Origin of the sequence: Demequina aurantiaca (assembly GCF_050598105.1) — a bacterium.
Taxonomy (GTDB): Bacteria; Actinomycetota; Actinomycetes; order Actinomycetales; family Demequinaceae; genus Demequina; species Demequina aurantiaca_A.
This window is the reverse complement of sequence record NZ_CP192436.1, coordinates 1,660,418-1,775,760: the sequence shown is the minus strand read 5'-3', so window position 1 is coordinate 1,775,760 and position 115,343 is coordinate 1,660,418. Positions and strand designations below refer to the sequence as shown.

Sequence of the window (115,343 nt, the reverse complement as noted above, 5' to 3'; positions counted from 1 at the left end):
CGGGTCTACCCGAACGGCGACATCGCTGGCAACGTGGTGGGATTTGTGGCGGGAAGCTCCGACAGCGTGGGGGAGAAGGGTGCCGCGGGCACCGAACTCCTGTATGAGGACGAACTGCTGGGTAAGCCCGGGTCCATCACGTACGAGAAGGGCGGCGGAGGCACGATCATCCCCACCGGCGAGTTCGAGGAGACCCCGGCCGTGCCTGGATCGACCGTCGTGTTGACCATCGACCGCGACATTCAGTGGCAGGTGCAGAAGATCGTCGCCGAGGCGCTGGAAACAACCGGTTCCGAGCGCGCCATGGTGACCGTCGAGGACGTGCAGACCGGAGAGATCCTGGCGCTGGTGGACTCCGATTCGGTGGACCCCAACGATCCCGGCGCCACCGACGCCAACGCCCGCGCGGCACGCACGGTCTCCACCGTGTTCGAGCCCGGCTCGACAGGCAAGGTCATCACCATGGCGGCCGCCCTCGAGGAGGGCGTGGCCACGCCCACGTCCGAGTTCACCGCGCCGTACCAGTACACGACCTCCAACAATCAGACGTTCAAGGACTCCCACGACCTGGGCACTCAGAAGCTCACGCTCGCGGGCGTCCTGGTCCAATCGTCGAACACCGGCACGGTGCAGGTGGGGGAGAAGCTCTCCGAGGAGACCCGCTACGACTACCTCTCCGCCTTCGGCTTCGGCACCCCCACCAACGTGGGCCTGCCCGATGAGTCGGGCGGAATCCTGCACCCCTGGCAGGACTGGGATGGCCGCACCAAGTACGCGGTGCTGTACGGGCAGGGTGTCTCGGTGACCGCGCTGCAGACCGCGCAGGTGTACCAGACCGTCGCTAACGGGGGAGTACGGCTTCAGCCCACCATCGTCAAGGGTCTTCAGCACGCGGACGGCTCCTTCACGCCGCGCGAGCTAGACGAACCCACCCGCGTGATCTCCGAGAAGACCTCGGACGAGTTGATGCTGATGCTCGAGGACGTGACCGAGGAAGGCACCGGCGGGCTCGCCCAGATTGAGGGCTATCGAGTGGCGGGCAAGACGGGTACCGCCCAGGCCGCCGACGACAACGGGCAGCTCACCAAGATCATCGCGTCATTCGTGGGGATGGCACCCGCCGACGACCCGCGTATCGTCGTATCCGTCATCATGTACGAACCGAAGACCTCGATCTGGGGCGGTACTGTGGCGGCGCCGGTGTTCAAGGACGTTGCGACGTTCGCGTTGCAGGCGCTGCGTGTGCCCCCGTCAGGCGAATCGGCGGAGCTTTACCCGACCACCTGGGAGTAATTTTGGCTGAGATGGCGCTACGCCCGTCCAGTGTCGCGCCAGTCTCGCTCGGCGAGGTCGCGGCCCGTTCCGGCACCGCTTGTCCCGAGTCTGCCCGCGATGTGAGCGTGTCCGGCGCGAGCGTGGACTCGCAGAACATCGCCGCGGGCGACCTGTTCGGGGCGTTTGCGGGCTTCAAGCGGCACGGCGCGGTTTATGCGGCCGATGCGGTGGCGTCCGGTGCCGTCGCCATCCTCACCGACGCCGCGGGAGCCGCGCAGCTCGAGCAGGCTGGCATCGGCGTGCCGATACTGGTCGCGGCCGATGCCCGGCGCGCCATGGGCGAGGCGGCGGCGCTCATCTACGGCGACCCGTCCCGGGACCTGGTTTTCATCGGAGTCACCGGCACCAACGGAAAGACCACCACCAGCTATTTCATCGACAATGCCCTCGCCCAGGCCCACGCGCACCGCGGGCTGATGGGAACCGTAGAGCTGCGAATCGGCGATCAGGCAATCGAGAGCCCGCGCACCACTGTGGAGGCACCCGTCCTGCATGCTTTGCTGGCGCGCATGCGCGAGGAGGGCGTCACCGCGGCCATCACCGAGGTGAGTTCGCACGCGGCGCAGCTCGAACGCATCAGCGGAGTCGAGTTTGCGGTGGCCGTCTTTACCAACCTGCAGTGGGACCACCTGGACTTCCACGGCACCATGGAGAACTATCTCGCCGCCAAGGCCAAGCTCTTTGAGCCCGGCCGGGCCCGCCGCGGAGTCATCAACATCGACGACCAGTGGGGACGTCAGCTCGCGTCCCAGGTCGCCATCCCGGTCGAGACCGTGGCGACCAGGCTGGAAAGCGCCCAGTCCGACGCGGCGTTGGCGGCTGACTGGGCAGTGACCGACGCGGACGTCGGCCTCGACGGGGTGGGGTCGCGATTCACTTTCCGCGACCCGCAGGGTGGGCTGCACGAGGCCCATAGCCCGTTGCCCGGTCTGGTCAACGTCTCGAACGCGATGGTGGCGATCGTCACGGCGCACGCGGCCGGCATCGCGCTCGCCGACGCAATCAATGGCGTCGCTAGCGCGCACGGTGTGCCCGGGCGCATGGAGCGGGTCATCGAACGCAGCGATGAGGACCCGCTCGCGATCGTCGACTACGCCCACACGCCCGATGCGCTGACGCTCGCGCTCGAGGGGGTGCGGCCGATCACGCCGGGCAAGCTAATCCTGATCTTTGGCTCCGACGGCGACCGCGACCAGGGCAAGCGCCCGGTGATGGGCGAGATTGCCGCGCGGCTGGCCGACGTGATCGTGCTCACCGACGAGAACCCGCGTTCCGAGGAGCCGGCCGCGGTTCGCGCCGCGATCCGCGCTGGAATCGAGAAGGTTCGTCCGTCGCTGGCAGACGTCCACGAGGTCGAGCCGCGCGTGGCCGCGGTGGAGTACGGACTCCGACTGGGCGTGCCGGGGGATACCGTGATCGTGACCGGGAAGGGCCACGAGCCCACGCAGGAGGTGGCCGGAGTGTTCTATCGCTACAACGACCGCGACGCCTACCTGCAGGCGCAGGCCCGCATCGTGGCGGAACGCGCCGGCGAAGAGAGTTTCCAAGAGAGGGACGCGCAATGAGGCAGTTGACCGCGCAGTGGGTCGCGAACGCAGTAGGCGGGACCCTGGTTGCCGACGTCGACGTGCGCGTCACGTCAGTAGAGAAGGACACCCGCGACGTCACGCCGGGGGCGCTGTACGCGGCGTTCATCGGGGACCGTGTAGACGGTCACGACTACGTCGACCAGGCAATCGCCGCAGGCGCGACGCTGTGCCTGGTGCAGCACGCCGTTGGCGCCCCGCACGTCATGGTCGATGACGTGACCGAGGCTCTGGGGCGGCTAGCGCAGGCCTACCTCGCGCTGCTGCGCGTCGAGGGCGACCTCACCGTGGTGGGAATCACCGGCTCAAACGGCAAGACCTCGACCAAGGACCTGCTGGCACAGGTGCTCCCCGACGTCGTGGCTCCAGTCGGCAGCTTCAACAACGAGATCGGGCTGCCGCTGACGGTGCTGCGCGCGGACGAGTCCACGCGTCACCTGGTGTTGGAGATGGGCGCGAGTGCGCCGGGAGACATCGGCTACCTGACCGCCATTGCGCCGCTGGACATCGCGGTGGTGCTCACGGTTGGTTCAGCGCACGTGGGCGGCTACGGCTCCATCGGGGCGCTGGCGGCGGAGAAGTCCACCATCATCGACGGAGTCGTCCCGGGCGGCACGGTGCTGCTCAACGCGGACGACGGTCGCGTCATTCGCATGCGGGACGTCCCAGCGGTCCACGCCAAGAGCCTCACGGTGCGCACCTTTGGGGCGACAGAGGACCCGGCGGTCAGCCTCGTGGCGTCGCGACCACGCCTGGTGGAAGGCCGCGCGGAATTCACGCCCGTCGTCCAGACGTCCTTCGCGTCCGACGCGCCTTTCCATGACCCCGACGACCCGGGCCAGAGCGCGGGGGAGTCGGGAACGGACGCCGTCCCCTACGCGATTCAGCTCGCGCTGGTGGGGGAGCATCACGTGACCAACGCGCTCGCCGCGATCGCGGTGGCGCTGACGTGCGGCATCGAGTATTACAAGGCGATCGACGCGGTCGCGGCCGCGCGACCGCTGTCGGCGCACCGCATGGCGGTGACCACCCGCACCGACGGCGTCACCGTGATCGACGACTCGTATAACGCTAGCCCCGAGAGCATGCGCGCCGCGCTGCGCGCGCTGATGGCGGTGGGCGAAGCCGGGCGCACCTTTGCCGTGATCGGGGAGATGCTTGAGATGGGGGACGCGTCCATCGCGGCCCACAGCGACATCGGCCAGGACGTGGTGAGGCTTGGTGTGGATCACCTGCTCGTGGTGGGAGCCGGGGCGAGGGCAGCCTTCACATCCGCGGTCCAAGAGGGGTCGTGGGGTGACGAGGCCGCCTGGGTCGCTACGATTGAGGAGGCCCGGACGTTCCTGAGCGAGCGGCTGGCCCCCGGAGACACCGTGCTGGTCAAGGCGTCGCACGGATCCGGGCTCTGGAAGCTTGCAGACCAACTTGTGGGAGTGAATGAATGAGAGCGGTCGTAGCCGCGGGAGCGATTTCGCTGGTGCTTTCCCTATTGGGGACGCCCCTTCTGATTCGGTACCTCACTCGGCGCCAGTACGGTCAGTTCATTCGTCAGGATGGGCCGGCGAGTCACCACGTCAAGCGCGGAACGCCCACCATGGGCGGCATCGTCATCATCCTGGCGGCCGTGCTCGCGTGGCTCATCGCGAATATCGGGACGGGGAGGCTGCCCAGCGCATCGTCTATCCTCGTGGTTTTCCTCATGGTCGGACTCGGCCTGGTGGGATTCCTGGACGACGGCATCAAGATCACCCGCGAACGGTCGCTTGGCCTGCGCGCGCGCTGGAAGTTCCTGGGTCAGGGCATCATTGGCGTCACGTTCGGAATCCTCGCGCTGCAGTTCTCCAACTCGCGCGGGCTCGCCCCGGCCTCCACCTCCATCTCCTTCCTGCGCGACACTGCCCTCGACCTGGCCTATTGGGGACCGGCGGTCGGCATCATCCTGTTCGTGGTGTGGTCGAACTTCCTGATCACCGCGTGGTCCAACGCCGTCAATCTGACCGATGGCCTGGACGGGCTCGCGACCGGGACGGCGATCGTCTTCTTCGGTGCGTACGTCCTGCTGACCATCTGGCAGGGAAACCAGACCTGCGGCATCGGCGAGAGCACCAGCCTCTGCTACGAGGTGCGCGATCCAGGGGACCTCGCGATCCTCTCCGCGGCCATCGCCGGCGCGTGCTTCGGGTTCCTGTGGTGGAACGCCAGCCCCGCCAAGATCTTCATGGGAGACACAGGCTCCCTCGCGCTCGGCGGCGCCATCGCGGGCCTGACCATCGTGTCGCGCACCGAGGTCCTCGGCGTGATCATCGGCGGACTATTCGTCATCATCGTGCTGAGCTCGGTGCTCCAGATCGCATCCTTCAAGCTGACCGGTAAACGCATCTTCAAGATGGCCCCGCTGCATCACCACTTCGAGCTGATCGGCTGGGGCGAGGTCACCATCGTGATCCGCTTCTGGATCATCGCGGGGCTGTGCGCGGGCGTCGGCATGGGCCTGTTCTACGCGGAGTGGGTCAGCTCGCTGTGACGCTAGACGGCTTGCGCGTGCTCGTCCTGGGCGTGGGTGTCGCGGGGTCCTCGGCACGTACCGCCGCATTGGAGTTGGGGGCGACGGTCACAACCGTCGACTCGAACGGCAGCGCCGATGCCCTCAGCACAGACGATGTGAACCTCGCCGAATTCGACGTCGCGATGGCGTCCCCCGGCTTCGCGCCACACAGTGCCGCGGTGACCGCCTGCGAGAGCGCCGGGCTCGAGATCTGGTCGGAGATGGAGTTCGCGTGGCGGGTGCGCCGCCAGGACATCCCCTGGGTGCTGATCACCGGCACCAACGGCAAGACCACCACCACGCAGATGGTCGGGGCCATCGCAGCGGCCGCGGGCCTCGATGTCGCGGTGTGCGGCAACATGGGGGTGTCGGTCATTGCCGCCGCGCGTGAGCAACACGACCTGGTGGCGGTCGAGATCGCCAGCCTGCAACTGCACTTCAGCTCCACCATCGCCCCACTCGCGGCCGTGGCTCTCAACGTGGATGACGACCACACCGACTGGCACGGCGGCATCGAGAATTACCGCGCGGCCAAGGCGCGGGTCTACCGCAACGTGGAGGTCGCCTGCGTGTATCCAGCGCACGACGAGCGGATCGAGGCGATGGTCGCGGACGCGGACGTGCAGGACGGGTGCAGGGCCATCGGCATCACGCTCGGCGCGCCCACCGTATCCCAGCTCGGGGTGGTCGACGGAGTGCTGTGCGACCGCGCGTTTAGCGAGACGCGTCGCACCGAGGCGCTCGAACTCGGCCACGTCGATGACCTGCAACACCTAGTGGCGGGCGCAGTGCCGCCGTATCTGATCTTCAACGCGCTCTGCGCCGCGGCGCTCACCAGGGCCGCCGGCGTGCCAGCGTCCGCGGTGCGCGACGGGCTGCGCGGGTTTGCTCTGGACGCGCATCGGACGGCGACCGTGCGCGAACTCGACGGTGTCACGTACGTGGACGACTCCAAGGCCACCAACGCGCACGCGGTGCTGGCGGCCTTCGGCGGCCGCGAGCAGCGCTCGGTGGTGTGGGTTGCGGGCGGGCTTGCCAAGGATCAGGACTTCGACGAGATGGTGCGCTCCATCGCGCCACGCGTGCGGGAGGTGATCCTGATCGGCGTGGATCCGGAGCCATTGCTTCAGTCGCTGGCGAGACACGCGGCAGATATCCCGGTCACCTGCGTTGAACCGGGAGACACTGTCATGACGCGGGCAGTGGCCGCCGCGCGCATCGTGGCACACGCTGGCGACACGGTATTACTGTCGCCCGCTTGTGCATCTATGGATCAGTTCCGCAGCTACGCGGATCGCGGGGATGCTTTCGCTCAGGCGGTGAAGGCGCTAGGGAGATAGGACTGGGGCATGACGGCAACCGCATCAAAGCGTGACGCCTCTGCATCGTCTATTCGTTCCGCCGCCACCTCGTATTACCTCCTGGTCGCGGCGACCACCATCCTGGCCGTCATCGGACTGGCGATGGTGCTGTCGAGCTCCTCGATCCTGTCGATCAAGCAGACGGACGGTAACCCATACGCGCTGTTCATGATCCAGGCGGCGGCGATGACCGTCGGGCTCGTCGCCCTGATCATCGGATCGCGACTGAGCGTCAAGACCTGGAAGCGGCTCGCCCCTGTGGTGCTGCTGGGCTCGCTAGTGCTGCTGGTGCTGGTGTACCTGGTCGGTTCCGCCTCCGGCGGTAACAAGAATTGGCTCCCCATCGGGCCCGTGACTATCCAGCCCTCCGAGATTGGCAAGCTGGCAATCGCCCTGTATCTGGGCGTCGTGCTGTCGACCTTCCGCAACGAGCTCACCAGCCTCAAGCGCGCGCTCGTTCCCGGCGGTATTGGCGCCGGTGCAGTGCTGATCCTGGTGCTCGCCGGACACGACATGGGTACGGCCATGGTGATGGCGCTCATGATCGCGGCCGCGTACTGGGTGGCCGGATTGCCCGCAAGGTTCTTCGGGCTCTTCGCGATCGTCGGCGGCGTGGGCGTGATGTACCTGCTTCAACAGGGCACCAGCCGCATGGCACGCATCAACACGTTCTTCTCGGATACCTGCGACGTCCAAGGCGATTGCCAGCAGACCACGCATGCCGAATGGGCGCTCGCCTCGGGCGGGTTGTGGGGACTCGGGCCCGGCATGAGCCGCGAGAAGTGGGGCGGTCTGCCCGTCGCGGACAGCGACTTCATCTTCGCGGTGCTCGGCGAGGAGTACGGGATCGTCGGAACGCTACTGGTCCTCGCCGCGTTCGCGATGATCGTGGTCGCGGTCACCCGCATCGTGAGCCGCTCGCGCGACCCCTTCGTGCAGATCGCGGGCGCCGCCATCGGCTTCTGGATCGTCGGCCAGGCGTGCCTCAACATCGCCGTAGTCATCGGCCTCGCACCGCCCACCGGGGTTCCGCTACCGATTCTGTCCTCCGGAGGCTCGTCGCTGATCATGTCCATGACCGCGATAGGTGTGCTGATGGCGTTTGCCAGGAACGAGCCCGGGGCGCAGCAGGCCTTCGCCGCTCGCTCCTCGGTGATTAAGCGTTCGCTCACCGTGTTGTCGAGGGGGCGTCGTGGCTAAGTCATTCCTGCTCGCGGGGGGTGGCACGGCCGGGCACGTCAACCCGCTGCTCGCCACCGCAGCCGAGCTCACCCGGCGGGGACACTCCGTCACCGTATTGGGCACCGCGGAGGGACTGGAGCAGGACCTCGTCCCGCGCGCCGGTCTGCCGCTGCTCGAGGTGCCGCGCGTGCCGATGCCGCGCCGACCCTCGCCGGACATGTTTCGCTTTCCCGGCCGCTGGCGGGCCGCCGTGGCCGCTGCCAAGGACGCGATCCGTTCGAGCGGCGCCGATGTGGTGGTGGGGTTCGGCGGGTACGTCTCCACTCCCGCGTACGTCGCCGCGCGCAGGCTCAAGGTGCCGATCGTGGTTCACGAGGGCAATGTCCGCCCCGGAATGGCAAACAAGCTCGGAGCCAGGTTCACCGACCACGTCGCCGTGACCTTTGCGGACACGCCCCTCAAGGGGGCAATCGAGACCGGGCTGCCGCTGCGCAGCGAGATCACGGAGCTGGCCCGCACGCTCGCGGAGCCCGGCGCGCGCGAGGGCGCCCGCCGCGCGGCGCGGGAGGCCCTCGGCTGGCCGGCAGACGCCCCCGTCGTGCTCGTCACGGGAGGGTCGCAGGGCGCGGCCAGCGTGAACGAGGCCGTCGTCGCCGCGGTGCCGACCCTGCTCGATCACGGGCTGTACGTGCTGCACGCCACAGGGCGCGGCAAGGACGACGACGCGCGTCGCGCACACGGAGACCTCAAGGCGAAGCTGCGCGACCGGTACGCGGTCCACGAATATCTGCACGACATGGCGACGGCGCTCGCGGCGGCCGACGCCGTGGTGTGCCGCAGCGGCGCCGGGACGGTGGCGGAGACCACCGCGATGGGTATCCCTGCGCTCTACGTGCCGCTCCCGCACGGCAACGGCGAGCAGGCCCTCAACGCGAGCGGCGCCGTCGCGGCGGGTGCCGCCGAACTGATCGACAACGCGGACCTCACCCCGGAGCTGCTCGTGCTCGCGACCGAACGTATGGTGCTGGACCCTGAGGTGGCGCAGTCGATGCGCGCAGCGGCCGCGACCGTAGGCATCGCGGATGGAGCGAGTCGGCTTGCGGACATGATCGAGGCGGCGGCGCGGTGACGGACTCAAGCGCAGCAACGGACGCCACCACGGCGGACCGCGGGCGCGTCCACTTCATCGGGGTGGGCGGCTCGGGGATGTCCGCCGTCGCGCGGCTCATCGCGGCCCGCGGTTACTCCGTGAGCGGCTCCGACCGGGGCGAGAGCGCGTACTTCAGGGCACTGCGCGACGCTGGAATGGACGTGCGTGTCGGTCACGACCCTGCGCTCGTCGACGGCGCCGTCGCGGTGGTGATCTCCACCGCAATCCGCGAGTCCAACCCGGAGCTCGCGCGGGCTCGCGAGGCTGGAATCGACGTGTGGCACCGGTCCGAGGCGCTCGTGCGCGCCCTCGAGGGGCAGCGAATCATCGCGGTCGCCGGGACACACGGTAAGACCACCACCTCCGCCATGGTCGCGCACGTGCTGCACCACTGCGGAATCGACGCGAGCTACGCGGTGGGCGCGCGGGTGTTCGGCATCGACGGCGCGGTGGCGGGTGGCTACGCGGGCACCGCGGGAATAGCGGTGGTCGAGGCGGACGAGTCCGACGGATCGTTCCTTCGGTATGACGCGGACGTCGCGATCCTCACGAATGTAGAGCCCGATCACCTGGACTTTTACGGCACCGTCGAGGCAATGGAGGACGCGTTCGCACGTTTCGCCGCCGCGGCCTCGACCCTGGTGGTCTGCGCTGACGACGCCGACGCGTTGCGGATCGCGCAGGGCTCCGGCCATGGCGCCGATGCGGTGGTGACCTATGGTCACGCGGCCGACGCGGACGTGGTGGTCTCGGACGGCCAGATGCGACGCGCGGACACCACCTTTGACGCGGGCCTGGTCATGCCGGGCGATCACAACCGGCTGAATGCCGCGGCCGCGTGGATCGCCGCCGTTCAGGTGGGCGCCGACCCCCGTGAGGCCGCCGAGGCGCTCGCGACGTTTGCCGGCACCGGGCGTCGCTATCAGCTGCGGGGAACGGTCGGCGACGTGAACGTCATCGACGACTACGCTCATCACCCCACCGAGGTGAGCGCGGTGCTGCGGGGCGCACGCGAGTCGGGAGTGGGCCGCATGGTCGTGCTGTTCCAGCCCGCGCTGTTCAGCAGAACACAGGCGCACTCCGCGTCCTTCGGGCGCGCGTTGTCCCTGACCGACGCCGACGTGGTGATCGCCGGAGTTCACGGCGACCGCGAGGACCCCATCGAGGGCGTGAACTCGCAACTCATCGCGGACCAGACCCACCCGGGCGAAGGCTCTACGGTGACGGTGGTGGAGGATCTGGCCGAGGCGGCCGCGGTCGCCGCCGCGCTCGTGCGACCCGGCGACACGGTGTTTACCGTTGGCTCTGGCACCGTGACGCTCGCCGCGGACTGGATCCTCGCCGCGCTCGCGCCGTCAGCGTCCAGCGATGTCTGAGGATCGACGCCCGCCCTCGCCGCAGCAGTCAGCGCAGGGAGGGGGGCGTAAGCGCCCATCCGCGCCCCGCGCGAAGGCCGCGCCGCAGCCCAAGTCGACGGGGCAGTCCAAGGGTGCCAAGCAGGCAACTCCGCGCAAGCAGGCCAAGCCCGCCAGCGCGGCCAAGCCCGCTAGCGCGGCCAAGCCCGCCAAGTCGACGACGCAGCCCAAGCCGGCCAACGCCACCAAGCCGCGGCTCCGGGTGACCAAGCGACCGCGCACCCAGAAGGCGACCGCGCCCGACTCAGCGCCGGTGAGCACCACGCGCATCGTCGCGCGGCCGCCTAGCCCGGTGCGACCCTCTCAAGCTGGCAAAGACGACGCCACTGCAAAGCGCAACGCGCCGTGGAGCCGGATCGCGATCGCCACGTCGAGCCAGATTCGCAAGGGCCCGCGCGGGCCCGCGGGAGACGTGGAACCCGCCTCCCCGCTGACCGCGACACTCAACCACTCCAAGGCGGCGCTCGGCAATGTGACCACGCGGATGCAGGACCGGCTGAAGGAGCGCTCCAGGGCCGAGCACCGGGTCTCGCTCATCAAGTGGGCCAAGCGCGCCGCGTACGTCGGGGCCGGGGTCGTCGCCGTGTGGCTCGTGCTGTTGTCGCCATTATTCGCCCTCGATTCCGAGAAGGTCGATGCCAGCGGTTTTGGAACCGTCGTTGACCCCGCGGAAGTAGAGGCCGCTGTCGCGACTCACGAGGGGACCTCGCTGGCACTGCTCAACACGACCCACCTGGCGAACGAGATCCGGGATGTTCCTGGGGTGAGGGCAGTACAGATCGAGCGCGAATGGCCGGCGGGGCTGGCGATCACCATAGAGTCGCGCGAGCCCGTCGCGGCAATCCCGGACCCCGACGGCGGCTTCCTGCTGGTCGACGACGAGGCCGTCCAGGTGGGCCGTGCTGACGAGGCGCCCGAGGACCTCCCGTTGATCGAGGTGCCGGTGGGTGAGGACAACGTTCGCGTCCTGAAGTCGGTACTCGGAGTCGTCGACGTGTTGCCCGATGAGGTGAGCTCGCGTGTCGACATCATCAAGGCACAGACCGAGGACTCCGTGGTCTTCACTCTGCGCAAGGGGCCGCGCGTGGAGTGGGGAAGCTCCGAGCAGTCAGTCCTGAAGGCGAGAGTCCTCGAGGTACTGCTCGCGTCGGGCGACGCCGAGGACGCGAAGGTGATCGACGTCAGCGCGCCCACCCTGCCCATCACGTCCAAGGGCTAAAGTCTCGCGCGGATTATCGGCGACACGCGCGCCAATGCGACGTCGTCGCGCGCCGTGGACGTACCTTCATGGTGGATCTAGTTGACATAACTATAACCCTCATGTAGAGGGTTAATGTTTAGGGGAGAACACCATGGCCGCACCGCAGAATTACATCACCGCTATCAAGGTCGTCGGCGTGGGTGGAGGCGGCGTCAACGCCGTCAATCGCATGATCGACGTTGGCCTCAAGGGCGCCGAGTTCATCGCGATTAATACCGACGCCCAGGCGCTGCTCATGTCCGATGCGGACGTCAAGCTCGACATCGGCCGCGAGCTCACGCGTGGGCTCGGCGCCGGCGCCGACCCCGAGGTCGGAAAGGCCGCGGCCGAGGACCACGAAGAGGAGATCGCCGAGGCGCTGCGCGGCTCCGACATGGTGTTCGTCACCGCGGGCGAGGGCGGCGGTACCGGCACCGGCGGTGCGCCCGTCGTGGCCCGCATCGCACGCGGACTCGGCGCGCTCACCGTGGGCGTGGTCACGCGACCGTTCGGATTCGAAGGCGCCCGGCGCGCGGATCAGGCGGAGACCGGCATCAGCCTGCTGCGCAACGAAGTCGACACGCTGATCGTCATCCCCAACGACCGCCTGTTGGACATCGCGGACGCCGAACTCAGCGTGCTTGGCGCGTTCGCAGCGGCCGACCAGGTGCTCCAGGGTGGCGTCCAGGGCATCACCGACCTCATCACCACCCCCGGCCTGATCAACGTCGACTTCAACGACGTCAAGTCGGTCATGAAGGGCGCCGGCACGGCACTCATGGGCGTGAGCTCCGCCAGGGGAGAGGGCCGCGCGCTCGCGGCGGCCGAGGGCGCCATCGCGTCCCCGCTTCTCGAGGCGTCCATCGAGGGCGCGCACGGAGTGCTGCTCTCGGTAGCTGGTGGCTCGAACCTGGGAATCCGCGAGGTGGAGACGGCCGCGCGCTTGGTGCGCGAGGCCGCCCACCCTGAGGCGAACATCATCTTTGGAACGGTCATCGACGACTCGCTGGGCGACGAGCTCCGCATCACGGTCATCGCCGCCGGATTCGACGGCGGCTCGCCTCCCTACCGAGCGCACGACGGTGCGCTGGGCACGGTTGACGGTCAGGGCGCAGCGGTCACCGCCGCGGTGCTCGAGCCCGTCGACGCACCCATCGAGGCCGACGCGATCCCGGTTTCGTTCAACCCGTCGGCTTCCGAGGCGGCTCCCGAGACCGACGCGATCGACATCTCCGCGACCAAGGAAGAAGACGACGCGCTCGACGTGCCGGAGTTCCTACGCTGAGTCGCGGTAGCCGGTGCGCCGGTGGCGTGCAGCGCACGATGATGGCGGGGACCGCGGCGTGACGGTCGGCGACGCTGGCCTGCCAGTGCGGGCGTTCTTCACGGACTGCTCCGGCGGCGTCAGCCTGCCTCCCTTTGACTCGCTCAACCTCGCGGACCATGTGGGAGACGACCCGCAGGCAGTCCTACGCAACCGCAAAATCGTGTCAGAGCGGGCGGGAGCCACGGTCGCCTTCCTAAGAGCGGACCATGGCATCGCGGTCGCTCACGTGCGAGCGAACGCCAGGCTCCCGCTGCCGCTGGCCGACGTGCTGGTGGCCTCCGAGTCGGGAGTCGCGCTCGGCGCTATTGGCGCCGACTGCGCGCCGGTGCTGATTCACGACGCCGCATCCGGCGCGGTAGCGGCCGTTCACTGCGGGCGGGAGGGGCTGTACTTGGGCGTTATCGACGCCGCCGTCGCCGCCATCATCGATCTGCGCGGTCGCAACGCGGACTCGGGCCTGCTGACGGCGAGCATAGGCCCGACCATCTGCGGTCGCTGTTACCAGGTCCCGGCCGAGATGCGCGAGCGCGTCGCGGGACGACACCGGGCCGCGCGTTCCACCACGAGGCGAGGCGCACCGGCGCTTGACCTCCCGCGCGCGATCGAGTCCCGGCTAGCGGAATTGGGCTTCGGCGAGGTGGTGCGCTCGGATATCTGCACGATGGAGGACGAGCGCTATTTCTCGCATCGTCGCGACGGTTTGACCGGAAGACACGCGGGCGTCATCGTGTGCGCTGGACCGCGCACGGTTGGTCACATCGCGTGAGTGGCGCGGCGTGTCGCGACGGTGAATGCCACCCCGCGCCGTACCGTGAGAGCACAGATTTTTTCGTGCAACTGATGTGATTAAGGGGAATGCCATGAGCGCAATGCGAAAGGCAATTCAGTACCTCGGGTTCGACGTAAGCGAGCGCGAGGAATACGACTACGCAGAAGAGGAGCTCGCACCCGTGACGAACCTCCACGACGTGTCAGAAGTGAAGCAGCGTTCGTCGCGCTCCGACCGACACCGCGAAGCCACGCCCGCCCCCATGTCGTCCTCAGAGCTGCGTCGCATTCAGACCATCAAGCCGCGCTCCTACAACGACGCTCGCCTCATCGGCGAAGCGTTCCGCATGGGCGTCCCCGTGATCATGAACCTCACCGAGATGTCCGATGCCGACGCCAAGCGTCTTGTCGACTTCTCCGCGGGACTCTCGTTCGGATTGCACGGTTCGATCGAGCGCGTCACGACGTCCGTCTTCCTGCTGTCCCCGGCACACGTTGAGATTGGCATGGACTCGGATCCTCACCAAGAGGACCAGGCATTCTTCAATCAGGCCTAGCCTCGGTTAGGCTCACTGCGTGAAAGTTCTAGTTAGTGCTGCCGATTTCATCATTTTCCTCTTCACCTTGTTCCTCTTTGGGCGCATCGTCCTGGGGCTGGTGATGGCCTACGCCCGCGAGTGGCGCCCCCAGGGGGCGATGCTGGTGGTGACCGAGGCGGTCTATACCGTCACGGACCCGCCGCTGAAGGCGATCCGTCGCTTTGTCCCGCCGCTGACGCTCGGACAGGTGCGCCTCGACATGGCGATGCTCATTCTGTTCTTTGGAATCTTCCTGCTACGCGCAGGGTTGGCAACAATTCCCACGTAGGCCCTCTCGTTACTCAAGTGCGTGCCGATACGTAAGTGAGTAGAGTGATTTGTGACTGGCCTGTTTTTCTGACCTAGTTTGATCCCCCCACTGGCCCGCTGCGGGCCAGCCGACTGCTTGAGGTGGTAGACGAGATGGCATTGCTCACCGCTGAAGACGTGCTCAACAAGGCGTTCTCTAAGACTAAGTACCGTGAAGGTTTCGACCAGGATGAGGTTGACGACTTCCTCGACGAGGTAGCGCACACCGTTACCTCCCTGATCGCCGAACGCGACGACCTCGCCGCGCGCCTCCAGCAGGCGCAGGCGGGCGGCTCTGGCGCCCAGTATTCGGGCGAGGCGGCTCCGCTTACCGAAGCGGGCGGCGTACCCGGGACGTCCGGACTGCTCGGCGCGGCCACGGACCCCAACCCCCCCAGCCCCGCGGGCATGCTCGCCATGGCTCAGAAGCTTCACGACGAGTACGTGAACGCTGGCGAGGAGGAGAAGGAGCGCATCGTCGACGAGGCCAAGACCAAGGCCGAGGCAATCGTGGAGCAGGCGCAGGAAGACGCGAAGGGTCGCATGGACGACCTCGCTTCGGAGCGCAGCGAGCTCGAGAGCAAGATCGACGACCTGCGCCGTTTCGAGCGCGACTACCGTGCCCGCATCAAGTCGTTCCTCGAGAACCTCCTGGGCGACCTGGATCACGGAACCTCACGCGAGGTGCCGATGACTCCTGCGGCAGACGAGGCGCCGGCGGACGGCTTTACCACCGCCGCCGCGGTCGAATGGCCCGATCACACGGCGACGGAGGAAGAGTCCCCAGCGGACGAGTCCTCCGACAACGTCGAGTCCTCTGACCACGACGAGTCTTCATCTGACGAGTCCTCCGACCACGAGCAGAAGGATTCGTCGGACCACGTCGAGTCCTCAGATGAGCACGAGGAGCAGGCGCCTTCCACCACGGAAGACGCCGCGGATCAGTCAGACGACACCCCTCCGGTTCGCCAGAGCTTCGGCTACCAGCCGCCCACGCAGGCGCCGGCGAGCGGCTTCCACGGTGGCGAGCAGAACGCGGGTAACCCGTTCGCGCCCGTCACCCAGCAGCAGCCCATCGTGAGGCCGGGAGACGTCGCGGGCGGCGATGGCAACGAGCCGCCTCGGTACCCGAACGCCTTCTAGATCCAGTCACGCAACGCGCCGCACCGCTCTTTAGCGGTGCGGCGCGTTGCGTCCTAGGACAAACGGGACTAGTCTCACTCCACTAGCGCCAATTGAGGATGTAAAATGACGAGCACTGACGTAAACATCATCGTTGTCGATCCCGCAGAGATTAAAGCGGCCGATGCGAAGGAAATTCCCGTCCGCGAAGGCGATGAGCAGTGGAAGGTCTCCGAGCTCCGCGAGATCGTCAAGACGCTCAATTCCGATGTCGAGCGACTGGTAGCCGAGTTCCACGCGACCGAGACCGAACTCGACGATTTGCTCCACACCTCCGAGGGTGCAGGCGACGATCAGGCAGACGCCGGGTCGACCGCGCTCGAGCGCGAGCAGGAGATGAGCATCGTGAACAACACGCGCGACATGCTCGAACAGAGCGTCGATGCGCTGCGTCGAGTGCAGGCGCACAAGTACGGCGCATGCAGCGTGTGCGGCGAAGGAGTGGGCAAGGCCCGCCTTCAGGCATTCCCCCGAGCGTCTCACTGCGTGACCTGCAAGCAGCGCGAGGAGCGGCGTTGACCTGGCGACCAGCTCTTTGGCTGGTCGCGGCTGGAGTGGTCATCGTCGACCAGGTCTCCAAGCAGTGGGTACTTAACAATCTCGAGCCCTACGTCCTGCACCCCGTCCTGGGGAAGTGGCTGGGTATCGAGTTGGTGTTTAACTCTGGAGCGGCGTTCTCCTTCGGCAACTCCACCACCTGGCTACTCACCATCGTCGCCATCGCGGTGACCGTCGCGATCGTCTACTACGCGCGCCGAGCTCAGACGCCCGCCGCCGTGTGGGTGTTCGGCATCGGCCTCGGTGGCGCCATCGGCAACCTCATCGACCGCCTGTTTAGGGCACCCAGCTTTGGCCAGGGGCACGTCGTCGACTTCATCAACTACAACAATTGGTTCGTCGGCAACGTCGCGGATATCGCGATCGTGGCGGCCGCCATCGTGGTGGTGCTGATGGGGCTGACCGGTAGGCAGCTACTTTCCAACGCGGACGGCGACTCCGCCGACTCCGTCAATTCTCAGGTTTCCGACGCGCCCGGCGCTGGCGACGATTCCAGCCCAAAGGCGCATCCAAGTGAGTGAAACTCGTTACCTTCCCGTCCCCGACTCGCTGATCGGCGACCGTGCTGACGCGGCGCTGTCGCGCATGCTCGGCCTGAGCCGCACCAAGTGTGCGGAGCTGCTCGCCGCAGGCGCTGCCTCGCAGAATGGCGTCGAACTCGGCAAGTCATCCCGCATCGGCGAGGGGATCCTCGAAGTGACGATCCCCGACGAGCGCGAGCGCGGCCCCGAGCCCGCAGTGCCAGGCGGACTCGAGGTCGTTTACGAGGACGACGATCTGCTGGTCGTGAATAAGCCTGTGGGCGTCGCGGCACACCCGTCGCCGGGCTGGGAGGGTCCCACGGTGGTGGGCGCCCTCGCCGCGAGCGGTCACACGCTGGCCGCTGCGGGTCCCGCCGAGCGTCAGGGGATCGTGCACCGCCTCGACGTCGGCACCTCCGGGCTCATGGTCGTGGCCAAATCTGACGCGGCCTACAGCGCGCTCAAGCGAGCCTTCAAGGAGCGCACGGTAGAGAAGATCTACCACGCCATCGCGCAGGGCCACATGGATCCCACCGAGGGCACCATCGACGCACCTATCGGCCGTCACCCGTCCTCGGACTTCAAGTTTGCTGTCATCGAGGGCGGTCGGCCGTCCGTGACGCACTACGAGGTGCTGGAGATGTTCCCGGCGGCCTCGCTGATCGAGGTTCACCTCGAGACCGGCCGCACGCATCAGATCCGCGTGCACATGACCGCGATGCGCCACACGCTGGTGGGCGACCTGCAGTACGGCGCCGACCCGACGCAGGCCAAGCGACTCGGCCTGAGTCGTCAGTGGCTGCACGCCAAGGAGCTCGCGTTCGAGCACCCCACGCGCGGCGGCGAGCTGCGCGTGACGAGCGAGTACCCGGACGACCTCGCTCTGGCGTTGGACAGGCTCCGGGCCTCCTAGCCCCCTTTTGGCCGGGCGCGTTGCGCCGGGAAGGACAGTCGCCGATGCGCGTTCAGGCAGTCACTAACGAGGCCGAGTTTGCGGACGCCCTCGCTATCCGGTTCGCCGTGTTCGTGGACGAGCAGGCCGTGGACCCCGAGTCCGAGCGCGACCTACTCGACGACGACCCGCGAACCCTGCACTGCGTGGCGTATGGCGAGGATGGCACGCCGCTGGCGGTCGGGCGCCTGCTCGCGCCCCACACAGACACCTTTCACGGGGCCACTACCCAGCACGGACACATGGACCCCGCCGCGCCGCACATCGGCCGGGTGGCCGCCACCACGCAGGCGCGCGGCACTGGGGCCGGGCGCGCCGTCATGGAGTTCCTTGAGGACGCCGCGCTGGAACGCCACGGGGCCAGCGGCTCGGTCCGCGTGGAGTTGAGCGCGCAGGACCAGGCGATGCCGTTCTACGAGCGCCTGGGGTACACCGCCTACGGCGACGGCTACCTGGACGAGGGCATCATGCACCACGACTCTTTCAAGGTCATTCGCCGCCAGGACTGACGCCTGGCGCGGCGCGCGTCAGCCCGCCGCGAGGGAATCGACGAACGCCAGTGCGGCAGCCGAGATCTGCTGACGGGCATCATCGTTCGAGATCGTCGCGACGCCGTCTCCGGGCTGAGGCCCGTAGGCCCCGAACTGAGCGTGGTTTGCGCCCTCGATCTGGGTGAAGGTGGCGTCCGCTGGCAGGTTGGCACGCGAGGCGTCGATCTTCGCGGGCGTCGACAGCCCGTCCTGTGAGCCGGAGATCGACTCGACGGACGCCGTCAGCGACCCGCTGATGTCGCCCGCGGGGTACGACGCGAAGAACATCAGCCCCACCGCGGGGGAGGCCTGGGCGTCCGTGGCGCCCGAGTCGCCGTCGTCCGCCTCCATGGCCGCCACGGTCCCGCCGAGCGAGTGCCCACCCACGACCCACTCAGTGATGTCGGGGTACGCGGGCCGGGCGTTGTCGAAGGCCCCCAGCGACAGGAACGCGATGCCCAGCGGCTGCTTGGGGATCACCACGGTGTGGCCGGACTCGGCGAGGGGCCTCAGCACGGCCGTGTACGCGCGGGCGTCGACCTTCGCGCCGGGCTGGAAGAACACGCCGAGCTCGCTCACCTCGCCAGTCGGCGTCATGACGATCTGCGTGGCCGACTCGCTCACGGTGACCGCGGCATCGGAGTTCATCGCGGCCAGCGCGGGCTCCTGGGCGGTGAACGGGCGCAGCCACCACATCGCCGCCACCCAGACCAACGCCAGCACCAGCAGCACCAGGCGCAGCGCCAGCGACCAGCCGGACCGGCGGACGCGGGGCCGCCGCGACCGCCAGAGGGAGAGAACCGCGACGATCACGGTGACCGCCAACAGGATCGCGTATGCGGGATTGCCGTGGACCACCGCGCCCCACTCGGTCGCGCACGCCCAGACGGCGACCGCGATCCCCAGGACCGCGAGGGTGCGCCCCAGCCAGAGCAGCCATGGGCGGGCCGGGGTCGAGGTGTTCGTTTCCATGGTCGTCTCCTGGTGCCGGTCTCTCAGAGTTCTAGGGGGTGCGTGTTGGCCGATGCGGCGCTAGTTGCCGAGTAGCTTGCGGATGCGCTTGTCGCTGACGGGACCGTCGGTGCCGAGCTGCTGGGCGAACAGCGATACCCGTAGCTCCTCGAGCATCCAGCGCGCCTGCTCGAGCTGGAGCGCACGCTCGGGGTCGGCGCGGCCAGCCAGGTACGCGGACCTGGCCGCCGCGACCTCCTCGGTGATGGTCTGCAGCTGCCACATTCGTTCGGTGTCCCGGTTGGGGTCCGATGGTGCCTTGTCCAGCCGGTGCAGGTCCGCCTTGAGGTACCTCGCGAGGTGGCTGACGCGCGCCGGGGCGATGCGAGTCAGGAAGCCGTCGGAGAGCAGCTCGGCCTTGTGATCGCGAACGTCGGCCATGATCGTCAGCATCGACAGGCTCGACGAGTTGGCGACCGCCACGTCGATGTCGCGGCCAGCGGACAGCGCGGGGACGATGCGTCCCACCAGCGCGTAGACCTCGTCCTCGAGGTGCGTGCGGACCAGCTCGAGCGCCTTCGCGTACTCGGCGGCGTCGAACACGGCCGCGGCGTCGACGTGGGGCCGCTGGGCGGGACCCGTCGCATCGGGCGTCGTCAGGGCCCACACCGAGGCGAACTGCAGGTCCGCGACCAGCGCGTCCGTCGACTGGTACGGGGACGCCGCCAGGGTCAACGCCTGCGTGCCGGTCCACCGGGAGGTGATGCGCTTGGTCCCGATCGAGGCCTCGCGAGCCAGGAGTGTGCGTACCCCGCTTGCGTGGGCCAGGTCGCGCGCCGAGCGGTCTGCGAGCACCCGCAGCGCGGCGGTGGGTTTGGCGGCGCTGCCCTCCTGGACGATGCCCGGGTAACCCCGCACCGTGAGCGCCCCCACCTGGGTGGCGACCTCCTTGGGCAGCGCGCCGGAGGGAAGGCCCTGGGGCCAGGTCTGCAGCGCGGGCTGCTCGTCGATGCTGCGGGGCAGGGCGGCGGCGGCGCTGTCCGTGAGGGCGCCCTGCCGCTCGCGCGCGGCTGAGGAGGATTCGGACGGCGTAGACGATGGTGCGGCGCCCGTATCGGCACCCGCAGCGCCCGCGGCGTCGGCACCGGCGCGCGCGGACTCGGCCGCGTGGGCGACGGAAGCCGGGCCGCCGGGCTTCGCCTTAGCGTGGCCGGAGCCCCGTGGCTGCGCCGCGCTCTGCATGGCGCTCTGCACCGCGGCCCTGGAGCGGTCGGCCAGGAGACGCTGCAGGCCGATCAGGTCGCTGGATTCGCCCAGCACCTCGACGCGCTCGCGGGCGCGGCCGCCTCGTCCCGGCTCGGTGACGAGCTCCTCGACGCGGAAGGTGATGCGCAGGTGAGCGGGCAGCCTTCCGGTCGCCTCGTCCCACGCATCGTCCGGGATATCCACGCCGCGAATGTCGCGCACGGCGCGCGAGAACTCCGCCTGGAAGGGCTCGGCCATGTCCCCGGCGCGGGCGATGTCCTCCCACGCGGGGGTGTGCGAGTCCAGCCACGCGAGCACCTCGCGCGCGGTGTCAGGGGCGGGGACCAGTAGTCGGCGGACGGGCTTGGGCAGCGCGCGAATGGTCGCCGTCGCGAGCTCGTCCATCAGGCCGGGGACCATCCAGTCGAACCCGTCGGCGGACACCTGCGCGAGCACCTCGATGGGGATATGGACCGTGACGCCGTCGGCATCGGTGCCCGGCTCGAACTGATACGTCAGCGGCAGCGTGAGTTCGCCCTGCGGCCAGACCTCGGGGAACCCGCTGGCGTCCACGGTTTCGTTGTCGGGCACCAGGTGCGCGAGGGTGAACGTGAGCAGGTCCGGGGTCTCGCGGCGGGCGTCCTTCCACCACTTGTCGAAGTGGGCGGCGGACACGACGTCCTGCGGCAGGCGCTCGTCGTAGAAGGCGAATAGCGCCTCGTCGTCAATGACCAGCCCGCGGGTGCGCGAGCGCGCCTCGAGGTCGGCCGCCTCGGCGAGCGCGCGCTGGTTGTCGTTCCAGAAACTGTGATGAGTGGTCCACTCGCCCTGCACCAGGGCGTGGGTGATGAACATGTCCCGCGCGGCCTCCGGGTCGACTTGCGCCCACAGCACGGTGCGGTCGGTGACGATGGGCACTCCGTAGAGCAGCACCTTCTCGCGGGCCAGCGCGGCGCCGCGCTTGGTCGACCAGTGCGGCTCGGAGTGGGTGCGCTTGGCCAGCGGCCCGGCGAGTTCCTCCGCCCACTCCGGCTGCACACGGGCCACGTCGCGGGCCCACAGGCGCGAGGTCTCGACCAGTTCCGCCGCCATCACGAATGCCGGCGGCTTCTTGGCGAGCCCTGACCCCGGGAAGATAGCGAAGCGCGCGCCACGTGCGCCGATGTAGTCGTTGCGGCCCTGCTTCTTGGCGCGCCGCACGGCCGCCTCGCGGGCACTGCCCTTGAGGTGGGCGAAGCTCGACGACTTGGGCGCCGCGGTCTCCTGCATCCCGATGTGGGACAGCAGCCCGGCCAGCACCGAGCGGTGGATGGCCTCGTCGTTCCACACGTGGCGCACGGACCCGGGCGCGGCATCGTCCGGCGTGTTCTTCTTGGCCTTCGCCGGGGCGTTCGTGGCACTGCTGCCGCCGGCCGCACTGCCGGCCGATGCATCGGCCGGCTGGGCGTCGTCGGGCGCGACGGGGGTGGGGGCGCGGTGCCTGATCTCGATGCCTAGCGGACGTGCCTGCTGGCGGATCTGCTCCACGAGGTCCTGCCACTCGCGGATGCGCAGGAAGTTCAGATACTCGGCCTTGCACATGCGCCTGAACGCGCTGCTGGACAGCTCGCGTTGGCGCTCGCGGGCGTACTCCCACAGGTTCAGGTAGGAGAGGAGGTCGGAGGCGGGGTCGGCGAAGCGCGCGTGCTGGCGGTCCGCCTTCTCGCGGTGCTCGGTGGGTCGCTCGCGGGGATCCTGGATGGACAGCGCGGCCGCGATGACGGTGACGTCGCGCGTCACGTCGCGGCGCGCTCCCTCGACAATCATTCGGGCGTGGCGCGGGTCGATGGGCAGGCGCGCGAGCTTGCGGCCAACGTCGGTCAGCACGGTTTGGGCGTGGACGCCCTTGCCGGTGGTGACCGCGCCGAGCTCCTCGAGCAGCTGGACGCCGTCGCGGATCGCGCTGGTCTCCGGGGACTCCACGAAAGGGAACTCGGCGACGTCCGCGGGCGAGGACACCACTCCCACGCTGATCATGTGCAGCAGCACCGACGCGAGCGACGTGCGCAGAATCTCGGGCTCGGTGAACGGGGGACGGGTCTCGAAGTCCTCGCGCGCATAGAGCCTGATCGCGATGCCGTCCGCGAGCCTGCCCGCGCGCCCGGAGCGCTGGTTGGCGCTGGCCTGCGAGATGGGCTCGATGGGCAGCCGCTGGACCTTGGTCGCCTTGGAGTAGCGGGAGATGCGCGCCGTGCCGGGGTCGACCACGTAATGGATGCCGGGGACGGTGAGCGAGGTCTCGGCGACGTTGGTGGCCAGCACGATGCGCCTGCCCGCGTGGCGCGAGAACACCTTGTGCTGATCCGCGGCGGACAGGCGCGAAAACAGCGGCAGGATCTCCACGTGTTGCGGGTGGCGGGAGTCGCGGGAGCGAGCACCGAAGTGCCCCTCGAGCGCCTCGGACGCGTCGCGGATCTCGCGCTCGCCGGACAGGAACACCAGGATGTCCCCGGAGCCGTACGTCATGAGTTCCTCGCACGCGTCGACGATGCCGGTGATCAGGTCCTTCTCGTCGGCCTTGGTCTCGCCCTCGAGGGGGCGGTAGAGGATGTCCACCGGGTACGTGCGTCCCGTCACCTGGATGACAGGGGCGGCGCGCTCGTCCGCGGGGGCGTCGACGGCGGCGGCGTCGTCCGGGTCGATCGCGGGTAACGGGCCGCCGCGGGCGAAGTGCCGTGCGAAGCGGTCCGAGTCGATGGTGGCCGAGGTGATGATGATCTTCAGGTCGGGGCGACGGGGGAGCAGGTTGGTCAGGTAGCCCAGCAGGAAGTCGATGTTGAGGCTGCGCTCGTGGGCCTCGTCGATGATGAGGGTGTCGTACGCCAGCAACTCCGGGTCGCGCTGGATCTGCGCGAGCAGGATCCCGTCCGTCATCACCTTGACCAGGGTCTGTTCGGAGGACTGATCCGTGAATCGCACCTGATAGCCGACCACGTCACCCAGCGTCGTGCCGAGTTCCTCAGCGATCCGCTCCGCGACGGATCTGGCGGCGATGCGACGGGGCTGGGTGTGGCCGACCTGCCCGGCGCGCCCGCGGCCCATGTCGAGCACGATCTTGGGGATCTGAGTGGTCTTTCCCGAGCCGGTCTCGCCCGCGACGATCACCACCTGGTTGTCGCGAATCGCCGTCGCAATGTCCTCGCGGCGGGCGGAGACGGGCAGCTCGGCGGGGAAGACAATGTCCGCGAGGACGACGGCCTCGCGCTTGGCCGCCGCGGCGTCGAGTTCCTTGCGGCTCACCCGCGAGGGGCGCTGACGTTGCTGCTGGCGGGGCCGCTGCTGACGTTGCTGCTGCTGGCCGTCCCCGGGCGCCTTCTGCTTGCGCCGTCCCGGTTGGGAGCCCGTGTGCTGGCGGGGCGCTCGCGCCTTGCCGCTCGGCCCGCTCGTATTGTCCGTCCCGCTCGTGCGGTCCGTGTCGCTCGTACGGTCCGTGCCGTCCGAGGATGCGGGGGTATTCGCGGCATCGGATTCGGGGGACATGCCTGCCATTGTCGCAAGTCGCGGGCGTCACGCCTAACCCGGGGACGCGTGCTCACGCGAACCGTCGCCGCCCCCGCCGGGACCCGGCGGGAACTGTGGCGGGCGTGTCGCCCAGCGTGTCGCATCGGCGGGGGTGCTGGAGCGGTCCGCACGGCCGGCACGGCGTGGCGCGGTTGTCCGTGGGTCAGCGCGCGGTTTGGTCACGACCGTGTCGGTCCGCGCGCCTACAATCGGGGCTATGTCAGGCAAGGATTTCAATCATCTCCACGTCCACACCGAATACTCGATGTTGGACGGCGCGGCGCGCATCACCGACCTCATGGAAGAGGTCAAGGCGCAGGGGCAGACGTCGATTGCGACCACTGACCACGGGTACATCTTTGGCGCCTTCGAGTTCTGGTCCAAGGCGAAGGCGGCGGGCGTCAAGCCCATCATCGGCCTCGAGGCGTACCTGACTCCCGGGACGGCGCGCGCGGACCGCACCCGCGTCAAGTGGGGCGACCAGTCGCAGTCGTCCGACGACGTGTCGGCGAACGGCGCGTACACGCACGCCACCATGTGGGCAGAGACCACGTCAGGGATGCACAACCTGTTTCGCATGGCCTCCGAGGCCAGCCTGAGCGGCCACTTTCACAAGCCGCGAATCGACCGCGAGCTGCTGCAGCGGTACTCCAAGGGCATCATCGCGACCACCGGCTGCCCGTCGGGAGAAGTGCAGACGCGCCTGCGCCTGGGTCAGTACAAGGAGGCGGTCAAGGCTGCCGCCGAGTTCCAAGACATCTTCGGCAAGGACAACTACTTTGTCGAGGTGATGGATCACGACCTCGGCATCGAGAAGCGCGTTGCTCCGGACCTCCTTAAGATCGCCAAGGAAATCGGCGCGCCCCTGGTCGCGACGAACGACCTGCACTACACGCGACGCGAGGACTCCGTCTCCCACGAGGCGCTGCTCTGCGTCCAGTCCGGCTCGACGCTCAACGAGCCGACGTACGACAATGGCGGCAAGCGCTTCGCGTTCAACGGCGACGGCTACTACGTGAAGTCCAGCGCTGAGATGTGGGACCTGTGGGGCGATCACCCCGAGGCGCTGAACAGCACGGTCCTGATCGCCGAGCGCTGCGAGGTCGAGTTCAACACCTCCGCGGACTACATGCCGCGCTACGAATGCCCCGCGGGGGAGGACGAGCACTCGTGGTTCGTCAAGGAGGTCCAGGCGGGCCTACACAAGCGCTACCCCAACGGCATCCCCGGTAGCGTCCAGGAGCGCGCGAACTTCGAGATCGACGTCATCGCGGACAAGGGCTACCCGGGGTACTTCCTCGTCGTCGCGGACTTCATCCAGTGGTCCAAGGCCAACGGCATCCGGGTGGGACCGGGGCGTGGTTCAGGCGCCGGGTCCATGGCCGCCTACGCCATGGGGATCACGGATCTCGACCCGCTGGTCCACGGCCTCTACTTTGAGCGATTCCTCAACCCCGAGCGCGAGTCCAAGCCCGACTTCGACATCGACTTTGACGAGCGCCGTCGCGGCGAGGTTATTCGCTACGTGACGGACAAGTACGGCGAGGACAAGGTCGCCCAGATTGTCACGTACGGCACGCTGAAGGCCAAGCAGGCCCTCAAGGACGCTGCCCGCGTGCTCGGCAAGCCCTACTCGGTGGGCGAGATGCTGACCAAGGCGTACCCCGAGCCGCAGCAGGGGCGCGACATGCCGCTGGCCGGCGTGCTCGACCCCAAGCACCCGCGCTATGGCGAGGGCAACGACTTCCGCGCGCTGATCGAGTCGGACCCCGACGCCAAGGAGACGCTCGAGCTCGCCAAGGGACTCGAGAACCTCAAGCGCCAGTGGGGCGTCCACGCGGCCGGCGTGATCATGTCCTCCGACCCGCTGATCGACATCATCCCCATCATGCGCCGCGAGGCCGATGGCGCGATCATCACGCAGTTCGACTACCCCACGTGCGAGGCGCTTGGGCTGGTCAAGATGGACTTCCTGGGGCTGCGTAACCTCACGATCCTGGACGACGCGCTCGAGAACATCGTCAACAACGGCAAGGACCCGCTGGTCCTCGAGGATCTTCCCCTCGAGGACGACGAGGCGTTCAAACTCCTGGCGCGCGGCGACACGCTCGGCGTGTTCCAACTCGACGGCGTTGCCATGCGGCAGCTGCTGCGTCAGATGGGCCCCGACAGCTTCGAGGACATCTCGGCCGTGCTCGCGCTGTACCGCCCCGGCCCCATGGGAGTGAACTCCCACACCAACTACGCGGAACGCAAGAACGGCCGTCAGAAGGTCGACTACATCCACCCGGAGCTCGAGGCGCCGCTCAAGGAAGTCCTCGACATCACCTATGGGTTGATCGTCTACCAGGAGCAGGTGCAGCGCGTCGCGCAGATCGTGGCCGGCTACACGCTCGGTGCCGCAGACCTGTTGCGGCGAGCCATGGGTAAGAAGAAGCCCGAGATCCTCGAGAAGGAGTTCGCGCCGTTTAGCGCCGGCATGCGCAAGAACGGGTTCTCCGAGGAGGCCATCAAGGCGCTGTGGGACACGCTCGTGCCCTTCGCCGACTACGCGTTCAACAAGGCGCACACCGCCGCTTACGGAATCCTGAGTTTCTGGACGGCGTACCTGAAGGCGCACTATCCGGTCGAGTTCATGGCGGCGCTCCTGACGTCCGTGGGCACGGATAAGGACAAGTCGGCCATCTACCTGGCCGAATGCCGGCGGATGGGCATCACGGTGCTGCCCCCGGACGTGAACCAGTCGATGGCGCGATTCTCCGCCGTGGGCGGCGACATTCGCTTTGGTATGACGGCGGTGCGCAACGTGGGCCACAACGTGGTCGCGGAGATCGTCAAGACCCGCGCGGCTAAGGGGGAGTTCACGTCCTTCTCGGACTTCCTGGACAAGGTGCCCGCCGCCGTGTGCAATAAGCGCACCATTGACTCGCTCGTGAAGGCAGGCGGGTTCGACTCGCTCGGCCACACGCGGCGCTCGCTGAACGCGGTCCACGAGCAGGCCATCGACTCCGTAGTCGGGGTCAAGCGCAAGGAGGCCACCGGGCAGTTCGACCTGTTCGGGGACGACCCCGAGGTGGGTGGCGGCGTCAATGTCGAGGTTCCCACGCTCGAGGAGTGGGACAAGAAGACGCTGCTGAACTTTGAGCGGGACATGCTCGGGCTGTACGTGTCCGACCACCCGCTGTCGGGGCTGGACCACATCATCCGCTCGGAGGCCTCGCACCAGATCCTCGCGGCGACGCCGGCCAACGGCGTCAAGGACGGGGACCAGGTGGTATTCGCGGGCTTGTTGACCCGGGTAGACCGCCGCATCGCGAAGTCCGGCAACCCCTACGCGATTGTGACGCTCGAGGACATGACGGGGGAGACCGAGATATCCTTCTTCGGCAAGACCTACGAGACCTACGCTCGCGACCTGACGGACGACGCCGTCATCGCCATCAAGGCCAGGTCCCGCGAGCGCGGCGACGGCGGGCTGCAGTTCAGCGCCGTCGAAGTTCGCATCCCCAACCTCAACGTGCAGGACAACTCTCCGGTCGTCATCACGGTGCCCGCGACGCGCGTCACGGCTCAGTTGGTGGAGCAGGTCAAGGGAATCCTCGGCACGCACCCAGGCGGCGTCGAGGTGCGCATGCTGCTCACCGGCTCTGAGGAGCCGGTCATGATGCGGCTCGACGACAAGTTCCGAGTCGCGCGCTCGAGTGCCCTGTCCGGGGACCTCAAAGCAGCGCTCGGCCCCAACTGCCTCTCGACCTAGCGCTAGCTGGCGGCGAGCAGCCAGTCCAGCGCCTGGCGCGCCGTCCACCCGCCCGGGTGGAGCGCCGCGAGGCGTTGCGGTCCGTCGAGGTCCGCGCCCAGGGTGATGAGGGGCTGCTCGACGTAGCCCGTGGCGCGCGTCTGCCCCAGGCCCACATTCGCCATGAGCGCATTGCACAGGCATAGTCGCCCGGCGGTGTCCTCCGGGGCGCCTCCCTTGCGCGTGAACTGTTTCTCCGGCTCGGACGGGCACCGGTGACCCACCGTGCCGTTGGCGCGCAGGTATGGGACGCCGAGGAAGCCCAGGTCGCACAGCCGCGGGCGTGCCTGAACCGTCTCCGGTTCGGACAGCGACCCCTCCAGCTTGGCGACCTTGAACGGGAAACCGGTGGGGGAGCCGCGCAGGTCGGTGTGCACTTCCAGGGACCCGTCTGCGACCCCGGCCACCAGCGAGGTGCGAGTCGAGGGCTCGAAGTTGGCGTCGCTGCACAGTGCGAAGAGCGTTCCGACCTGGACGCCGACTGCCCCGGCCGCCTGTGCCGCGACGAGGCCCTCCGGGGTTCCGTACGCGCCGGCCAGCCAGAACGGCATGCCGATGGCGGCGACCTTCGCAATGTCCGCGTAGTCTCGTGGCCCGAATTGGGGCTCGCCGGACTCGTCCACGACGGGCTTGCCGCGGGGTGGGGCGTTGTGGCCGCCCGCGCGGGGACCCTCGATGACGAAGCCGTCAGGGCGGATGGTCTCGTCACGAGCGAGGTACTCCGCAAGAACGTGGGCGGACACCACGGCAAGGAAGCGCGGGCGCTTCAGCGGTGGCAGCGTCACGCCAAGCAACTCGGTGGGATCGAGAGCGACGGCGAAGCTGCCGGGTTCGGCTCCGACCACGGCCACCGGGAAGTTGAGTGCGGCGTGGCTCGCGAGTTGGTCGAGCAAGTGAGGGATCTCGCGAGGCAGGCCGGCCCCCATGAGTACGTAGTCGACTCCCGCGAGCATCGCGCCGTAGGCCGCCGCGGGGGTGGCCATCTGGACCTTCTCGAGGTAGTTGATCCCCACGATTCCGTCGTGGCCCTCCTTGGCGAGCCACACCTCTACAAAGTTGCCCAGCACTGCCAGTTCCTGAGACTTTCGACCCTGCTTGACGGCTAGTCGAGGCACAGGGGCGTACGGCTTTCCGGGCGCGCGCCCGTCGGGCAGGAAGTAGCGCTTGGTGGCTCGCTCGGCGATGGCCTGGACCGGGAACGCAGCGAGCGCCCGGCGCATGTGCCCGCCCTGGTCGCCGTCCTGCAGCCTGCGGGTGAGCACGAGGTCGAGGCCGACTCCTGAAACGACGCCCAGCTGCCCGGCTTGAGCCACCTCAGAGGCGAGTCGCCACGAGGATACGGCCGCGCCCATCCCGCCCTGAATGATGCTCGGGGGAGTGGGACTCGCGGGGGCTGCTGACTGCGGTGTTGCGGCCATGGGAACCGCCTCCTGTCGTTGACGTCACGCTAACCTACGCAACCGTAGGTAGCCGGGGCGAAGGTCCCGGGTAAGGTCCGGGCGACTCTGCCGGTTGCCCCGACCGTCTGACCCCGCGCCCGCTCGGCGCCCCAGGCGCGCTATGGGTCGGTTTACGCATGATTCTGCGGGCGTCTGCGCGGTAGTGGTCCGTTTTGGCCCGTCTTCACCCTCGCCGGGCTGGTGCCTCACCGGGGTGCTAGCCTCACTTCATGGCAACACTCTGATCCGCGCGCATCCGCACTCGCCGATGCCGCGCACCCCGAGCCCCTCGCACCCGACGCAACCGCGCGCCGTGAAGTGCGCACCTCACCCATCAGAACGGATCAGCCATGCACTCATCAGCCAACCCTCAATACCCACTCGTCGGCAAGACCGCGCTCGTGACCGGGGTGTCACGCCGCCGCGGCATCGGGTTTGCCGACGCTATGAAGTTTCTCGAACTCGGCGCGAGCGTGTTCATTCAGCATCATCGTCCGCATGACCTCGACCAGCCGTGGGGCGGCGACGACCTAGACAAGGTGCGGGCGGAACTCGAGGCGGCGCGCGTGGGCGATGCAAAGGTGGGCGACAGTGCCGCGGACCTGAGCGACCCTGCCGCGATTCCTGCGCTCATGGATTCCGCGGTCGCGTTGACCGGACAGCTCGACATCCTGGTCTGCAACCACGCCAAGAGCGGGGACGACGGCGGAATTCTAGACATGACCCCCGAGCGCCTCGACTCCGCGTGGGGCACCAACGCTCGGTCGGTGTTGCTGCTGACTCGGGCGTTCGCCGAGCTGCACGCCGCAGCGGCCCGCGACGGGCGGCCGCTCCAGCCCGGAGAACGCGTCGGCGCCTCTGGACCCCATGCGGTGCCGGTCGCGCGAGTCTTCTGGATGACCTCCGGGCAGATTCACGGTCCGATGCGGGGTGAGGTCGCCTACGCCACGAGCAAGGCGGCGCTCGCGGGTATCACCCCGACCGTCGCCGCGGAGTTGCTGGAACTCGGGATCGTTCTCAACACCATCAATCCCGGTCCGGTGAACACCGGGTACCTGGACGCAGACACCACGGACCGCTCTCTCGACAACCTCGCGGAGGTGAAGGCGGCGATGCCGTTCGGACGCTTCGGGCGCCCGGCGGATCCGGCGTCCCTGATCGGATGGCTTGCCACGGACGACGGCGCATGGGTGGTGGGCCAGGTCCTCACCACGGATGGCGGGTTCAGCCTCGGGTAGCCGGGCCCGCGTGCCAAATCGGACCCGCAGAGCGCGCACACCCCCTAAAAGCGTGCGAGATCGGACCCATAGGGTCAGGGGTGGCGTGGCGGGGTCCGGACCATTCACCCGAGACTCACCATTCACCCGAGACGCCCCATTCACCCGAGACTCACCATCCACCCGCGACGCCCCATTCACGCGAGACGCACAATCCGTAGGCTGGGCGCATGAATCCAGTTAAGTGGCAACGAGTCGAGAGCATCGCGATCGCGCTCGCCATCATCGTCGGGATGGTCGTCCTTGACTTCGCGTGGTGGTGGCTGCTTGCGTTGTTCCTGGTCTTCGACCTGTCCGCGCTCGGCTTCCTGGCCAACCCCAAGTTGGGAGCGCTGTTCTACAACGCGGTGCACAACTACGCGGGTCCGGCGATCCTGGTGATCGTCTACTTTGCGACGGACCTGCGTTGGGTTGCATTGATCGCCATGGCGTGGGGCTTCCACGTGGCCGTGGACCGCGGCCTCGGTTATGGGCTCAAGCACGATGACGACTTCCAGCACACCCACCTGGGGTGGATCGGCAAGCGCAAACCAGAATCCGGGACTGCGCCAAACTGACGCGCTGGGAGGGCGCCATGAGTCCAAGTAGACTCATCGGGTGCTCTCACTCATCGACCTTCGCGGTAAGAATCTGACCACGCGCGAGCTGCTTAAGGTAGTGCCGCGCGCCGACATCAACGTTGGCGACGCCCTCGCGACGGTGGAGCCGATCATCCACGACGTGCGCGAGCGCGGGGAGGTCGCCCTGCGCGAGCTCGGTGCCAAGTTCGACGGCGTCAGCCCCGAGCACCTGCGAGTCCCCGCGGACGCGATCACCGACGCGCTCACCACCCTCGACCCCGCGGTGCTCGCCGGGCTCGAGGAGGCTATCTCACGGGTTCGCACGTATCACGAGGCCACCGTGCCGCCGGAGGTGTCCGTCGACCTCGCTCCCGGCGCGAACGTCACTCAGCGCTGGATTCCCGTGGGCCGCGTGGGCCTGTACGTCCCCGGCGGCCTGGCCGTCTACCCGAGCTCGGTCGTCATGAACGTGGTCGCGGCGCAGTCGGCCGGCGTCGAGTCCATCGCCGTCACCAGCCCGCCGCAGAGCGAGTTCGGCGGACTGCCGCACCCCACCATCCTCGCCGCGTGCGCGCTGCTTGGCGTCACGGAGGTCTACGCAGTGGGCGGGGCGCAGGCCATCGCCATGCTGGCCTACGGCGTCGACGACCTGTGCGAGCCGGTCGACGTCATCACCGGCCCCGGCAACGTCTACGTCGCCGCGGCTAAGCGCGCCGTACGCGGAGTCGTGGGCATCGACTCGGAGGCCGGCCCCACCGAGATCGCGGTCATCGCGGACTCGACGGCCAACGCAGACTTCATTGCGGCCGACCTGCTCAGCCAGGCCGAGCACGACCCCATGGCGGGCTCCGTGCTGATCACGGACGATGCCACCCTCGCCGAGGCGGTTGAGGTCGCGCTCGCGACCCGAGCCGATGCCACCAAGCACCTCGCCCGCACCAAGGAGGCCCTCAGCGGCCGACAGAGCGCAGTCATCCTCACGAGCGGCATCGATCAGTCCGTGGCCGTGGCCGACGCGTACGGCGCGGAGCACCTGGAGATTCACACGGCCGATGCCTCGGCCGTCGCGGCGCGCATCCGCAACGCTGGCGCCATCTTCGTGGGCCCCCACAGCCCCGTGCCGCTGGGTGACTACCTCGCGGGCTCTAACCACGTGTTGCCCACGGGAGGCACCGCGCGCTTCGCGAGCGGGCTGAACACGACTAGTTTCCTGCGTGCCGTCTCCGTGATCACGTACAGCGCCGACGCACTGGCCGAGGTGGGGGACAAGGTGGTCGCGCTCGCGAACGCCGAGGACCTGCCGGCTCATGGCGAGGCGATCACCGCGCGCACGGGTCAGGCTAGTCGTTAGGCGCACGACCAACTGAGTCGATCAACGTCACAATATGGCATCTGCCAGCCGGTCGTTCGTCGTTCGCAGCTAGATTTGAACCCATGAACCAATTGCGTCTCGCAGCGACGGCCGCGGTGGTGGCGATCGTCGCAGCGCTTTCGGGTTGCTCCGACGGAGGGGGCGTTGTGGGGGTGCTCCAAGGCAGTGGCGCGGCGGCCGCATGCGCCGCACCCGAGGTGTCGGTCACCCCTAGCACCGTAGTGGCCGGCGAGGCCACGACGCTCACGGCGACCAACCTCGAGGCGACCTGCAATGACCAGGGCGAGGGCCCTGCTGCTCCCGCCACGGGCGTGACGGTGAGCATGGAAGCCGTGGACGGGTCGTGGGGTCCCACCGACGTGGCGTCGCTGGATGCGGCAGCGGACTTCACCGCATCGGCAACATTCTTGCTTCCGAGTGACACGTTGCCGGGCTGGGTCAACGTGATGCTGGACGGCAACCAGTACGTGACCTTTGAAGTGATCGCACCATGATTATTCGGTTGCGTTTGGGGCTGACGTCCGCTACCGGCGCGATCGTGTTGGCAGCCTCGCTCGCCGGCTGCTCCATTAGCGACGGAGCTTCGGCGGAAGAGGCGCCCGGGATCGCCGCGTCATGCGCTCCAATGACAGTCGAGGCGAGCCCGTCGCCGGCAACCGCGGGGGAGAGCGTCACCCTGCAGTTCGAGAATATCCACGCCATGTGCAATGACACCGGATCGACCACGTACCCGCCGGAGCCCGCGTCTGCCTCCATAGGGCTGCTCGCCATCAACGGCGATTGGCGCGCCGACGACCTGGCGGTGGCCGACAAGGATGAAGACTGGAGCGGCACTGCGGAGTTCATGGTCCCCGCAGACGCGCCAGCCGGCAAAATGAAAGTGATGGCGTTCGGCCGCGAGATTGGGCAGATTGACGTTGTCGCGCCGTAGCCGCACGCGTGCCCCGCGGTGATCGACCCACCGCGCGACCGCCAGTAGACTGCCACCCATGACTTTGCCCCTGCGTCCCGAACTCGTCGGCCTCGAGCCGTACGGCGCCCCGCAGCTCAACGTGAAGGCTCGCCTGAACGTCAACGAGAACCCGTACTCGCCGCCGCCGTCCGTCGTGGATGCCATCGCATCGGCGGTGCGCAAGATCGCGGGCGGGCTCAACCGTTACCCGGATCGGGACTTCACCGCGCTGCGCGCCGACCTCGCGAAGTACCTCGCGGCTGAGAGCCACGTCGACTTCCTCGAGACCCGCAACATCTGGGCGGCCAACGGCTCCAATGAGGTCATGCTCCACCTCCACCAGGCCTTCGGCGGTCCCGGTCGCACGGTGCTGAGCTTCGCACCCACGTATTCGATGTACCCCGAGTACGCGCGCGACTCGCTCACCGAATACGTGACGCTGCCGCGCAAGGACGACTTCAGCCTCGACATCCCGGCCGCGGTGGCCGCGATCGAGGAGAAGAAGCCCACCCTGGTGATAGTCGCGAGCCCCAATAACCCGACGGGCACGGCGCTCCCGCTCGACGACGTCCGCGCACTGGCCGATGCCGCGCAGGCAGTCCCTGGCGGGTGCGTGCTGGTGATCGACGAGGCCTACGCGGAGTTCCGCCGGCGCGGGGTCCCGAGCGCGGCGAGCGTCCTCCCCGAATACCCAAACCTGGCCATTAGCCGCACGATGTCCAAGGCGTTCGCCCTGGCGGGGGGCCGCCTGGGTTACCTCGCCTCCCATGAGCCAGTGGTCGACGCGCTGCGTGTGGTCCGCCTGCCGTACCACCTGAGCGCCGTGACGCAGGCGACCGCACGCGCGGCGCTCGCTCACAGCCAGGTGCTGCAGGCGCAGGTGGGCGAGATTCGCGCCGAGCGCGACGAGACGGTCACCTGGCTTAGGGAGCAGGGCTACACGGTCGCGGACACGGACGCGAACTTCGCGCTGTTCGGCCCGTTCGACGACCGGGTCAAAGTTTTCGAGGGGCTGCTGGAGCGCGGAGTACTCATCCGCGTCGTGGGCCCCGAAGGTTGGTTGCGCGTGTCCATCGGCACGCCCGCGGAAATGGCGCTGTTCCGCGCCGCACTACTGGAGGTCACGGCATGAGTGAGACGGCATCGGCAATCGCAAAGGGAACCCGCACGGGCCGCATCGAGCGCGCCACGAGTGAGTCGAGCGTGCTCGTGGAGTTGGACCTCGACGGGTCCGGCGTCACCGAGATCAGCACCGGGGTGCCGTTCTACGACCACATGCTGACGGCCCTTGGCAAGCACTCGCTCATGGACCTCAAGGTTCAGGCGACGGGCGACGTGCACATCGACAGCCACCACACCGTCGAGGACGTGGCCATCTGCATCGGCGAGTCCCTCAAGCAGGCGCTTGGTGACAAGGCTGGTATTTCGCGCTTTGGCGACGCCCTCGTGCCGCTCGACGAGGCTCTCGCGCAGTGCGTCGTTGACGTGTCCGGCCGCCCGTACTTTGTTCACATCGGCGAGCCGGTCGGCCAGGCCACGCACCTCATCGGCGGCAACTTCGCGGGTTCGCTCACGGCCCACGCGCTCGAATCCATCGCCCACCACGCGGGCATCTGCGTGCACATGCGCGTGCTCGCCGGCCGCGACCCGCACCACATCGTGGAGGCGCAGTTCAAGGCGCTCGCGCGTGCGTTGCGCTTCGCCGTGGCGGCCGATGCGCGGGTCACCGGGATCCCGTCCACCAAGGGCGCGCTGTGACAGAGTCCACCCCGGCGGGATCTCCCGCAGAGGACCCAGCTAAGGCGGCCACCGTCGCCCTCCTGACGCCCATCCAGAACGGCCAGGTGCTCGCAGCGATCTGCTCGCTGAACGGAATCGGCGGCAAGGTCATCGAGACCGGCGCGGGCGCGTTCGCGGTGCTGGACGACACGTCTGAGGGCGCCGTCGACAAGGCGGGCAAGGCAATCTCGACCTTCGTGAAGGACCGCCCGATGCTGGCCATGGAACGGCGCGACGGCCAGATCACCATCCACCGCTGGACCGCTGGCGTGATGGGGGAGTCGTTGTCTCCCGGCTTCGCGCTGGACGATGCGCCCGGGGCGATCACCACGCTCATGATGGGCACCGAGACCATCGACGAACTCGCGAAAACCCACCCGGACAAGGTCTACGACGCGAACATGGGACGCCTCAAGGCGGTCAAGGTGCTGCGCAAGGTCGCCAAGGAAGCCAAGCGCAACAAATAGCCCGCGCCGCCATTGCGCGAAGCGCTAGCTGGGATTGATGCCGCGCAGCCGAACTGCATCTTCGGCGGCACGTACCTTGGCCATGCTTTCCTTCTCTGCGGCGTCGTAGCGGGCCTGCGCGTTGGTCGCCTCGATCGTGGCGTTCGACGTGGCGTCGGCGACCTCCTGCTCGGCAGCTGCAACTGCGTCGTCACGCTGCTTTCTGAGGGTGTCTACCTGCGTCGCGACGCTCGTGATCTTGGCGGCGAGGCTGCGCACCTCGGTCTCCTTGTCATAGCCGAACGTGATGACCTCCGACAGTCCGTCGCCGCCGAGGGTCAGCGTCGTCAGGCGCGTTTCGTCAGGATCCTCGGCTGAGGCCGCGGTCCCGGTCAACTCCGCGACGGCGGTGGTCTGGGTGGTGAGGGCGCGCTCGCCCGTAGGAGTGGTCAATGAGAGTCCGGTGAGCGACACCGTGCCTTCGTTGCCCTTCAGCGACTGAACCGTGTCGGAACCGATGCTCGTGGCTTCCTTGAGTTGGTCGTCTGCACGCTGGCTGCGGTTGCGCGATTCCTTCTCGGTGGCCTTGAGCTCACCCTTCAGCTCGCCGACGCGCGCCGTATACGCATCCTTCGCGTACTTGAGTTCGCGCTCCTCGGCAGAGAGTGCTGCGAAAGCGCGCGCCTTGCGGCGACGAATGGCGACCACCAAAACGATGAGCAGAACGACGACGACGGCTAGTCCGATCAGTATCAGAACCTGATTCGAGTCCATGATGTGCTCCTATCCGAGTAGTTGATGCCTACCTCCGACAGTAGTCGGCACGCGCCAACGACGCGGGCAAAGTCGCTCATGCAGTCCCGGTAAACTTGGCGCCATGAGCTCCCCACTTGTCTGCGTCCTCGACTACGGCTTTGGCAACGTGCGATCCGCGGTGCGCGCTCTGGAGCACGTGGGTGCGCGCGTGGTGCTGACCGACGACCGCGTGATTGCGGAGAACGCTGACGGACTGGTGGTGCCGGGCGTTGGCGCCTTCGAGTCCGTGATGACCGGGCTCAAGCAGGTGCGCGGCGAGCAGATCATCGGCCGCAGGCTCTCCGGAGGCCGACCGGTGCTGGGCATCTGCGTGGGCATGCAGGTCATGTTCGAGCGCGGGGTTGAGCACGGCAAGGCAACCGACGGGCTAAACGAATGGCCCGGCGTGATCGAGCGACTCCAGGCGCCCGTCGTGCCCAACATGGGCTGGGCGCCAGTCGAGGCCGCCGCTGACAGTGTCCTGTTCGACGGCGTGCGCGACGAGCGCTTCTACTTTGTTCACTCCTACGGCGCGCGTTCGTTCCCCCTGGGCACCACCGAGGACACGGGCAGGTTCGCCCCCCCGAACGTCACGTGGTCGACCGCAGGCGCGCCCACGCCCGATGCGCCGGGCGCTGGGGACAGGTTCGTCGCCGCGGTAGAAAACGGACCTCTGTCCGCCACTCAATTTCACCCCGAGAAGTCGGGTGACGCGGGACTGCACCTGCTGCGCAACTGGATCGCTACGCTGTAAACCAGTCGCGGCCATCAACCGAATAGCCTCAACCGAGCAGCCTGAATCTCCGGCTAGCTACCACCGATACGAAAGAGAACAACGTGACCGACTCGACCCGACTCGAACTCCTTCCCGCCGTGGACGTCGCGGACGGACAGGCCGTCCGCCTCACCCAGGGAGAGGCGGGCTCGGAGACCAATTACGGCGACCCGCTTAATGCGGCGCTGGACTGGGTCAAGGGCGGAGCCGAGTGGATTCACCTGGTGGACCTCGACGCAGCGTTCGGACGCGGCTCTAACGCGGCACTCCTGGAGTCGGTAGTGAAGTCGGTGGACGCGAAGGTGGAGATGAGCGGCGGCATCCGGGACGACGAGTCCCTGGAGCGCGCCCTCGCCACCGGCTGCACGCGCGTCAACCTCGGCACCGCCGCGCTGGAGAACCCTGAGTGGACCGCATCGGCTATCGCCAAGTACGGGGACCGTATCGCCGTGGGCCTCGACGTGCGCGGCTCGACGCTCGCTGCACGCGGCTGGACCAAGGACGGCGGCGACCTCTGGGAGGTCCTGGCTCGCCTCGACGCCGAGGGTTGCTCGCGCTACGTCGTGACGGACGTCAAGAAGGACGGCATGCTGTCGGGCCCGAACATCGAACTGCTGATGCAGGTCTGCGAAGCGACCGACGCCCCCGTCGTGGCATCCGGAGGCATCAGCTCGCTCGACGACATCGCCGCGCTGCGCACCATTTCGGCCCTGGGAATCGAGGGCGCGATCGTGGGCAAGGCCCTCTACAACGGAAACTTCACGCTTCCGCAGGCGCTGGATGTCGCCGGTCGCCCGTAGCATTGGCAAGTATGAGCGAAGGCGAACCATTCAAGGAGATTCCGGAGTCGATCTTTGCGGACGACGACGGCAGCGCCGACGCTAGCCTCGCCCAGGCGCTCATTAAGTACTCACGCGGAAAGGCGCCGCTGACCGACGTCGTCGAGGCGATCGCCTATGCGCGCGTGCTGGTGCCCGTCCTCGCGTCTGGGGACCAGCGACACGTCGGCAAGCACGGGCTAGAGCAGGACTCGGTGGCTTCCACTGGGGTCGTGGCCGTCCAGATGCCCGACGGTCGCGCAGCACTGCCGGTCTTTACCGATGTCGATGCGATGAAGGCATGGAATCCCGATGCCCGCCCCATTCCCGCAGAGGGTCCGCGCGCCGCGCTCGCCGCGATGGCGGAGGAGTGGAGCACGCTGGTGGTCAACCCGGGAATGGAGACGGTACTCATTCCCCGACCGGCGGTCTGGGCGCTCGGCCAGGGCGAGGCGTGGAAGCCTGCCGTCGTCGACGGCGTGGTCGAGGAGGACATCGTCGAGGCAGTACGCAACGCCGTCCGCACGGGAGAGCAGTTGCGCGGGCTGGACGTCGTGGCGGGCCGAGGGGCCGAGGTCGCGATAGTGCTCAACCTCGCTGCGGGTCTGACGCAACCCGAGGTCGACGACCTGATTCAGCGCGTCCAACGCGAACTCGCACAGAGCGACGTGGTGGCGACGCGGATCGACAGCCTCGAGCTGCGACTGGCTCAGGCCTAGCCCGGCCGCGTCAGTTACAGGTGGTGTCGTTGGGCAGGTGCAGGCTCGTGTCCGCGAGGAACGTGTTCAGCGACGCCAGCGTGACCGCGAAACTATCGCCGGCCTCATCGGTCGCGTAGAGCACGCCCACCACATCACCGTCCGCGTCGTACACGGCGGATCCGGAATTACCGTGTTCGGCCTGAACCTTGATCCGGTCCACGTCGTCGCTTCCCTCGACCAACGAGTCGGGAACTTGCCCCAGGAACGGACCCGTACGGGTGTTGAGCGGGCCACCAAGCGGGTACCCGACTATGTCGAGCAGGTCCCCCGCCTCGGGCTCGTCGGCGCCGATGGTCGCGGCAAATTCGAGCGGCTTGTCGACAGTGACGAGCGCCAGGTCCGCGAAGTCGGCGATCACGGAGGCGGTGCCCTCGTACTGTTCGCCGTCGTAGGTAGTGAGCGTGATGGTCTGCGCGCCCTCGACCACGTGGCGATTAGTCACGACGGTGTACTCGTCCAGCATGAAACCCGTTCCCACGCTGAAGGCGTCGCAGGTACGAGCCCGGATGCGCATGGCGACGTGCTCCTCTTCGGAGAAGCCGTCCGCCACCTCTGTCGCGCTGGGCGGGGCGGGCGACGATTCGGCCTGAGCGTTGTGCGCCGGAATCGCGGACGGAAGGGCGGGCAGCGGCGGCGGAGACTGCGGCAGGACGGAGCACCCGGCCAGGGCGAGCGTCACGGCTGCTGTCGCTGCCGTCAGGAGGGGAGTCCGCACAGTTCAGCCCTATCCGCGATCAGTGAGGAAGTCGTCATACGTGGTCGCGACCCCGTCACAGAACTGCTCGACGTCGCGACCCTCGGCCGCGAGGCTCGAGGCCGTGTACCGCGAGGCGTTCTGCAGATGGGAAATATGGTTTGCCTGAGCTTCAGAGCACTCCCGGAACGACTCCGCTAGCTCCGACAAGAAGGCGGCCTCATCCTTGGCATTCGCGGACGCGTCCGCCAGGTCGGTGACGGTTCCGGTGGCCCCGTCGAGGTTGACCTGCGCGTCGGCGAGGTCGGACTCCAGCGCGAGGACCTGTGCGTCGGTCTCCGTCACCTGCGCTCCGAGGTCCGCGACGTCGGTGCGCAGCTGATCGTTCTGTTCCTGCCACTGCGCGTTCACTACCCACAGGTAGGCCGCCAATGCAGCGAGAGCGACTGCCAGCACCAGCAGGATCGCCACCCAGACTCGCGCGCGTGAGCGCTTCACCGGGCTGCTTGGCGGCGACTGCAACTCTGGATCAGTCGCAGCCGGCAATTGGGCTGCCGGTTGGGATTGAGGCCGCGGCGCAGCGACCGGCGCGAACACGGGTAGGCCGCTGCGTGGCACGACCACGGGAAAGCCCTGCGCACTGCTGGTCACGGGGCTAGGCGCACGCGGGGCGGGGGGCTGCGGGGCCGCGAATCGCGGGTCGTCAGGAGAGCTCATGGGGTTATGCCTAGCACTGTGCCGGCTCGGGCACCAGCAGCGACGTCTCTTCGAGCAGGGAGGCCAGGGTGGACACCGGGACTATGAAGCTCTGACTGGCGTCGTTCTTGGCGTAAACCACACCCACGACCTCTCCATCTTCGTTAAGGGCGGGCGAGCCGGACGAGCCGGGCTCGACAACCGCGGTGGTTGCGAGGACGGTACCCACGGCGCTGCCGAGAGGGTCCGCTATCGGGCCGATCACGACGCCGGAGACGGTTTTGAGCCGTCCGCCCTCGGGGTAGCCGACTACGGTGATCACATCAGATTCGACGGGATCCTCGCTCGCGACGGCGGCAAACGTGCCTCCGAGCGACTCCTCGGTGGTGACAATCGCAATGTCCGCGACGGTGGTCGATGCCACCGTGGTGGCAGTGATCGACCGTCCGTCGTAGGTCTGCAGTTGCAGTTTCTTCGAGTCCTCGATCACGTGGCGATTGGTGATCAGGGTGTGCTCGTCAAGCGCGAAGCCGGTGCCCGTCGAGAGGAAGCCGCACCCGACGTTGCGAACCCGCACGGTCATCCGCTGGGCCGAGGTGAAACCATCAGGGGACAGGGCACCCGGGCCCTCTCCGGGGGAGACAGTGGGCGCCGGGACAAAGCTAGTGGGAAGCGCGCCGGGAGCCTCGGGGAGCATCGAGCACCCGCCCAGCGCGAGCGCGCAGGCGGCTGCCGTCGCCGCGACGGCGCGTCGTTTCATGCCGTTCATTGCGCCAGCGCCTCTTGCAGTTCGACGTTGGCGCGCTGGGCCTTGTCGCACAGTTCCGTCACGCTGGCCTGGTACAGGGCGATTGCCTCGGGGTCGAACTCCTCGATACCCGTGATCGTGTTGATGAGTTCGAGCTGGCCCTCTGTGCACCGCTGGAGACCGTTCGCGACGGACGCGGCGCTAGCGAGTAGGTCCGCCGTCGCGTCCACCTGCTGCTGCGCGAACTCGGTGTCGTCGCGCCACTGAGCCTTCTCGTCCGAGAGCTTAAGGACGGTGTCCTTATTATTGGACAGCTGCTCCTCGAGCAGGTCGATCTCGTCGTTCAGAGTCACGTTCTGGGCCGTGGTCTCAGCGACCTGGTTGCCCAGCTCGTAGCTGGTGGCGGTAATGTCCTCGACCTGCGCCGACCACTCGTTGGAGCGTTCGCTCATCTCGTAGGTCATGGCGGCCGAGGTAGCGAGCAGGCCGAATGAGATCAGCAGGGCAACTACCCAGGGCCAGCGACGACGGGGCTTGACGGGGCGTAGCCGCGCGCGCTGCGGGTCGTCGCCCGTGGGGGAGTCATCGGTAGCGACCGAGAGAGCGCGAGAGTCGTCGGCTAGGCGGTCGTCGTCCTTCTCTGAGGTGTCATCCGCCAATTACGCCACAGCTCCCGTGTATTTCTCGCCCGGACCTTCACCCGGTATGTCCGGAATAACCGAAGCCTCCCGGAACGCCAACTGTACGCTCCGCAGTCCGTCCCGAAGCGATCTCGCGTGAGTGTCGCCTAGGTCCGGTGCCGCCGCGGTGACGAGACCTGCCAGGGCGTTGATAATGGCTCGCGCCTCATCAAGGTCCTGATACTCCTCGCCGTCCTCCGCCAGCCCGCACCTCAGTGCGGCTGCACTCAATAGGTGAACGCTTACGGTGGAGATAAGTTCCACCGCGTTTACCTCCGAGAGGTCGCGTGCCGCATCATTGAGGGGGTCCGCAAAGAAGCGGTCGGGAGATTCTTTTGTGTCGGGTGCCTCATTTATGTCGCTCATAGTGATATTGTCTCTTATTGACCGGTCGTGGGATCTCCCACGGCGCGCAAGTGGAGTCCACCTCCCACCTTCGAACCACAAGCTGGATCGGGGTATGTCACCGGCCCTGAGCCGCGCCTCGCAGCGCGACCTAGGGAACGGTACTTGGTGGCCTTTGCTCGCATTCGAGCAGAGGCTTTTTCTCTGCCCGGCGGTAGGAACTGACTACACAAGGAGCCACCATCAACGAGCCCCGCATCAACGAGCGCATCCGAGTCCCGGAGGTGCGCCTTGTCGGCCCCGCCGGCGAACAGGTTGGTATCGTCCGCATTGAGGACGCGCTCCGTCTTGCGCAGGAAGCTGACCTCGACCTGGTTGAGGTTGCACCCAACTCGCGTCCGCCGGTCGCCAAGCTCATGGATTATGGCAAGTTCAAGTACGAAGCTGCTGTGAAGGCCCGCGAAGCACGTCGCAACCAGGCCAACACTGAGATCAAGGAGATGCGTTTCCGTCTCAAGATCGATGAGCACGACTACGAGACCAAGAAGGGCCACGTCATCCGCTTCCTTAAGGGCGGCGACAAGGTCAAGGTCACGATCATGTTCCGTGGTCGCGAGCAGTCGCGTCCCGAGATGGGCCGCCGCTTGTTGCAGCGTCTCGCCGAGGATGTCGCGGATCTGTCGATCATCGAGAACGCTCCCACGCAGGAGGGTCGCAACATGTCCCTCGTGCTAGGTCCGCTAAAGAAGAAGGCGGAAGCGCGCGACGACGCTCGCAAGGAACGCGAAGCAAAGAAGGCAGCCGAGGACGCTGAGCGCGCTGCGCGTCAAGCGGAGAAGGCGAAAGCCGATACCGCTGCAGCAGAGACGGTTACGGCCGACGATGCTGCAACGGAGGCCCCGGCCGCCGAAGAGACTTCGGGCGAGTAGCCCGTTACTACGTGTCGAGTCGCAAGACTCGGCCTGACAAGAAAGGGCAGTCATGCCGAAGAACAAGACCCACTCGGGTGCCAAGAAGCGCTTTAAGTTGACCGGCACCGGCAAGGTGAAGCACGCTCACGCGATGAACGTGCACAAGTTCCAGGAGAAGACGGGCTCGCGCAAGCGTCGCGTCGCCGTGGACGGCATTCTGTCCGCCCCCGACTCGAAGAAGATCAAAAAGCTCTTGGGCAAGTAACCGCCCCCCTCTCGAACCAAGGAGTAAGAAAATGGCACGCGTCAAGCGGGCGGTCAACGCCCATAAGAAGCGCCGCAGTACCCTCGAGCGGGCAGCGGGTTACCGCGGTCAGCGCTCACGTCTTTACCGCAAGGCAAAAGAGCAAGTTACGCACTCTATGGTCTACGCCTATGGCGACCGTAAGAAGCGTAAGGGTGACTTCCGTCGCCTCTGGATCCAGCGCATCAACGCTGCGGCCCGCGCAAACGACATGACCTACAACCGTCTCATCCAGGGCCTGAACCTGGCGGAGGTTGCAGTCGACCGTCGCATGCTGGCCGAGCTGGCTGTCAACGAGCCGGCGGCGTTTGCTGCTCTGGTCTCGGTGGCTAAGAAGGCCCTTCCGGCCGACGTTAACGCTCCGACCGCGTAAGCGATACGAAGCTATGACAGAGCGCCCCACGGGGCCCGACCTCACGCCCACTTTCGTCAACGCGAAAGCGGAGCGAGTCAAGCAGGTACGGGCCCTGGCGGGGCGTTCTGCGCGTTCCAAGACCGGCCGATTCCTGGTCGAAGGTCCGCAGGCGGTACGCGAGGCGGTGCGTTTCGCACCCACTCGCGTCCGCGATCTTTACCTCACGGAGGACGCGGCGACCCGCTACAGCGAGATTGTCGCCGATGCTCAGGCGGCTGAGTTGTACGTCCACATCGGCACCCCGCAGGTCCTCGAGGCGATGAGCCCCGACGCCCAGGGTGTCGTGGCAGTACTGGACAACGCCGGCGTCTCTCTTGACGACGTGCTCGGTGCGGCCACGCCGCCACGCCTGATCATGGTGCTGAGCAACGTCCGCGACCCCGGTAATGCGGGCACAGCAATCCGCGTGGCGGACGCAGCTGGCGCGGACGCCGTAGTGCTGGCAGGGGAGAGCGTCGACCCTGCCAACCCCAAGGTGGTCCGGGCATCGGCCGGAAGCCTTTTCCACCTACCGGTGGTCCGTTCCCTTCCGCTCGACGACGCCCTCGTGGCGCTCGCCGGAGCCGGTCTGCAGATTGTTGCGGCTGACGGCTCCGGAACCTCAGAGCTGGGTGACGGCGACGCCGGTACCGAGTTCCTCGCCAAGCCCACTGCGTGGGTGTTTGGCAATGAGGCATGGGGCCTGCGAGAGGACGAACTCTCCCTCGCCGACGCCGTGGTGAGCCTGCCCATCTACGGGAAGGCGGAGAGTCTCAACCTCGCGACCGCCGCCTCCGTCTGCCTCTATGCGAGCGCACGCGCCCAGCGAAGGTAGTTCTCCGCCCCTCCTTTTAGAAGAGTGCTGGTGTGGCAGCATACGGGGCATCTCGGTGACTAATCGGTCACACACTGCGCATGCGTCCCACGGATTTGCGCGGTAGGGTGCGCGCCCGCGCGTAATGTGGCGGTATGAACGAGACAGCGCCGCGCCCGCGCCGCAAGCTGAGCCGTTCACGCGGGCTGCTGCTCGGTGCATCCGTGCTCGTGTTGATTCTTGTGGTGCAGATGATCGCCACGATCGCGGGAGCCTTCGTCGCCCAGCGCCAGGCGGTCTCCGCGGCCAAGGACACGTTCTCCTACGTGGGGGACCTGACCGCTGAACGCATCGCGCGCTACGCCGCCTCAGCCGAGCAGGTGGTGGGGTCGACGACTAGCTCCGTTATTGACGCAGGCGGGATGACGCTCGACGAGGCCACCCGGGTGCTGTACCTCAATCTTGACCGCGCGCCCGACGTCCGCGGCGCCTACATCGGGTTCCCCGACGGCTCCTTCGTCTCCGTGAGCCACGAGGGCACGGGTTTCGTGTCGCAGCGCGTCGAGGTGGACCATACCTACAGTGCGACGGTCACGACGTACGACACCCAGTTCTCACCTGTGGAGACCAAGGACCTCGACGCGAAATACGACCCACGGTTGCGGCCTTGGTACCAGTCGGGTGAGCAGTCCCTCAACTCAGTGTGGACCCAGCCCTACCTGCTGTTCGACAGCAACGTGACGTTCGCCTCGATCGCCAGCTCCGCCCGAGACTCGAGTGGACTGCTGGCGGTGATCGGAGCCGACCTCAACGTCGATCGGATGGCGACCATCCTTGACAACCTGCCGTTGGGAGAGGGCGCGGAGGCCTTCGTCTTGTCGCCGGACCGCCAGGTGATCGCTGCACCGTCGAGCTATCAGGACTGGCTGCGCGAGATCGCGGGGCTCTCTGGTGAGGTGCCTATGGCGAGCGACATAGGGGTCAAGGACATGGCGGTCGCCACCGATTACTCGCAGGGCGACGTGTTCGGCGAGGTCAACGGCCGGATCACTCTCGAGCGGGGCTTCCCGCCCAGCGAGGGCCTGGACTGGATACTGCACCTCGAGGCCGACCAAAGCGAGCTCTCGCCCGGCCTAGACCGGTTGCAGGTCACCATCTTCACCATCACCGCCTTCTCTGCCCTCACAGTGGCGGGTGTCGCGATCGTGATGTATCGGATGTGGCGGCCCTTGCGCAAGATGAACCATCACGCGCGCACGGACCAGCTGACCGGGCTGGCCAACCGGCACGAGTTCCGCGCACGAGGTGCGGACTTGCTGCGGCGCGCGGAGCTACGCGGCGACATCGTCGTGGTGGCTGCGTTCGATATGGACAACTTCAAGGCGCTGAACGACGCATTCGGCCACGAGGCCGGCGACACTGCCCTGACCATCGCCGGCGATGCCTTGCTGGCGGCGTCACGCGAGGCGGACGTGGTGGCGCGCATGGGCGGCGACGAGTTCGTGATGATGCAGACCATCCCGGGCCTGCGGTCAATTCCGTCGGTGGTGGAACGCGTTCGCGAGGCCGTTGAGCACACGGTGCAGACCCAGGCGCCAGGCGGCGAGACGGTCGGCATCACCGCCGGGTATTCGCTGACGCGCTACGGGGCATTCGACCTCGACATCCTGCTGGCCGAGGCCGACGCGGCGCTGCTCGAGGGCAAGCGCACGCAGAAGAGCGCCACGTACCGCTACGAGCGTCCAGGCACCGGCGACGATGAGGAGTCGGAACCCGGGATGCGCAACAGTCTCGACACATAGTCGCGGTACTCTCTGCATATTCACATTGAGGGAGTAGAGATGGACAACGTCCAGAAGCTGGACATTCCGGGCGCGCGCGACACCGTCGAGGTGGACGGCGTGCTGGGCGTGTTCTACAAGGTCAGGGTGGGCGGACAGGTCGTCAAGCGCACCAAGGGCGGCTGGGCCGTGCCGATGCGTTCCGGCACAACATCGAAGCTGTCCTCGCGCGGGATCCTCCCCGGTTTCCAGAAGATCTACCTCGACGATGTGCCGATCTATGCGATCGGAGCCCACGTAGACACCGCGCTGCGCGTGCTGATGTTCGTGCCGTTTGTGTTGATCTTCCTCAACCCCATTGTGGGGCTGCCGCTCGCCGTGATCCTGTTCTTCATGAATGTGTCGGTGGTGAAGAACCCCCAGATGCCCCGGCCCGTGCGCATCATCCTGCCGGTGGTGAACACGCTCGTCGGCGCGTTGATCCTGTTCCTGCTGGCCGGCCTGCTCGCCTGAGGCGCGGGACCCACCAGCGGGACCCTGGGTGCCGGGTAGGATTGTCTGGAATCTTTAACCCACCTGGAAAGCAGACATGACTGACCTGTCACCGTTGGACGCTGATGGCGTCTCCGCGGCTGTAGACGATGCGCTTGCAGCCTTCGCCGCCGCGACCACGCTGGATGACCTCAAGGAAGCCCGCCTGGCTCACACCGGCGACAAGGCTCCCGTCTCTCTGGCCAACCGTCAGATAGGCGCCCTGGAGCCGGCGGACAAGGCCGCCGCCGGCAAGAACATGGGGATGGCTCGCGGTCGCCTGAACAAGGCACTCGAGGCCCGCCAGGCCGAGCTCGAGGCCGAGCGCGACGCTAGCGTTCTGGTCGAGGAGGCGGTTGACGTCACGTTGCCCGTGAACCGGGCCATGACGGGCGCACGTCACCCGTTGGAGTCCCTGCAGGAGCGCATGTGCGACACGTTCGTTGCGATGGGCTGGGAGGTGGCTGAGGGGCCGGAGATGGAGGCGGAGTGGTTCAACTTCGACGCGCTCAACTTTGACCCCGACCACCCGGCCCGCGAGATGCAGGACACGTTCTTCATCGACCCGCCCGAGGCCGGCATCGTGCTGCGCACTCACACCTCGCCCGTGCAGGTGCGGGCTGCCCTGGAGCGCCGCGACGCGCTCGTGAACGACGGCCGCGGCATCTATGTGGTGTGCCCGGGCAAGACGTTCCGCACGGACGCGCTCGACGCGACCCACACGCCGGTGTTCCACCAGATCGAGGGCCTCGCCGTGGACAAGGGCCTGACCATGGCCCACCTCAAGGGCACGCTCGACGCGTTTGCCCGCAGCCTCTTTGGGCCCGATGCGGTGACGCGTTTGCGCCCCAACTTCTTCCCGTTCACGGAGCCCAGCGCGGAGATGGACCTGCGCTGCTTTGTGTGCCAGGGCGAGGACACCGCGTGCCGCACGTGCTCCGGCACCGGTTGGATCGAGTGGGGCGGTTGCGGTATGACCCACCCGAACGTGCTGATCGCCGCCGGGATCGACCCCGAGCAGTACACCGCCTTTGCCTTTGGTATGGGTGTGGAGAGGACTTTGATGTTCCGTCACGGAGTGACAGACATGCGTGACATGGTCGAGGGCGACGTGCGCTTCTCGCAGCAGTTCGGGATGGAGGTCTAGACATGCCTAAGGTCCCGTTGAAGTGGCTCCAGGAGTCCGTTGACTTGGTGGAGGGTTCCTCCGCCGAGGATGTTGCCGATGCTCTGGTGAGCGTCGGTTTGGAAGAAGAGGGCATCGAGGGCGGCGCCGTGACCGGCCCGCTCGTGGTGGGCCGCGTCATGACGCTGGTCAAGGAGACCGCGTCGAACGGCAAGACGGTGAATTACTGCCGCGTTGACGTCGGTGAGCACAACGACCCCGCCGGCCCCGGCCACAAGCCCGACAACCAGATCGAGTACCCCGAGTCCAAGGGCATCGTCTGCGGCGCGCACAACTTCGTGGAGGGCGACTACGTGGTCTGCATCCTCCCCGGCGGAGTGCTGCCCGGACCGTTCCCCATCGGCGGGCGCAAGACCTACGGACACTGGTCCCACGGCATGATTTGCTCCTCCAAGGAGCTGGGACTGGGCGAGGACCACGACGGCATCATCGTGCTCGCGTCCCCGTCCGGCGGACCCGTCTGGGGCGAGGGCCACGACGTCGCTGACCTGACTCCCGGCCAGGACGCCATCCCGCTGATGGGCCTGGACGAGCAGACCATCGAGATCAACGTGACGCCCGACCGCGGCTACAGCTTTTCGATGCGCGGCGTGGCCCGCGAGTACTCGCACGCCACCGGTCAGGAGCTGCGCGACCCCGCCGCTATAGAGGTCACCGGCACCAGCGTTGATGGAACCACCGGCGAGGGCTTTGCCGTGTCCATCGAGGACCAGGCTCCCATCCGCGGCAACGTGGGCTGCGACCGCTTCGCGGCGCGAGTCATTCGCGGATTCGACCCGACGGCCGAGTCTCCGGCGTACATGAAGCGCCGCCTCACGCAGGCGGGCATGCGCCCCATCTCCTTGGCCGTTGACATCACCAACTACGTGATGCTCGAACTTGGCCACCCGCTGCACGCGTACGACCTGGCAAAGGTGACGGCGCCGCTGGTGGTGCGCCGGGCATCGGCCGGGGAAAAGCTCACCACGCTGGACGACGCCGAGCGCGCGCTGAGCGAGGAAGACATTCTGGTCACCGACTCGACCGGCGGGCACGGCGCCAGGCCGGTGGGCCTGGGAGGAGTGATGGGTGGTCTCGCGACAGAGGTCTCGGACACCACCACGGACATCCTGCTCGAGGCCGCACACTGGGACCCCATCACGATTGCGCGCACCGCGCGTCGTCACAAGCTGGGCTCCGAGGCGTCGCGTCGCTATGAGCGCGGTGTGGACACGCAGCTGGCCCCCGTGGCCATCGAGCGCGCGCTGCGGCTCATGCAGCAGTACGGCGGGGGAGAGCTGGACGAGGTCTGGACGGACCTCGACAACACTGTCGCTCCCGCGCCCATCCACATGGACGTCGCCTACCCGGGGCTAATTGTGGGCATTACGATCGGCGCCGATGAAGTGGTGACGTCGCTGGAGAAGGTCGGCTGTGAGGTGGACCGGGACGGCGAAAGCCTTATCGTGACGCCCCCCACCTGGCGGCCCGACCTGGAGGCGGCCATCAACCTTGTTGAGGAGGTGGGACGCCTGCACGGCTACGAGAACCTGCCTTCGGTGCTGCCCGTGGCGCCTCCCGGGCGCGGTTACACGCACTCGCAGCAGGTGCGCAAGTCGGTGGCACGCACGCTCGCCGAGGCGGGCCTGACTGAGGTCCTCACGTACCCGTTCGTCTCCGAGGCTCGCCTCGACGAGATGGGCATCCCGGCCGATGACGTCCGCCGCGACCTGGTGCGGGTGGCGAACCCCATCAGCGCAGCGCAGCCGTTCATGCGCAGCTCGCTGCTGTCCACCCTGGTGGACGCGGTCAAGGTGAACCTGGGCCGTGGCGCTCAGGACGTCGCCGTCTACGAGCTGGGACGCGCCTTCCGCGCCTCTAGCATCGGCACCGTGGCGGTGGACGTCAGCGACGGCCGCATCACGCCGGACGACGTCATCAGGCTCAACGAGGTCCTGCCAGGACAGCCGCGCCGAGTGGCGGGCATCATGTCGGGCAACCGCATTCAGGCGGGCTGGAACGGTCCCGCCACCGCGTTCGACTGGGCCGATGCCGTGGCGATGGCCCAGCGCGTCGCCGGTGTTGCGGGCGTCGAGCTGACGGTTCAGGCCGATGCTGACCACATGCCGTGGCACCCAGGCCGCTGCGCCAAGCTGACGCTGCCGGACGGCTCGCTCGCGGGCCACGCGGGGGAGATTCACCCCAAGGTGGCCGAGGCCCTGGGCCTGCCCGCGCGCACGGTGTTGTTCGAGTTGGTGCTGGACCCCATGATCGCGCTGAGCGAGGGCTCCATCACGGCCGCTGCGCCCGTCTCGGGCCACACGCTGGCCAAGGAGGACTTCGCGTTCGTCGTGGATGCCTCAGTGACCGCCGCTGCCCTCGTTGCCACGGTGCGAGCCGCGGGCGGCGACCTGGTGGAGCGCGCACGGGTGTTCGACGTCTACACGGGCGAACAGGTGGGCGACGGTAAGAAGTCGCTAGCCGTGAATGTGGTGATGCGCGCCCCGGGCCGGACGTTGAGTGCCGACGAGGTGCTGGGTGTGCGCGAGGCGATCATTGGAGCTGCCCAGAGCGAGTTCGGGGCGGTGTTGCGCTAAAGCGCTGCACTGCTGGTACGGAAGTTTGGCTAGGGTTCCGAGCGTGATTGCGCTCGGAACTCACCGTCCGAACCCGCCTGTTTAGCGAAAGTGACGCGTAGCCCGGGCGGCTACGCTTGCGGGATGTCTGGAGAAACCGACCTCGCCACCCTGATCGCCTCCATGCGACCCCGGCTGGAGTCCACGGTCTACGTGTGGGCCACGGTCCCGTTCGGCACGCAGGTACCCGATGCAGTGGTCACCGTTCGCGAGGCGGAGGGGCTCACCGTGGTGCTGCCGCAGGCGCGCGGCGATGAGCTGGGCCTGGACTATGAGTTCCCGAGTGCGCGCATCACCCTTGAGGTGCACTCGGCGTTGGAGGCTGTGGGCCTCACCGCCGCGTTCGCGCAGACGCTCACCGACCAGGGGATTAGCGCGAACGTTGTCGCGGGTTTTCATCACGATCACATATTTGTGCCTTTCGACCGAGCGGTGGAGGCCACCGCGGCACTCGAACGGCTCGCCGCCGGCGCCTAGCGTTTGTGCTGGCAGACAGCCATGTGCCTCTAGGCTCTCCCCATGACTACCTTCGCTCTGATCCACGGCATGTACATGAATTCCAGCAGTTGGGACCCGTGGGCGGAACGCATTCGCGCCGCCGGGCACGACGTCGTGGTCCCCGAGTGGCCGGGACGAGTTGCGGACCCTGCCCAGGCGCGCGCCGTCGTCCACCCGGACCTGCGGGCCCTCGACTACACCGGCGTGGTCAAGGCGGTGCGTAGTCAGCTCACGCACAAGGAGGACCTGGTGTTGGTGGGCCACAGCATCGGCGGGCTGGTGGTGCAATCGCTACTGGCGGACGGCGTCGGCGCCGCGGGAGTCGCACTCAGCCCTGCGCCTCCCACCGGCATGCTGTCGCTACGACCGGACTTCTTGCGGGCCAACCTCCCGCACACGGCGTTCTTCATCCGGTCGCGGCCGCTGGAGATGGACGCCGACCGGTGGAGCTACTGCTTTGGCAACACGCTCCCGCGCGAGCAGTCCGATGCCCTGTGGGCTCAGATCTGCGTGCCCGAGGCGCGCGGGATTCCGGTCGGCTCGCTGACCGGGCAGGCGAAGATCAGCAAGGCCTCGATCAACGCGCCGCTGCTAGTAGTGGGCGCGGAGCACGACCACCTGATCCCGCCGTCGCTATCCAGGCGCGTCGCCAAGCGTTACAGCGCCGAGTACCGCGAACGCGCCGGCGCCGCCCACCTGCTGTGCAGCGAGCCCGGCTGGGAATCGCTGGCCGATGAAGTGCTGAAGTGGGGCGTTCAAACAGTAGAGAGTTAGCTGCCGCGAGTCGAGATTAGCGGCTTGAGCGACCTCAACAATGGAGCAACTCGTCAATGCACCCGGCAGAGGACCGTCATTGCTCGGGTAAACGAATCGCGGGTTTGGCCTAGTCATTCAAACGGTGGTGCGAGAATGTTTGGGTTCAGAGTGTGACCCCTGGACATTTTGAACGGAGCGACCATGGCTACCAACCGCGAGACGCGTGAAAGTTCGACGTTTCTAGCCTGGCAGTCGCACTTCGGAGTTCAGATGCAAGTCTCACGGTTGCGTCAGTCTTACGCGCGCGACGAGCAAGGGTCCGGGGTGCAACGGGTCGATGCGTCGGGGCTGATCGTCCAGCTTTGGCGCCTGCGACTGGCGGCCGTAATGTCACAGCGCATCGACGGAAGTCCCACCAGCGTCACTCCGGCGATAGAGGCCTTCGACTCTGCAAACCCGGGCCTAGCGAAACTTCGCCACGTAACAATGCACTTCGATGAATACGCGCTCGAGACCGATAGCAGGAGAAACAAGATTGGAGACCCGGCGCGTTTAATAGAGGCTCGAGACTTGTGGGACTTACGTTCTGAGCCCGACGCCTTTACGTGGCTCGAGGTGCGAGTTGACTATCCATCCGTTGAGATCGCGGCACGGGCTCTCTATGACGCGATCCAGGGTGACAACAATTCACAACTCTACTGACGCACCAAGAGTCCTGAGCAACGGGGTCCTGCAGTGCACCTAGCTCACGAAGCTATAGATATTTGCGTCCACGACCCATTCCGAGTCCTGCGTTCGAGTCGCGAGGATCGGAGCATCGGCTCCGAGCAACAGGTAGTCAGACCGTAACTGGTCCCCGGAGTCGTCCCAGGTGGTGTCCACCAGCAGCCACTCTCCACCAATCAACACCTTGTTCCAGGCGTGGCTTCCACCCGTGGCGCCAGAGCTGTCCGAGCCGGTGACCTCCACCGACCGCAGGCCCACCTCTTGAGCCATCGCGTTGAAGGACTGCGCGTAGCCATTGCAGACGGCAGTTCCTTCCACGAGGAGCCCATACGCCTCCTGCGATTGCTGCACTCGGTCGGTGTACTGGCCCGCGTTGATCTCGTCGAATGCCGCGTAGTCGTACGTACCAGCGGACACGATGTAGTCGTGAATGCGCGCTACTTGAGTCGCCTGGTCGGTGGTGTCGAGCGCGCCGGAGCGCTCAACGCCAACGGTTACCGCGGACCTAGTGGCGACACGCCTGCGGTCGCCCTCTTCGCGGTCATAGGGATAAGTGGGTTCCACCACGACGGTTCCAGTGTCATCCCGGTAAGAATACGAGCCGGCATACACGTAAGGGTTCTGAATCATCGCCTCACTCATCGCATCCGCCACGGAGTCGACGCCGCCAGTGCGGGCCCAATAGGTGACATCGATAGATGATTGCTGCGCGATCATTGCGCGTTCGAGGTGGTTAACCAGTTCCGTCGACCCAAATACCGGGAAATCGACCTGGGCGTCGTCCGGCTTCGCCGCCTCTGCCAAGGCGGACGCGACCTCACTCACCGAGGGAGCCACCCCCGCTCGATCCGCGTACACGTACGCGCCCGCGATCACGGCCACAATGGCGAGCGTGACAAAGATTCCGCGCCCCCTGCGGCGCGGAGCACTGTGCGAAACGTAGGAGTACTGCGAGGCGTAAGACGATTGGTACGGGGTGTGGGCTGCGGGTACTACGCCAGTCTCAAGGCGTGTGTACCGATTGCGTGTTCGCGCGGACCAGCGTGAGCCATCCCAGTATCGTTCGAGGTCGGTCTCACTTGGGTCGGGCATCCACCCGGCAGGGGGAAGTCTGGGGGATCGGGCGCGTGATGGCTGAAAGGTCATTCCCGCTCCCTACCTGGGGTGGCGCCCTCAGCTGCCCCGCTCGTATCCCAGACTAGCGTCAACGTCTGACTCGGCGTTGCAGTCGTGAGCTCTAGCGAAAAGCGGTCGCCCTAGAGCTCCCGCAGCACCTTCGCGGGGTTGCCACCGACGACCACTCCGGCAGGAACGTCCTTGGTCAGCACGGAGCCAGCTCCCACAATCGATCCGCGCCCAATGGTGACGCCGGGGCAGATCACGACGGACCCGCCCAGCCAGACGTCGTCCTCGATGGTGATGGGCAAGCCGATCTCCCATCCGGCGCGCCGCAGGTCAAGGTCCACGGAGTGGTTGGGGGTGTAGAGGCGCGCGTCGGGACCAATCAGTACGCCATCGCCGATGGTCACCATGCCACCACCAATGACCATGAAGTCGGTATTGATGAAGACGTTGCTGCCCAAGCGCACGCGTTCCTGATACTCGATGGAGAACGGTGGACGGAAGTCCAGGCCGGGCCCGCACTCGTCGAGCAGTTCGGTGAGCATCTGCGTCGCCTTGGCGGGATCGGCGGCATAGAGCTCGTTGATGGCCTGGCAGGTGCCCTTGGTGACACGCTGGGCGTCCGCGAGCTCGGGCCCGGCGCGGTACTTGAACCACTCGCCGGCCAGCATCTTTTCTCGCTCGCTGCGGGTGGAGTCTTCGACGGGATCTGTGCGGCCCGCCGTCTTGCCGTCGAGTGGGGGAGTTGTGGTCATGACTCGATTGTCTCGCACGCGGCGTAGGTCCTGCTTCCCGGCTGGGTCTCCTTGCCTGGTGTAGACCTCGGTAGCCTTGCTTCATGACCTCACCGCCTGCTGACGGCACCACGTTCGTCCTTAACGCGGGACGCGAGGGTCCCTTTGTGCTGATCGAGCCCGCTCATCTGCGCTGGTACGCGGCACTCGTCGTGGGTGCGGCGCTGATCTCGTGGCCCATCGCCGGCACGTGGCAGCCGTTTGGCTTTGTTGGCACGCTCGCCCTCATTACCGCGTTGCTCACCCTGTTAGTAGGTGGCTACTACCGCACTAAGGCCTACCTGGAGTGGTGGAGCCAGGAGGCGTACTTCGAGGTCACGCCCGATGCCCTGCGTGGCTGGCACGGCACCCTGGCTTCTCGCCGCAACGTGCATAGCTTCGCCGTGGGGGAGACTCTTGCCGTCGCATCGGACACCCGAACGGCGGTCCCTCGCCTGGTGGTCTCGGCGGCGGGCGACGGGATGGTGCTGGGCCCCCTGTGGGGCGTCTACCCACTCGAGTACGAGCGGTGGCGCACGTGGGTGGAGCTGCACGGCTGGACCGTGAACGACACCTATATCGAGGACCCCAACTCCAAGCGTTCACGAGCACTGCCGGTAGCCGATGCCTGGGTCGAGTTCGCCGTCCAGGACGACGCCGCGCAGTTCGTGTGGGGCGTGCCCAAGGGGCCCGACCGCGCGAGTGTCCGCGCCGGAGGGCGTGAGAATTGGCTCCCCGCGATCAACCCCAAGCATCAGGGAGCCTTCACTTCGACCCTGCCCGGGGCTCAGACCACCTCGGTTGCCGTCCGCATTGGCGGAATCGAGCCAGGGGCGAGTGTTACGAGCTTCGGCGGTATCGCATCGGCCGCTGAAATCCGCCAAGGAGCAGTAATCGCCGACCTCGACTTCGCGCAGGATGTAGATGGCGTCGCTGTCTCACACACGGCCGATGGTCGCGTGGAATTGCGGTTTCGCCCCGCTTCGTAGCGCCACGGCACAGCACGGTCGAGGCAGCGTTGACGCGATCACCTGGGGCGCCCCGGCCGCCGCGGGGGAGCGTCCACGGTGGCAATAGTTCTTAGCCGTGGAGTTCTTTAGGCGCCCAAGTGGGCCCAACCTGCCCGGATGCTTCGAGCGACACGAGTGCATAAAGGCACATTAGGTGGCTGAATGGTCCGAAATGCGGCAGTATGAACTTGAGTCATCGTCCGATGGCTTGCAGTACCGGGGGCAATATCCGGGTATGTGCGTTTTTAAGTTTCCTGACGATCTCAGCGCGCCAGGGGAGCATACGGCCGTTGCTTCCGTTCCTCGACACAAAGGAACGCACTATGAACAAGTGGAGCATCTTCCAGAACAACAAGGTAGTTCGAGTGACCGCTAGCGCGGGAACGCTCGTCGCCGTCGCCGCAATTGTTGGCGCCGGGTGGAAGTGGAGCTAGTCTCTCCTTCCAACGGGGGCGGCGTCAGGAAGAAGTTCCTGACGCCGCCCCTACTGCTTGCTGTCTATTTGGTCACGGTTTGCGCTGTCGGTTTTTCTGCCATCGTTTTCGTCATCATCGCTACCCCTTGGCAGGAGGCCTTTGACAGCCTGCTGTTTTGGCCAGTTCTGTTCCTCGCAGTCGCGGCCATCACTGGCGAGGTGAAACCTCTCACGGTGAACACGCGTCCTGAAGAGCGCACGCTGTCGACGTCCGCGCCGTTTGTCCTTGCGCTGATCGTTGTCGCGGGAGTCGGGTTTGCCGTCGTGGTCCAGGCGATCGCCAGCATTGCTGACGACCTGTTGAGCAGGCGCGAACTGAAGAAGTCGCTTTTCAACACAGCTCAGTACGCCGTCAGTGTGTTCGCCGGCGGCCTGGTGTACTCCTGGTTGGCCGGAACCCCGCTGTTCGCGCTTCCCTCGGGCGTTCACGCCGGAGACATCCTGCCGCTGTTGGCCGCAGGCATGGTCATGGTCGCGGTGAACTGGGTCCTTGTCGCAGGCGTGGTGTCCTTGGCGAGCGGCCAGACACTCTGGACCGTGCTGCGTAGCGACTCGCGGGACTTTGTCGTAACAAATCTGATCCTGCTGTGCGTCGGAGGCATCGCAGCCATCGTTGCGGGCGACGGTGTGGGCGCGCTCGCGTTGCTCGCTGCCCCAGTCGTGGCGGCCCACCTCTTCGCGTCCTCGGCGGCCAAACACGCGCACGCGGCGACGCACGACGCACTGACGGGCCTAGGCAATCGCGGACAGGCCGATTTTGACCTTAACCGGGCCCTCGAAATGGCTCAACGAACGCGGTCAGGGGGGCCAGGGCTCGTCTTCCTGGACCTCGACCACTTCAAGGACTTCAACGACACGCTCGGCCACCCCGTAGGGGACCGTATTCTGCGCGAGATCGCCGACAGGCTCGTATCTTCAGCGCCCGAAAGCGCCACCGTGCACCGCCTTGGTGGCGACGAGTTTGCCGTGGTGATGAACGGCAGCCTCGAAGAATGCCAGCAGACGGCACGGGACCTCATCGGGTCGCTGGATGCGCCGGTGAAACTCGACGACCTCGAGCTGTTAGTGCGAGTGAGCGCCGGACTGGCGGTCGCGCCAATGCACGGTACGGATGTTGAGAGCCTCATGAAGAACTCCGACATCGCGCTTTACCACGCGAAGTTAGAGCGGGACCGGATCAGCACCTACGCTCCCGACTTCGACGTCAACACCATTGAGCGGCTGCAGTTGTTGGCGGACCTGCGCAGTGCGCTCGACTCCGGCGAGCTCGATGTGGTGTACCAACCTCAGGTCAACCTCGGTGATCGACGCACCGTGGGTGTGGAGGCGTTGGTGCGGTGGAACCACCCCGTGCGCGGCAACGTTCCTCCCGACGAATTCATCCCGCTCGCGGAGAACTCGGGTCTGATCTACCCGCTTACTGTCTTTGTCCTCGACCGGGCACTGCGCCAGCTTTCGCACTGGCGCACCGACGGTCACGACGTGCGCATGGCCGTCAACCTGTCCGCGCGCCATCTGTCTGACTTGGCGCTTCCCGACCGCGTCGAGGAGATTGCAGCGCGATACGGCGTGCCCCTGAACTCGCTGGTCCTCGAGGTCACCGAGACGGGGATTTTCTCCGACCCGGTGCGCGCCGACCTGGTAATTCGCGCCCTACGTCAGCGCGGCGTGGCCATTGCGATCGACGACTACGGCACCGGAAATGCGTCGCTGAGCTACCTCAAGAAGCTCGAGATTGACGAGCTCAAGGTGGACCGCTCCTTCGTGAGTAACATCAGCGACGACAACCAGGACCTCATCATCGTGCGCTCGACCATCGAATTGGCGCTTGCCCTTGGCCTACGTGTAGTAGCCGAGGGAATCGAAGACGAAGCCACGGCGCAGGAACTTCACAAGCTTGGCGAAGTAGTGGGCCAGGGATATCACCTGGGTCGTCCTGTTGGCGCGCAGGCGATCGAGATGCGCCTCAACAACGAGCGCAAAGCTGAAGGCTCCAACGTGAAGGTGAGTGATTGACGGTGCTTGTTGTCGCGCTTTGCATCATCGCGGTGGCGTCGCCCCTGGTGGCAGGCCGCTGGCCCGCAGGCTTGCTCCTGCACAGGTGGCGCTGGCCGCTCCTAATCTGGGCGATACTCGCGTTCCAGGTGGTGGTTCTGGAAGTGTCTATGCCCACTGGCCTGGCCGCGGTCCTTCATGTCCTGACGTACGTGGCTGCGATTGGATTCCTCTGGCTAAACAGGACGGTCGCCGGAGTCTGGGTGGTTGCAGCCGGGTCGGTCCTCAACGGAGTTGTGATTGCGCTTAACGGGGGAACGCTGCCTGCCAGCGCATCGGCAGTGGAGACGGCGGGCCTCGACAACGACCTTGCCTTTGCCAACTCCGCCGTGCTTGACGACCCGGTCATGCTGTGGCTCGGAGACGTCTTCGCTTTGCCGGCATCGATGCCGCTCGCCAACACCTTCAGCGTGGGCGACGTGCTGATTGTGCTGGGCGTATTTATTGCGGCTTGGACGGGCACGCGACGACTGGGATCTCATCCTGACTCCGCGGCACCGGCCTCTGATGACCAGCCGGGTGCGGCGACACAAGTGAGCCGCTAAAGCCGCCTACTACAGGCATCGGCCGATCGTCGCGGTGACGTTGGTCGACGCCGTCGTGGTGTTCCCCTCGGCATCGCTGACCTCGACAGTCAGCTTGGCCACCTTGTTTACCACCGGCAGGTTGGTCAGGGAGAGGGGGGCAATCGCGCCGGACCAACTGTTCGAGCCCGTCTTGCTGAGCGGGATCGACTTGCTGAAGCCGGTGGCGGTGGTCAGCCTCAGCGAGACCGAGGTGATGCCGACGTTGTCGTGAGCGGTGACGGAGACGCCGGGGGTGTCGCACAGCAGAGTGCCCAGGATCCCGGTCAAGCCTGCGAGCACGCCCTCGACGTTGAGCGAGTCGACGACCGGCGCGACGGTATCGAGAACCGGCACCAGAGTGTCCTTGATCGGTCCCTCCGGGAGGAGGTCCTCAACGGTGTCGGTGACCTCGCCCGTGACGCCGCCGAGCGAGCCCGAGTTGCTGGCCGGAGGTGTCGAGCCGTTGGGCGCAGTGGCGGGGGTGTCGCCGCCAACGGTGATGCCAGGGCTATCCTCGCCCTGCGCGATGACGGTGGGGGTGCCGGCGTCCACCGCGGCACCCGCGCCGGACTCGGCAGACTCGTCGCTCTCGTCCGCGCCTGAAATGGAGTCGGTGTCTTCCGTGGAGCCGGCATCCGATGCCAGGGCGGCCGCGAATTCCTCCGGCGACAACGCCTGCACCGGAGGCACGTCCGCCGCACGGACCAGGTCGGGCACGGTGGAGGTGACGGCGGGCGACGGAACGGGGAGCGAGTCCGCGCCGTCCAGCAGCTGAGCGCCTACGGTGGCGGCCACCGCGGACCCGACCGCTATCGCGATCCAGCCGCCGATGCCTATTCCGGCGGCGCGGACCAGCGGCTTGGGAAGCGTGGTCGACTTGGGCTCGGCTGCGACCACCTCGAGCAACTTGGCCGGGGTCGGAGCGTCTGCGACGTCTGCCCCGCCTGCATCTATGCGGCTGACCAGGCTGTCGAGGAGCTCCTCCCGCCGGGTGATCGAGGGGGAGACTGAGGCTGCCGCGATCATCTCGCGGAGTTCTTCATCCATGCGGTCCATCACGCCGCCTCCGTCTTTAAGAACTTCGCGAGTGAACCGCGTCCGCGGCTCAATTGGGTCTTGACCGTGCCGCTCGTTATGTCGAGCGTCTGCGCGATCTGCGCCACGGTGAGTCCGTCCAGGTAATGCAGGGTGACGACGATTCGTTGCCGTTCCGGAAGGTTTTCCAGAGCTTCACGAATGGTGATCGTGTCCAGAATCTGGTCTGACTCGGTGTCAGATTCGTCTTCCCAGGTCGCCGAGCGGACGTACGCGCGGCCCTGCGCGTCGGTCCTTCGCCACGCCTGTTTGACGTAGTTGATGGCGACCACGGTGATCCAGCCGGACAGGTTCTCCGGTTCGGTATCGCCGGAGAGGGTCTTCACAATGGCGTCTTGGACGGCGTCCTCGGCGCGCTCCCGGTCTCCGGTGGCGAGCGCCACCGTCCCGACTACCCGTGCGTAGTCGGAATCCAGGAAGGCGGCCACGCGTTCCCGCGTGGCCGCCGATACTGTCACCTTGGAGTCGCCTCCTCGAGAGCTTTCATGTGCCCTAACCTATCCAGGTTGGTTAGCTATTTGAGCCAAACAGTGCTTTTGCGTCCAGATCGATGAGTGCAGGCTTGTCGTCGTCGTTGCCCACGAGGACGTTGGCGTCTGCTCCCAGGAGGCTGCCAATGTCAGCGACTGCGTCGACCTTGAAAAGGTTCTGCTTGCTGGTCACCTTGCCCAGCACGCCGGTGTCCACGGAGACGTCCGCGTCGATCAGCTGTCCGCTACCCCCGGAGGAGCCGGAGCCGCCCGCGCTGACCGAGACGTCCGCGTCCACCAGAGTGCCGGAGCCGCCATGACCGGTGCCGCTGCCGCTGCCGCCGCTGCCGCCGCTGCCGCCATCGTCGCCGTCGGAGGGGTTGGAGGAGAACGTGGAGACCTGCTGCGTACCGCTGGGGGTGCCGCCCCCGGAGGAAGTAGTGCTGGTGGCCTTGTCGCCGGAGTCGGAGCTCTTGTCGCCGTTGCCCGAATCGGTCCCCGTGCCGGACTTCGTCCCCGAAGATCTATCCGCATCGTCTCCGCTCACCCCGCCGTCCGAGGCGGTGCCTGAGGACTGCTCGTCGGCCGGGAGGCAGACCGGGAGCGGAGCGGTCGATGCTGCGGCGATGCTGTCAGGTCCGACGGCCACGGTCGTCGCGTCCAGCGGCCCGGGTGTCTCGGACGAGGAGCCGGTGGAGGCCATCGGGGCGGTGTCGGCGACGGCCGAGCCGCCGAAGCCCCACGTGACCACCAGGGCCAGGAGGGCGCCGAGTGTCGCGGAGCTCGCGCCAATCGCGGCGGTGCGAGTCTTGCTGGATTCTGTGTAAGTAGGTTGGGACATGGTCTTTCTCCTTTTCAAACGTAGCGTCATTGCCCGTACGTGGTGTGGAGCTACTTCACTAGGGGGATGCGCCAGCGCCGCGAAAGGTTGACACCTTTCCCAAAAAACTTTGAAAAACTTTGCGGGAGCGTCCCGCGTGACATCGCGACAAGCAAGTGTTCGATGTGATGTGACGCGTGGGATCGGGCAGGACGTTGCCGTTCACCTTGGCCATCGACCCCCGCCGCGGCTGCGGTCGCGGTACGTCGAGATGGCCTTCGGGCCCACCGCAAAATAGTCGCTCCAAAGTCCAGCGGGACAGTGTCGTGTCCACTAGATTTTCATCATGAGTCTTCGTGGAGCCTGCACTACGGCGGTGACGGCCGCCGTCGCCTTGGCGCTTGTCGCCGGGTGTTCTGCTACTGATGACGGCGGCGCTGCGGCGCGCGCGCTCCGGAACTCCTGGCTCCCATCTGATCCCGATGCCCACGAGGTGGACTGCTCCACGATCTATGTCGCGGATTCACTGGGGCGGTGCTTCTACGTTGAGGTGGCAGACGGCAGCGTCGAGGAGGTCCTCGCCGTCGAGGTTGACCGCTTGGTGGGGCAGTCTGACGGTGCGGCAAACGTCGCCAGCGAGATGGCATGTGTGGGCGTTTCTGACGGGACCATCCAGAGTTGCGGGCAGGACCTCGACGTCAACGGCACGGCGGCCTCGCTTAGCCTCGATCTAGCCGCGGACCCCGACTCGCCAGCGGGCGCCCCTGAAGCGGGCTCGTCTGTCACTTACGTGTTGCAGTACTGGACCGGCTACGGAGAGGTAGAAGGATGAGCCCAAGGACCAAGCGCAGTACGTTGCTGAGTGTGGGGGGCGCGGTTCTCCTGGCGGTGGTGCTCGCGTGGGTTTTGGGCCGTAGCGCCATGCAGCCTACGAACCCGATGGCCGACCCGGGTCCGCCGGTGCCGCTCGAGATTGACATGGGGGACGCCTACCAGGTGGTCGACAAGTCTTGTCTGTCGGATGTGCCCTGGGAGGGGCCAGTGCAGTCCAATCCGTGGATGCTACTGGCGTGGGAGCCGTCAGGCTCGTACTCGGTGTGCACCACCACGTCGCGGATGACCGAGGAGATTGACCCTGCTTACGACTACTACGTGGCTACTGCCAGTCTCCGATCAGTGACACAGGCGCGGATTCCCGTCGATGTGCCGTGGGACCCCCGGAGCGTGACGCCGCAGGTCACCCTGCATCTCGAATCGTCGGCCTCCGCACGGAGCAATGTCTATGAAGCATCGAACCCCGAACGGCCCACAATGTCGTGCTGGGAGGCGGCTGCGGATGCGCCGAGGTCGGCGTTCGTCGACGGAGTGCTCACCCTGCATGACACGGACACGGGACATTTCACTACCGACACACCGGCACTCACGATCGGTGGTTGCGGCGACTACTTTGTGCGCTCCGAGTTGACGGACACGGGGGCGACATGGCAGTTCGACGGGCCCGATATGCGTGACGCGATTGTCGTGTCGTACTACCAAAAGGTGGATCAGGGCCAGGTGCCCGTCTTTTCTGCGGGACTTGGGAGCTAGGCGCGACCACGACACGCGTCGCTAGGCTTGACTGCGCATCGAACATGTGTTCGAGTGGTGTCATGCGGTGGAGCGGACAAGATATAGCGGTAGAGGCGGCCGATGCGCTGCCCGGGCTAGCCAAGATGTCCAACCTCGTGCGGTCGGTTCAGACGCCGGGCTTTGACGGGGTGACCTTTCACGAGGTGCTCGCCAAGTCCGCGCTGAACAAGGTGGGAGCCGGCAGCGCCGTGCCGTTCACCTGGACCATCAACCCATATCGCGGTTGTAGTCACGCATGTGTTTATTGTTTCGCCAGAACTAGCCACAAGTACCTCGAGCTCGACGCCGGCCAGGACTTTGATAGCCAGGTGATTGTCAAGGTCAACGTGGCGGAGGTGCTGCGGCGCGAGTTGGGGCGCAAGTCGTGGCAAGGCGAGCCGGTCGCTCTCGGCACCAACACCGATCCTTATCAGCGGGCTGAGGGCAAGTATCAGCTGATGCCCGGGATCATCTCCGCGCTCGCGGACTCGGGTACCCCCTTCAGCATCCTGACCAAGGGCACCCTGCTGCGGCGAGACCTGCCACTGATCGCGCAGGCCAACGCGCAGGTCCCCGTGGACATTGCCATGTCCATCGCGATTTTCGACGACGACCTGCAGCGGACCGTCGAGCCGGGCACTCCGTCCACTGCCGCCCGTCTAGCCACCGTGACCGCGGCCCGCGACGCAGGCATCAACGTGTCGGTGTTCATGATGCCGGTGCTTCCGTTCCTCACGGACAGCGAGGAGCACCTCGACGAGGCACTGTCCAGGATCAAGGCTGCGGGCGCCAGTTCCGTGACGTACAGCGGCCTTCACCTGCGGCCCGGGGTCAAGGAGTGGTACGCGCAGTGGCTCGCGCGCGAGCGGCCGGAGGTGCTGCCGCGGTATCGGGAGCTCTACGGCGACGACGCGTACGCGCCCAAGGAATACCGGCGTTGGCTTGCGGCGCGCATCAAGCCCCTCATCGCCAAGCACGGACTCGACCGAGCAGTGACCGACGCGAATACCGGCGGTGCCTCCGTCGCGGCGCCCAAGAGGGCGGAGTACCGCGACGCGAACGGTGAGCTGCCGCCCAGCCGTCCAGCCGCGCGTGGCGTCGCCGCTGCGCGCAACCTTGCCGAACGCGACCTCGTCGCGTCGGGGGCAGCCGAGGCGCCGACGCTGTTCTGATGGGGCCGTCCGTTCCCGTCGCGCCGCATCCGGCACACTAGTGCCATGGAATTTAGCAACGCATTGCGATTCGTGATGGGGGCGACCGCCGGCTGCGCCGTGCTGCTCGCGTCCGGATGCGGGGCGGACGGCGGCTCGCCGCAAGCCACCCAGGACTCAGCGGGCGCCACGGAGCCGAGTTCCACGGCGTCCGCGACCTCGCTGCCCAGCTCCGCGGCGGAACCGAGTCAGACGTCTTCCGCGGTCGATGCGCAGGTAATCGAGCACGCCGGGAACCGTTACCTGGTGGCGACGCTGCCGCTCGCGGACTGGGACGTGCGCGTCGACTGGTTCCCGGAGGACAACGGGACGATGCTTCGCGACCTGGTCTCCGCTGATCCCTCCATCGCAGTCGCGACTAACGCGGGAATCTTCACCGAACAGTTGGTGCCGGGCGGGCTCCTGGTGAGCGATGGCACCGAGATGGTGCCGCTTAACCTCAACGAGGGTGGCGGGAACTTTCACCTGATGCCCAATGCGGTTTTCGCGCTGTTCGATGACGGCTCGGCAGGGGTGGTGAACTCGGTCGACTACGACCCGGCCGGCGTGGAATTCGCGACGCAGTCGGGACCAGCCTTGCTGCTCGACAGTGAGGTCCACCCGGAATTCAACGAGGGATCCGCCAACCTCGCGTTTCGCTCGGGCGTCGGGGTGAGCCCGGATGGCGAAACCGTCTACCTGGCGATGTCGTGGAGCCTGACCAACTTCTTCGATTTCGCGACTCTATTTAGTGACGAGCTCGGCGTGGAGAATGCCCTCTACCTGGACGGCGACATCTCGGACCTGTGGGTGGACACCATGGACGAGCCGGGCCCGTTTGCTGGCCCATACGCCGGCGTGATCACGGCGCGCCAGCGCGGTTAGGCGAGGGTGCGCTCGGCGAGCGCCAAGCGCCTCGCGCTCGTAGCATCGACGTATGCGCTTCGCCATGTTTATCATTTCGGACCCTGATCACACAGCGACCGACGCTGCCAACGCCCCGGCATTCGAAGACTGGCATCCGTACGCGATCGCGCGCGGGGCCTACGTCGAAGGTATTCGCTTCCAAGAGCCGGACGCCGCGCGCACTGTGCGCGTACGCGGGGGCGAGACTGTTATCGCGCCAGGTACCTTCACTGACTCGGTAGAGAAGATTCTAGGCGTCGCCATCATCGAATGCGCTGGGTGGGATGAAGCGGTAGATCTGGCAGTTCATAACAACATGGCGCATGAGGGGCGCATCGAATTGCGAGAGATCCACTCGATGGGGGGACCGGAGTAGTGGTTTCGTAGGTGGTTCTTCCACCGGGAGATCGCGCTGGAGGACGTCGCCGCCGTGGAGAAACGCACATACCGGCCGATGCGTGAGTTCGGGGGATGGGGCTGGCGGGTGGGCCGAGACGGCGCGCGCGTACACGATGGCAGGTGAGGACGCCGCGGTTCTCACGCTGCGCGACGGGCGCGGGGTCTACCTGGGCGCCCGAAACACGAACGCACTCGCCGATCAGATCGGCGAGCGCGTTCGATAGTAAGCGTGAAGAACTAGCCGTTGGCCGCGTTCTTCTCGTCGTGGCCGCCGAATCCCTTGCGCATGGCGCTGAGGATCTTGTCGGCGAAGTCCACCTGGAGCTGTGATTCAAAGCGCGAATACAGCGCCGTGGTGAGCACCGGGGTGGGAACACCCTCCTCGATGGCTGCGATGGAGGTCCAGCGTCCCTCGCCGGAGTCGGACACGCGTCCGCCGTATTCGGCCAGGTCGGGCGACGAGGTGAGTGCCTCAGCGGCGAGGTCGAGCAGCCACGAGGAGATCACGCTGCCGCGGCGCCAGACCTCGGCGACCTGCGCCGTGTCGATGTCGTACTGGTAGAACTCGGGGTTGGACATCGGAGCGGTCTCCGCATCGGCCGAGGCCTCTGCCAGACCGGCATTTGCCTTGCGGAGGATGTGCAGGCCCTCCGCGTAGGCGGCCATCACGCCGTACTCGATGCCGTTGTGCACCATCTTGACGAAGTGTCCGGCGCCGTTGGGGCCACAGTGCAGGTAACCCTGCTCCGCTGCGCTCGGGACTTCGGGACCACCAGGAGTGCGCGCGGCGTCGCCGACGCCGGGAGCGATGGTCTTGAAGATCGGGTCGAGGCGCGACACGATCTCGTTCTCGCCGCCGATCATCAGGCAGAATCCGCGCTCGAGGCCCCACACGCCGCCCGACGTGCCGACGTCAACGTGGTGGATTCCCTTTTCGCGCAGCAGCGCGGCGTGAGCGAGGTCGTCGCGGTAGTAGCTATTACCTCCGTCGATGACGGTGTCGCCGGGCTCCAGGACGTCCGCGAGCGCCTGCGTGACCGCCTGCGTGATGTGGCCGGCCGGAACCATGATCCACACCGTGCGGGGAGCCTCGAGCTTCTCGATGAAGTCGGTCAGCGCGGGGGCGCCGACGGCTCCCTCGGAGACCAGCTCCGCGATTGCGTCCGCGCTCACGTCGTTCACCACCATGTGGTGGCCGTCGCGCATCAGGCGGCGCGACAGGCCGGCGCCCATGCGCCCCAGCCCGACCATTCCAAGTTGCATCGGAGTCTCAGTCGTCATTGTGTTGCCTTTCCAGTACGTGGTGAAGTGGGGGAACTGTTTCGCGCGGAGCGCAGGCCTACTCGTGCCCGTGCACGGTTACAGGGTTGTGCCAGGTGGTGTGCTCGGCGATGAGCGCGTTGGCCTCAGCCTCAGGACCCCAGGTTCCCATCGCGTAGGGGATAACGGCGGGGCGGTCGGTGAGGATGTCGTCCACGACCTCCCACGCTGCTTCGATGGACTCTTCGCGGGTGAAGAGTGCCCCGTCGCCATTCATCGCGTCGGTCAGGAGGCGCTCGTACGGCGAGTGCTCGTCCTTGCTCTCCGTGTGCAACACCAGCTCCTCGGGCTCGCCGACGAACTCCTCGCCAGGGGTCTTGACGCGCGCCGAGATCGCGATCTCCGCCACGGGGGACAGGCGGAAGCGTATGTAGTTGCCTCGCTCCGAGGGGTCGAGGGCGTCGTCGAATAGCGACTGCGGCGGGTGCTTGAGCTCGACGAGCACCTCGCCGGCGGTCCGCGCAAGGCCCTTGCCCGTGCGCAGGTAGAACGGCACGCCCGCCCATCGCCAGGAATCGATCCATAGCCGTAGCGCCGCGTAGGTTTCCACGTCCGAGTCGGCCGCGACTCCTGGCTCGTCCCGGTAGCCCTCGAACTGACCGCGCACAATGTCGTCGCGGGTGAGCTTGCGCATCGCCTTGAAGACGTCGACCTTGGCCGACTGCACCGCTCCGTAACCCTGGTACGGAGGGGCGTCCATCGCGAGCAGCGCGACAATCTGGAACAGGTGGTTCTCGATGACGTCGCGTAGGGCACCGGCCGACTCGTAGAAGGGGCCGCGACCCTGCACGCCGAAGTCTTCGGCAACGGTGATCTGCACGCTGGCGATGTGGTCGCGGTTCCATACTGGCTCGAACATCGTGTTGGCGAACCGGAAGTACAGCAGGTTCATGATCTCCTCCTTGCCAAGGAAGTGATCGATGCGGAAGACGGAGTCCTCGGGGAACGCGTCGGAGATGACCGCGTCGAGGGCAAGCGCCGAGGCAAGGTCGCGGCCAAACGGCTTCTCCACCACCACGCGCGCGCCCTCGTTGAGGCCGTGTGCCTTGAGGCCGCCGATGACGGTGCCGAACAGGGAAGGCGGGATCGCCAGGTAGTGAGTCGGGTTCTTGGCCTCGCCGAGCACCGTGCGCAACTGCTCGAACGTCGCGGGGTCGTTGTAGTCGCCGTCGACGTAGTGCAGGAGGCCGAGGAGCTTCTCCAGCGCGGCCTCGTCATCGATACCGTCCTTGGACCCCGCCACGGCATCGTGTGCGCGCTTGCGGAGGTCATCGAGACCCCAGTCCGAGTGGGCTACGCCGATGACGGGGACGTCGAGGTTGCCGCGCTTCACCATCGCGTAGAGCGAGGGAAAGATCATCTTGCGCGCAAGGTCGCCGGTCGCGCCAAAGAACACAAATGCGTCGGAAGATTGGTGGGGGGCTGCGCCAGCCATGGCACTCCTTTTAATTGACGGTGCTTTCACGTCATACCTTAGTCACTCGCGCACGCGCGGGCAGGTATCAATGGGGTTAACGCTTAGTTCGCCAAGCGAGGAATTACGCCATCGATTCTGCTCCCGTGCTAGACCTGTGGGTGTGCCCGTGCGGCAGAAGCAATACGATGACGGAAGGTAAGAGAAATGCCTGATAAAGCCGATTGGTCTGACAAGAGCGAACGTCAATACGACCAGGTGAAGGAATCCGAGCGGCAGATGGGTAAGACCGATGCCGAGGCGGAGGAGAGCGCCGCGCTGACGGTCAACAAGGAGCAAGCCCGCAAGGGAGACGCCAAAGAGGTCGTCGAAAACGAATGAGTGGTCGCGGGGCACGTAGTCCGCGTGTGCCCGCGGCAAGCCGAACTGTTCACCTGCACGCACCGATTAATTCTTAACCCATGGAGGAAAAGTGTCCCATCACGAATCAGCACTGAAGAGCCTGTCGCAAGCGGGGGTCTCTATTTGGCTCGACGACCTGTCACGCGCTCGCCTGAACACCGGCTCGCTCGCCGCCGACGTCGCAGAGCGCCACATCGTGGGGGTGACGTCCAACCCGAGCATCTTCGCCAAGTCCATTGGCGACCCGGACACCACGGACTACGACGAGCAGCTCGCCGACCTGCGCGAGCGCGACGTGACCGTGGGAGAGGCCGTCCGCATGATGACCACCGCGGACGTGCGCGGGGCGTGCGACGTGCTGAGCGAGACGTACGAGCGCTCGCAGGGCGTCGACGGTCGGGTATCAATCGAGGTGAGCCCCTTCTTTGCGCGCGACACGGCCAAGACCATCGCGGAGGCGCGTCAGCTGCACTGGCTGGTCGACCGACCCAACGTCCTGATCAAGATTCCCGCGACGCAGGAGGGCCTGCCCGCCATCCGCGCCGTGCTCGGACAGGGCATCTCCGTGAATGTGACGCTGATCTTCGCCCCCGAGCGTTACAAGGAGGTGCTCGAGGCGTTCCTCCTGGGCCTCGAGGATGCAAAGGCAAACGGATTGGATCTGTCGCGCATCGAGTCCGTCGCATCGTTCTTCATCAGCCGCATTGACACCGAGGTGGACAACCGTCTTGGCGACGCGGGAGCCTCCGCGGAGCTACGCGGCACCGCGGGAATCACCAGCGCACGTCTGGCCTTCGAGCACTACGAGAGCGTGCTGGCCTCCGACCGTTGGAAGGCGCTCGAGGACGAGGGCGCCCACCCGCAGCGTCTGCTTTGGGCTTCGACTGGCGTCAAGAACCCGGCTTACCCGTCCACCATGTACGTGGACGAGCTCGTGACGGAGAACGTCGTGAACACTATGCCGCAGGCCACCATCGACGCCGTCGCGGCGCAGGGGCAGGAATCGTTCTCCGACACCATCCGAGGAACTTACGAAACCTCTCACGCCGTCATGGCCGGGCTCGCTGACGCGGGCGTCGACATGGCGGAAGTGACGCAGCTGCTCGAGGACCAGGGCGTCAAGAGCTTCGCCGACGCGTGGCAGGGCCTGCTCGACGGCATTGAGAAGTCCCTGCGGGGCTAACTGCCGCAGGATCCTCGCGTGGGGTCGCCCTTAGGCGATTCCACGCGAGGCCCTGGAGCGACGCGAGATCGCGTCGACGATCACGGCCAGGAGCAGCACCGCGCCCGTGACCATGTAGCGCACCGAGGAATCCAGGCTGAGCAGGGTCAGGCCGCTGGAGATCGACATGATCACCACGATGCCGAGCAGCGCGGACCACGCGGAGCCACGACCGCCGAACAGACTGGTGCCGCCGATCACGGCCGCCGCTATCGCGGTCAAGTTAGTGTCGCCGCCGCCGGAGTTCTGGTTGGCGGCCGCGAGGCGCGCCGCGGCCAGTATGCCTCCGAGCGCCGCGAACGTGGTCCCCGCCACGAAGACGGAAACGTAGACGCGATTGACGCGGATGCCGGCGCGCCGCGCTGCCTCGACATTGCCGCCGACGGCAAACACTGAGCGACCCCACTTGGTGCGCGTGAGCATGTAGTTCATCCCCACCACGAGCATGACGAAGAGGACAAACATGAGGCCGATGCCGCGGTCCTTGTTCAGGTACCACGAACCGAATCCCAGCAGGGCTAGCAGTGAGGCGGCGCGGATGGCGCTTTCGGTGATGTGCATCGAGCCGAGTCCCGCCGCCGCGCGACGGCGTTGCGCGCACACTGTCGACCAGAAGTACAGTCCTGCGGCGGCCACCGCCGCGAGATACGAGACGACGTCGGGCAGGAACATCTGCTGCGCGAATCGCACGATCCACGAGTCGAAGGGGATGTTGATCGAGCCGGCGTCTCCCAGCACCCAGAGCTGGATGCCCAGCACCCCGAGAAGTCCCGCGAGCGTGATGATGAAGCTTGGTACGCCAAAGCGCGTGTAGAGGAACGCGTAGACCGCGCCGATCACGGCTCCCGCCGCGAGGCCGAGCAGGATCGACGCGATGACCGGCCAGCCCCATTCGACGAAGGTGACCGCCAGGATCGCCGAGGCCAGACCGCTGATAGACCCCACCGACAGGTCGATCTGGCCGAGTAGGAGCACCAGCACTACGCCCAGGGTGATGGTGCCGACGGCGGCGCATTGCAGCGCGAGGTTCACCAGGTTTGGCGCGGACAGGAACGTGGGATTGAGGATCTGGAAGATCGCCCAGATGAGGATGAGGCCGGCGACGATGGGAGCCGAGCCCAGGTCTCCGCCGCGCAAGCGTTGGTTGAAGGCGCGCAAGGAATCGCCGATGCGGCCCGGCGTGATGGTCGTTTCGGAGGTGCCCGTCCCGCGCATTGTGCTGGTCATCCCTGTGGTTCCTCCCTGGCGACGGCCTGGGCGCGCCGACTCACCGCGTTGTCAGTAGCGCCGGTGATGGCAGCGATGATCTCCTCGTAACTGACGTCGGGCACACGAAACTCCCCGTTGTTCTTGCCCAGGCGCAGCACCACGACGCGGTCGGCCACCGCTTGCACGTCCGCCATGTTGTGGCTGATCAGCACCACGCCCAACCCGCTTTCGCGCAGCCTCTCGATCAGATTCAACACCTCGGCCGTTTGTGCCACCCCGAGCGCCGCCGTGGGCTCGTCTAGGACTACCACGGAGGGCTCGCCGATGAGGGAGCGTGCGATAGCGACAGTCTGGCGCTGCCCGCCCGAGAGTGCGGCAACAGGTGTGCGGACCGTGGGCAGCTTCGCGGACAGTTGCCGCAGCAGTGCCCACGCGCGTTGCTCCATCTCCACCTCGTCGAGGTCCAGGTTGCCTACCTCGCGTCCCAGGAACAGGTTCGCGACTACGTCGAGGTTGTCGCACAGCGCCAGATCCTGGAAGACCGTGGCGATACCCAATTCGCGGGCGTCGGCAGGGGAGTCGACGCGAACGGGTTCGCCGTTGAAAAAGAAGTCGCCGGACGTCGCGGCATGGTCGCCGGCGAGGATCTTGACGAGGGTAGTCTTGCCGGCGCCGTTGTCGCCGACGACGGCGACCACCTCACCTGCGTAGACATCGAAGTCCACGGACTGTAGAGCCTTGACGGCGCCGAACGATTTGGTGACGCCTCGGAGGGAAACGATGGGCACCTCTTCCACCACGTGGAGGTCTTCGATGGGCACTAGCGGTTCCCTATTCAATTCCGGCGTCGGCACACGCCGACGCATATTGGGGCGTGCAGATTTGCTCGACGGTGTAGAAGCCGTCCGCCACCACCGTGTCCATGATGTTGTCCCTGGTGACAGCGACTGGCATCAGTAGCGTCGTCGGCACACCCGCGACGTCGCCGTCCGCGTCAACGAGCGCGCCGCTCAGCAACGCAAACGCGGCATCGGCGGCGTTGCGCGCTTGCGCGGGGATGGCTTTGTAGACCGTCATGTATTGGCTGCCGGCGACTATTCGTTGGATGGCGGCGAGTTCGGCGTCCTGGCCGGTCACCGGCGGAACCGACTGCATCCCGGCGGCCTTGAACGCGGCTATCGCGCCCCCTGCGGTGCCGTCATTGGCCGCGTAGACGCCGTCGATCTGGTCGCCGTGTTGAACCACTTGGCCGGCGGCCCACTCCTGCGCCTTGTCGGGGCTCCAATCGGGCGATGAGTATTCGGCGATGACAGTTAGGTTCGATTCCGCGAAGGCCTGCAGCGCGCCGTCCTTAAACGTCTGCGAATTGGGATCGGTGGGGGAGCCGTTGATCATGATGATGTTGCCGTCGGCATTGCCGGCAGCGGTCATCGCGTCGACCAACGCGGCCCCCTGCAACTCGCCAACGGCCACGCCGTCGAAGGACACGAAGTATGCGACGTCGGCACCCTCGACGCTGCGGTCGTACGCGATCACGGGCACTCCACGCGAGTTGGCCGCCGCGACTATCGATAGCGCGGCCGAGGAGTCGACGGCGTCCAGCACCAGCACGTCGATGTCCTGCGTGAGCGCGGATTCGGCCTGCTGCTGCTGCTTCGAGGCGTCGCCGTCCGCGTTTGAGTAGATCAGTTCACAGTCGGGGCAAAGCTCACTCAGATGGTCCTCGAAATAGGGGCGATCGAACGTCTCGTAGCGTGAGGTCTTTGACTCGGGTAGCAACAGCGCGACCCGGCCGGCGTCGCCCGAGCCAGTGTCGGCCCCGTCCGGAGTGCAGCCCGCAAGGGCGGCTCCGAGGAGCCCAACCGACGCTAGGCGTGCACCCGCGCGGCGCCATGCGGCGCCCGGACCGCGCTTGCGTCGATTCTCAGTGGTGGCGGGCGGCTTGACACGTGCCGCCCTCATAGAGCGACGACCCGGGGATGTGCCGAGTCGACACTCGGTTTAATGTCGCCCACTCCGCCATCGGTAAGTACGTTGAGTTGGTCGATCGCGAAACTGACCGCGCCGATTACCTCGGCGTGGCTGCCAAGTTGGCCCTGCACGACCTCGGGTGCGTCCTCAGGTTCGACGAGTACGGACCGCTCGAGGGTGTGGCGCAGCGGGCCGAGCAGGAGCTCGCCCGCGTTGGCGAGATCTCCGCCCACGACCACGCGCTCCGGGTCCAGGATGTTGCATAGGTCCGCCGTGGCGACGCCGATGCGGTGGCCGGCATCCGCTATCGCGCGCACAAACCTGTCCTCGCCCGCCACTGCACGGCTCACGACGTCCTGAAGCTTGAGGCCGCGACGCTCGGAGCGCAGGGGCTCGATAATCGCCGCCGCCCCCACGTACATCTCGAGGCAACCGCGCTTTCCGCAGCGGCAGACTGGACCGTTCTCGTCCACGGTGACGTGGCCGAGCTCGCCCGCGACGCCATGGTGGCCGCGCCATACGTTGCCCCCCAGGATGATCCCCGCGCCGATTCCGGCGGACGAGTTGATGTAGATCATGTCCCCGCGTCGTCGCGCGGCCCCACGCCGGTACTCGGCCAGCGCGCCCAGATTGCAATTGTTGTCGACAAATACGCGGCAGTTCAGCGCCGTCCCCAGTGACTCCGCTACGTCGACGCCGTCCCAGCCGCGCATGAGTCCCGTGCGCGAGATGAGTCCGGTGCGGGAGTCGATGGGGGCCTCGATCGCGACGCCGACCGCGAGCATCTCGCTCAGATCGGTATCCAGCGACTCGAACATGTCCGCGAACATGCGCGTCAGGCGGCCCAGTTCCGCATCGGCGCGGTGGTCCTTCGCGAGCGGCAGGTGGTTCTCCGCCACCACCTTTTGCGCCACGTCGGCTACCACCACTCGGAGGTGCCGCCCTGAGATGTGTACCCCACCTACCAGGCCCAATGCGTGGGCGAGGGTGACGAACTGAGCGCGTCGACCGCTGCGGGTGGACTGCGTGGTGTTGAGGATTCCCTGCGCTGCAAGTTCCTTGACGATGTTCGACACGGTGGCGGGGGACAGTCCCGTCGCGCCCACCAGCTCCACCTGGGTGAGGCCGCCGTGCATTTTGACCGCGTCGACGATTCGCGCGCGGTTCGCGTCGCGCAACGACGTCTGGGAGCCCGGCGTTGGGCGATTCGTGGTCACACCGCCAGGTTACACGCGACCGGGCGGCGCTCAGTTGCGCGCGGCCGTGCGCCACGTGAGTGGCTACCTGGTCACGACGATCTTGCCCTGGGTTCCGTGCGACTCGATGCGGCGGTGTGCCTCGCGGATTCCCGCGGCGGTGAAGTCCTCGATGTACTGCGTGGCAGTCGTGCGGATCTCGCCCGCGTCGACCATCGTTGCAAGGTCCGCCAGCATGCGTCCCTGAACGGCGATGTCCGGGGTCTGGAACAGCGACCGGGAGAACATGAACTCCCAGTGCCAGGAGATGCGCTTGGGCTTGAGCGGCGAGAGGTTCAGGTTGCCGTCGTCGATGGCCGCGATGTGGCCCAGGGGCTTGACGATCTCGGCGAAGGCGCCAATCTGACCCTCGGAGTGGGTGGAGAGCACGTAGTCGACGCCCTCTGGGACGATGCGCAACACCTCCGCGCCCAGATCGTGGTGGTTTGCCACCTCGTCGGCCCCCATCTCGCGAGCCCAGGCAGCGGTCTCCGGTCGTGACGCGGTCGCGATCACCCGCAGCGAGGTCAACCGCTTGGCCAGTTGGATCATGATGGAGCCGACGCCACCCGCGCCTCCCAGTACTAGCAGTGTGCCCTCGCTATTTGCCCCCACGTGGAAGAGGTCCTCGAGCGCCTCCATCGCGGTGAGCGCGGTCAACGGCAGCGCGGCAGCGTCGGCGAAGGACAGGGTGGTGGGCTTGTGTGCCGCGATGCGGTGATCGACGGCCTGATAGTCCGCGTTAGAACCTGGCCGATCAATGGCGCCGGCGTAGTAGACCTCGTCGCCCACGGCGAAGCCCGAGACCTCCTGGCCCACCGCGGTGACGGTGCCCGCGGCGTCGTACCCAAGGATTCGCGGCGTGTCCGACGGGTTCGCTGACAGGCGCACCTTGGAGTCGACGGGGTTGACCGAGACGGCCTCGACCCGCACCACCAGGTCGTGGGGAAGTGCTTGCGGCGCCTCAACCTCCACGTCAACGAGGGCAGCGGGGTCTGAGATAGGCAGCCCGCCGGGGGTGGCGATGGCACGCATGAGATTTCCTTCCGTGGAGTACTTCCCATTAGAACCCGGAGCCGCAGATCCCCCTTCCCGACGCCCCGCGCAGTGGGCAGGGTGCTAAATTGTTCGGTATGCCGAACTTTGACGACGCGCCCGTGCCAGAACGGGCCGCAGTCGTCAGTTCCGAGGCCGATGCGGCGGCACGTAGGCGCGCGCCGGAGCGCGGGCTGTGGCGACTGCTCGGCCCCGCCTTCGTGGCGGCGGTCGCTTACGTCGACCCGGGCAACGTGGCCGCCAACCTCACCGCCGGCGCGCAGTACGGGTACCTACTCGTGTGGGTGCTCGTGGTCTCCAACGCCATGGCCGTGCTGATCCAGTACCTGTCCGCCAAGCTCGGGCTCGTGACGGGCAAATCGCTGCCGGAGCTGCTCGGGATGCGTCTGCGTACCGGGGGCAGACGCGCCTTCTGGCTGCAGGCGGAGGTGATCGCGGCTGCGACCGACGTCGCCGAGGTGATCGGCGGCGCGATCGCGCTCAACCTCCTGTTTGGGATTCCGCTGTGGTGGGGCGGCCTCATTACCGGCGCCGTCTCGATGGCGCTGCTGGTCATTCACAGCCGCCGCGGGCAGCAGCCGTTCGAGTTCGTGATCATTGCCCTGCTGGCCGTGATCTCCGTGGGGTTCCTGGCGGGGTTGTTTGTCTCCGACGTCAATTGGGGCGAGGCCGCGGCGGGGCTGGTGCCACGGTTCCAGGGGTCCCAGACCGTGCTGCTCGCGGCATCGATGCTCGGCGCGACCGTCATGCCGCACGCCATTTACCTTCACTCCGCGCTGTCCCGCGACCGGCACCGTCCCCTGGGCGTTCCAGACGCGCCCGTGGAGCGCGATCACGCGCTCACGCGCCGCCTGCTGCGCGCGAACCGCTGGGACGTAGGCGTATCGCTCGTGATCGCGGGCACGGTCAACATCGCGATGCTACTGCTCGCCGCCGCGAGCCTGCGGGGGGTGGCGGGCACCGACACCATCGAGGGTGCCCACGCAGCTATTCAGACGGCCTTGGGTCCCGGCATCGCGGTGATCTTCGCGGTCGGGCTGCTGGCGTCTGGGCTCGCGGCTACGTCTGTGGGTGCCTACGCCGGGGCGGTGATCATGGACGGGCTGATCCAGAAGCGCATCCCGCTGCTGACACGCAGGGTCGTGACGCTGATCCCGGCACTCATTCTGCTGGCGGTGGGCACCAACCCCACGTGGGCGCTCGTGATGTCTCAGGTGGTGCTGAGCCTGGGGATCCCGTTCGCGCTCATCCCGCTGGTCAAACTCACCGGCAGTCGCGAGCTGATGGGGCGATTCGTCAACCCCCGCACTACCCAGGGAATCGCGTGGCTCGTCGTGGTGTTGATCGTCGCGCTCAACGTGGCGCTGGTCGTGATTACGTTCTCCGGCTAGGGCTTCGGGAACCTACGCGCGCACGACCCACACCGAGTCCGCGTCCTGTGCGCTGAGGTTGAGTAGGCGCCCTGACACCTCCACCTGCATCGCGCAGGTCGAGTCCGAGTGCATCACCACATCCACCTCGGAGTCCAGCACCAGGCCCTGCGCGGCGAAGATGCGCAGTCGCTCCGGGTCCGCGTCGGAGATGCGTGCGACCACCACGGTGTCGCCAATCACGACGCTCGACAGCGGCACCGCGTCCGGAAGGTGGGGTGCGCCGGCTGCGGACGGAATGGGGTCGCCGTGCGGGTCGCGAGTGGGGTGGCCAAGCCGCGCGTCAATCGCGTCGAGCAGCCGGTCGGACACCGCATGCTCGAGCACCTCCGCCTCCTCGTGAACCTCGTCCCATCCGTAGCCAAACTCGCGAACCAGGTAGGTCTCCATGAGGCGATGGCGACGCACCATGGAGACGGCATGCGCGCGTCCCAGGTCGGTGAGTTCGACGTTCGCGTACGGGGTGTGCTCCGCGAAGCCGTTCGCAACGAGCTTCTTGACGCCGTCCGACGCCGATGAGGTGCGCACGCCCAGGCGCTCAGCCAGCGCGGTGACGGTGACGCCGTCGGCGGACCACTCGCCAAGGGACCAGATCGCCTTGAGATAGTCCTGGGTCGCGGACGTGAGTTTGGTGACTGACACGCGAGCGCCTAGCCCCGCCCGGCGTCGTCGTCGAACGCCGCGGCGACCGCGGTCTCGTAGCGGTCGATCACGTCGTCCCATTTCGCGTTCGAGTCCTCGTCGATTTCGCGCCGAGATTCCTCCGCGAGGAACCAATCGATCGACTCCCGCACCCCGTCCTTGAAACGTCGGGTGGGGTTGAAGTCGGGTACGGCTGCGCGCAGCTTGGAGGTGTTGAACACCCCCGCGTTGGCCTTGTCCCCGAGCAGCGGTCCCTCGAAGGCGTCCGGGTCGTACCGTGCCAGCAGCGTGCTCGGGATGAACACCGACTGTGCGGCGATCTTCTCCGCGGAGACGCCGATGGCGGCGCCCACGTACTCGTGGATCTGGTTCCAGGTCAGCACGTCGTCGGACGTAATGGTGAAGTCCTCCCGGAGCGCCCGCTCGTTGCCTAGCAGGCCAACCAGACCCACCGCGAAGTCGCGGTGATCGGTGAGCGTCCACAGCGAGGTGCCGTCGCCGTGCACGATGAACTTCTCGCCGCGCTGGATACGGTCGATCACGGTCCACGGGGCGCTGTCACCCGTAATGGCGAGCGGGATGTTCGAGTAGCCGTAGGTGTGCGAGGGGCGGACAATCGTGAAGGGGAAGTCGGCCGAGGCGCCCGCCTCGCGCAGTACCTGCTCTGCGGCTGCCTTGTCCCGGCTGTACTGCCAGAACGGGTTCGCCAGCGGGGTCTGTTCCGTCGTGACGTAGTGCTGCGGCGGGGTCTGGTACGCGGAGGCCGACGAGATGAACACGTACTGGTCCGCGATTCCGGTAAACGTCTCGACGTCCTGCCGCACGTGCTCGGGGGAGAACGCGATCCACTGGACCACGGCGTCGTACCGGCCGTGAGCGGCCACGTCGGCATTCAGCGCCTCTCGGAGGGCGGCCACGTCGTGGATGTCTACATTGATAGTCCTGGCCCCGGCAGGAGTGGCGGCCACGGGGGACTGCCCCCGCGTGACCAGGGTGAGGTCCATGCCGCGCTCGATTGCCAGGGGGGAGCAGGCCGAGGAGATGAGTCCTGTGCCGCCGATGAAGAGTACGCGCAAGGTGATCCTCCGGGGTTACTTGCAGTGGACCTGTTCAGTGGTGGACAGGGTGTTGCCTGCTTCGGTGATGCTGTCCGCCAGGTCGGCAGTCTGCTGGTTGAGATCGTCGAGCGTGGCGGCGAAGTCGTCCACGTTGTCCGCGGTCGCGCTCGCGATAGCCATCTGCTGGAACACGTCCAGCATGGCTAGGTAGGACTCGAGCGCTGTGCCAACTTCCTCGTCCGGCGCGGCGTCGAGGGCCTCCTGGAACTCATCGCCCACGGTCGTCACCGTCACCTCCGCGTCGGCTCCCCAGCTATTAAGGGCGGCAAAGTCTCCGTCGCGGGCGGCTGTCAGCGTTTCGGGATCAGGCACCAGCGTCTCTAGTTGAGCGGCCAACTCCGAAAGCGAGCGGCTGGTGTCGCAGAACTGTTCGTACTCGGCGTCATCGCTCGCGCACCCCGTCAGGACCAGCGTCCCCACCGCCATCGCGATACCGGCGCGACCTGTGGCGCGCCACGCGCGTGAGCGAAAGGTGGACGCGGATGACCGTTGGTTACTCATGGGGCAACAGTAAGGTGCGGCGTTATCGCGGGCAACACGGCGTGCCTCGGGTCAGAGAATGGACCGCATCACTGCGACGGCCGCGAGAGCGATTGCGAGCATCGCGAGGCCGCGAGCCATACGAACGCGTGACTCGGCGTTGAAGTTGAGGGAGTCGGCGGGCATGCGGGTGGAGAAGAAGATGGTTCCCGCGGACTCCACCAGGGTAAATACCGCGAGCCAGAGGGACAGCGCGGGCATGAGCACCGCGGCCACACCGAGTACCACCGCCATGACAGCCAGCGCGAGGGAGACCTTGGCAAGGTTCGCCGCTACCAGGAAGTCGGGGTTGGGCTCGTCGGCGTAATCGTTCTCAGGAGTGCTCATGGGATTAAATCCTAGAGCGCAATCGACTAGAGCAGACCCACGGTGCCCATCACGATGCCGATCACTGAGAACGCGGCGGCGGTCTGTCGCCAGCTCTTCCCTCGCGGCTCGTCGGAGTCGTTGCTATTGCCCCGCCGCGCGAACACCAGACCGAGGACGCCCATAGCGATGGCGATGGCGCCGAGCGCACTTGTTGAAATCGAAATGAGGCCGAACGCCATCGCGATGATGCCGAACGTAGTCGCCGCATCGGCCGGCTGCCGTGCCTTCTTCAGTGCATCGGAAGAATTGTTGCCGCTTGGCGGGACGGGTGGTGGGGTGCTCATGATTCAACGCTAAGCGGGACGAGCAGCGTTCGCAACAGCGTGGGCCGCAAGGCCTCGTTGCGCCAAGCACGCAGACCGCCGCGACGGATGGCGCCAGTTGGTGGGGCGAGTGTCAGTAGACGTGGCGGCTGAGCATGCACACCCGCACCGTGCCGCCCTTGGTCTCCTGCTCCGCCAACTGCCTGAACCCCAGCCTCTCGTGAAAGGCGATGGATCCCGGATTGGGTGGGCGCACGTTGACCTCCGCGTTGATCTCCGTGGCTCCGCGCTCGCGGGCGCGCTCGAACACCGACTCGTAGAGTGCGCGCCCAATTCCCGTGCCCTTTGCCCCCGGACCCACGACGATGCGGTCGATGTAGAGGTGGCGCACGCCCCTGGCCTCGAACCACTGGTAGTTCTCCGACTCGTAGGGCTGTCCGCCGCCCAGGCTCAGCAGGAACGCGAGCACGTCGCCGTCGTGGTCCGTCGCGACGAGCGCGACGTCGCACATGGACAGGACCGCGGTGACTTCCGACTCCTCGAGCAGGTTGACCGCCGGCGCCGCCGCGTTATTGAGCGCGGTGACGGCCGGGACATCGGTCTCGCGCATCACGCGCAGGCGGAGGTATCGCATGTCAACATTGTGCCGGGTCTTTGTGACAAATGCGTGACTTTCTGGGGTCGGTCCCGAGTCGGCCCTCGGCGCGGGCTACTCGCACTTTCATGCAAACCACTGTATATTTATACGCATGACGATTTCAGTCGCAGTATCAGGCGCCTCCGGCTATGTCGGCGGCGAAGTCCTTAGGGTATTCAGCGCCCACCCCGACGTGGAGTTTGGTGCGCTGACGGCCCACTCGAGCGCGGGAGACGCGCTCGGCGTGCATCAGCCGCACCTGCGGCCGCTCGCCGACCGCATCATCGTGCCGACTACGGCGGAGAACCTCGCCGGTCACGACGTCGTGGTGCTGGCACTGCCGCACGGCGCATCGGGAGAGATCGCGGCTCAGCTGCCGCCCGAGACCCTCGTGATCGACTGTGGCGCCGACCACCGACTTGCCAGCGCCGATGCGTGGGCCGAGTACTACGGGGGAGTCCACTCGGGCACCTGGCCGTACGGGATGCCCGAGCTGATCACCGCCGGGGGCCACCAGCGCGACGTCCTGTTCGGTACCAAGCGCATCGCGGTTCCCGGATGCAACGTCACCGCGGTCACGCTCGCTATGCAGCCTGGCGTCGCGGCGGGCGTCATCGACCCCACCGACCTAGTTGCCGTGCTGGCTGTCGGCTACTCGGGAGCGGGCAAGAAGCTCGCGACCAACCTGCTCGCGTCGGAGGGCCTCGGCGCGGCCAGCCCCTACGCGGTGGGTGGCACGCACCGCCACATCCCCGAGATCCTTCAGAATCTCGAGGTGGCCGGCGCGGACGACGTGCGCATCAGCTTCACCCCGGTGCTCGTGCCGATGGCCCGCGGAATCCTCGCGACCGTCACCGCGCCCCTAGCCGCCGGAGCGGACGCCGACTCCGTGCGCGCCGCGTGGGAAAGCGCGTATGCGGACGAGCCCTTTGTGCACCTGCTCCCCGAGGGCCAGTGGCCCACCACCGCGGCGACGCTCGGCGCGAACACGGTCCTAGTCCAGGTCACCGTGGACAAGAAGGCCGGGCGCGTAGTCGTCGTGGCGGCCATCGACAACCTCGTCAAGGGCACGGCCGGAGCCGCGCTGCAGTCCATGAACCTGGCCCTGGGACTACCCGAAGCAACCGGGCTCACCACCATCGGGGTCGCGCCGTGATGGGCGCGCTGACCTGTCCCCGTGTTGACTGTGCAATTCTAGGAGCAGACCTATGAGCGTTACTTATGCAAAAGGCTTCGAGGCATCCGGCGTAGTCGCCGGCCTCAAGTCGACCGGAGCCAAGGACGTGGCGCTCGTCGTCAACAACGGGCCCAGCCACGTGGGCGCGGGGGTTTTCACCACCAACCGGGTGTTTGCCGCCCCGATCGCCTGGTCGCGCGAGGTCATCGCGGACGGCCGTATCGACGCCGTCATCCTTAACTCCGGGGGAGCGAACGCCGCGACGGGGCCCGAGGGCTTCGTCGACACGCACCGCACCGCGGAGCACACCGCCCAGGCGCTCCAGGCCGCTGGCCGTGAGCTGTCGGCCACCGACGTGGCCGTCTGCTCCACCGGCCTCATCGGCGTGCGTCTCAACATGGACAACCTGCTGGACGGAGTCGACCGCAGCGTCACCGACCTGTCCGCGGACGGCGGCGACGACGCCGCGCACGCGATCATGACCACCGACTCCGTGCCCAAGCTCGCGACCGCCGACGGCGACGGCTGGGTTGTGGGAGGCATGGCCAAGGGCGCCGGAATGCTCGCGCCCGGCATGGCGACCATGCTGTGCGTGATTACGACGGACGCGTTGGTGGATTCCGCGCCGGCACAATTCGCACTGAACCGCGCGGTCGCTACCACCCTGAATCGCGTCGACTCGGACGGCTGCATGTCGACCAACGACACGGTGCTGCTGATGGCCTCCGGCGCATCGGGAGTCACGCCCTCGCCCCAGGAGTTCGCCGCGGCCCTCACCGACGTGTGCGCTCAGCTGGCGCGCGGCCTCGTCGCCGACGCCGAGGGTGCCGGTCACGAGATCTCCGTGACGGTCACCAACGCCACGACTGAGCACGCGGCGGAGGAAGTTGCCCGCGCCATCGCGCGCTCCAACCTCTTCAAGACCGCGATCTTCGGCAACGACCCCAACTGGGGCCGGATCATTTCCGCCGCGGGCACTGTGCCCGAGGCTGTCGCGCCGTTCGATGCGGCCAACCTGGACGTCCACGTCAACGGCATTCACGTGTGCCGCGCATCTGGCGTCGGGGACGACCGCGACCTGGTGGACCTCACCGGCCGCGAGGTATTCGTGACACTCGACCTCCACGCCGGCGACGCCCAGGCCACCATCTGGACCAACGACCTCACCCACGACTACGTCCACGAGAACAGTGCATATTCATCATGAGCCATGACTTTGATCTCCCCGACCTGAGCGCCAACCAGAAGGTGGGCGTCCTCATCGACGCCATGCCCTGGATCGAGAGCTTCAAGGGCGCCACCGTCGTCATCAAGTACGGCGGCAACGCCATGATCGACGACGAGCTCAAGCGCGCGTTCGCCCAGGACGTCGTCCACCTGCGACTGCTGGGCCTGTACCCCGTGGTGGTGCACGGCGGCGGCCCGCAGATCTCGGAGATGCTGACCAAGCTCGGCATCGAGTCCGAGTTCCGTGGCGGCCTGCGCGTGACCACCCCGGAGGCCATGGACGTGGTGCGCATGGTGCTCACCGGCTCGGTCTCGCGCGAACTCGTGGGTCTCATCAACGACCACGGCCCGCTCGCGGTCGGACTCTCCGGCGAGGATGCCGGCCTGCTCCAGGCCAAGCGCCGCAAGGCGACAGTCGACGGCGAGTCTGTCGACGTCGGGCTAGTCGGCGACGTCGTCAAGGTCAACCCCGCCGCCGTCGAGGACATCATCCACGCCGGCCGCATCCCCGTGGTGTCCACGGTCGCGCCCGACGTCGATGACCCCACCACAGTGCTGAACGTGAACGCGGACACCGCTGCCGCCGCGATCGCGGTCGCGCTGCGCGCCAAGAAGCTCATCATGCTTACCGACGTGGAGGGCCTGTACGCCAACTGGCCCGACCGCACCTCGCTGGTGCGCCGCATTCACGCGACCGACGTGGAGAAGCTGCTGCCGACCCTGGCCTCGGGAATGGTCCCCAAGATGGAGGCCTGCCTGCGGGCGGTCCGCGGCGGCGTCTCGCACGCTCACATCATCGACGGGCGCGAGCCGCACTCGATTCTGACGGAGATCTTCACGACCTCCGGCATCGGCACCATGGTGCGTCCCGACGACGTCGAGCTGTGGGCATCATGACCGCGCAGCCTCCCTACGAGCACGGCGGCGCCGGCCTCGAAAAGGGTGCAGTCGAGCTACAGCGCTACAACCACGCGCTGATGGGCACGTACGGTCAGCCGATGCGCGTCATCGAGCGCGGCGAGGGCAGCTACGTCTGGGACGCCGACGGCAACAAGTACCTCGACCTGCTCGGCGGAATCGCCGTCAACACGCTCGGCCACGCGCACCCCGCGTGGGTCGCTGCGCTGACTAAGCAGGCGCAGACGCTCGCCCACACGTCCAACTTCTTCGCGACCCGGCCGCAGATCGAGCTGGCCGAGAAGTTGCTGGAAATCGCGCACGCCCCGGTGGGCTCTCGCGTGTTCTTCTCCAACTCGGGGGCCGAGGCCAACGAGGCCGCGTTCAAGATGGCGCGGCGCACGGGCAAGGGCACCATCATCGCCCTCGAGGGAAGCTTTCACGGCCGCACCATGGGCGCCCTGTCCATGACGCACAAGCCCGCGATTCGCGAGCCCTTCGCGCCGATGCCCGCGGGCGTCGTGTTCGTGCCGGCCGACGACGTCGAGGCGCTCCGCGCTGCCGCGACGGAGGCCGGCGACGACCTGGCCGCGATCATCATCGAGCCCATCCAGGGGGAGGCCGGCGTCCGTCCTCTGACGCTCGGGTTCCTGACGGCGGCCCGCATCTTCACGTCGCGCCACAACGCGCTGCTCATCATGGACGAGGTCCAGACGGGCGTCGCGCGCACCGGCGCCTGGTTCGCGCACCAGTTGCACGGCATCACCCCCGACGTCATGACGCTCGCCAAGGGACTGGGTGGGGGCTTCCCGCTGGGCGCCGTCATCGCGTTCGGCGAACGGGCCGGAAACCTGCTCGGCAAGGGCGACCACGGCACCACGTTCGGCGGCAACGCGCTCGGCGCCGCCGTCGCGCTGGCGACCCTGGGTGCCATTGAAGACGAAAACCTCATCGCGAACGTCAAGACCGTCAGCGAGCACCTGCGCACGTCGCTCGGTGCGGTGCCGGGCGTCACCGAGGTGCGCGGCGAGGGACTGCTGCTCGGCATCGGCCTCGCAGCGCCCGTGAGCGCGCAGATCGCGGCTGCCGCGGTCGAGGCCGGCTTCATCATCAACCCGCCGTCACCCGACACCATTCGACTCGCGCCAGCACTCAACCTCACCACCGCCGAGGCAGACACCTTCATCGAGTGGTTCAGTGAGTACGTCCGCGTGCACCCGATTGCGGTGACGGCCGCTCCCGACGAATCCCCAGCAGGGCAGGAGTGAGCGTGACTCAGCACTTCCTGAGGGACGACGACCTCAGCCCGGCACAGCAGCGCGAGGTTCTCCAACTAGCGCTCGACTTCCGCAACGACCGCTACGTCAAGCAGCCGTTCCTGGGGCCCAAGGCCGTGGCCGTCATCTTCGACAAGCCCTCCACCCGCACCCGGGTCTCCTTCTCCACGGGTATCGCGGAGCTCGGTGGTTACCCGTTGATCATGGACTCGCGGACGTCTCAGTTGGGCCGCGGCGAGTCGATCGCGGACACGGCGCGAGTACTGGACCGCCAGGTCAGCGCGATCGTGTGGCGGACCTTTGGTCAGGAACGCATCGAGGAGATGGCGGCACACTCGCAGGTTCCCGTGGTGAACGCGCTGACGGACCTCTTTCACCCGTGCCAGATTCTGGCCGACTTCGCGGCCCTCGCGGACGAGCGCGGCTCGGTCAGCGCGCTCCAGGGGCTCGACTTTGCCTACGTGGGCGACGGCGCGAACAACATGGCGAACTCGTACCTGCTTGGCGGCGTGACCGCCGGAATGCACGTGCGCATCGGCACCCCCGAGGGCTACCTGCCCAACCCTGAAGTAGTCGCCAAGGCGGAGCAGATCGCCGAGCAGACCGGCGGCTCGGTGCTAGTGACCCACAGCAACGAGGACGCCGTTCGCGGCGCCGACGTGGTCGCCACCGACACGTGGGTGTCCATGGGCGACGAGGCTCAGTCCGAGCAGCGCACGACGGTCTTCGAGGATTATCAGATCAACGCGGCGACGCTCGACCTCGCGGCTCCGGGTGCCCACGTGCTGCACTGCCTGCCCGCGTACCGGGGCAAGGAGATCACCGCCGACGTCATCGACGGCGACCAGAGCATCGTCTGGCTGGAGGCGGAGTACCGCCTGCACGCGCAGAAGGCGCTGCTGACGTGGCTGGTGGAGCAGTGAACCCGCTGACCAAGATTCCGGCCACCAAGGCCGCGCGTCAGGCGCTGATCAGGCGGCTCATCGAGACCGAGCCCATTCGCTCGCAGGGTGACCTGGCCGCACGTCTTGAGGCCGCGGAGATTTCCGTGACCCAGGCGACGCTGTCGCGCGACCTCGTCGACATCGGCGCAGTCAAGGTGCGGGCCGTCGCGGGCGGGCACGTCTACGCCGTCGGCGACGGGGCTGAGGCCTCCGAGAGTTCGGACCAGCGCCTGTCGCGGCTGTGCAGCGAGTTGCTCTTCAGCGCGGATGGATCTGCGAACCTCGCGGTGATTCGCACCCCGTCGGGCGCCGCGCAGTACCTGGCGAGCGCTATCGACGGGCACGACGACCTCGACATTGTCGGCACCGTCGCGGGCGACGACACCGTCATGGTGATCTCCCGCGACCCCCACGGCGGGCTCGCGCTCGCCCAGAGATTTCTTGACCGAGCATCGGGCACGATGCACTAAGAACCGCATCGGGCCCGCACCAACTGGCCGAACATGGCCTCCCCAGACAACACCGCACGACCACACCGAACGACTAACGCAGACAGAGGTAAAGAGAAATGACTGAACGGATTGTGCTCGCCTACTCGGGCGGCCTGGACACCTCGGTGGCCATTGGATGGATCGCCGATGCGACGGGCGCGGAAGTAATCGCCGTCGCCGTGGACGTGGGACAGGGCGGCGAGGACCTCGAGGTCATTCGCCAGCGCGCGCTGGACTGCGGCGCAGTGGAGGCGTACGTCGCCGACGCTCGCGACGAGTTCGCCGAGGACTACTGCATGCCGGCCCTGAAGGCCAACGCGCTGTACCACGACAAGTACCCCCTGGTCTCGGCGCTGTCACGCCCCGTGATCGTGTCTCACCTCGTCAAGGCCGCCCGCGAGTTCGGCGCCACCACCGTGTCTCACGGCTGCACCGGCAAGGGCAACGACCAGGTCCGCTTCGAGGTGGGCATCACGTCACTGGCTCCCGACCTCAAGTGCATCGCGCCGGTTCGCGACCTCGCGCTGACGCGTGACCGCGCCATCGAGTACGCGGAGAAGCACAACCTCCCCATCGTGACCACCAAGAAGAACCCGTTCTCGATCGACCAGAACGTGTGGGGCCGCGCCGTCGAGACCGGCTTCCTCGAGGACATCTGGAACGCGCCGACCAAGGACGTGTACGACTACACGGACGACCCGGCCTTCCCGCCGGTGCCGGACGAGGTCATCATCACGTTCCGGGAGGGCATCCCCGTGGCGATCGACGGCGTGACCGTCACCCCGCTGCAGGCCATCGAGCAGCTGAACCAGCGTGCCGGCGCCCAGGGCGTGGGCCGCATCGACATCGTCGAGGACCGCCTCGTGGGCATCAAGTCCCGCGAGGTCTACGAGGCGCCGGGCGCGATCGCGCTGATCGAGGCTCACCGCGAGCTCGAGAACGTGTGCCTCGAGCGCGACCAGGCCCGCTTCAAGCGGACCGTCAGCGACCGCTGGACCGACCTGGTCTACGAAGGCATGTGGACCTCGCCGCTGAAGGACTCGCTCGACGCGTTCATCAACGACACCCAGCAGTACGTGAACGGAGACATCCGCATGGACCTGCACGGTGGCAAGGCCGTCGTGACGGGCCGTCGCTCCGAGACCGGTCTGTACGACTTCAACCTCGCGACCTACGATGAGGGCGACGCGTTCGACCAGAGCGCAGCACGCGGCTTCATCGAGATCTACGGCCTTGCGGCCAAGCAGGCAGCCGCACGCCAGGCGCGGTTGAAGGGATAGTCATGTCAGAGCAGTCCGGCACGAACGAGGGCGCGCTGTGGGGGGCCCGTTTTGACGACGGCCCCGCAGCGGCGCTAGCCGCCTTGAGTAAGTCAACTCATTTCGACTGGCGATACGCGGACGAGGACCTCATCGGTTCCATCGCCCACGCGCACGCGCTCGAGAAGGCCGGGCTGCTCACCCCGCAGGAGTCCGTCGACATGGTCGCCGGGCTCGAGGCACTGCGCACGGATGTGCGCGAGGGCAATGCCTTCGTGAGCGCAAGCGACGAGGACGTGCACGGCGCGCTCGAGCGTCTGCTGATCGAGAAGATCGGCACCGAGCTCGGCGGCAAGCTGCGCGCTGGCCGCTCGCGAAACGACCAGATCGCCACGCTACCGCGCATGTACCTGCGTCGCCACGCGAGGCTCATCGGCTCGCAGGTGCTCGACGTCGTCGACGCGCTGCTCGAGCAGGCGGACCGTCACATCGACGATCCGATGCCGGGGCGTACACACTTCCAGCACGCCCAGCCGGTGACGCTGGGTCACCACCTGCTGGCGCACGCGTGGCCGCTGCTGCGCGACGTCGAGCGGCTGACCGACTGGGACGCGCGTGCCGCGTACTCGCCCTACGGTGCCGGCGCTCTCGCGGGCTCGACCCTGGGGCTCGACCCCGCTGCCGTCGCTACGGAACTGGGCTTCGAGGGCCCCATGGAGAACTCGATCGACGCGACCGCCTCGCGCGACGTGATCGCCGAGTTCTCGTGGGTGACCGCCATGATCGGCATCGACCTCTCGCGGATCTCCGAGGAAGTCATCGCGTGGGCGACGGTGGAATTTGGCTTCGCCAAGCTCGACGACGCGTACTCGACCGGCTCCTCGATCATGCCGCAGAAGAAGAACCCCGACATCGCGGAGCTCGCACGCGGGAAGGCGGGACGCCTGATCGGCGACCTGACCGGACTGCTGGCCACCCTCAAGGGTCTTCCGCTCGCGTATAACCGTGACATCCAAGAGGTCCACGAGCCGGTGTTCGACGCGGTCGACACCCTCGAGGTGCTGCTGCCCGCGTTCTCCGGCATGGTGCGCACCCTTCGCTTCCAGACCGAGCGCATGGCTGAGCTCGCACCCGCAGGGTTCTCCCTCGCCACCGACATCGCCGAGTGGCTAGTCAAGCAGGGCGTGCCCTTCCGCGAGGCCCACGAGGTCGCGGGCGCCTGCGTGCGCCTATGCGAGAAGCGCGACAAGGAACTCCACCAGATGACGCCGCAGGAACTTTCTGCGATCTCCCCGCACCTGAACGAGGGTGTGCTCGAGGTGCTGACCGTGGAGGGCTCGCTCGCCGCGCGCGACGGAGTGGGCGGCACCGCGCCCGTCCGCGTGATCGAGCAGGGCAAGTCTGCCCGCGCCCGCGTCAAGCACTTCCGGCCCTGGACCAGGCCCGCATCTGAGTAGAACCGCCGCGGCGGCTGCGTAAAGCCGCCCAGGCGTTTTCGTAATAGCGACACGGCGTTCGCCGAGCCGCCCGCCGGCCTGTGCGCCCCGTACTTCGGGATCGCACAGGTTGGCTGTCGCCGCGGGTCCCAAGCGTTCGGCGTCCGCAAAGTGAACCCCGCCGTGTCATCGCTGGCAGTATGGAGTGCATGCCGAACGCCCTGCTGACCGCGTGTCATGACCGACTGGACGACATGCTCTTCGACGTCGCCCGGATCATCGAGTTCGAGTCGCCGTCGGGAGACCTCGACGCGATCGCGCGCAGCGCCTCGCTGGTCGAGACAGTGCTCGGCGACCGCCTGCGTTCGGCAGGTATTGCCGCAACCGCCGACCGCATCGTGATCGACGGCGTCACCCATTTGCGCTGGCGCATTGGCGCCGGCCCCCGGCGCGTCCTTCTGCTTGGCCACCACGACACCGTGTGGCCGCACGGGACCCTCGACGCGATTCCGTTTGACGTGACGGGAGGCATCCTGCGTGGCCCCGGCTGCTACGACATGGCGATCGGGCTGGTGCAGGCGGCTCACGCGACCGCCTTGCTCGCGGAGCTACACGGAGCCGATGCCGTAGACGGCGTCACCATCCTGGTCACCGGCGACGAGGAGGTCGGCTCGCAGACCTCGCGCGCGCTGCTGGAGGACGAGGCCCGCGGCTGCGACGCGGTTTTTGTCCTCGAGGCGTCCGGCCCGGGCGGCTCCCTCAAGACCGAGCGCAAGGGCACGTCGATGTACACGGTGCACGCCAACGGCCGCGCCTCGCACGCGGGCCTGGACCCGGAGTCCGGCATCAACGCGGGACTCGAGCTCGCCCATCAGATTCCGGCGATCGCCGGCCTCTCCGCGCCCGAAGCTGGCACGACGGTGACCCCCACCAGCGGGCGCATCGGCACCACCACCAATACCGTTCCCGCCATGGCTAGCGTCGACGTGGACGTCCGCGGGCGCACGGCCGCTGAACTCGAGCGCGTCGACTCACAGATCCGTGAGCTTTCTCCCGCGCTCGACGGCGCCACGATCACCGTGACCGGAGGCGTCAATAGGCCGCCTCTCGAACTGGCCAGTGCCGCGGGCCTGTTCGCTCGCGCCGTCAGGCTCGCGCCCGACGCGGGGATCGCCGGGCTCCGCGACGTCGCGGTGGGAGGCGCCTCCGACGGCAACTTCACCGCGGGCATCGGCGTGCCGACCCTCGACGGACTGGGCGGCGTTGGCGGTGGAGCGCACGCGGACTCCGAGCACGTTGAGGTGGCGCAAGTGCCGCACCGCACGGCGCTAGTGGCGCTGCTCATCCAGGACGTGCTGCGCGGCGATCGCTCGTGACTGGTGCACTCACCGGGGTCACCGCAGAGGAGGCCTGGGCCGATTACCGGACCGCGGCCGCTGCGGCGGGTGTCTCGGTGCGCACCGTCAGCGTCGACGACGCGTGGGCGGCGGTGGCGCTCCTTGAGGAGATTTGGAAGGCCAGGCCCGTGGAGGCGGCGCTGCTGATTTCGCTGGCTCACACCGGCGGGTACGCCGTGGTCGCGGTAGATGCGGAAGTGGTCGCGGGGGACAGCAACGAAGAAGTGGCGTCCGGGGAGGACGGGGAGAAGGCGAACCGGGACAGTGCGGGCCGTGACGCTGTGCTCGGGGCAGCCGCGGGGTACTTCGCACAGCCGGTCGGAACCGCGCTGCACTCCCACGTCGCCGGAGTGCGACCCGGCATCGAGCGCCCGGGCGTCGGCCGCGCGATGAAGCTCCACCAGCGCGCGTGGTGCCTCGACCTCGGCGTGACCGAGGTGACCTGGACGTTCGACCCGTTGGTAGCCCGCAACGCACACATCAACCTCACCCGCCTGGGCGCGGACTTCGACGAGTATCTGGTCGACTTCTACGGAGTGATGACCGACGGCATTAATGCCGGTCAGGGGAGTGACCGCGCGGTTCTCAGGTGGCACCTCACCCGCCCGTATCTCCCCATACCTCGTGGCGGTCAGGTCGCCGACCAGCATGGCGGCCCTCCGGGCGACCAGTGCGGAAGCACTCAGAACTCAGCCTCAGCCGAGGGCACCCCCGGCGCCGACCTGCGACGCGCGGGAACCGGGGACGTCCGCCACGACGAGCCCGTGGCCGCTCCCGCCCTCGTCGTCGCGCCCGATGGTGCTCCTCGACGCAACCCCGTTCCAGCCTCGGGCGACGTCACGCTTGCCATCCCCCGGGACATCGAGGGCCTGCGCGCGACTGACCCCGCCCAGGCATCGGCGTGGCGGACGGCGCTACGCGAGACGATGACGCCGCTGCTCGCTGACGGCTGGCGTGTCACAGGATTTGAACCCGCAACCGGCTACCTCGTCGAAAGGCCAACGCCATGACCCTGAAGATCATCTCCGTCACGTATCACTCGCTCGAGATCCCGCTGGTGACGCCCTTCACCACATCGTTCTCGACCCAGACGGCTCGCAAGATGCTCGTGGTCGAGGTGAACGCTGAGGTCGACGGCACGCAGGTCACCGGCTGGGGCGAGTGCGGCGCGCTAGCGGAGCCGGTGTACTCCGAGGAGTACAACGCCGGCGTGCTGGACGTTAGCGAGACGTTCCTGCTGCCCCTTCTCGGTGCGGCGCAGCGCGACGGCGGCATCACCGCGGAGACAGTCGGCAAGCACCTCGAGCCGATCGTCGGGCACCGCATGGCGAAGTCCGCGCTCGAGATGGCGATCCTCGACGCGCAGTTGCGCGCCGCCGGCATATCCTTCGCCGAATACCTCGGCGTGACGCGGGACCGCGTGCCGTCGGGAGTGTCGGTGGGCATTCAGGACTCGGTGCCGCGCCTTCTCGATGTGGTCGACGGCTACCTCGACGAGGGCTACCAGCGGATCAAGCTCAAAATCAAGCCGGGCTGGGACGTGGACCCGGTCCGCGCGGTGCGCGAGGCCCACCCTGACGTGGCGCTGCAGGTGGATGCGAACGCCGCATACACCCTCGTCGACGCCGCGCACCTGACCAAGCTCGACGCGTACGACCTGTTGCTGATAGAGCAGCCGCTCGCTGAGGATGACCTGCGTCAGCACGCCGAACTGGCCCGCGTCATGCGCACCCCCATGTGTCTGGACGAGTCCGTGGTGAGCGCGGCATCGGCGGCCGACGCCATCTCGATGGGCGCCGCGGCGATCATCAATATCAAGCCCTCCCGGGTGGGTGGCTACCTGGAGGCGCGGCGTATCCACGATGTCGCCAGCGCCCACGGCACCGCGGTGTGGTGTGGCGGAATGCTGGAGACGGGAATCGGCCGGGGCGCGAACGCCGCGCTGGCTGGCATGCCCGGCTTCACGCTGCCGGGCGACATCTCCGCCTCGAGTAGGTTCTACGCCCAGGACATCACCACGCCGTTCGTGCTCGAGGATGGTTTCATCCGGATCCCGACGGCTCCTGGACTGTGCGAGCTGCCGAATGAGGACACCCTGGCAGGCTTCACGAAGGCCACCCGCACGGTGAAGGTCGGCTAGCACCGCCCCATCCGGCCTTCCCTCTTCCTTGAACCTCGTGCGTTCACGTGGTGGTTGGTGAAGCGAGTTGAGTCACTCTTACGTTCACGTTGCGGTTGCAAGCCGGGTGCGTCGGGGCTGGCCGCCTGCCGCTGTGAACAGGTGGTGCACGTGGGAGACGGAAGGAAGCGGATCGCCACCGTATCCTGGGCGTATGGCCAACCCGAGCATCGCGGACCTCGCCGCGGAGGTCCGTAGCCGCGATCCTCACCTCGACGAGACGCGTCTAGTCCTGATTGACGGTCCCGCGGGCTCCGGCAAGACGACCCTCGCGGGCCGGCTGGGCAGCGTTCTGGGTGCGCAGGTGGTCCACGGCGACGACATCTACGAGGGCTGGGATGGACTCGACTCGATGTGGCCGGTGCTCGGTACCCAGATCCTGGAGCCGATGGCTCGTGGCGAGGCGGCATCGTTCGCTGCTTGGGACTGGCACGCGTCGCGCCGGGGAGACACCATCGAGGTCCCGGGTGCGCCGTTCCTCATCATCGAGGGGGTCGGCGTCGCACAGCGGGCCGCCCGGCCGTTTGCCTCGCTCGTCATCTATGTCGAGGCGCCGTGGTCCGAGAGGCTAAGCCGCGGAATCGAGCGAGACGGCGAGGGTATGCGAGCCGACTGGGAACGCTGGCAGGTTCTAGAACTGATCCACCATGACGCACAGCAGACGCGCGTAGGCGCCCACCTCGAGATTGACGGCGCTGCGCCCATACCGGAGGCGTGATTGCGCGCGTCGCGCCGCCCGACCGGCTTGGAACTGTCCCGGCCTTGAGGCGAGGGTGCTTTCCCCTGGCACAATGAAGGCATCATGACGAATATCCTCGACGAGCTCGCCTGGCGCGGGCTAATCTCCCAGACCACCGACGACTCAGCCCTACGCAAGGCTCTGGACGAAGGGGCCGTCACGCTGTACTGCGGGTTCGACCCCACCGCACCCAGTCTGCACGTGGGCAACCTGATGCAGGTGCTCACCGTCCGCAGGTTCCAGGATGCGGGCCATAAGCCCCTGCTTCTAGTGGGCGGGGCTACCGGTCTGATCGGCGACCCGCGCATGTCAGGAGAGCGCACCCTCAACCCCGTAGAGGTCGTTCACGAATGGGTGGAGCGCATCCGCGGGCAGATAGAGCCGCTCATGAGCTTCGAGGGCGACAACGCCGCTCGTATGGTCAACAACTACGACTGGACCAAGGAGATGGACGCGATCGCGTTCCTCCGCGACGTGGGCAAGCACTTCCGCATGGGCACGATGCTCGCGAAGGAGACCGTGTCGCGCCGGCTCAATTCCGACGACGGAATCTCGTACACGGAGTTCAGCTACCAAGTCCTGCAGGCAATGGACTACCTCGAGCTCTTCAAGCGGTACGGCTGCACGTTACAGACCGGTGGCTCGGATCAGTGGGGCAATCTGCTGGGCGGGACCGAGTTGATCCGTAAGTCGGAGAGCGCGCACGCGCACGCCTTGGCAACGCCACTGGTGACCAAGGCGGACGGGACCAAGTTCGGAAAGACCGAGGGCGGGGCGATCTGGCTAGATGCGGCGATGACGTCCCCCTACTCGATGTACCAGTTCTGGCTGGGCAGCGCCGATGGCGACGTCGTGCAGTACCTCAAGTACTTCACGTTCCGGACGCAGGACGAGATCGCGGCGCTCGAGGTCAAGGTTGCGGAGGAGCCTTTCAGGCGAGAGGCCCAGAAGACGCTCGCGTACGACGTGACCGCGCTGGTTCACGGGACGGACGCAGCTGACGCGGCGGTCGAGGCATCGCAGGCCATCTTTGGCAGGGGAGAGCTGATAGGGCTCGACCAGCAGACCCTGGATGGCTGCGCAGCGGAAATCGGCGGAGTCGACGTTGAGGAGGGCGTGATGGTGGTCGACGCTCTGGTCCTAGCCGGCGTCGTGGAGTCCAAATCTGCGGCCCGCCGAGCCATCGCCGAGGGTGGCGCCTACGTCAACAACATCAAGGTCACGGACGCCGATGCGGTGGTCGCGAAGGCGGACGCGCTGGCGGGTGGCTGGTTTGTGGTCAGGCGTGGCAAAAAAACTTTGGGAATGATTCGGGTCGTATGACCCTCGGTTACCCGATGTTCATGCACCGAAGTCGGTATTACCAGGGGATTCACCCGCGACACGCCCGAATGTTTCGAGATTTGACGAGACCGTAACTTCCCCGTAATGTCTTCCTTGTTGCCAAAGACGGGACGCTTTACCGCAGGACTGAAGAAGGCCGCGGGAAGTCCAAGAGACAACACTCAACCAGGCAAAACGGTGGTCGCTAGCGCGCCCGCTGTGATGTAAGGTTGGGGGCCCTCCAAGTTGGAAACATACCGAATCGGTAAGTTGACAGCGAGGAATAAAGGGTGTAAGATAGAAGGGTTGCCCCAAAACAGACTCGGAAGAGTGTGTGGAGGTGCGCGTCCGAAACTTGAGAACTCAACAGTGTGCCACATAAGTCGATGCCAAATTGTTTGGTGTTGCATTGATTAGGACCTTCGGTTCTGGTGGGTGTGATGCTGAATACCTTTGGTAAAGAAATGAATGTCAGTGACATTTGTAATTTGCTAGAGATTAAACGGTTCTTCGGAACCACTTCGTTTGTCTGTGAACCGCTTCGGCGGGTTGCTATTAAACATTAACGGAGAGTTTGATCCTGGCTCAGGACGAACGCTGGCGGCGTGCTTAACACATGCAAGTCGAACGGTGACAGAGGAGCTTGCTCCTCTTGATCAGTGGCGAACGGGTGAGTAACACGTGAGTAACCTGCCCCAGACTCTGGGATAAGCCTTGGAAACGAGGTCTAATACCGGATACGAGACGAGACCGCATGGTCATTGTCTGGAAAGTTTTTCGGTCTGGGATGGACTCGCGGCCTATCAGCTTGTTGGTGAGGTAATGGCTCACCAAGGCGACGACGGGTAGCCGGCCTGAGAGGGCGACCGGCCACACTGGAACTGAGACACGGTCCAGACTCCTACGGGAGGCAGCAGTGGGGAATATTGCACAATGGGCGAAAGCCTGATGCAGCGACGCCGCGTGGGGGATGAAGGCCTTCGGGTTGTAAACCCCTTTCAGTAGGGAAGAAGCGAAAGTGACGGTACCTACAGAAGAAGCGCCGGCTAACTACGTGCCAGCAGCCGCGGTAATACGTAGGGCGCAAGCGTTGTCCGGAATTATTGGGCGTAAAGAGCTCGTAGGCGGTTTGTCGCGTCTGCTGTGAAAGTCCGAGGCTCAACCTCGGATCTGCAGTGGGTACGGGCAGACTAGAGTATGGTAGGGGAGACTGGAATTCCTGGTGTAGCGGTGGAATGCGCAGATATCAGGAGGAACACCAATGGCGAAGGCAGGTCTCTGGGCCATAACTGACGCTGAGGAGCGAAAGCATGGGGAGCGAACAGGATTAGATACCCTGGTAGTCCATGCCGTAAACGGTGGGCACTAGATGTGGGGCTCTTTCCATGAGTTCCGCGTCGCAGCTAACGCATTAAGTGCCCCGCCTGGGGAGTACGGCCGCAAGGCTAAAACTCAAAGGAATTGACGGGGGCCCGCACAAGCGGCGGAGCATGCGGATTAATTCGATGCAACGCGAAGAACCTTACCAAGGCTTGACATATACGGTTTATCCCTAGAGATAGGGAGTCCTTCGGGGCTGTATACAGGTGGTGCATGGTTGTCGTCAGCTCGTGTCGTGAGATGTTGGGTTAAGTCCCGCAACGAGCGCAACCCTCGTTCTATGTTGCCAGCACGTTATGGTGGGGACTCATAGGAGACTGCCGGGGTCAACTCGGAGGAAGGTGGGGATGACGTCAAATCATCATGCCCCTTATGTCTTGGGCTTCACGCATGCTACAATGGCCGGTACAAAGGGCTGCGATACCGTAAGGTGGAGCGAATCCCAAAAAGCCGGTCTCAGTTCGGATTGAGGTCTGCAACTCGACCTCATGAAGTTGGAGTCGCTAGTAATCGCAGATCAGCAACGCTGCGGTGAATACGTTCCCGGGCCTTGTACACACCGCCCGTCAAGTCACGAAAGTCGGTAACACCCGAAGCCAACGGCCTAACCCGCAAGGGAGGGAGTTGTCTAAGGTGGGATTGGCGATTGGGACTAAGTCGTAACAAGGTAGCCGTACCGGAAGGTGCGGCTGGATCACCTCCTTTCTAAGGAGCACTTGGCACCCTCGGGTGTCCAGGAACTCGTTTCGTTCTCAATGTAGAGCGGCGAGTGCTCATGGATGGAACATCGACTATGGCAGCTGCTCGAGAGAGTTTCGCTTAGTACACCTTCGGGTTGGAACGGTTGAGGCTCTGGGTAGTGACTGCATGGCACACTGTTGGGTCCTGAGGGATCGGGCGAAAGCTACGAAACTCAGGCCAGTCGAAAGACAGGCTGGACGGACTATCGGATTCGGATGAACCACCTCGAAGCTGCATTATTGCTGCGTGAGGTAGGCGTCGAATGAAGGTAGGACCGCCCGTACCTTGAGAACTGCACAGTGGACGCGAGCATCTTTAAATTTGAATGCAAATTCGAATGTAAGTTAAGTTTTTAAGAGCACATGGTGAATGCCTTGGCTGTAGGAGCCGAAGAAGGACGTTGTAGCCTGCGAAAAGCCTCGGGGAGCTGGCAAACAAGCTTTGATCCGAGGATGTCCGAATGGGGAAACCCCGCTGGAGTCATGTCCAGTGACTCTCGCCTGAACACATAGGGCGAGTAGAGGGAACGTCGGGAAGTGAAACATCTCAGTACCGACAGGAAGAGATATTCCGTGAGTAGTGGCGAGCGAAAGCGGAAAAGGCCAAACCGTTAGCGTGTGATAGCCGGCAGGCGTTGCGTTAGCGGTGTTGTGGGACCTTTCGGGTGGATCTGCCGATCTACCAAGGAGTCAAAAATCTGCGTGATAGTCGAAGGGCATTGAAAGGCCCGGCATAGAGGGTGTAACCCCCGTAGACGAAATTTCGTAGACTCCTGAGAGTCATCCCAAGTAGCACGGGGCCCGAGAAATCCCGTGTGAATCCGCGAAGACCACTTCGTAAGCCTAAATACTACCTACAGACCGATAGTGAATCAGTACCGTGAGGGAAAGGTGAAAAGTACCCCGAGAGGGGAGTGAAATAGTACCTGAAACCGTGTGCTTACAATCCGTTGGAGCCTCCCTAGCAGGGGTGACAGCGTGCCTTTTGAAGAATGAGCCTGCGAGTTAGTGGTATGTGGCAAGGTTAACCCGTGTGGGGAAGCCGTAGCGAAAGCGAGTCCGAATAGGGCGCCAGAGTCGCATGCTCTAGACCCGAAGCGAAGTGATCTATCCATGGCCAGGTTGAAGCGCGGGTAAGACCGCGTGGAGGACCGAACCCACTTCAGTTGAAAATGGAGGGGATGAGCTGTGGATAGGGGTGAAAGGCCAATCAAACTTCGTTATAGCTGGTTCTCCCCGAAATGCATTTAGGTGCAGCGTTGCGTGTTTCTTACCGGAGGTAGAGCTACTGGATGGCTAATGGGCCTCACCAGGTTACTGACGTCAGCCAAACTCCGAATGCCGGTAAGTGAGAGCGCAGCAGTGAGACTGTGGGGGATAAGCTTCATAGTCGAGAGGGAAACAGCCCAGAGCACCAACTAAGGTCCCAAAGCGTGTACTAAGTGGGAAAGGATGTGGAGTTGCCCAGACAACCAGGAGGTTGGCTTAGAAGCAGCCACCCTTGAAAGAGTGCGTAATAGCTCACTGGTCAAGTGATTCCGCGCCGACAATGTAGCGGGGCTCAAGTACACCACCGAAGTTGTGTCATTTATACATCAGCATGGCCCTTAGGGGTCCAAGCGTATGGATGGGTAGGGGAGCGTCGTGTAGCGAGTGAAGTCGCGGGGTGACCCAGCGGTGGACGCTACACGAGTGAGAATGCAGGCATGAGTAGCGAAAGACGGGTGAGAAACCCGTCCGCCGAATGATCAAGGGTTCCAGGGCCAGGTTAATCCGCCCTGGGTAAGTCGGGACCTAAGGCGAGGCCGACAGGCGTAGTCGATGGACAACGGGTTGATATTCCCGTACCGGCGAAGAACCGCCCATGCAGAATCAGATAATGCTAAGCGCCTGAAGCAGCTGAACCCTTCGGGGGAATGTCTGTGGAACGCGTAACCCGAGTCTGTAGTAAGCAAGCGTATTAACAGAGGTGACGCAGGAAGGTAGCCGAGCGTGGCGATGGTAGACCACGTTTAAGGGTGTAGGGCGAGTCGTAGGCAAATCCGCGACTCACATAGCCTGAGACCTGATGATGACAGCAATAGCTGGAAATCGGTGATCCTATGCTGCCAAGAAAAACCTCGGCGCGAGGTTCTAGCCGCCCGTACCCCAAACCGACTCAGGTGATCAGGTAGAGAATACTAAGGCGATCGAGATAATCGTGGTTAAGGAACTCGGCAAAATGCCCCCGTAACTTCGGGAGAAGGGGGGCCTGAGGCGTGAAGGAACTTGCTTCCTGAGCGTTCGAAGGCCGCAGAGACCAGAGAGAAGCGACTGTTTACTAAAAACACAGGTCCGTGCGAAGTCGCAAGACGATGTATACGGACTGACGCCTGCCCGGTGCTGGAAGGTTAAGAGGAAGGGTTAGCCGCAAGGCGAAGCTCAGAATTTAAGCCCCAGTAAACGGCGGTGGTAACTATAACCATCCTAAGGTAGCGAAATTCCTTGTCGGGTAAGTTCCGACCTGCACGAATGGCGTAACGACTTCTCTGCTGTCTCAACCGCGAACTCGGCGAAATTGCATTACGAGTAAAGATGCTCGTTACGCGCAGCAGGACGGAAAGACCCCGGGACCTTTACTATAGCTTGGTATTGGTATTTGGTGTGGTTTGTGTAGGATAGGTGGGAGACTTTGAAGCTGATACGCCAGTATTAGTGGAGTCATTGTTGAAATACCACTCTGATCATTCTAGATATCTAACCTCGGTCCGTAATCCGGATCAGGGACAGTGCCTGGTGGGTAGTTTAACTGGGGCGGTTGCCTCCCAAAAAGTAACGGAGGCGCTCAAAGGTTCCCTCAGCCTGGTTGGCAATCAGGTGGCGAGTGCAAGTGTACAAGGGAGCTTGACTGTGAGACTGACAGGTCGAGCAGGGACGAAAGTCGGAACTAGTGACCCGCTGGTGGCATGTGGAAGCGCCAGCGCTCAACGGATAAAAGGTACCCCGGGGATAACAGGCTGATCCTGCCCAAGAGTCCATATCGACGGCATGGTTTGGCACCTCGATGTCGGCTCGTCGCATCCTGGGGCTGGAGTTGGTCCCAAGGGTTGGGCTGTTCGCCCATTAAAGCGGTACGCGAGCTGGGTTTAGAACGTCGTGAGACAGTTCGGTCCCTATCCGCTGCGCGCGCAGGAAATTTGAGAGAATCTGTCCCTAGTACGAGAGGACCGGGATGGACAAACCTCTGGTGTGCCAGTTGTTCCGCCAGGAGCACGGCTGGTTGGCTACGTTTGGAACGGATAACCGCTGAAAGCATCTAAGCGGGAAGCCGGTCTCAAGATGAGATTTCCATGGACTTCGGTCCTGAAGGCCCCCAGCAGACCACTGGGTTGATAGGCCGGATGTGGAAGAGGGGACTAAAGACCCTTGAAGCTGACCGGTACTAATAGGCCAATAACTTAACTTCATTTAATTATGCTACGCGTCCACTGTGCGGTTCCCGAGATACGGTCGGGAAACCGAAAATCTAGGAAACTAGATTGATATCTCCATAGAGTTTCCGCAACCATAGCGGGAGGGAAACGCCCGGCTCCATTCCGAACCCGGAAGCTAAGCCTCCCTGCGCCGATGGTACTGCACTGGTGACGGTGTGGGAGAGTAGGTCGTTGCGGGACATCCTTTACACGAAAGGCCGCCCAACGCTGGGCGGCCTTTCGTCATTCCCCCACCAAAAAGAAGGGGAAGCGAGGCTGTCCATGAGGCACGGCTACGCTAAAAGACAGTGTCGCCACAGGCCTCATATTAAGAAAACTTCACGGACGGAGCATCATGGCACCCGAGGAAACTCGACCCCCAGCCAACGGAAACCCCCACAAGGACTCCGACAAGCCTGCGGCTACGCCACGCTCCGATACCGCCTCGTCGGACCGCACCCCCAAAACCACCAGCTACACCCGACCCACCCGCACCACCGCGGCAGGGTCCAGTAGCAACCAGAACAACACTGGTGGTGAAACCCGCGGCAGTAGTAACGACAGCTCAACAACGCGTCCACTGAACAGTTCTCCCACCACGGGAAGCTCTGCCCCCCGCACCTCTGGCGGTGGGGGCTACAAAGGCCACCCCAATAACAGACGTGACATGTCACGCAACACCGACGCCAACGATCGAGGAAACACCTCTCGTGGCGGATCCGGTGGTTATCAGGGCAAGCCCGAGAACTCTCGCGGCGGCGCCGGCAACACCGGCGGCAGCGGCTACCAAGGCCGCCCCTCGAACGAGCGCGGTAATGACTCTCGCAACGACTCTCGTGGCACACAAGGCGGCTACCAAGGCCGACCCGAAAACTCTCGCGGCAACTCCGGCAGCGCGGGTGGATACCAGGGCAACCCCGCGAACGCTCGCGGCGGCTCCGGCAGCACCGGTGGTTACCAAGGCAATCCGGCGAACGCCCATGGTGGTTCAGCTGATCGCCCGGCAAAGTCGGGTTACCAGGGCAACCCCGCTAACGCCCGTGGTGGTTCGGGTGGTCCGGCAAAGTCGGGCTATCAGGGCAACCCCGCCAACGCCCGTGGCGCTACGCCTCGCAGCGGCTATTTGGGTAAGGGTGGAGCTTCCAACGTGGAGGAGGACCGCCCGCCCCGCAATGAAGGCCTAGTTCGTAAGGCCCCCATTGTTGCGCCGGAGATTCCTGACGAGGTCACGTTTGACCTGTTGGACAAGCCCGCCCGCGCACGCCTGCGCACCTTGTCTAAAGACAACGCCGAAGACGTCGCCCGCCACCTCATCATGGCCGGCCGACTGATCGATATTGACCCCGAACGCGCCTACCAACACGCCCAAGTAGCCGTCGCCCGCGGAGGACGCGTCGACATCGTGCGCGAAGCCGCAGCACTGACCGCCTACGCCTCCGGCCACTACGCCGACGCTTTGCGCGAGTTCCGCACCGTTCGGCGCCTGAACGGCTCCTCCGAACACCTCCCCCTCATGGCCGACTGCGAACGCGGTTTGGGGCGCCCCGAACGCGCCATCGCTTTGGCACAAGAGCCAGAAGCAAAAACACTCGACCCCGACACCACCATCGAGCTGCAGATCGTGATCGCCGGCGCCCGCACCGACATGGGAAACCTCGAAGCAGCCCTCCTGACCCTGAACCGCCTCACCACCAAAAACCCCGAGTCCCAAAACCGCATCAACGAAGCCAAAATCACCATCCTGCACAAACTCGGACGCGACAAAGAAGCCAACACCCTCCAAAACACCACCACCCCCACCACCAACAACGACGACCCCACCTGGGCCGACGAAATCTACCTCTACGACACCGAAGAACTCCCCGAACCCGAAGTAATCCCCGAACCACAAGAACTCAACGACGAGACCACCGGGGACACCGACGACCTCGTAGACTCCACGGGTGCGGTCGCGGACGCAGACGAAGCGACGACCACTGAAGCTGTGCAAGGCAAAGAAGACGGAGAACAGGATGTCTGAGGCAACGCTGATCGGCTCGACGAAGCCGCTGCAGGAGTACTACGACGTCGCGCTGGTCGACCTCGACGGAGTCGCGTACAAGGGCCCTGACGCGATTCCCTCCGCGCCCCCAGCGCTCGCCGCGGCGCGCGCGGCGGGTATGGAACTGGTGTTCGTGACCAACAACGCGAGCCGTGAGCCCGAGGACGTTTCCGGTCAGCTCACCAGCCTCGGGATCCCGACCAGCGTCGAAGAGGTCATGACCGCCGCACAGGCCGGCGCCCTGATGCTCACCGAGCACATCGCGAACGGTTCGCGCGTGCTCGTGATCGGCGGGCAGGGCCTGCGCACGGCCGTGACCGCGGCGGGTTACACCGTGGTGAGCAGCGCCGACGACGCGCCGGTGGCCGTGATCCAGGGCTACTCGCCGGACATCGGCTGGCGTGAATTTGCGGAGGCGACGTACGCCATCCACGGCGGCGCGCGTTTCTTCGCCACCAACCTCGACATGTCGCTTCCGACCAATCGCGGTATGGCCCCCGGCAACGGCGCCCTAGTAGCGGTGGTCGCCAGGGCCACGGGAGTGACCCCGCTCGCCGCAGGCAAGCCGGAGCCCGCGATGTTCCACATGGCTGCGGAACGTCTGAATGCCAAGCGTCCGCTCGCCATCGGCGACCGTCTCGACACTGACCTGAAGGGTGCGCGCGCGGCGAACATGCCCGGACTCATGGTGCTGACGGGCGTCAACGACGCACGCGACGCGCTACTTGCGCCTGCGGATCAGCGACCCAGCTTCATCGGCGCGGATCTTTCCGTGCTTTCCGAGATCCACCCGGAGCCCAGCGTGAGCGGACATTGGGCGCACGTCGGCGAGGCCCGCGCACGCGTGACCGGCGGCCACCTCCTCGTGGACGGCGGCTCCGCCATCGACCGGGTGCGTGCCGCGTGTGTCGCGGCATGGGCGGCGGCCGATGCGGGGGAGAAGATAGTGGTTGAGACCTTGCCCCACCTGGGAGTAGCCTTCTGAACATGGCTGACATCAACGATTCCCGCGAGACGCTGGGCCAGGTCGAATATCCGACCGAGGTTCGAGAGGCACTCAAAGCGGTGACTGAACTTCCCGACGACCTTGACGAGCAGGCAGAGTTCTTCGACAAGGTGCAGGACGCGCTCGCTTCGCGGCTGCGCGAGGATTCCTAACCGCTCGATGCGCCTCGACCTTGCGGTCGTCGACCGCGGGCTGGCTCGTTCGCGAACTCACGCGCAGACGCTCATCGCCTCTGGCGTGATTTTGCTGGATGGCTCGGTAGTGTCCAAGGCGTCCCTGAACGTCGCTGACGACGCGGCGATCGAGCTGACCGGTCCCAGCGATCACTACGTATCCCGCGCGGCCCACAAGTTGATCGGCGCGCTAGATGCTTGCGCACCGCTCGGACTCTCCGTGGCGGGTCGAGTCGCTCTTGACGCGGGGGCCTCCACCGGAGGCTTCACTCAGGTGCTGCTGGAGCGCGACGTCGCCCACGTCACCGCGGTGGACGTGGGGCACGGCCAAATCGCCAAGCAGCTCCGTGCCGACGACCGGGTGTCCGTTGTCGAGGACGTCAACGTCCGCGACCTCGAGAAGGGCAGCCTGCGCGAGGACACCGACCTGGTAGTCGCCGACCTTTCTTTCATCTCCCTCACCATGGTCATCCCCGCGATCGTGGGGACAGTTGCCCGCCAGTCGGACTTCGTCCTCATGGTCAAGCCTCAGTTCGAGGTGGGACGCGGGCGCCTGGGCAAGCATGGCGTAGTGACTGACCTGAGCGACCGCGCGGCGGCCGTCGAGCAAGTCATGACGGCAATGCGCGCCGCTGGGCTCGCGATCCACCACATCTCCCGCAGCGACCTACCGGGTCCGCACGGCAATGTGGAATTCTTCGTCTGGGGGTCATCGGCATGGCAAGGTAGTCATGTCGGTCGCGACCAGGACAATGAGACCACCGACGCGCAGTCCTCCAGCACAGACGATGCGGTTGCCGGCACGAGCGCTGGCGGGTTACGTCCGATGCTGGATCACGTCGCCGCCACGGCGGCAGTCGCGCACGAAGTGACGAAGGGGTAGGGATGACGCGCCGCATTCTTGTTGTGGTGAACCCGCACCGGACCGAGACGGTCGAGGCGGGGGAAGTCGTCGCGCGCGTGCTCGCCGCGGAGGGTGTCGAGACCTGCTTCTCCTACGACCCGGGCGTCAGCGAGCCCATCGAGGCCGCGATCGTGCTCGGTGGCGACGGCACGATGCTGCACGCGGCGGAGGTCACCCACGGCTCGCACATCCCGCTGCTGGGAGTGAACCTGGGCCGAGTGGGCTTCCTGGCCGAGCTTGAACGCGAGGATGTCACGCAGGCGGCGGTACGGCTCGCCGCCGGCGATTACCACGTCGAGGAGCGACGCACGCTTGAAGTGTGCGTCATCAACCCGGACGGCACCAGGCACGGCGGCTGGGCACTCAACGAGGCCACCCTGGAGCGCGGCAACCTGCGTTCCACGCTCGAGGTCGCGGTCGAGGTGGACGGGCGCCCACTCTCTACCTTCGGTTGCGACGGGGTGATCGTGTCCACGGCCACGGGCTCCACCGCGCACGCGTTCTCCGCTGGCGGCCCCGTGCTGTGGCCCAACGTCGACGCTTTGCTCTTTGTCCCGCTGGCGGCGCACGCCCTATTCGCGCGCCCACTAGTAGTCGGACCCGACTCGTTCTTTGCCGTCGAGGTACTCGAAAGGTCGGAGTCGCCCGGCCAGGTGATTCTTGACGGCTCACGCAGCATCGACGTGCCCCTTGGCGGACGCCTCGAGGTGCGCAGGGCGGAGGCGACCGTGTTGCTGGCACGTATGAACGATGAGCCCTTCACCGAGCGGCTCGTCAACAAGTTTTCCCTGCCCACCAACGGGTGGCGCGGCGAGCGCCCCTCGCGCGCGACGACGCGCCTGGCTGCGGGCAGCTAACAGTGCTCCACGAACTCACGATCGACAACCTGGGGGTCATCCAGTCGGCGCGCGTCACCTTTGGTGCGGGCCTGACGGTGCTCACCGGCGAGACCGGCGCGGGTAAGACCATGGTGCTGACCGGCTTGGGACTCATCCTTGGCGGGAAGCCCAAGCCCACGGCGGTCCGTACCGGCGCGGACGAGGCCCTCGCGCAGGCGGTGCTCGACGTGCCCGAAGGGTCACGCGCGCGACTCGCGCTCGCCGAAGCGGGAGCAGAAGTCGAGGAAGACGGCACCGTGATCGTGGCACGTACCGTGGGTGCGACCACTAGGTCGCGGGCGATCGTGGCCGGCAGGACGGCGCCCCAGTCGCTGCTCGCGGACATCGCTCTTGAGCTAGTCACCGTGCACGGGCAAAGCGATCAGGTGCGGTTGCGTTCTGCGGCCCGCCAGCGCGGCACCCTGGACGAGTACGCCGGGCCGGCACACCGAGAGGTGCTCGAGTCCTATCGCTCGGCCTGGGCCGCGTGGACCGAGGCCAAGGCGGAGTTGGCCCGGATGGAGTCCGGCGCCAGCCAGGCGCGAGCGGACGTGGCCCGACTCCGCGAGGACCTGGTGGCGATAGACGCCGTCGACCCGCAGCCGGGCGAGGACGAGGCCCTGACCGCCGAGTCCATGGTGCTCGAGAACGCGGAGTCAGTTCGCTCAGGCGTGGCCGGAGCCGGACGAGCCATCGACAACGACGATGACGAATCGCTGGTCGCCGCGATCGAGAAGGCCCGCCGCGCGCTTGGCGACGCGGCTAGGCACGACCCCGCCCTCGCGGAACACGAGAAGCGCCTGACCGAGATGGGCTACGCCGCGGCGGACATCTCAAGCGAGTTGGCGCACTACCTCGACGCTCTCGACGCCGACCCCGGCCGGCTAGAAGTGCTCAACGGACGCCGCAGCGAGCTCGCCGGGCTGGGCCGCCGCATCGGCCGTGACGTCACCGGCATCCTGGAGTACGCCGCCGATGCACGGGAGCGGGTGGCCGAGGACGACGCCTGGGACGAGACGCTGATCCAGCGCCGGGACAGGGTTGAGGCCACGCTCGCGAAACTTCTCGCGCTGGCGGGAGAACTGACCAAGCAGCGGGAGATCGCTGCGGCTGCACTGGCATCGGCCGTGGACCGCGAGCTCGGCGAGTTGGCGATGTCCGATGCTCGTTTCACCATCGGCGTCGAGCCCACCGAGCCCGGGCCATCGGGCGCCGACTCCGTAGTTATGTCGCTCGCCGCGCACCCCGGCACCGCCCCGCGCCCCGTGGCGGAGGCCGCATCGGGCGGTGAACTGTCGCGCATCATGCTCGCGATCGAGGTGGCCCTCGCGGATCGAGCCGCCGCTCCGGGACACACGTTCGTCTTCGACGAGGTAGACGCCGGGGTAGGTGGCCGCGCGGCCATCGCCGTCGGCAATCGGCTCGCGGCCCTGGCGCGCACGCACCAGGTCATCGTGGTGACTCACCTCGCGCAGGTCGCCGCGTTTGCCGACACCCACGTGGTGGTGCAGAAGTCGACCGACGGCACGACCACGAGTACTGCAGTGGTTGAGGTGGTGGGCGCGGATCGCGTCGCCGAGATCGCACGGCTGCTGTCAGGGCAAGAGGACTCGGCTACGGCACGCGCCCACGCGCTTGAGCTGCTGGAGGCATCGACCGTGGCACGATAAAGCCATGAGTAAATCCTCGCGCCGTAAAGCCTCCGCCGATGCTGAATCCACGCTCAACGGAACGGCGCGCGTCGACCACTCGATTGTCGCGCTGACGCGACGTCTACGGCGCGGCGACATCGCCGTGATCGACGTCCTGGACCTGGACGAGCGCACGGCATCGCAACTGGCCGAGTGCCGACCCTCCGCGGTCATCAACGCGCAGCAGTCCATCTCTGGGCGCTATCCCAACGGTGGTCCCTCGGTGCTGGCGGAGGCGTCGATCCCGCTGATCGACGCGGCCGGTGCCGATGTGATGAACATCCGCGACGGCTCGCGGATCCGGATCGACGGCGACTCAGTGCTCCGTGGAGACGCCCTGGTAGCTACGGGGACGCTGCTGACCGCAGAGGCCCTCGAGTCCGCCTTGACGGACGCGGCGCAGAACATGCACGTGCAGCTCACTGCGTTCACCGCGAATGCGATGGACTACGTGGAGCGCGACTCCGCGCTCCTGCTCGACGGGCGCGGCCTACCCGCCATCGACGTTGACCTCGAGGGCCGCCACGTGCTGGTCCTCACCGGCGGCACGCTCTACGCGAAGCAGCTCAAGGAGATCCGCACCTACCTGCGCGAACGCAAGCCCATCATCATCGCCGTCGGCGAGGCGGCTGACGTCGCGATGGAGCATGCTTACGCGGCCAAGATCATCGTCGGAAACGTGGAGTCCGTGTCGGAGCGCGCGATGCGAGCGGCGTCTACTGTCGTGGTTCACGACCCAGCCGGAGCCGACGCGGGCATGACGCGGGCGGACGCGCTAGGGGTGTCGCGGACCACGTCCGATGCCGGAATCTCCAGCAGCGACCTCGCCGTGCTGCTCGCCCACGCGCAGGGCGCGTCGGTGATCGTCACGGTGGGAATGGAGGCCCGCCTCATCGACTTCCTGCAGGGCTCCAGCGAGCTCAACGCGGGCACCTTCCTCACGCGCCTCCAGGCCGGCGGAACGCTCGTCGACGCCCGTACGCTCGCGCAGGTCTACCGGCACCGGTATTCGCGGTGGCTGGTGTTCGGCCTGCTGCTGGCCGGGTTCACTGCACTGGGGGTGGCACTCGCCGCGACCCCGGGCGGGCGCGCGTGGATCTCCTCGACGTGGGACGCAGTCTCGGCCTGGCTGGGTCTGTCGTGATGCGCGACCGTCGAGGCTGGATTGCCCCGGTCGCGGTCGGAATGTTCGCGCTGGCAATCGGCCTAGTGCTGGGCTCCGGCCCGCTGCGCACGGCGCTGATCGGATCGCTCGGCGTGCAGGTGGACTCGTTGGAGGATCAGGTGGCCGAGGCGGAACTAGCCGCGGACCAGGCCAACGTCACCAACGACTACGGCGACGAGTGGGTAGACGCTACGGCGCCCCAGTTGCTCGGCACGACTCTCGCGGGGCGCACGGTGGCCTTCGTGTCCGTCGACGATGCGGATGCAGAGGCGGTTGCTGGAGCCCAGGCGCACGTGGTGCAGGCCGGCGGGACGGTGGCGGCCTCAGTGACCGTCGAGTCGCTGTGGACGGACCCCAACCAGTCGGCGTTTCGCGCCGCTCTGGCGCCGCAACTCGCGTCGTCCATCTCGGGCCTCGACGGCACCGAGACCGTCGACCAGGTGTTCTCGCAGGCGCTCGCGCAGGCGCTGCTACCCGGCACCGCCGACCCCGCCGCCGAGTCCGCCGGGTCGGGCGACGAGGCGGACGCCAACGCCGCCGACCCGATCGGGCCGAACGAAGAGGACCGCGGAGCCGTGCTGTGGGCGCTGCTGACGGACGCGGAGCTGGTGAGCGGGACCCGCACCGGGCCCGCCGACGCGATTGTCATGGTCGCGGGGGAGGCGCCTAGCGACGCGGGGGAGTCCAGCCTGCAGGTCACGGCGAACCTGACGCTTATCGGTGTCTTCGCCGGGTACGACGCCCCGATTGTGGCGGCCAACGGCCCGGACGCGGACGATGACCTGGTTGCCTCGGTGTTGGCTGACGCGGCGGTCCTTGCCCCGCGCGTCTCCACTGTCACCTGGATCGACACCACGTATAGCCAAGTCACGGTGGCGCTCGCGTTGCGCGAGCAGTTCGACGGCTGGGTGGGCCATTACGGTCCGGGAGAGGGCCGCGAGGCCGCGCCGCCGCCAATCGAGCCGTAGGCCCGGCTCGTAGCGTCGCGCACCCCGGGCTCGAGCGCCGATGGCGTGGACGAGTTATGGCGAATTTTGTGCGGCGAAGCGGAGAATAGTGGCGGCTGAGTACCCGCGCAGTGCCGCGCGGTGATAGCGTTGAAGCCCGTGAAGAGAACTCGATTTTCGTCCGGTACGGACCATGTAACCCGTCACATCTTTGTTACTGGGGGCGTCGTTTCCTCCCTCGGAAAGGGTCTGACGGCGTCAAGCCTCGGTCGACTTCTTCGGTCCCGCGGTCTGCGGGTAACCATGCAAAAACTGGACCCGTATCTGAACGTGGACCCCGGCACGATGAACCCCTTCCAGCACGGCGAGGTCTTCGTGACTGACGACGGCGCTGAGATGGACCTGGACATCGGCCACTACGAGCGCTTCCTCGACGTTGAGCTGGCTGCCAGCTCCAACGTCACCACCGGCCAGGTGTACTCGCAGGTGATCGCCAAGGAGCGCCGCGGCGAGTACCTCGGCGACACGGTGCAGGTCATCCCGCACATCACCGACGAGATCAAGCGCCGTATGCGCGCCCAGGCCAGCCCCGACGTCGACGTGATCATCACCGAGGTCGGCGGCACCGTTGGCGACATCGAGTCGCAGCCGTTCCTCGAGGCAGCCCGCCAGGTGCGCCACGAGGTGGGACGCGAACATGTCTTTTTCCTCCACATTTCGCTCGTGCCGTACATCGGCCCGTCGGGCGAGCTCAAGACCAAGCCCACCCAGCACTCGGTGGCGGCCCTGCGCAGCATCGGCATCCAGCCCGACGCGATCGTGTGCCGTTCCGACCGCGACATCCCGCAGTCGGTGAAGAACAAGATCGCCCTCATGTGCGACGTCGAGGATCAGGCCGTCGTGACGTGCAAGGACGCGCCGAGCATCTATGACATCCCCAAGGTCCTCCACTCGGAGGGCCTGGACGCCTACGTGGTCCGCCGCCTCGACCTGCCGTTCCACGACGTGGAGTGGGGCCCGTGGGATGACCTGCTGCGCCGCGTCCACCAGCCCAAGCACGAACTGGAGGTGGCGCTCGTCGGTAAGTACATCGACCTGCCCGATGCCTACCTTTCGGTCAGCGAGGCGCTGCGGTCGGGCGGATTCGCACACGACTCGCGCGTGAACATCAAGTGGGTCGCATCCGACCGTTGCGCGACCCCTGAGGGCGCGCTCGAGGCGCTCGGCACCGTCGACGCGATTCTGGTGCCCGGTGGCTTTGGCATCCGCGGCATCGAGGGCAAGCTCGGGGCGCTGCAGTTTGCGCGGGAGAACAAGATCCCGACGCTCGGCATCTGCCTTGGTATGCAGTGCATGGTCATCGAGTACGCACGCAACGTGGTGGGACTCGAGGGTGCGTCGAGCTCGGAGTTCGACGACAACCCCACCCACCCGGTGGTCGCGACGATGGAAGAGCAGCTCGAGATCGTGGACGGCAAGGGCGACCTTGGCGGAACCATGCGCCTCGGCGCGTATCAGGCCAACCTCAAGCCCGGATCGGTCGTGGCGGAAACGTACGGCAAGACCTCGGTCGGGGAGCGTCACCGGCACCGCTACGAGGTCAACAACCAGTACCGCGAGCAGCTTGAGGACGCCGGCCTGGTGGTGTCGGGCGAGTCTCCCGACAGCTCCCTCGTGGAGTTCGTCGAGTTGCCACGCGAGATCCACCCCTACTACGTGTCGACGCAGGCCCACCCGGAGTTCCTCTCCAGGCCGACCAAGTCGCACCCGTTGTTCTCGGGGCTCATCGGCGCGGCGCTGGAGCGTCAGGCTGCCGCGAAGGCAGCCGCTGCCGAGCAGAGCGCTTAGGCGCACGGCCGATGCCCGCGGACGACTTTCGTCTAGCAGACACCTACGCGCCTAGGCCCGTCACGGCGAACACCACCGTGTTCGAGGGCCGGGTGTGGAACGTCGACTCAGACGACATCGACCTGGGCGAGGCCGGGCGTGTGACGCGCGACTATGTTGCTCACACCGGCGCGGTGGCGATCATCGCGCTGAACGAGCGCGGCGAGATCTACCTGGTGCACCAGTACCGTCACCCGGTGCGCAGCGAGCTGTGGGAGCCGCCCGCGGGGCTGCTCGACGTTGAGGGCGAGGCGCTTCAGGCCGCGGCCGCGCGCGAGTTGTACGAGGAGGCGGACCTGCGTGCCTCGACGTGGCACACGCTCATCGACTTCTATACCTCTCCCGGCGGCAGCTCGGAGGCGATCCGAGTGTTCCTTGCCCGCGGCATCTCCGAGGTGCCCGTCGCCGAACGCCACGTCCGCGAGGACGAGGAGGCCGACATGGGCGGCCGCTGGGTGCCGCTCGACGACGTGCTGAAGGCCATCGCGCTGGGCGACGTCGCCTGCCCGCCGCTACTCGTGGGCGCTTTCGCGCTAGACGCCGCTGTGCGCGCGAACTGGTCCACCTTGCGCCCGGCCGACGCACCGTGGATCCGGGCCTGACACCTATTCCGCGGGTCCCGACCGAATGCCTGTGATCTCCGCCATCTCAAGAACGTGTCCATCGGCCGCAATCGTCAGGTCGGTGTAATTGAATCCCGGCTCGAGGTCGAGTACCTGGTCCAACGCCCATACTTCGAATGTGTAGATGTGATCTGGGCTGTTGGGGCACGGTCCGATGTACTTGGCGTTTCCGAGTCCATTTCGACCAGTGACAGCAGGCTCTGCCACCGAAGTGCCGCCGGGCACAGTTGTGGTTTCTGCTGGAATGTTCGCGACAATCCAATGCACCCAATCGGAGTAGCTCGAGTCGAGCATGACGATCGCGTACGCGCCCACGTCACTCGGGCCGCCGCTCCAGGTGAGCTCCGGGCTCAGATCCGGACCTGCGCAGTTTCCTCCGAAACCGCTCGCGGTCATCTCATCGGGGATGTCGCCACCATCGACAAAGTCCACGCTGGTGAGCGTCAGCGGTCCTACGTCCATCGACTCGGTGGCGGTCGGGGAAGGCGTCGGGGGTCCCGCCGAGGGGTCATCGGTTGTGCACGCTGAGACGGGGAGCAGTGCGGCAATCGTGGCTGCGACGAGAGTGAGGCGTGGGTTCCACATCGGAGTCTCCTTTGATTCGAATCGAGCAGCGGAACCTAAGCCAGATGGAACCGCGTCGCCCCGGAGGGCGCTTCTTTGAGCCTGTAACTTAGTTACAGTAACAAAGTTATATCACAACCGGTACGGTGGAGAACTGTGAACAGAATTGCGACGCCACACGACACCGCGACCGTGAAGGACGCCGTCATTGGGCGAGAAACGATCCTGGAGGCGGCCCGAGTTACGCTCGTCGACGTGGGCGTCGCGGCGCTCACCGTGCGCGCGGTCGCGCAGGCGGCCGGATGCTCCACGACCGGCATCTACACGCATTTTGGCGGCAAGCAGGGCGTGCTCGACGCCCTGTACGTGGAGGCGTTCAGCGACTTCCACGATGCGCTGTATAGCAAGCCAGGCGACGTTGGCGCGATCGAGCGAGCCCACCGAGCTGCCCGCGCTTATCGCAATTGGGCGTTGGCGAATCCCGCGCGCTACCTGCTGATATTCGCCTTCCGCGCGACGGGCTACGTGCCGACGCCGCAGATGGTTCTCCCCACTCAAGCCACCTTCGAGACGCTCGTTGACATGTTCGGTGAGGCGGTCGCGGCAGGTGATCTCTCCGGGGACCCGCGCGCGATCTCTACCCACTTGTGGGCCACTCAGCACGGTTACGTGATGCTCGAGCTGACCGGACCGGGAGCCCTGACGGAAGATGCTGAGGAAGCCTATTTTGCGGGAGTCAGTGCCGCGCTACGAGCACACGGCGCGACCAATGCAGTCAACCCCACCTAGGGGAAGCGTCTGAGGGCAGTTCAGGTGCTTCGCACAGTGGTCTGTTCAGAGCTGAGCAGATAGTTGGCGGCCGACTGCGCGGCGACAAGCAGGCCGATTCCGAGCATGTGGGCGCCCACCAGGACCTCGGGGAGGCCGGTGAAGTACTGCACGACGCCTATCAATCCCTGAGCCAGGGTCACGACGATGACGACGACCCAGGCCTTGCGAACCTCGTCGCGTTGACCCGCGCTGCGGTCCGCGCGGACCCGGAGGATCATCCAGATTAACACGGCCAGGTATGCGACCACCGCGTACGCGTGGACGCGGGCGATGATCGCCGGGTCCAGGGCGAGGCGTTCGGTCGCGTTCGCGTCTCCCGAGTGGGGCCCGGCGCCGGTGGTCAGCACGCCGAGGACCACGACGACCATCAGCAGGGCGCGGGACCAGCCCAGTAGCGCCGGCATCGGGCGACCGACGCGGCGCGGCGCGGACCTTACCCGGAGCGCGATCTGAACGGAGATCCAGACTAGGCCGGCGGAGATGAACATGTGCAGGCCCACGAGCAGGGGGTTCAGGTCGAGCAGCACAACAATGCCGCCGAGCACCGCCTGCGCGATGATGCCGAGGCCCGGCACCAGACCTAGCCACTTGAATTGAGGGCGTGCGCGCCAGATCGCGATCGCGAGCAGCAGCGCGATGATCGCCAGGACGAACGTGAGCAGGCGGTTGCCGAATTCGATGAAGCCGTGGATGCCGGCCTCGGCGTGAAACTCGGGGGTAAAGGCGCCCGGTTCGCAGTGGGGCCAGTCCGAGCAACCCAGGCCGGATTCGGTGAGGCGAACGAGTCCACCCGTGACGATGATGCCGATCTGGGCGGCGACGTTCGCGATCGCTAGGCCGTGGACGCGCTTGCCAAGGACGTCTGCGGCGGCACCTAGGCCGCGGGTGATCGGTCGGGCACTTGCGGTGGTGTTCACTCGTTAATCCTATGCGGAACTGGACGGGTGCTAGTCAGCGCCTCGAACACGGTTCCGGTGGGCTGAGGTTAGGCCCGCCTTGCTTGCGGGGAACAGATTAAGCAACGACAATGTTAACTAATGCGTGGCCCCACTTGGCGGCCCCCGCGACAAGCGTAGAACGGCGACACGAGGAGGCTTCATGAGCACTGATACGACGCGCGACCGCGTGCTCGGCCTCATCGCATCGTCCGGCCCCATCACGGCGGCCAGCCTCGCACGCGAACTCGGCGTGACGTCTGCCGGTGTCCGCAGGCACCTGACCGCCCTGACCGACGTCGGCTTCATCACCGAGCACGACCAGGCCGGCCCAGTGAATCGCGGACGCGGACGCCCGTCGCGTTCCTATGTGGCAACCAACCAGGGTCAGCATGCCCTCGCATCGGCCTACACCGGCGTGGCAGTCGACGCGCTGGCCTTCATGCGCGAGCACGGTGGCCTCGAGGAGTTCGTCGAGGCAAAATCGGCTGAACTGGAGAAGACCCTCGCCGTCTCGGTCCCCGCCGACGGCACGCTGGGTGAGCGAGTCGACGCGCTCTCGAAGGCGTTGGGCGAGCAGGGTTACGCGACGTCAGTGCGGCCGGGTCCCGGCGGCTATACCGTCCAACTGTGCCAGGGCCACTGCCCTGTGCAATCTATTGCCGAGGCCGCGCCCGAATGGTGCGAGGCCGAGGCGCGCGCGTTCTCGCGCATTTTAGACGTCCACGTGCAGCGACTTTCCACCCTCGCGGGTGGAGCTCACGTGTGCACCACGACCATCCCGCTCGCAGTCGCGGGCACCAAGGAAGGATAACCATGAGCGCTCCTACGGAGAATGCCCCCGGTACCGGGGAACTTACCCAGGATGAGGCCATCGCCTCGCTTGGTAACTACGCGTTCGGTTGGCACGACGCCGATGACGCGGGCACCAACGCCCGACGTGGCCTCAACGAGGACGTCGTTCGCAACATCTCGGCACTGAAGAACGAGCCAGAGTGGATGCTTGAGCTCCGCCTCAAGGGCCTGAAGCTGTTCGGCAAGAAGCCGATGCCTACCTGGGGCGCTGACCTCACCGGTATTGACTTCGACAACATCAAGTACTTTGTGCGCTCCACGGAGAAGCAGGCGACGTCGTGGGAAGACCTTCCCGATGACATCAAGAACACCTACGACCGCCTAGGTATCCCCGAGGCCGAGAAGCAGCGCCTCGTCGCAGGCGTCGCCGCCCAGTACGAGTCCGAGGTTGTCTACCACCAGATCCGCGAGGACCTGGAGGAGAAGGGCGTGATGTTCCTCGACACGGACACCGCGTTGCGTGACCACCCCGAGATCTTCGAGCAGTACTTCGGCACGGTCATCCCGGTGGGCGACAACAAGTTCGCGGCACTCAACACGTCCGTGTGGTCCGGCGGATCGTTCGTCTACGTTCCCCCGGGAGTGCACGTCGACATCCCGCTGCAGGCCTACTTCCGCATCAACACGGAGAACATGGGTCAGTTCGAGCGCACGCTGATCATCGCCGACGAGGGTTCCTCGGTTCACTACGTCGAGGGTTGCACCGCACCTATCTACACGTCCGACTCGCTTCACTCCGCGGTCGTCGAAATCATCGTGAAGAAGAACGCCCGCGTTCGCTACACGACCATCCAGAACTGGTCGAACAACGTCTACAACCTAGTGACCAAGCGTGCGATCGCCGAAGAGGGCGCGACCATGGAATGGGTCGATGGCAACATCGG

The 115,343-nt window shown here is 66.3% G+C and carries 108 protein-coding genes and 3 rRNA genes (2 of these 111 running past the window's edge); 82 read left to right on the top strand and 29 right to left on the bottom strand.

The window, feature by feature from the left end; translation table 11 throughout:
• From ACQU6B_RS08010 to ACQU6B_RS07925, 18 genes are all read left to right on the top strand, one after another.
• Positions 1–1,293, top strand: partial view of a peptidoglycan D,D-transpeptidase FtsI family protein gene (locus ACQU6B_RS08010; protein ID WP_430867023.1) — the 3' portion only. It extends 501 nt beyond the left edge of the window; only the last 1,293 of its 1,794 coding nucleotides appear in the window; its start codon lies off the left edge, out of view; it ends in the stop codon at positions 1,291–1,293.
• Positions 1,294–1,304: 11 nt separating this feature from the next.
• Positions 1,305–2,900: a UDP-N-acetylmuramoyl-L-alanyl-D-glutamate--2,6-diaminopimelate ligase gene (locus tag ACQU6B_RS08005; protein ID WP_430869227.1), complete on the top strand. Its 1,596-nt coding sequence runs from the start codon at positions 1,305–1,307 to the stop codon at positions 2,898–2,900.
• A complete protein-coding gene (locus ACQU6B_RS08000; protein ID WP_430867022.1) occupies positions 2,897–4,366 on the top strand; it encodes a UDP-N-acetylmuramoyl-tripeptide--D-alanyl-D-alanine ligase in 1,470 nt (489 codons plus the stop codon). Before ACQU6B_RS08005 ends, ACQU6B_RS08000 begins: the two co-directional genes overlap by 4 nt.
• Entirely contained in the window at positions 4,363–5,445 is a 1,083-nt protein-coding gene (gene mraY / locus ACQU6B_RS07995; protein ID WP_430867021.1) for a phospho-N-acetylmuramoyl-pentapeptide-transferase, read from the top strand. The genes ACQU6B_RS08000 and mraY overlap by 4 nt, the downstream gene beginning before the upstream one ends.
• Positions 5,427–6,806: a UDP-N-acetylmuramoyl-L-alanine--D-glutamate ligase gene (gene murD, locus ACQU6B_RS07990; RefSeq protein ID WP_430867020.1), complete on the top strand. Its 1,380-nt coding sequence runs from the start codon at positions 5,427–5,429 to the stop codon at positions 6,804–6,806. The genes mraY and murD overlap by 19 nt, the downstream gene beginning before the upstream one ends.
• Before the next feature lie 9 nt (positions 6,807–6,815).
• Positions 6,816–8,027 carry an FtsW/RodA/SpoVE family cell cycle protein gene (locus tag ACQU6B_RS07985; RefSeq protein ID WP_430867019.1) on the top strand — a complete coding sequence of 404 codons (1,212 nt, stop codon included), beginning with the start codon at positions 6,816–6,818 and terminating at the stop codon, positions 8,025–8,027.
• Complete coding sequence (gene murG, locus ACQU6B_RS07980) at positions 8,020–9,138, top strand: undecaprenyldiphospho-muramoylpentapeptide beta-N-acetylglucosaminyltransferase (RefSeq protein WP_430867018.1); 1,119 nt, start codon at positions 8,020–8,022, stop codon at positions 9,136–9,138. Before ACQU6B_RS07985 ends, murG begins: the two co-directional genes overlap by 8 nt.
• Positions 9,135–10,535, top strand: a complete 1,401-nt coding sequence (gene murC, locus ACQU6B_RS07975) for a UDP-N-acetylmuramate--L-alanine ligase (RefSeq protein ID WP_430867017.1) — start codon at positions 9,135–9,137, stop codon at positions 10,533–10,535. The genes murG and murC overlap by 4 nt, the downstream gene beginning before the upstream one ends.
• Positions 10,528–11,793 carry an FtsQ-type POTRA domain-containing protein gene (locus tag ACQU6B_RS07970; protein WP_430867016.1) on the top strand — a complete coding sequence of 422 codons (1,266 nt, stop codon included), beginning with the start codon at positions 10,528–10,530 and terminating at the stop codon, positions 11,791–11,793. Before murC ends, ACQU6B_RS07970 begins: the two co-directional genes overlap by 8 nt.
• Before the next feature lie 133 nt (positions 11,794–11,926).
• A complete protein-coding gene (ftsZ, locus tag ACQU6B_RS07965) occupies positions 11,927–13,099 on the top strand; it encodes a cell division protein FtsZ (RefSeq protein WP_430867015.1) in 1,173 nt (390 codons plus the stop codon).
• A 58-nt stretch (positions 13,100–13,157) separates the two neighbouring features.
• Positions 13,158–13,907: a polyphenol oxidase family protein gene (locus ACQU6B_RS07960; RefSeq protein ID WP_430867014.1), complete on the top strand. Its 750-nt coding sequence runs from the start codon at positions 13,158–13,160 to the stop codon at positions 13,905–13,907.
• A gap of 94 nt (positions 13,908–14,001) precedes the next feature.
• Positions 14,002–14,466 (top strand): cell division protein SepF, encoded by a 465-nt coding sequence (locus ACQU6B_RS07955; RefSeq protein ID WP_430867013.1) that lies wholly within the window; start codon positions 14,002–14,004, stop codon positions 14,464–14,466.
• A gap of 19 nt (positions 14,467–14,485) precedes the next feature.
• Positions 14,486–14,776, top strand: a complete 291-nt coding sequence (locus ACQU6B_RS07950; protein ID WP_430867012.1) for a YggT family protein — start codon at positions 14,486–14,488, stop codon at positions 14,774–14,776.
• Between the two features lie 134 nt (positions 14,777–14,910).
• Positions 14,911–15,939: a DivIVA domain-containing protein gene (locus tag ACQU6B_RS07945; RefSeq protein WP_430867011.1), complete on the top strand. Its 1,029-nt coding sequence runs from the start codon at positions 14,911–14,913 to the stop codon at positions 15,937–15,939.
• 105 nt (positions 15,940–16,044) lie between these two features.
• Positions 16,045–16,497 carry a TraR/DksA family transcriptional regulator gene (locus ACQU6B_RS07940; RefSeq protein WP_430867010.1) on the top strand — a complete coding sequence of 151 codons (453 nt, stop codon included), beginning with the start codon at positions 16,045–16,047 and terminating at the stop codon, positions 16,495–16,497.
• A complete protein-coding gene (lspA, locus tag ACQU6B_RS07935) occupies positions 16,494–17,057 on the top strand; it encodes a signal peptidase II (protein WP_430867009.1) in 564 nt (187 codons plus the stop codon). Before ACQU6B_RS07940 ends, lspA begins: the two co-directional genes overlap by 4 nt.
• Positions 17,050–17,970 (top strand): RluA family pseudouridine synthase, encoded by a 921-nt coding sequence (locus ACQU6B_RS07930; protein ID WP_430867008.1) that lies wholly within the window; start codon positions 17,050–17,052, stop codon positions 17,968–17,970. The genes lspA and ACQU6B_RS07930 overlap by 8 nt, the downstream gene beginning before the upstream one ends.
• A 44-nt stretch (positions 17,971–18,014) precedes the next feature.
• Entirely contained in the window at positions 18,015–18,518 is a 504-nt protein-coding gene (locus tag ACQU6B_RS07925; RefSeq protein WP_430867007.1) for a GNAT family N-acetyltransferase, read from the top strand.
• 18 nt (positions 18,519–18,536) lie between these two features.
• Here ACQU6B_RS07925 and ACQU6B_RS07920 read toward each other — a convergent pair whose 3' ends face one another.
• On the bottom strand, positions 18,537–19,511 hold the full coding sequence (locus tag ACQU6B_RS07920) for an alpha/beta hydrolase (RefSeq protein WP_430867006.1): 975 nt from the start codon (positions 19,509–19,511) through the stop codon (positions 18,537–18,539).
• A 60-nt stretch (positions 19,512–19,571) separates the two neighbouring features.
• Positions 19,572–24,254 (bottom strand): ATP-dependent RNA helicase HrpA, encoded by a 4,683-nt coding sequence (gene hrpA, locus ACQU6B_RS07915; protein WP_430867005.1) that lies wholly within the window; start codon positions 24,252–24,254, stop codon positions 19,572–19,574.
• Positions 24,255–24,492: 238 nt separating this feature from the next.
• Here hrpA and dnaE point away from each other — a divergent pair, with 238 nt between their 5' ends.
• A complete protein-coding gene (gene dnaE, locus ACQU6B_RS07910; RefSeq protein ID WP_430867004.1) occupies positions 24,493–28,032 on the top strand; it encodes a DNA polymerase III subunit alpha in 3,540 nt (1,179 codons plus the stop codon).
• A 2-nt stretch (positions 28,033–28,034) separates the two neighbouring features.
• Here the strand turns inward: dnaE and ACQU6B_RS07905 are convergent, their stop codons facing one another.
• Positions 28,035–29,489, bottom strand: a complete 1,455-nt coding sequence (locus ACQU6B_RS07905) for a nitronate monooxygenase (RefSeq protein WP_430867003.1) — start codon at positions 29,487–29,489, stop codon at positions 28,035–28,037.
• 371 nt (positions 29,490–29,860) lie between these two features.
• Here ACQU6B_RS07905 and ACQU6B_RS07900 point away from each other — a divergent pair, with 371 nt between their 5' ends.
• The 8 genes from ACQU6B_RS07900 (at position 29,861) to ACQU6B_RS07865 (ending at position 35,917) form a co-directional block, all read left to right on the top strand.
• Complete coding sequence (locus tag ACQU6B_RS07900; protein WP_430867002.1) at positions 29,861–30,748, top strand: SDR family oxidoreductase; 888 nt, start codon at positions 29,861–29,863, stop codon at positions 30,746–30,748.
• Between the two features lie 209 nt (positions 30,749–30,957).
• Complete coding sequence (locus tag ACQU6B_RS07895) at positions 30,958–31,344, top strand: DUF4260 domain-containing protein (RefSeq protein ID WP_430867001.1); 387 nt, start codon at positions 30,958–30,960, stop codon at positions 31,342–31,344.
• A gap of 40 nt (positions 31,345–31,384) precedes the next feature.
• Positions 31,385–32,698, top strand: coding sequence for a histidinol dehydrogenase (hisD, locus tag ACQU6B_RS07890; protein WP_430867000.1), 1,314 nt, complete (start codon positions 31,385–31,387; stop codon positions 32,696–32,698).
• Between the two features lie 83 nt (positions 32,699–32,781).
• Positions 32,782–33,213, top strand: a complete 432-nt coding sequence (locus tag ACQU6B_RS07885) for a hypothetical protein (RefSeq protein ID WP_430866999.1) — start codon at positions 32,782–32,784, stop codon at positions 33,211–33,213.
• Positions 33,210–33,650 (top strand): hypothetical protein, encoded by a 441-nt coding sequence (locus ACQU6B_RS07880; protein ID WP_430866998.1) that lies wholly within the window; start codon positions 33,210–33,212, stop codon positions 33,648–33,650. Before ACQU6B_RS07885 ends, ACQU6B_RS07880 begins: the two co-directional genes overlap by 4 nt.
• A gap of 58 nt (positions 33,651–33,708) precedes the next feature.
• Positions 33,709–34,803, top strand: a complete 1,095-nt coding sequence (locus tag ACQU6B_RS07875) for a histidinol-phosphate transaminase (RefSeq protein WP_430866997.1) — start codon at positions 33,709–33,711, stop codon at positions 34,801–34,803.
• Positions 34,800–35,429 carry an imidazoleglycerol-phosphate dehydratase HisB gene (gene hisB, locus ACQU6B_RS07870; RefSeq protein WP_430866996.1) on the top strand — a complete coding sequence of 210 codons (630 nt, stop codon included), beginning with the start codon at positions 34,800–34,802 and terminating at the stop codon, positions 35,427–35,429. Before ACQU6B_RS07875 ends, hisB begins: the two co-directional genes overlap by 4 nt.
• Complete coding sequence (locus tag ACQU6B_RS07865; RefSeq protein ID WP_430866995.1) at positions 35,426–35,917, top strand: hypothetical protein; 492 nt, start codon at positions 35,426–35,428, stop codon at positions 35,915–35,917. Before hisB ends, ACQU6B_RS07865 begins: the two co-directional genes overlap by 4 nt.
• A 24-nt stretch (positions 35,918–35,941) precedes the next feature.
• Here ACQU6B_RS07865 and ACQU6B_RS07860 read toward each other — a convergent pair whose 3' ends face one another.
• Entirely contained in the window at positions 35,942–36,670 is a 729-nt protein-coding gene (locus ACQU6B_RS07860) for a hypothetical protein (protein WP_430866994.1), read from the bottom strand.
• Positions 36,671–36,773: 103 nt separating this feature from the next.
• Here ACQU6B_RS07860 and hisH point away from each other — a divergent pair, with 103 nt between their 5' ends.
• The 3 genes from hisH to ACQU6B_RS07845 all read left to right on the top strand — a co-directional run bounded on the left by hisH (position 36,774) and on the right by ACQU6B_RS07845 (position 39,003).
• Entirely contained in the window at positions 36,774–37,445 is a 672-nt protein-coding gene (gene hisH, locus ACQU6B_RS07855) for an imidazole glycerol phosphate synthase subunit HisH (protein ID WP_430866993.1), read from the top strand.
• Positions 37,446–37,528: 83 nt separating this feature from the next.
• Complete coding sequence (priA, locus tag ACQU6B_RS07850; protein WP_430866992.1) at positions 37,529–38,266, top strand: bifunctional 1-(5-phosphoribosyl)-5-((5-phosphoribosylamino)methylideneamino)imidazole-4-carboxamide isomerase/phosphoribosylanthranilate isomerase PriA; 738 nt, start codon at positions 37,529–37,531, stop codon at positions 38,264–38,266.
• Positions 38,267–38,277: 11 nt separating this feature from the next.
• Positions 38,278–39,003, top strand: a complete 726-nt coding sequence (locus ACQU6B_RS07845; protein WP_430866991.1) for an SseB family protein — start codon at positions 38,278–38,280, stop codon at positions 39,001–39,003.
• 10 nt (positions 39,004–39,013) lie between these two features.
• Here the strand turns inward: ACQU6B_RS07845 and ACQU6B_RS07840 are convergent, their stop codons facing one another.
• The 5 genes from ACQU6B_RS07840 to ACQU6B_RS07820 all read right to left on the bottom strand — a co-directional run bounded on the left by ACQU6B_RS07840 (position 39,014) and on the right by ACQU6B_RS07820 (position 42,229).
• Positions 39,014–39,760 carry a S1 family peptidase gene (locus ACQU6B_RS07840; protein WP_430866990.1) on the bottom strand — a complete coding sequence of 249 codons (747 nt, stop codon included), beginning with the start codon at positions 39,758–39,760 and terminating at the stop codon, positions 39,014–39,016.
• 9 nt (positions 39,761–39,769) lie between these two features.
• A complete protein-coding gene (locus ACQU6B_RS07835) occupies positions 39,770–40,237 on the bottom strand; it encodes a hypothetical protein (protein WP_430866989.1) in 468 nt (155 codons plus the stop codon).
• A gap of 229 nt (positions 40,238–40,466) precedes the next feature.
• The gene (locus ACQU6B_RS07830) at positions 40,467–41,195 is read right to left on the bottom strand and encodes a S1 family peptidase (RefSeq protein WP_430866988.1); all 729 of its coding nucleotides are present in this window, start codon (positions 41,193–41,195) and stop codon (positions 40,467–40,469) included.
• Positions 41,196–41,200: 5 nt separating this feature from the next.
• Entirely contained in the window at positions 41,201–41,842 is a 642-nt protein-coding gene (locus tag ACQU6B_RS07825; protein ID WP_430866987.1) for a hypothetical protein, read from the bottom strand.
• Positions 41,843–42,229, bottom strand: a complete 387-nt coding sequence (locus ACQU6B_RS07820) for a DUF1844 domain-containing protein (RefSeq protein ID WP_430866986.1) — start codon at positions 42,227–42,229, stop codon at positions 41,843–41,845.
• A 263-nt stretch (positions 42,230–42,492) separates the two neighbouring features.
• On the opposite strand from ACQU6B_RS07820, the gene infC reads away from it, so the two are divergent.
• The 11 genes from infC to ACQU6B_RS07765 all read left to right on the top strand — a co-directional run bounded on the left by infC (position 42,493) and on the right by ACQU6B_RS07765 (position 52,700).
• Entirely contained in the window at positions 42,493–43,137 is a 645-nt protein-coding gene (gene infC / locus ACQU6B_RS07815) for a translation initiation factor IF-3 (protein WP_430866985.1), read from the top strand.
• 52 nt (positions 43,138–43,189) lie between these two features.
• On the top strand, positions 43,190–43,384 hold the full coding sequence (rpmI, locus tag ACQU6B_RS07810; RefSeq protein WP_430866984.1) for a 50S ribosomal protein L35: 195 nt from the start codon (positions 43,190–43,192) through the stop codon (positions 43,382–43,384).
• Positions 43,385–43,415: 31 nt separating this feature from the next.
• On the top strand, positions 43,416–43,796 hold the full coding sequence (rplT, locus tag ACQU6B_RS07805) for a 50S ribosomal protein L20 (RefSeq protein WP_430866983.1): 381 nt from the start codon (positions 43,416–43,418) through the stop codon (positions 43,794–43,796).
• Between the two features lie 13 nt (positions 43,797–43,809).
• Positions 43,810–44,652, top strand: a complete 843-nt coding sequence (locus ACQU6B_RS07800) for a TrmH family RNA methyltransferase (RefSeq protein WP_430866982.1) — start codon at positions 43,810–43,812, stop codon at positions 44,650–44,652.
• 134 nt (positions 44,653–44,786) lie between these two features.
• The gene (locus ACQU6B_RS07795) at positions 44,787–46,433 is read left to right on the top strand and encodes a diguanylate cyclase domain-containing protein (RefSeq protein ID WP_430866981.1); all 1,647 of its coding nucleotides are present in this window, start codon (positions 44,787–44,789) and stop codon (positions 46,431–46,433) included.
• A gap of 39 nt (positions 46,434–46,472) precedes the next feature.
• Positions 46,473–46,925: a hypothetical protein gene (locus tag ACQU6B_RS07790; RefSeq protein ID WP_430866980.1), complete on the top strand. Its 453-nt coding sequence runs from the start codon at positions 46,473–46,475 to the stop codon at positions 46,923–46,925.
• A 76-nt stretch (positions 46,926–47,001) separates the two neighbouring features.
• Complete coding sequence (gene pheS, locus ACQU6B_RS07785; protein ID WP_430866979.1) at positions 47,002–48,090, top strand: phenylalanine--tRNA ligase subunit alpha; 1,089 nt, start codon at positions 47,002–47,004, stop codon at positions 48,088–48,090.
• A gap of 2 nt (positions 48,091–48,092) precedes the next feature.
• Positions 48,093–50,705, top strand: a complete 2,613-nt coding sequence (gene pheT, locus ACQU6B_RS07780; RefSeq protein WP_430866978.1) for a phenylalanine--tRNA ligase subunit beta — start codon at positions 48,093–48,095, stop codon at positions 50,703–50,705.
• A gap of 123 nt (positions 50,706–50,828) precedes the next feature.
• The gene (locus ACQU6B_RS07775) at positions 50,829–51,221 is read left to right on the top strand and encodes an ACT domain-containing protein (protein WP_430866977.1); all 393 of its coding nucleotides are present in this window, start codon (positions 50,829–50,831) and stop codon (positions 51,219–51,221) included.
• Positions 51,222–51,263: 42 nt separating this feature from the next.
• Complete coding sequence (locus ACQU6B_RS07770; protein ID WP_430866976.1) at positions 51,264–52,016, top strand: alpha/beta hydrolase; 753 nt, start codon at positions 51,264–51,266, stop codon at positions 52,014–52,016.
• A 183-nt stretch (positions 52,017–52,199) separates the two neighbouring features.
• Entirely contained in the window at positions 52,200–52,700 is a 501-nt protein-coding gene (locus tag ACQU6B_RS07765) for a hypothetical protein (RefSeq protein ID WP_430866975.1), read from the top strand.
• Positions 52,701–52,739: 39 nt separating this feature from the next.
• Here ACQU6B_RS07765 and ACQU6B_RS07760 read toward each other — a convergent pair whose 3' ends face one another.
• Positions 52,740–53,870 carry a transglutaminase domain-containing protein gene (locus ACQU6B_RS07760; protein WP_430866974.1) on the bottom strand — a complete coding sequence of 377 codons (1,131 nt, stop codon included), beginning with the start codon at positions 53,868–53,870 and terminating at the stop codon, positions 52,740–52,742.
• Between the two features lie 110 nt (positions 53,871–53,980).
• Positions 53,981–54,601 carry a sugar O-acetyltransferase gene (locus ACQU6B_RS07755; protein WP_430866973.1) on the bottom strand — a complete coding sequence of 207 codons (621 nt, stop codon included), beginning with the start codon at positions 54,599–54,601 and terminating at the stop codon, positions 53,981–53,983.
• Positions 54,602–54,684: 83 nt separating this feature from the next.
• Here ACQU6B_RS07755 and ACQU6B_RS07750 point away from each other — a divergent pair, with 83 nt between their 5' ends.
• The 3 genes from ACQU6B_RS07750 (at position 54,685) to ACQU6B_RS07740 (ending at position 58,704) form a co-directional block, all read left to right on the top strand.
• The gene (locus ACQU6B_RS07750; RefSeq protein WP_430866972.1) at positions 54,685–55,608 is read left to right on the top strand and encodes a hypothetical protein; all 924 of its coding nucleotides are present in this window, start codon (positions 54,685–54,687) and stop codon (positions 55,606–55,608) included.
• A gap of 670 nt (positions 55,609–56,278) precedes the next feature.
• Complete coding sequence (locus ACQU6B_RS07745; protein WP_430866971.1) at positions 56,279–58,120, top strand: putative bifunctional diguanylate cyclase/phosphodiesterase; 1,842 nt, start codon at positions 56,279–56,281, stop codon at positions 58,118–58,120.
• 2 nt (positions 58,121–58,122) lie between these two features.
• A complete protein-coding gene (locus ACQU6B_RS07740; protein ID WP_430869226.1) occupies positions 58,123–58,704 on the top strand; it encodes a DUF5317 domain-containing protein in 582 nt (193 codons plus the stop codon).
• Positions 58,705–58,713: 9 nt separating this feature from the next.
• Here ACQU6B_RS07740 and ACQU6B_RS07735 read toward each other — a convergent pair whose 3' ends face one another.
• The 3 genes from ACQU6B_RS07735 to ACQU6B_RS07725 are packed head-to-tail and all read right to left on the bottom strand — an operon-like array spanning position 58,714 to position 61,131.
• Positions 58,714–59,781, bottom strand: a complete 1,068-nt coding sequence (locus tag ACQU6B_RS07735) for a hypothetical protein (protein ID WP_430866970.1) — start codon at positions 59,779–59,781, stop codon at positions 58,714–58,716.
• Positions 59,781–60,278, bottom strand: a complete 498-nt coding sequence (locus ACQU6B_RS07730) for an RNA polymerase sigma factor (protein ID WP_430866969.1) — start codon at positions 60,276–60,278, stop codon at positions 59,781–59,783. Before ACQU6B_RS07730 ends, ACQU6B_RS07735 begins: the two co-directional genes overlap by 1 nt.
• Positions 60,279–60,330: 52 nt before the next feature.
• A complete protein-coding gene (locus tag ACQU6B_RS07725) occupies positions 60,331–61,131 on the bottom strand; it encodes a hypothetical protein (RefSeq protein ID WP_430866968.1) in 801 nt (266 codons plus the stop codon).
• A 325-nt stretch (positions 61,132–61,456) separates the two neighbouring features.
• On the opposite strand from ACQU6B_RS07725, the gene ACQU6B_RS07720 reads away from it, so the two are divergent.
• The 6 genes from ACQU6B_RS07720 to ACQU6B_RS07695 all read left to right on the top strand — a co-directional run bounded on the left by ACQU6B_RS07720 (position 61,457) and on the right by ACQU6B_RS07695 (position 65,437).
• Complete coding sequence (locus tag ACQU6B_RS07720) at positions 61,457–61,942, top strand: hypothetical protein (RefSeq protein WP_430866967.1); 486 nt, start codon at positions 61,457–61,459, stop codon at positions 61,940–61,942.
• On the top strand, positions 61,939–62,697 hold the full coding sequence (locus ACQU6B_RS07715; RefSeq protein WP_430866966.1) for a hypothetical protein: 759 nt from the start codon (positions 61,939–61,941) through the stop codon (positions 62,695–62,697). Before ACQU6B_RS07720 ends, ACQU6B_RS07715 begins: the two co-directional genes overlap by 4 nt.
• 62 nt (positions 62,698–62,759) lie before the next feature.
• On the top strand, positions 62,760–63,890 hold the full coding sequence (locus ACQU6B_RS07710; protein WP_430866965.1) for an Rv2578c family radical SAM protein: 1,131 nt from the start codon (positions 62,760–62,762) through the stop codon (positions 63,888–63,890).
• A gap of 45 nt (positions 63,891–63,935) precedes the next feature.
• Positions 63,936–64,793, top strand: coding sequence for a phosphodiester glycosidase family protein (locus tag ACQU6B_RS07705; RefSeq protein ID WP_430866964.1), 858 nt, complete (start codon positions 63,936–63,938; stop codon positions 64,791–64,793).
• A gap of 52 nt (positions 64,794–64,845) precedes the next feature.
• Complete coding sequence (locus ACQU6B_RS07700; protein ID WP_430866963.1) at positions 64,846–65,190, top strand: YciI family protein; 345 nt, start codon at positions 64,846–64,848, stop codon at positions 65,188–65,190.
• An 82-nt stretch (positions 65,191–65,272) separates the two neighbouring features.
• On the top strand, positions 65,273–65,437 hold the full coding sequence (locus tag ACQU6B_RS07695) for a hypothetical protein (RefSeq protein WP_430866962.1): 165 nt from the start codon (positions 65,273–65,275) through the stop codon (positions 65,435–65,437).
• Positions 65,438–65,450: 13 nt separating this feature from the next.
• On the opposite strand, the gene gnd is transcribed toward ACQU6B_RS07695, so the two are convergent.
• On the bottom strand, positions 65,451–66,494 hold the full coding sequence (gnd, locus tag ACQU6B_RS07690) for a phosphogluconate dehydrogenase (NAD(+)-dependent, decarboxylating) (protein ID WP_430866961.1): 1,044 nt from the start codon (positions 66,492–66,494) through the stop codon (positions 65,451–65,453).
• Between the two features lie 58 nt (positions 66,495–66,552).
• Complete coding sequence (gene zwf / locus ACQU6B_RS07685) at positions 66,553–67,968, bottom strand: glucose-6-phosphate dehydrogenase (protein ID WP_430866960.1); 1,416 nt, start codon at positions 67,966–67,968, stop codon at positions 66,553–66,555.
• Positions 67,969–68,154: 186 nt separating this feature from the next.
• Between zwf and ACQU6B_RS07680 the strand changes: the two genes are divergently transcribed.
• Positions 68,155–68,328, top strand: a complete 174-nt coding sequence (locus ACQU6B_RS07680; protein ID WP_430866959.1) for a hypothetical protein — start codon at positions 68,155–68,157, stop codon at positions 68,326–68,328.
• A 91-nt stretch (positions 68,329–68,419) separates the two neighbouring features.
• The gene (gene tal, locus ACQU6B_RS07675) at positions 68,420–69,532 is read left to right on the top strand and encodes a transaldolase (RefSeq protein ID WP_430866958.1); all 1,113 of its coding nucleotides are present in this window, start codon (positions 68,420–68,422) and stop codon (positions 69,530–69,532) included.
• A gap of 30 nt (positions 69,533–69,562) precedes the next feature.
• Here the strand turns inward: tal and ACQU6B_RS07670 are convergent, their stop codons facing one another.
• The 5 genes from ACQU6B_RS07670 to ACQU6B_RS07650 all read right to left on the bottom strand — a co-directional run bounded on the left by ACQU6B_RS07670 (position 69,563) and on the right by ACQU6B_RS07650 (position 75,021).
• The gene (locus ACQU6B_RS07670; RefSeq protein WP_430866957.1) at positions 69,563–70,798 is read right to left on the bottom strand and encodes a sugar ABC transporter permease; all 1,236 of its coding nucleotides are present in this window, start codon (positions 70,796–70,798) and stop codon (positions 69,563–69,565) included.
• Positions 70,795–71,601, bottom strand: coding sequence for an ATP-binding cassette domain-containing protein (locus ACQU6B_RS07665; RefSeq protein WP_430866956.1), 807 nt, complete (start codon positions 71,599–71,601; stop codon positions 70,795–70,797). The genes ACQU6B_RS07670 and ACQU6B_RS07665 overlap by 4 nt, the downstream gene beginning before the upstream one ends.
• 10 nt (positions 71,602–71,611) lie before the next feature.
• On the bottom strand, positions 71,612–72,742 hold the full coding sequence (locus tag ACQU6B_RS07660) for a substrate-binding domain-containing protein (RefSeq protein WP_430866955.1): 1,131 nt from the start codon (positions 72,740–72,742) through the stop codon (positions 71,612–71,614).
• The gene (locus ACQU6B_RS07655; RefSeq protein WP_430866954.1) at positions 72,739–73,968 is read right to left on the bottom strand and encodes an ROK family transcriptional regulator; all 1,230 of its coding nucleotides are present in this window, start codon (positions 73,966–73,968) and stop codon (positions 72,739–72,741) included. The genes ACQU6B_RS07660 and ACQU6B_RS07655 overlap by 4 nt, the downstream gene beginning before the upstream one ends.
• A gap of 63 nt (positions 73,969–74,031) precedes the next feature.
• Complete coding sequence (locus ACQU6B_RS07650; RefSeq protein WP_430866953.1) at positions 74,032–75,021, bottom strand: zinc-binding alcohol dehydrogenase family protein; 990 nt, start codon at positions 75,019–75,021, stop codon at positions 74,032–74,034.
• Between the two features lie 98 nt (positions 75,022–75,119).
• Here ACQU6B_RS07650 and ACQU6B_RS07645 point away from each other — a divergent pair, with 98 nt between their 5' ends.
• Complete coding sequence (locus ACQU6B_RS07645; RefSeq protein WP_430866952.1) at positions 75,120–76,433, top strand: Nramp family divalent metal transporter; 1,314 nt, start codon at positions 75,120–75,122, stop codon at positions 76,431–76,433.
• Positions 76,434–76,445: 12 nt separating this feature from the next.
• On the opposite strand, the gene ACQU6B_RS07640 is transcribed toward ACQU6B_RS07645, so the two are convergent.
• From ACQU6B_RS07640 to ACQU6B_RS07615, 6 genes are all read right to left on the bottom strand, one after another.
• Positions 76,446–77,114, bottom strand: coding sequence for a metal-dependent transcriptional regulator (locus ACQU6B_RS07640; protein WP_430866951.1), 669 nt, complete (start codon positions 77,112–77,114; stop codon positions 76,446–76,448).
• A gap of 8 nt (positions 77,115–77,122) precedes the next feature.
• A complete protein-coding gene (locus tag ACQU6B_RS07635) occupies positions 77,123–78,190 on the bottom strand; it encodes an NAD-dependent epimerase/dehydratase family protein (RefSeq protein ID WP_430866950.1) in 1,068 nt (355 codons plus the stop codon).
• Positions 78,191–78,205: 15 nt separating this feature from the next.
• Positions 78,206–78,733 carry a hypothetical protein gene (locus ACQU6B_RS07630; RefSeq protein WP_430866949.1) on the bottom strand — a complete coding sequence of 176 codons (528 nt, stop codon included), beginning with the start codon at positions 78,731–78,733 and terminating at the stop codon, positions 78,206–78,208.
• 51 nt (positions 78,734–78,784) lie between these two features.
• Positions 78,785–79,099, bottom strand: coding sequence for a hypothetical protein (locus ACQU6B_RS07625; RefSeq protein WP_430866948.1), 315 nt, complete (start codon positions 79,097–79,099; stop codon positions 78,785–78,787).
• Between the two features lie 26 nt (positions 79,100–79,125).
• On the bottom strand, positions 79,126–79,425 hold the full coding sequence (locus ACQU6B_RS07620; RefSeq protein WP_430866947.1) for a hypothetical protein: 300 nt from the start codon (positions 79,423–79,425) through the stop codon (positions 79,126–79,128).
• Between the two features lie 112 nt (positions 79,426–79,537).
• Positions 79,538–80,038 (bottom strand): GNAT family N-acetyltransferase, encoded by a 501-nt coding sequence (locus ACQU6B_RS07615; RefSeq protein WP_430866946.1) that lies wholly within the window; start codon positions 80,036–80,038, stop codon positions 79,538–79,540.
• Positions 80,039–80,153: 115 nt separating this feature from the next.
• On the opposite strand from ACQU6B_RS07615, the gene argC reads away from it, so the two are divergent.
• The 26 genes from argC to ACQU6B_RS07485 all read left to right on the top strand — a co-directional run bounded on the left by argC (position 80,154) and on the right by ACQU6B_RS07485 (position 111,253).
• Positions 80,154–81,197: an N-acetyl-gamma-glutamyl-phosphate reductase gene (argC, locus tag ACQU6B_RS07610; protein ID WP_430866945.1), complete on the top strand. Its 1,044-nt coding sequence runs from the start codon at positions 80,154–80,156 to the stop codon at positions 81,195–81,197.
• 52 nt (positions 81,198–81,249) lie between these two features.
• Positions 81,250–82,425, top strand: a complete 1,176-nt coding sequence (argJ, locus tag ACQU6B_RS07605) for a bifunctional glutamate N-acetyltransferase/amino-acid acetyltransferase ArgJ (RefSeq protein ID WP_430866944.1) — start codon at positions 81,250–81,252, stop codon at positions 82,423–82,425.
• On the top strand, positions 82,422–83,342 hold the full coding sequence (gene argB / locus ACQU6B_RS07600; protein WP_430866943.1) for an acetylglutamate kinase: 921 nt from the start codon (positions 82,422–82,424) through the stop codon (positions 83,340–83,342). Before argJ ends, argB begins: the two co-directional genes overlap by 4 nt.
• The gene (locus ACQU6B_RS07595; RefSeq protein ID WP_430866942.1) at positions 83,339–84,610 is read left to right on the top strand and encodes an acetylornithine transaminase; all 1,272 of its coding nucleotides are present in this window, start codon (positions 83,339–83,341) and stop codon (positions 84,608–84,610) included. The genes argB and ACQU6B_RS07595 overlap by 4 nt, the downstream gene beginning before the upstream one ends.
• 2 nt (positions 84,611–84,612) lie before the next feature.
• Positions 84,613–85,542, top strand: coding sequence for an ornithine carbamoyltransferase (gene argF, locus ACQU6B_RS07590; protein ID WP_430866941.1), 930 nt, complete (start codon positions 84,613–84,615; stop codon positions 85,540–85,542).
• Positions 85,524–86,033 (top strand): arginine repressor, encoded by a 510-nt coding sequence (gene argR / locus ACQU6B_RS07585; protein WP_430866940.1) that lies wholly within the window; start codon positions 85,524–85,526, stop codon positions 86,031–86,033. The genes argF and argR overlap by 19 nt, the downstream gene beginning before the upstream one ends.
• A gap of 98 nt (positions 86,034–86,131) precedes the next feature.
• Positions 86,132–87,334, top strand: coding sequence for an argininosuccinate synthase (locus ACQU6B_RS07580; protein WP_430866939.1), 1,203 nt, complete (start codon positions 86,132–86,134; stop codon positions 87,332–87,334).
• 2 nt (positions 87,335–87,336) lie between these two features.
• Complete coding sequence (gene argH, locus ACQU6B_RS07575; protein ID WP_430866938.1) at positions 87,337–88,770, top strand: argininosuccinate lyase; 1,434 nt, start codon at positions 87,337–87,339, stop codon at positions 88,768–88,770.
• A 188-nt stretch (positions 88,771–88,958) separates the two neighbouring features.
• Positions 88,959–90,125 (top strand): M20/M25/M40 family metallo-hydrolase, encoded by a 1,167-nt coding sequence (locus ACQU6B_RS07570; protein WP_430866937.1) that lies wholly within the window; start codon positions 88,959–88,961, stop codon positions 90,123–90,125.
• Entirely contained in the window at positions 90,122–91,156 is a 1,035-nt protein-coding gene (locus ACQU6B_RS07565; protein WP_430866936.1) for a hypothetical protein, read from the top strand. Before ACQU6B_RS07570 ends, ACQU6B_RS07565 begins: the two co-directional genes overlap by 4 nt.
• A complete protein-coding gene (menC, locus tag ACQU6B_RS07560; RefSeq protein ID WP_430866935.1) occupies positions 91,153–92,286 on the top strand; it encodes an o-succinylbenzoate synthase in 1,134 nt (377 codons plus the stop codon). Before ACQU6B_RS07565 ends, menC begins: the two co-directional genes overlap by 4 nt.
• A gap of 193 nt (positions 92,287–92,479) precedes the next feature.
• On the top strand, positions 92,480–93,043 hold the full coding sequence (locus tag ACQU6B_RS07555; RefSeq protein WP_430866934.1) for a uridine kinase: 564 nt from the start codon (positions 92,480–92,482) through the stop codon (positions 93,041–93,043).
• 84 nt (positions 93,044–93,127) lie between these two features.
• A complete protein-coding gene (gene tyrS / locus ACQU6B_RS07550) occupies positions 93,128–94,387 on the top strand; it encodes a tyrosine--tRNA ligase (RefSeq protein ID WP_430866933.1) in 1,260 nt (419 codons plus the stop codon).
• Between the two features lie 562 nt (positions 94,388–94,949).
• Positions 94,950–96,472 (top strand): 16S ribosomal RNA (locus ACQU6B_RS07545).
• Between the two features lie 378 nt (positions 96,473–96,850).
• A 23S ribosomal RNA gene (locus tag ACQU6B_RS07540) occupies positions 96,851–99,952 on the top strand.
• A 91-nt stretch (positions 99,953–100,043) separates the two neighbouring features.
• Positions 100,044–100,160, top strand: a 5S ribosomal RNA gene (gene rrf / locus ACQU6B_RS07535).
• Together the 16S, 23S and 5S rRNA genes form the textbook arrangement of a ribosomal RNA operon.
• 466 nt (positions 100,161–100,626) lie before the next feature.
• Positions 100,627–101,979, top strand: coding sequence for a hypothetical protein (locus tag ACQU6B_RS07530; RefSeq protein ID WP_430866932.1), 1,353 nt, complete (start codon positions 100,627–100,629; stop codon positions 101,977–101,979).
• Entirely contained in the window at positions 101,972–102,985 is a 1,014-nt protein-coding gene (locus ACQU6B_RS07525; protein WP_430866931.1) for an HAD-IIA family hydrolase, read from the top strand. Before ACQU6B_RS07530 ends, ACQU6B_RS07525 begins: the two co-directional genes overlap by 8 nt.
• Positions 102,986–102,987: 2 nt before the next feature.
• Positions 102,988–103,158: a hypothetical protein gene (locus ACQU6B_RS07520; RefSeq protein WP_430866930.1), complete on the top strand. Its 171-nt coding sequence runs from the start codon at positions 102,988–102,990 to the stop codon at positions 103,156–103,158.
• Positions 103,159–103,165: 7 nt separating this feature from the next.
• Complete coding sequence (locus ACQU6B_RS07515) at positions 103,166–104,062, top strand: TlyA family RNA methyltransferase (protein ID WP_430866929.1); 897 nt, start codon at positions 103,166–103,168, stop codon at positions 104,060–104,062.
• A gap of 2 nt (positions 104,063–104,064) precedes the next feature.
• Positions 104,065–104,940: an NAD kinase gene (locus ACQU6B_RS07510; protein WP_430866928.1), complete on the top strand. Its 876-nt coding sequence runs from the start codon at positions 104,065–104,067 to the stop codon at positions 104,938–104,940.
• Positions 104,941–104,942: 2 nt separating this feature from the next.
• Entirely contained in the window at positions 104,943–106,631 is a 1,689-nt protein-coding gene (recN, locus tag ACQU6B_RS07505; RefSeq protein WP_430866927.1) for a DNA repair protein RecN, read from the top strand.
• A 4-nt stretch (positions 106,632–106,635) separates the two neighbouring features.
• Positions 106,636–107,796, top strand: a complete 1,161-nt coding sequence (gene steA / locus ACQU6B_RS07500; protein WP_430866926.1) for a putative cytokinetic ring protein SteA — start codon at positions 106,636–106,638, stop codon at positions 107,794–107,796.
• On the top strand, positions 107,796–108,785 hold the full coding sequence (locus ACQU6B_RS07495) for a copper transporter (protein ID WP_430866925.1): 990 nt from the start codon (positions 107,796–107,798) through the stop codon (positions 108,783–108,785). The genes steA and ACQU6B_RS07495 overlap by 1 nt, the downstream gene beginning before the upstream one ends.
• Before the next feature lie 138 nt (positions 108,786–108,923).
• Positions 108,924–110,612: a CTP synthase gene (locus ACQU6B_RS07490; protein WP_430866924.1), complete on the top strand. Its 1,689-nt coding sequence runs from the start codon at positions 108,924–108,926 to the stop codon at positions 110,610–110,612.
• An 11-nt stretch (positions 110,613–110,623) separates the two neighbouring features.
• On the top strand, positions 110,624–111,253 hold the full coding sequence (locus tag ACQU6B_RS07485; RefSeq protein WP_430866923.1) for an NUDIX domain-containing protein: 630 nt from the start codon (positions 110,624–110,626) through the stop codon (positions 111,251–111,253).
• 3 nt (positions 111,254–111,256) lie between these two features.
• Here the strand turns inward: ACQU6B_RS07485 and ACQU6B_RS07480 are convergent, their stop codons facing one another.
• Entirely contained in the window at positions 111,257–111,859 is a 603-nt protein-coding gene (locus tag ACQU6B_RS07480; RefSeq protein WP_430866922.1) for a YbhB/YbcL family Raf kinase inhibitor-like protein, read from the bottom strand.
• A gap of 135 nt (positions 111,860–111,994) precedes the next feature.
• On the opposite strand from ACQU6B_RS07480, the gene ACQU6B_RS07475 reads away from it, so the two are divergent.
• Positions 111,995–112,627, top strand: coding sequence for a TetR/AcrR family transcriptional regulator (locus ACQU6B_RS07475; protein ID WP_430866921.1), 633 nt, complete (start codon positions 111,995–111,997; stop codon positions 112,625–112,627).
• A 20-nt stretch (positions 112,628–112,647) separates the two neighbouring features.
• Here ACQU6B_RS07475 and ACQU6B_RS07470 read toward each other — a convergent pair whose 3' ends face one another.
• Complete coding sequence (locus ACQU6B_RS07470; RefSeq protein WP_430866920.1) at positions 112,648–113,586, bottom strand: COX15/CtaA family protein; 939 nt, start codon at positions 113,584–113,586, stop codon at positions 112,648–112,650.
• Positions 113,587–113,767: 181 nt separating this feature from the next.
• On the opposite strand from ACQU6B_RS07470, the gene ACQU6B_RS07465 reads away from it, so the two are divergent.
• Together ACQU6B_RS07465 and sufB are read left to right on the top strand one after the other, a co-directional pair.
• Positions 113,768–114,418, top strand: coding sequence for a helix-turn-helix transcriptional regulator (locus tag ACQU6B_RS07465; protein ID WP_430866919.1), 651 nt, complete (start codon positions 113,768–113,770; stop codon positions 114,416–114,418).
• 2 nt (positions 114,419–114,420) lie between these two features.
• Positions 114,421–115,343, top strand: the 5' portion of a protein-coding gene (gene sufB, locus ACQU6B_RS07460) for a Fe-S cluster assembly protein SufB (protein WP_430866918.1). 523 nt of this gene lie beyond the right edge of the window; only the first 923 of its 1,446 coding nucleotides appear in the window; the start codon lies at positions 114,421–114,423; its stop codon lies off the right edge, out of view.

Coding starts and splice junctions, on each gene's coding strand:
- ACQU6B_RS08005 (WP_430869227.1), top strand. CDS start 1,305: ATGGCGCTACGCCCGTCCAGTGTCGCGCCAGTCTCGCTCGGCGAGGTC.
- ACQU6B_RS08000 (WP_430867022.1), top strand. CDS start 2,897: ATGAGGCAGTTGACCGCGCAGTGGGTCGCGAACGCAGTAGGCGGGACC.
- mraY (WP_430867021.1), top strand. CDS start 4,363: ATGAGAGCGGTCGTAGCCGCGGGAGCGATTTCGCTGGTGCTTTCCCTA.
- ACQU6B_RS07985 (WP_430867019.1), top strand. CDS start 6,816: ATGACGGCAACCGCATCAAAGCGTGACGCCTCTGCATCGTCTATTCGT.
- ACQU6B_RS07970 (WP_430867016.1), top strand. CDS start 10,528: ATGTCTGAGGATCGACGCCCGCCCTCGCCGCAGCAGTCAGCGCAGGGA.
- ftsZ (WP_430867015.1), top strand. CDS start 11,927: ATGGCCGCACCGCAGAATTACATCACCGCTATCAAGGTCGTCGGCGTG.
- ACQU6B_RS07955 (WP_430867013.1), top strand. CDS start 14,002: ATGAGCGCAATGCGAAAGGCAATTCAGTACCTCGGGTTCGACGTAAGC.
- ACQU6B_RS07945 (WP_430867011.1), top strand. CDS start 14,911: ATGGCATTGCTCACCGCTGAAGACGTGCTCAACAAGGCGTTCTCTAAG.
- ACQU6B_RS07940 (WP_430867010.1), top strand. CDS start 16,045: ATGACGAGCACTGACGTAAACATCATCGTTGTCGATCCCGCAGAGATT.
- ACQU6B_RS07925 (WP_430867007.1), top strand. CDS start 18,015: ATGCGCGTTCAGGCAGTCACTAACGAGGCCGAGTTTGCGGACGCCCTC.
- ACQU6B_RS07920 (WP_430867006.1), bottom strand. CDS start 19,511: ATGGAAACGAACACCTCGACCCCGGCCCGCCCATGGCTGCTCTGGCTG.
- hrpA (WP_430867005.1), bottom strand. CDS start 24,254: ATGTCCCCCGAATCCGATGCCGCGAATACCCCCGCATCCTCGGACGGC.
- dnaE (WP_430867004.1), top strand. CDS start 24,493: ATGTCAGGCAAGGATTTCAATCATCTCCACGTCCACACCGAATACTCG.
- ACQU6B_RS07905 (WP_430867003.1), bottom strand. CDS start 29,489: ATGGCCGCAACACCGCAGTCAGCAGCCCCCGCGAGTCCCACTCCCCCG.
- ACQU6B_RS07900 (WP_430867002.1), top strand. CDS start 29,861: ATGCACTCATCAGCCAACCCTCAATACCCACTCGTCGGCAAGACCGCG.
- ACQU6B_RS07895 (WP_430867001.1), top strand. CDS start 30,958: ATGAATCCAGTTAAGTGGCAACGAGTCGAGAGCATCGCGATCGCGCTC.
- ACQU6B_RS07885 (WP_430866999.1), top strand. CDS start 32,782: ATGAACCAATTGCGTCTCGCAGCGACGGCCGCGGTGGTGGCGATCGTC.
- ACQU6B_RS07880 (WP_430866998.1), top strand. CDS start 33,210: ATGATTATTCGGTTGCGTTTGGGGCTGACGTCCGCTACCGGCGCGATC.
- ACQU6B_RS07875 (WP_430866997.1), top strand. CDS start 33,709: ATGACTTTGCCCCTGCGTCCCGAACTCGTCGGCCTCGAGCCGTACGGC.
- hisB (WP_430866996.1), top strand. CDS start 34,800: ATGAGTGAGACGGCATCGGCAATCGCAAAGGGAACCCGCACGGGCCGC.
- ACQU6B_RS07860 (WP_430866994.1), bottom strand. CDS start 36,670: ATGGACTCGAATCAGGTTCTGATACTGATCGGACTAGCCGTCGTCGTC.
- hisH (WP_430866993.1), top strand. CDS start 36,774: ATGAGCTCCCCACTTGTCTGCGTCCTCGACTACGGCTTTGGCAACGTG.
- ACQU6B_RS07845 (WP_430866991.1), top strand. CDS start 38,278: ATGAGCGAAGGCGAACCATTCAAGGAGATTCCGGAGTCGATCTTTGCG.
- ACQU6B_RS07830 (WP_430866988.1), bottom strand. CDS start 41,195: ATGAAACGACGCGCCGTCGCGGCGACGGCAGCCGCCTGCGCGCTCGCG.
- ACQU6B_RS07820 (WP_430866986.1), bottom strand. CDS start 42,229: ATGAGCGACATAAATGAGGCACCCGACACAAAAGAATCTCCCGACCGC.
- rpmI (WP_430866984.1), top strand. CDS start 43,190: ATGCCGAAGAACAAGACCCACTCGGGTGCCAAGAAGCGCTTTAAGTTG.
- rplT (WP_430866983.1), top strand. CDS start 43,416: ATGGCACGCGTCAAGCGGGCGGTCAACGCCCATAAGAAGCGCCGCAGT.
- ACQU6B_RS07800 (WP_430866982.1), top strand. CDS start 43,810: ATGACAGAGCGCCCCACGGGGCCCGACCTCACGCCCACTTTCGTCAAC.
- ACQU6B_RS07795 (WP_430866981.1), top strand. CDS start 44,787: ATGAACGAGACAGCGCCGCGCCCGCGCCGCAAGCTGAGCCGTTCACGC.
- ACQU6B_RS07790 (WP_430866980.1), top strand. CDS start 46,473: ATGGACAACGTCCAGAAGCTGGACATTCCGGGCGCGCGCGACACCGTC.
- pheS (WP_430866979.1), top strand. CDS start 47,002: ATGACTGACCTGTCACCGTTGGACGCTGATGGCGTCTCCGCGGCTGTA.
- pheT (WP_430866978.1), top strand. CDS start 48,093: ATGCCTAAGGTCCCGTTGAAGTGGCTCCAGGAGTCCGTTGACTTGGTG.
- ACQU6B_RS07775 (WP_430866977.1), top strand. CDS start 50,829: ATGTCTGGAGAAACCGACCTCGCCACCCTGATCGCCTCCATGCGACCC.
- ACQU6B_RS07770 (WP_430866976.1), top strand. CDS start 51,264: ATGACTACCTTCGCTCTGATCCACGGCATGTACATGAATTCCAGCAGT.
- ACQU6B_RS07765 (WP_430866975.1), top strand. CDS start 52,200: ATGGCTACCAACCGCGAGACGCGTGAAAGTTCGACGTTTCTAGCCTGG.
- ACQU6B_RS07760 (WP_430866974.1), bottom strand. CDS start 53,870: ATGACCTTTCAGCCATCACGCGCCCGATCCCCCAGACTTCCCCCTGCC.
- ACQU6B_RS07755 (WP_430866973.1), bottom strand. CDS start 54,601: ATGACCACAACTCCCCCACTCGACGGCAAGACGGCGGGCCGCACAGAT.
- ACQU6B_RS07750 (WP_430866972.1), top strand. CDS start 54,685: ATGACCTCACCGCCTGCTGACGGCACCACGTTCGTCCTTAACGCGGGA.
- ACQU6B_RS07735 (WP_430866970.1), bottom strand. CDS start 59,781: ATGGACCGCATGGATGAAGAACTCCGCGAGATGATCGCGGCAGCCTCA.
- ACQU6B_RS07725 (WP_430866968.1), bottom strand. CDS start 61,131: ATGTCCCAACCTACTTACACAGAATCCAGCAAGACTCGCACCGCCGCG.
- ACQU6B_RS07720 (WP_430866967.1), top strand. CDS start 61,457: ATGAGTCTTCGTGGAGCCTGCACTACGGCGGTGACGGCCGCCGTCGCC.
- ACQU6B_RS07715 (WP_430866966.1), top strand. CDS start 61,939: ATGAGCCCAAGGACCAAGCGCAGTACGTTGCTGAGTGTGGGGGGCGCG.
- ACQU6B_RS07710 (WP_430866965.1), top strand. CDS start 62,760: ATGCGGTGGAGCGGACAAGATATAGCGGTAGAGGCGGCCGATGCGCTG.
- ACQU6B_RS07705 (WP_430866964.1), top strand. CDS start 63,936: ATGGAATTTAGCAACGCATTGCGATTCGTGATGGGGGCGACCGCCGGC.
- ACQU6B_RS07700 (WP_430866963.1), top strand. CDS start 64,846: ATGCGCTTCGCCATGTTTATCATTTCGGACCCTGATCACACAGCGACC.
- gnd (WP_430866961.1), bottom strand. CDS start 66,494: ATGACGACTGAGACTCCGATGCAACTTGGAATGGTCGGGCTGGGGCGC.
- zwf (WP_430866960.1), bottom strand. CDS start 67,968: ATGGCTGGCGCAGCCCCCCACCAATCTTCCGACGCATTTGTGTTCTTT.
- ACQU6B_RS07680 (WP_430866959.1), top strand. CDS start 68,155: ATGCCTGATAAAGCCGATTGGTCTGACAAGAGCGAACGTCAATACGAC.
- ACQU6B_RS07670 (WP_430866957.1), bottom strand. CDS start 70,798: ATGACCAGCACAATGCGCGGGACGGGCACCTCCGAAACGACCATCACG.
- ACQU6B_RS07660 (WP_430866955.1), bottom strand. CDS start 72,742: ATGAGGGCGGCACGTGTCAAGCCGCCCGCCACCACTGAGAATCGACGC.
- ACQU6B_RS07650 (WP_430866953.1), bottom strand. CDS start 75,021: ATGCGTGCCATCGCCACCCCCGGCGGGCTGCCTATCTCAGACCCCGCT.
- ACQU6B_RS07645 (WP_430866952.1), top strand. CDS start 75,120: ATGCCGAACTTTGACGACGCGCCCGTGCCAGAACGGGCCGCAGTCGTC.
- ACQU6B_RS07630 (WP_430866949.1), bottom strand. CDS start 78,733: ATGAGTAACCAACGGTCATCCGCGTCCACCTTTCGCTCACGCGCGTGG.
- ACQU6B_RS07625 (WP_430866948.1), bottom strand. CDS start 79,099: ATGAGCACTCCTGAGAACGATTACGCCGACGAGCCCAACCCCGACTTC.
- ACQU6B_RS07620 (WP_430866947.1), bottom strand. CDS start 79,425: ATGAGCACCCCACCACCCGTCCCGCCAAGCGGCAACAATTCTTCCGAT.
- ACQU6B_RS07615 (WP_430866946.1), bottom strand. CDS start 80,038: ATGCGATACCTCCGCCTGCGCGTGATGCGCGAGACCGATGTCCCGGCC.
- argC (WP_430866945.1), top strand. CDS start 80,154: ATGACGATTTCAGTCGCAGTATCAGGCGCCTCCGGCTATGTCGGCGGC.
- argJ (WP_430866944.1), top strand. CDS start 81,250: ATGAGCGTTACTTATGCAAAAGGCTTCGAGGCATCCGGCGTAGTCGCC.
- argB (WP_430866943.1), top strand. CDS start 82,422: ATGAGCCATGACTTTGATCTCCCCGACCTGAGCGCCAACCAGAAGGTG.
- ACQU6B_RS07595 (WP_430866942.1), top strand. CDS start 83,339: ATGACCGCGCAGCCTCCCTACGAGCACGGCGGCGCCGGCCTCGAAAAG.
- ACQU6B_RS07580 (WP_430866939.1), top strand. CDS start 86,132: ATGACTGAACGGATTGTGCTCGCCTACTCGGGCGGCCTGGACACCTCG.
- argH (WP_430866938.1), top strand. CDS start 87,337: ATGTCAGAGCAGTCCGGCACGAACGAGGGCGCGCTGTGGGGGGCCCGT.
- ACQU6B_RS07570 (WP_430866937.1), top strand. CDS start 88,959: ATGCCGAACGCCCTGCTGACCGCGTGTCATGACCGACTGGACGACATG.
- menC (WP_430866935.1), top strand. CDS start 91,153: ATGACCCTGAAGATCATCTCCGTCACGTATCACTCGCTCGAGATCCCG.
- ACQU6B_RS07555 (WP_430866934.1), top strand. CDS start 92,480: ATGGCCAACCCGAGCATCGCGGACCTCGCCGCGGAGGTCCGTAGCCGC.
- tyrS (WP_430866933.1), top strand. CDS start 93,128: ATGACGAATATCCTCGACGAGCTCGCCTGGCGCGGGCTAATCTCCCAG.
- ACQU6B_RS07530 (WP_430866932.1), top strand. CDS start 100,627: ATGTCACGCAACACCGACGCCAACGATCGAGGAAACACCTCTCGTGGC.
- ACQU6B_RS07525 (WP_430866931.1), top strand. CDS start 101,972: ATGTCTGAGGCAACGCTGATCGGCTCGACGAAGCCGCTGCAGGAGTAC.
- ACQU6B_RS07520 (WP_430866930.1), top strand. CDS start 102,988: ATGGCTGACATCAACGATTCCCGCGAGACGCTGGGCCAGGTCGAATAT.
- ACQU6B_RS07515 (WP_430866929.1), top strand. CDS start 103,166: ATGCGCCTCGACCTTGCGGTCGTCGACCGCGGGCTGGCTCGTTCGCGA.
- ACQU6B_RS07510 (WP_430866928.1), top strand. CDS start 104,065: ATGACGCGCCGCATTCTTGTTGTGGTGAACCCGCACCGGACCGAGACG.
- steA (WP_430866926.1), top strand. CDS start 106,636: ATGAGTAAATCCTCGCGCCGTAAAGCCTCCGCCGATGCTGAATCCACG.
- ACQU6B_RS07495 (WP_430866925.1), top strand. CDS start 107,796: ATGCGCGACCGTCGAGGCTGGATTGCCCCGGTCGCGGTCGGAATGTTC.
- ACQU6B_RS07485 (WP_430866923.1), top strand. CDS start 110,624: ATGCCCGCGGACGACTTTCGTCTAGCAGACACCTACGCGCCTAGGCCC.
- ACQU6B_RS07480 (WP_430866922.1), bottom strand. CDS start 111,859: ATGTGGAACCCACGCCTCACTCTCGTCGCAGCCACGATTGCCGCACTG.
- ACQU6B_RS07465 (WP_430866919.1), top strand. CDS start 113,768: ATGAGCACTGATACGACGCGCGACCGCGTGCTCGGCCTCATCGCATCG.